The organism is Thermosynechococcus sp. M98_K2018_005, from assembly GCF_015295825.1.
Classification (GTDB): Bacteria; Cyanobacteriota; Cyanobacteriia; order Thermosynechococcales; family Thermosynechococcaceae; genus Thermosynechococcus.
On sequence record NZ_DVEH01000047.1, the window covers coordinates 1 to 110,710 of the forward strand.

General features: G+C 52.9%; 127 protein-coding genes, 4 tRNA genes and 3 pseudogenes (1 of these 134 cut by a window edge). 45 read left to right on the forward strand and 89 right to left on the reverse strand.

What is annotated here, in order from left to right; translation table 11 throughout:
* Positions 1-63 precede the first annotated feature (63 nt).
* Positions 64-137 (reverse strand) — tRNA-Pro (locus tag IGQ15_RS06135).
* Positions 138-240: 103 nt separating this feature from the next.
* Between IGQ15_RS06135 and lepA the strand changes: the two genes are divergently transcribed.
* Entirely contained in the window at positions 241-2,052 is a 1,812-nt protein-coding gene (gene lepA / locus IGQ15_RS06140) for a translation elongation factor 4 (RefSeq protein ID WP_297049784.1), read from the forward strand.
* A 10-nt stretch (positions 2,053-2,062) separates the two neighbouring features.
* Positions 2,063-2,218 (forward strand): hypothetical protein, encoded by a 156-nt coding sequence (locus tag IGQ15_RS06145; RefSeq protein ID WP_297049785.1) that lies wholly within the window; start codon positions 2,063-2,065, stop codon positions 2,216-2,218.
* 6 nt (positions 2,219-2,224) lie between these two features.
* Here the strand turns inward: IGQ15_RS06145 and IGQ15_RS06150 are convergent, their stop codons facing one another.
* Positions 2,225-3,946, reverse strand: coding sequence for a transglutaminase domain-containing protein (locus IGQ15_RS06150; protein WP_297049788.1), 1,722 nt, complete (start codon positions 3,944-3,946; stop codon positions 2,225-2,227).
* A gap of 14 nt (positions 3,947-3,960) precedes the next feature.
* Positions 3,961-6,435: an ATP-dependent Clp protease ATP-binding subunit gene (locus tag IGQ15_RS06155; protein ID WP_297049791.1), complete on the reverse strand. Its 2,475-nt coding sequence runs from the start codon at positions 6,433-6,435 to the stop codon at positions 3,961-3,963.
* A 339-nt stretch (positions 6,436-6,774) separates the two neighbouring features.
* Here IGQ15_RS06155 and IGQ15_RS06160 point away from each other — a divergent pair, with 339 nt between their 5' ends.
* Both IGQ15_RS06160 and IGQ15_RS06165 read left to right on the forward strand, forming a co-directional pair.
* Positions 6,775-7,467: an HAD family hydrolase gene (locus IGQ15_RS06160; protein WP_297049794.1), complete on the forward strand. Its 693-nt coding sequence runs from the start codon at positions 6,775-6,777 to the stop codon at positions 7,465-7,467.
* A 47-nt stretch (positions 7,468-7,514) separates the two neighbouring features.
* The gene (locus tag IGQ15_RS06165; protein ID WP_297049796.1) at positions 7,515-8,153 is read left to right on the forward strand and encodes a hypothetical protein; all 639 of its coding nucleotides are present in this window, start codon (positions 7,515-7,517) and stop codon (positions 8,151-8,153) included.
* Here the strand turns inward: IGQ15_RS06165 and IGQ15_RS06170 are convergent.
* Positions 8,134-10,452 carry an ATP-dependent helicase gene (locus tag IGQ15_RS06170; RefSeq protein ID WP_297049798.1) on the reverse strand — a complete coding sequence of 773 codons (2,319 nt, stop codon included), beginning with the start codon at positions 10,450-10,452 and terminating at the stop codon, positions 8,134-8,136. The genes IGQ15_RS06165 and IGQ15_RS06170 overlap by 20 nt on opposite strands.
* Positions 10,453-10,625: 173 nt before the next feature.
* On the opposite strand from IGQ15_RS06170, the gene IGQ15_RS06175 reads away from it, so the two are divergent.
* On the forward strand, positions 10,626-11,000 hold the full coding sequence (locus IGQ15_RS06175) for a DUF4278 domain-containing protein (RefSeq protein ID WP_297049800.1): 375 nt from the start codon (positions 10,626-10,628) through the stop codon (positions 10,998-11,000).
* A 53-nt stretch (positions 11,001-11,053) separates the two neighbouring features.
* Here the strand turns inward: IGQ15_RS06175 and IGQ15_RS06180 are convergent, their stop codons facing one another.
* The 3 genes from IGQ15_RS06180 to IGQ15_RS06190 all read right to left on the reverse strand — a co-directional run bounded on the left by IGQ15_RS06180 (position 11,054) and on the right by IGQ15_RS06190 (position 13,322).
* Positions 11,054-12,151 (reverse strand): glycosyltransferase family 2 protein, encoded by a 1,098-nt coding sequence (locus IGQ15_RS06180; protein WP_297049803.1) that lies wholly within the window; start codon positions 12,149-12,151, stop codon positions 11,054-11,056.
* A complete protein-coding gene (locus tag IGQ15_RS06185; RefSeq protein ID WP_297049806.1) occupies positions 12,152-12,553 on the reverse strand; it encodes a DUF3110 domain-containing protein in 402 nt (133 codons plus the stop codon).
* Positions 12,554-12,662: 109 nt separating this feature from the next.
* Positions 12,663-13,322 carry a MotA/TolQ/ExbB proton channel family protein gene (locus tag IGQ15_RS06190; protein WP_297049808.1) on the reverse strand — a complete coding sequence of 220 codons (660 nt, stop codon included), beginning with the start codon at positions 13,320-13,322 and terminating at the stop codon, positions 12,663-12,665.
* A gap of 158 nt (positions 13,323-13,480) precedes the next feature.
* Here IGQ15_RS06190 and IGQ15_RS06195 point away from each other — a divergent pair, with 158 nt between their 5' ends.
* From IGQ15_RS06195 to IGQ15_RS06205, 3 genes are read left to right on the forward strand one after another with little or no spacing between them, the layout of a single operon-like run.
* Positions 13,481-14,086 carry a sigma-70 family RNA polymerase sigma factor gene (locus IGQ15_RS06195; protein ID WP_297049811.1) on the forward strand — a complete coding sequence of 202 codons (606 nt, stop codon included), beginning with the start codon at positions 13,481-13,483 and terminating at the stop codon, positions 14,084-14,086.
* Positions 14,083-14,403 (forward strand): hypothetical protein, encoded by a 321-nt coding sequence (locus tag IGQ15_RS06200; RefSeq protein ID WP_297049816.1) that lies wholly within the window; start codon positions 14,083-14,085, stop codon positions 14,401-14,403. The genes IGQ15_RS06195 and IGQ15_RS06200 overlap by 4 nt, the downstream gene beginning before the upstream one ends.
* Positions 14,404-14,440: 37 nt before the next feature.
* A complete protein-coding gene (locus IGQ15_RS06205) occupies positions 14,441-14,881 on the forward strand; it encodes a Spy/CpxP family protein refolding chaperone (RefSeq protein WP_297049819.1) in 441 nt (146 codons plus the stop codon).
* Between the two features lie 37 nt (positions 14,882-14,918).
* On the opposite strand, the gene lpxB is transcribed toward IGQ15_RS06205, so the two are convergent.
* Entirely contained in the window at positions 14,919-16,109 is a 1,191-nt protein-coding gene (gene lpxB, locus IGQ15_RS06210) for a lipid-A-disaccharide synthase (protein WP_297049821.1), read from the reverse strand.
* Between the two features lie 2 nt (positions 16,110-16,111).
* Positions 16,112-17,251, reverse strand: a complete 1,140-nt coding sequence (gene gshA, locus IGQ15_RS06215) for a glutamate--cysteine ligase (protein ID WP_297049825.1) — start codon at positions 17,249-17,251, stop codon at positions 16,112-16,114.
* Positions 17,252-17,550: 299 nt separating this feature from the next.
* Here gshA and IGQ15_RS12045 point away from each other — a divergent pair.
* A pseudogene (locus IGQ15_RS12045) lies at positions 17,551-17,892 on the forward strand (type III-B CRISPR-associated protein Cas10/Cmr2); the annotation flags it as partial.
* A 230-nt stretch (positions 17,893-18,122) separates the two neighbouring features.
* Positions 18,123-18,325: pseudogene (locus tag IGQ15_RS12050) on the forward strand (type III-B CRISPR module RAMP protein Cmr4); the annotation flags it as partial.
* A gap of 54 nt (positions 18,326-18,379) precedes the next feature.
* Here IGQ15_RS12050 and IGQ15_RS06225 read toward each other — a convergent pair.
* The 22 genes and pseudogenes from IGQ15_RS06225 to IGQ15_RS06330 form a co-directional block, all read right to left on the reverse strand.
* Positions 18,380-20,560: an argonaute PAZ domain-containing protein gene (locus IGQ15_RS06225; protein ID WP_297049829.1), complete on the reverse strand. Its 2,181-nt coding sequence runs from the start codon at positions 20,558-20,560 to the stop codon at positions 18,380-18,382.
* Between the two features lie 185 nt (positions 20,561-20,745).
* Positions 20,746-21,144 (reverse strand): annotated as a pseudogene (locus IGQ15_RS06230) (PIN domain nuclease).
* Positions 21,131-21,343: a type II toxin-antitoxin system VapB family antitoxin gene (locus IGQ15_RS06235; protein ID WP_297049831.1), complete on the reverse strand. Its 213-nt coding sequence runs from the start codon at positions 21,341-21,343 to the stop codon at positions 21,131-21,133. Before IGQ15_RS06235 ends, IGQ15_RS06230 begins: the two are co-directional and overlap by 14 nt.
* 252 nt (positions 21,344-21,595) lie before the next feature.
* Positions 21,596-22,285: an ATP-dependent Clp protease adaptor ClpS gene (locus IGQ15_RS06240; protein WP_297049832.1), complete on the reverse strand. Its 690-nt coding sequence runs from the start codon at positions 22,283-22,285 to the stop codon at positions 21,596-21,598.
* 27 nt (positions 22,286-22,312) lie between these two features.
* Positions 22,313-22,786 carry a DUF6882 domain-containing protein gene (locus IGQ15_RS06245; protein ID WP_297049835.1) on the reverse strand — a complete coding sequence of 158 codons (474 nt, stop codon included), beginning with the start codon at positions 22,784-22,786 and terminating at the stop codon, positions 22,313-22,315.
* Positions 22,783-24,108 (reverse strand): tetratricopeptide repeat protein, encoded by a 1,326-nt coding sequence (locus tag IGQ15_RS06250; RefSeq protein WP_297049837.1) that lies wholly within the window; start codon positions 24,106-24,108, stop codon positions 22,783-22,785. The genes IGQ15_RS06245 and IGQ15_RS06250 overlap by 4 nt, the downstream gene beginning before the upstream one ends.
* A complete protein-coding gene (locus IGQ15_RS06255; protein WP_297049839.1) occupies positions 24,105-24,485 on the reverse strand; it encodes a hypothetical protein in 381 nt (126 codons plus the stop codon). The genes IGQ15_RS06250 and IGQ15_RS06255 overlap by 4 nt, the downstream gene beginning before the upstream one ends.
* Before the next feature lie 37 nt (positions 24,486-24,522).
* Positions 24,523-25,437 carry a DUF1963 domain-containing protein gene (locus IGQ15_RS06260; RefSeq protein ID WP_297049841.1) on the reverse strand — a complete coding sequence of 305 codons (915 nt, stop codon included), beginning with the start codon at positions 25,435-25,437 and terminating at the stop codon, positions 24,523-24,525.
* Between the two features lie 136 nt (positions 25,438-25,573).
* On the reverse strand, positions 25,574-26,236 hold the full coding sequence (locus IGQ15_RS06265; RefSeq protein ID WP_297049844.1) for a DUF6331 family protein: 663 nt from the start codon (positions 26,234-26,236) through the stop codon (positions 25,574-25,576).
* The gene (locus IGQ15_RS06270; protein ID WP_297049846.1) at positions 26,236-26,397 is read right to left on the reverse strand and encodes a hypothetical protein; all 162 of its coding nucleotides are present in this window, start codon (positions 26,395-26,397) and stop codon (positions 26,236-26,238) included. Before IGQ15_RS06270 ends, IGQ15_RS06265 begins: the two co-directional genes overlap by 1 nt.
* Positions 26,382-28,565 carry a DEAD/DEAH box helicase family protein gene (locus IGQ15_RS06275; RefSeq protein WP_297049848.1) on the reverse strand — a complete coding sequence of 728 codons (2,184 nt, stop codon included), beginning with the start codon at positions 28,563-28,565 and terminating at the stop codon, positions 26,382-26,384. The genes IGQ15_RS06270 and IGQ15_RS06275 overlap by 16 nt, the downstream gene beginning before the upstream one ends.
* 5 nt (positions 28,566-28,570) lie before the next feature.
* Positions 28,571-29,095, reverse strand: a complete 525-nt coding sequence (locus tag IGQ15_RS06280; protein ID WP_315874780.1) for a Uma2 family endonuclease — start codon at positions 29,093-29,095, stop codon at positions 28,571-28,573.
* An 86-nt stretch (positions 29,096-29,181) separates the two neighbouring features.
* Positions 29,182-29,523: a XisI protein gene (locus IGQ15_RS06285; RefSeq protein WP_297049855.1), complete on the reverse strand. Its 342-nt coding sequence runs from the start codon at positions 29,521-29,523 to the stop codon at positions 29,182-29,184.
* Positions 29,524-29,536: 13 nt separating this feature from the next.
* Positions 29,537-29,761 carry a DUF2283 domain-containing protein gene (locus IGQ15_RS06290; RefSeq protein WP_297049857.1) on the reverse strand — a complete coding sequence of 75 codons (225 nt, stop codon included), beginning with the start codon at positions 29,759-29,761 and terminating at the stop codon, positions 29,537-29,539.
* Entirely contained in the window at positions 29,746-30,057 is a 312-nt protein-coding gene (locus tag IGQ15_RS06295) for a hypothetical protein (RefSeq protein WP_297049859.1), read from the reverse strand. The genes IGQ15_RS06290 and IGQ15_RS06295 overlap by 16 nt, the downstream gene beginning before the upstream one ends.
* Before the next feature lie 4 nt (positions 30,058-30,061).
* Positions 30,062-30,667 carry a hypothetical protein gene (locus tag IGQ15_RS06300; RefSeq protein WP_297049861.1) on the reverse strand — a complete coding sequence of 202 codons (606 nt, stop codon included), beginning with the start codon at positions 30,665-30,667 and terminating at the stop codon, positions 30,062-30,064.
* Positions 30,579-31,025, reverse strand: a complete 447-nt coding sequence (locus IGQ15_RS06305; RefSeq protein WP_297049865.1) for a DNA methyltransferase — start codon at positions 31,023-31,025, stop codon at positions 30,579-30,581. Before IGQ15_RS06305 ends, IGQ15_RS06300 begins: the two co-directional genes overlap by 89 nt.
* 13 nt (positions 31,026-31,038) lie before the next feature.
* Positions 31,039-31,401, reverse strand: coding sequence for a DNA methyltransferase (locus IGQ15_RS06310; protein ID WP_363315802.1), 363 nt, complete (start codon positions 31,399-31,401; stop codon positions 31,039-31,041).
* Positions 31,402-31,428: 27 nt separating this feature from the next.
* Entirely contained in the window at positions 31,429-31,857 is a 429-nt protein-coding gene (locus tag IGQ15_RS06315) for a hypothetical protein (protein ID WP_297049870.1), read from the reverse strand.
* A 286-nt stretch (positions 31,858-32,143) separates the two neighbouring features.
* A complete protein-coding gene (locus IGQ15_RS06320) occupies positions 32,144-34,324 on the reverse strand; it encodes an argonaute PAZ domain-containing protein (RefSeq protein ID WP_297049829.1) in 2,181 nt (726 codons plus the stop codon).
* 424 nt (positions 34,325-34,748) lie between these two features.
* The gene (locus tag IGQ15_RS06325) at positions 34,749-35,360 is read right to left on the reverse strand and encodes a hypothetical protein (RefSeq protein ID WP_297049871.1); all 612 of its coding nucleotides are present in this window, start codon (positions 35,358-35,360) and stop codon (positions 34,749-34,751) included.
* A 12-nt stretch (positions 35,361-35,372) separates the two neighbouring features.
* Positions 35,373-37,127, reverse strand: coding sequence for an RDD family protein (locus IGQ15_RS06330; protein ID WP_297049873.1), 1,755 nt, complete (start codon positions 37,125-37,127; stop codon positions 35,373-35,375).
* A 219-nt stretch (positions 37,128-37,346) separates the two neighbouring features.
* Here IGQ15_RS06330 and IGQ15_RS06335 point away from each other — a divergent pair, with 219 nt between their 5' ends.
* Entirely contained in the window at positions 37,347-38,399 is a 1,053-nt protein-coding gene (locus tag IGQ15_RS06335; RefSeq protein WP_297049875.1) for an adenosine deaminase, read from the forward strand.
* 9 nt (positions 38,400-38,408) lie between these two features.
* On the forward strand, positions 38,409-38,999 hold the full coding sequence (gene leuD / locus IGQ15_RS06340; RefSeq protein ID WP_297049878.1) for a 3-isopropylmalate dehydratase small subunit: 591 nt from the start codon (positions 38,409-38,411) through the stop codon (positions 38,997-38,999).
* On the opposite strand, the gene IGQ15_RS06345 is transcribed toward leuD, so the two are convergent.
* Positions 38,992-39,930, reverse strand: coding sequence for a glycosyltransferase (locus IGQ15_RS06345; RefSeq protein WP_297049882.1), 939 nt, complete (start codon positions 39,928-39,930; stop codon positions 38,992-38,994). The genes leuD and IGQ15_RS06345 overlap by 8 nt on opposite strands.
* Positions 39,931-40,039: 109 nt before the next feature.
* On the opposite strand from IGQ15_RS06345, the gene IGQ15_RS06350 reads away from it, so the two are divergent.
* Positions 40,040-41,005, forward strand: coding sequence for a hypothetical protein (locus IGQ15_RS06350; protein WP_297049885.1), 966 nt, complete (start codon positions 40,040-40,042; stop codon positions 41,003-41,005).
* On the opposite strand, the gene IGQ15_RS06355 is transcribed toward IGQ15_RS06350, so the two are convergent.
* Genes IGQ15_RS06355 through IGQ15_RS06365 form a run of 3 tightly spaced genes read right to left on the reverse strand, consistent with a single transcriptional unit; the run spans position 41,002 to position 42,950 of the window.
* Positions 41,002-42,543 carry a right-handed parallel beta-helix repeat-containing protein gene (locus IGQ15_RS06355; RefSeq protein ID WP_297049888.1) on the reverse strand — a complete coding sequence of 514 codons (1,542 nt, stop codon included), beginning with the start codon at positions 42,541-42,543 and terminating at the stop codon, positions 41,002-41,004. The two genes, IGQ15_RS06350 and IGQ15_RS06355, sit on opposite strands and share 4 nt — an antisense overlap.
* Positions 42,540-42,737, reverse strand: a complete 198-nt coding sequence (locus IGQ15_RS06360) for a lipopolysaccharide assembly protein LapA domain-containing protein (RefSeq protein WP_297049890.1) — start codon at positions 42,735-42,737, stop codon at positions 42,540-42,542. Before IGQ15_RS06360 ends, IGQ15_RS06355 begins: the two co-directional genes overlap by 4 nt.
* Positions 42,738-42,950, reverse strand: a complete 213-nt coding sequence (locus IGQ15_RS06365) for a hypothetical protein (RefSeq protein ID WP_297049892.1) — start codon at positions 42,948-42,950, stop codon at positions 42,738-42,740.
* Between the two features lie 265 nt (positions 42,951-43,215).
* Between IGQ15_RS06365 and IGQ15_RS06370 the strand changes: the two genes are divergently transcribed.
* The 5 genes from IGQ15_RS06370 to IGQ15_RS06390 all read left to right on the forward strand — a co-directional run bounded on the left by IGQ15_RS06370 (position 43,216) and on the right by IGQ15_RS06390 (position 48,413).
* Positions 43,216-45,240, forward strand: coding sequence for a GspE/PulE family protein (locus tag IGQ15_RS06370; RefSeq protein ID WP_297049895.1), 2,025 nt, complete (start codon positions 43,216-43,218; stop codon positions 45,238-45,240).
* Between the two features lie 67 nt (positions 45,241-45,307).
* Positions 45,308-46,405 (forward strand): type IV pilus twitching motility protein PilT, encoded by a 1,098-nt coding sequence (locus IGQ15_RS06375; protein WP_297049897.1) that lies wholly within the window; start codon positions 45,308-45,310, stop codon positions 46,403-46,405.
* A gap of 36 nt (positions 46,406-46,441) precedes the next feature.
* A complete protein-coding gene (locus tag IGQ15_RS06380) occupies positions 46,442-47,662 on the forward strand; it encodes a type II secretion system F family protein (protein WP_297049900.1) in 1,221 nt (406 codons plus the stop codon).
* Positions 47,663-47,670: 8 nt separating this feature from the next.
* Positions 47,671-48,144 carry a J domain-containing protein gene (locus IGQ15_RS06385; protein WP_297049903.1) on the forward strand — a complete coding sequence of 158 codons (474 nt, stop codon included), beginning with the start codon at positions 47,671-47,673 and terminating at the stop codon, positions 48,142-48,144.
* Positions 48,141-48,413, forward strand: a complete 273-nt coding sequence (locus IGQ15_RS06390) for a DUF3143 domain-containing protein (RefSeq protein WP_297049905.1) — start codon at positions 48,141-48,143, stop codon at positions 48,411-48,413. The genes IGQ15_RS06385 and IGQ15_RS06390 overlap by 4 nt, the downstream gene beginning before the upstream one ends.
* Here IGQ15_RS06390 and IGQ15_RS06395 read toward each other — a convergent pair.
* Positions 48,410-48,763 (reverse strand): hypothetical protein, encoded by a 354-nt coding sequence (locus tag IGQ15_RS06395; protein ID WP_297049908.1) that lies wholly within the window; start codon positions 48,761-48,763, stop codon positions 48,410-48,412. The genes IGQ15_RS06390 and IGQ15_RS06395 overlap by 4 nt on opposite strands.
* Before the next feature lie 304 nt (positions 48,764-49,067).
* Entirely contained in the window at positions 49,068-50,219 is a 1,152-nt protein-coding gene (locus tag IGQ15_RS06400) for an aminotransferase class V-fold PLP-dependent enzyme (RefSeq protein WP_297049910.1), read from the reverse strand.
* Between the two features lie 172 nt (positions 50,220-50,391).
* Between IGQ15_RS06400 and IGQ15_RS06405 the strand changes: the two genes are divergently transcribed.
* Both IGQ15_RS06405 and IGQ15_RS06410 read left to right on the forward strand, forming a co-directional pair.
* A tRNA-Ile gene (locus IGQ15_RS06405) sits at positions 50,392-50,464 on the forward strand.
* 77 nt (positions 50,465-50,541) lie between these two features.
* Entirely contained in the window at positions 50,542-50,913 is a 372-nt protein-coding gene (locus IGQ15_RS06410) for a ferredoxin-thioredoxin reductase catalytic domain-containing protein (protein ID WP_297049913.1), read from the forward strand.
* Positions 50,914-51,067: 154 nt separating this feature from the next.
* Here the strand turns inward: IGQ15_RS06410 and aguB are convergent, their stop codons facing one another.
* From aguB to rplC, 32 genes are read right to left on the reverse strand one after another with little or no spacing between them, the layout of a single operon-like run.
* Positions 51,068-51,925 (reverse strand): N-carbamoylputrescine amidase, encoded by an 858-nt coding sequence (gene aguB / locus IGQ15_RS06415; protein ID WP_297049915.1) that lies wholly within the window; start codon positions 51,923-51,925, stop codon positions 51,068-51,070.
* Entirely contained in the window at positions 51,922-52,947 is a 1,026-nt protein-coding gene (locus IGQ15_RS06420; RefSeq protein ID WP_297049918.1) for an agmatine deiminase family protein, read from the reverse strand. The genes aguB and IGQ15_RS06420 overlap by 4 nt, the downstream gene beginning before the upstream one ends.
* A gap of 9 nt (positions 52,948-52,956) precedes the next feature.
* Positions 52,957-53,232, reverse strand: a complete 276-nt coding sequence (rpmE, locus tag IGQ15_RS06425; protein ID WP_297049920.1) for a 50S ribosomal protein L31 — start codon at positions 53,230-53,232, stop codon at positions 52,957-52,959.
* A 39-nt stretch (positions 53,233-53,271) separates the two neighbouring features.
* Complete coding sequence (rpsI, locus tag IGQ15_RS06430; RefSeq protein ID WP_149817876.1) at positions 53,272-53,685, reverse strand: 30S ribosomal protein S9; 414 nt, start codon at positions 53,683-53,685, stop codon at positions 53,272-53,274.
* Between the two features lie 2 nt (positions 53,686-53,687).
* A complete protein-coding gene (gene rplM, locus IGQ15_RS06435) occupies positions 53,688-54,146 on the reverse strand; it encodes a 50S ribosomal protein L13 (protein WP_297049923.1) in 459 nt (152 codons plus the stop codon).
* Positions 54,147-54,162: 16 nt separating this feature from the next.
* Positions 54,163-55,017 (reverse strand): tRNA pseudouridine(38-40) synthase TruA, encoded by an 855-nt coding sequence (gene truA / locus IGQ15_RS06440; protein ID WP_297049925.1) that lies wholly within the window; start codon positions 55,015-55,017, stop codon positions 54,163-54,165.
* 6 nt (positions 55,018-55,023) lie between these two features.
* Entirely contained in the window at positions 55,024-55,374 is a 351-nt protein-coding gene (gene rplQ, locus IGQ15_RS06445; protein ID WP_297049926.1) for a 50S ribosomal protein L17, read from the reverse strand.
* A 22-nt stretch (positions 55,375-55,396) separates the two neighbouring features.
* Positions 55,397-56,362, reverse strand: coding sequence for a DNA-directed RNA polymerase subunit alpha (locus tag IGQ15_RS06450; RefSeq protein ID WP_297049928.1), 966 nt, complete (start codon positions 56,360-56,362; stop codon positions 55,397-55,399).
* A 29-nt stretch (positions 56,363-56,391) separates the two neighbouring features.
* Positions 56,392-56,784: a 30S ribosomal protein S11 gene (rpsK, locus tag IGQ15_RS06455; protein ID WP_011055959.1), complete on the reverse strand. Its 393-nt coding sequence runs from the start codon at positions 56,782-56,784 to the stop codon at positions 56,392-56,394.
* Between the two features lie 42 nt (positions 56,785-56,826).
* Complete coding sequence (gene rpsM / locus IGQ15_RS06460) at positions 56,827-57,207, reverse strand: 30S ribosomal protein S13 (protein ID WP_297049932.1); 381 nt, start codon at positions 57,205-57,207, stop codon at positions 56,827-56,829.
* A 33-nt stretch (positions 57,208-57,240) separates the two neighbouring features.
* Positions 57,241-57,354: a 50S ribosomal protein L36 gene (gene rpmJ, locus IGQ15_RS06465; protein WP_011055957.1), complete on the reverse strand. Its 114-nt coding sequence runs from the start codon at positions 57,352-57,354 to the stop codon at positions 57,241-57,243.
* Between the two features lie 60 nt (positions 57,355-57,414).
* On the reverse strand, positions 57,415-57,639 hold the full coding sequence (gene infA / locus IGQ15_RS06470; protein ID WP_011055956.1) for a translation initiation factor IF-1: 225 nt from the start codon (positions 57,637-57,639) through the stop codon (positions 57,415-57,417).
* Entirely contained in the window at positions 57,632-58,219 is a 588-nt protein-coding gene (locus IGQ15_RS06475) for an adenylate kinase (protein WP_297049935.1), read from the reverse strand. Before IGQ15_RS06475 ends, infA begins: the two co-directional genes overlap by 8 nt.
* On the reverse strand, positions 58,219-59,529 hold the full coding sequence (gene secY, locus IGQ15_RS06480) for a preprotein translocase subunit SecY (RefSeq protein ID WP_297049936.1): 1,311 nt from the start codon (positions 59,527-59,529) through the stop codon (positions 58,219-58,221). Before secY ends, IGQ15_RS06475 begins: the two co-directional genes overlap by 1 nt.
* 12 nt (positions 59,530-59,541) lie before the next feature.
* Positions 59,542-60,006 carry a 50S ribosomal protein L15 gene (gene rplO, locus IGQ15_RS06485; protein ID WP_297049938.1) on the reverse strand — a complete coding sequence of 155 codons (465 nt, stop codon included), beginning with the start codon at positions 60,004-60,006 and terminating at the stop codon, positions 59,542-59,544.
* A 13-nt stretch (positions 60,007-60,019) separates the two neighbouring features.
* Positions 60,020-60,544, reverse strand: coding sequence for a 30S ribosomal protein S5 (gene rpsE, locus IGQ15_RS06490; protein ID WP_297049941.1), 525 nt, complete (start codon positions 60,542-60,544; stop codon positions 60,020-60,022).
* Positions 60,545-60,555: 11 nt separating this feature from the next.
* On the reverse strand, positions 60,556-60,918 hold the full coding sequence (gene rplR / locus IGQ15_RS06495) for a 50S ribosomal protein L18 (RefSeq protein ID WP_297049943.1): 363 nt from the start codon (positions 60,916-60,918) through the stop codon (positions 60,556-60,558).
* The gene (gene rplF, locus IGQ15_RS06500; protein ID WP_297049945.1) at positions 60,919-61,482 is read right to left on the reverse strand and encodes a 50S ribosomal protein L6; all 564 of its coding nucleotides are present in this window, start codon (positions 61,480-61,482) and stop codon (positions 60,919-60,921) included.
* A gap of 18 nt (positions 61,483-61,500) precedes the next feature.
* Positions 61,501-61,902 (reverse strand): 30S ribosomal protein S8, encoded by a 402-nt coding sequence (rpsH, locus tag IGQ15_RS06505; protein WP_149817898.1) that lies wholly within the window; start codon positions 61,900-61,902, stop codon positions 61,501-61,503.
* Positions 61,903-61,930: 28 nt separating this feature from the next.
* A complete protein-coding gene (gene rplE, locus IGQ15_RS06510; protein WP_024125571.1) occupies positions 61,931-62,476 on the reverse strand; it encodes a 50S ribosomal protein L5 in 546 nt (181 codons plus the stop codon).
* 58 nt (positions 62,477-62,534) lie between these two features.
* Complete coding sequence (rplX, locus tag IGQ15_RS06515) at positions 62,535-62,888, reverse strand: 50S ribosomal protein L24 (RefSeq protein WP_297049949.1); 354 nt, start codon at positions 62,886-62,888, stop codon at positions 62,535-62,537.
* Positions 62,888-63,256 (reverse strand): 50S ribosomal protein L14, encoded by a 369-nt coding sequence (gene rplN / locus IGQ15_RS06520; protein ID WP_149817900.1) that lies wholly within the window; start codon positions 63,254-63,256, stop codon positions 62,888-62,890. Before rplN ends, rplX begins: the two co-directional genes overlap by 1 nt.
* A 12-nt stretch (positions 63,257-63,268) precedes the next feature.
* The gene (rpsQ, locus tag IGQ15_RS06525) at positions 63,269-63,517 is read right to left on the reverse strand and encodes a 30S ribosomal protein S17 (protein ID WP_011055945.1); all 249 of its coding nucleotides are present in this window, start codon (positions 63,515-63,517) and stop codon (positions 63,269-63,271) included.
* Entirely contained in the window at positions 63,517-63,729 is a 213-nt protein-coding gene (gene rpmC, locus IGQ15_RS06530) for a 50S ribosomal protein L29 (protein ID WP_297049954.1), read from the reverse strand. The genes rpsQ and rpmC overlap by 1 nt, the downstream gene beginning before the upstream one ends.
* Positions 63,730-63,731: 2 nt before the next feature.
* Positions 63,732-64,163 (reverse strand): 50S ribosomal protein L16, encoded by a 432-nt coding sequence (rplP, locus tag IGQ15_RS06535; RefSeq protein WP_149817904.1) that lies wholly within the window; start codon positions 64,161-64,163, stop codon positions 63,732-63,734.
* Positions 64,164-64,177: 14 nt separating this feature from the next.
* Positions 64,178-64,894 (reverse strand): 30S ribosomal protein S3, encoded by a 717-nt coding sequence (rpsC, locus tag IGQ15_RS06540; RefSeq protein WP_297049957.1) that lies wholly within the window; start codon positions 64,892-64,894, stop codon positions 64,178-64,180.
* A 12-nt stretch (positions 64,895-64,906) separates the two neighbouring features.
* Positions 64,907-65,275 carry a 50S ribosomal protein L22 gene (gene rplV / locus IGQ15_RS06545; protein ID WP_011055941.1) on the reverse strand — a complete coding sequence of 123 codons (369 nt, stop codon included), beginning with the start codon at positions 65,273-65,275 and terminating at the stop codon, positions 64,907-64,909.
* Between the two features lie 30 nt (positions 65,276-65,305).
* Entirely contained in the window at positions 65,306-65,584 is a 279-nt protein-coding gene (gene rpsS, locus IGQ15_RS06550) for a 30S ribosomal protein S19 (RefSeq protein ID WP_011055940.1), read from the reverse strand.
* A gap of 22 nt (positions 65,585-65,606) precedes the next feature.
* Complete coding sequence (gene rplB, locus IGQ15_RS06555; protein ID WP_297049959.1) at positions 65,607-66,473, reverse strand: 50S ribosomal protein L2; 867 nt, start codon at positions 66,471-66,473, stop codon at positions 65,607-65,609.
* An 11-nt stretch (positions 66,474-66,484) separates the two neighbouring features.
* Complete coding sequence (locus tag IGQ15_RS06560; protein ID WP_297049961.1) at positions 66,485-66,787, reverse strand: 50S ribosomal protein L23; 303 nt, start codon at positions 66,785-66,787, stop codon at positions 66,485-66,487.
* The gene (gene rplD / locus IGQ15_RS06565; RefSeq protein WP_297049962.1) at positions 66,780-67,412 is read right to left on the reverse strand and encodes a 50S ribosomal protein L4; all 633 of its coding nucleotides are present in this window, start codon (positions 67,410-67,412) and stop codon (positions 66,780-66,782) included. Before rplD ends, IGQ15_RS06560 begins: the two co-directional genes overlap by 8 nt.
* 16 nt (positions 67,413-67,428) lie before the next feature.
* Positions 67,429-68,067 (reverse strand): 50S ribosomal protein L3, encoded by a 639-nt coding sequence (gene rplC / locus IGQ15_RS06570; protein WP_297049964.1) that lies wholly within the window; start codon positions 68,065-68,067, stop codon positions 67,429-67,431.
* 368 nt (positions 68,068-68,435) lie between these two features.
* Here rplC and tgt point away from each other — a divergent pair, with 368 nt between their 5' ends.
* The 7 genes from tgt (at position 68,436) to IGQ15_RS06600 (ending at position 73,985) form a co-directional block, all read left to right on the forward strand.
* Entirely contained in the window at positions 68,436-69,572 is a 1,137-nt protein-coding gene (gene tgt, locus IGQ15_RS06575) for a tRNA guanosine(34) transglycosylase Tgt (RefSeq protein ID WP_297049966.1), read from the forward strand.
* Positions 69,556-70,029, forward strand: a complete 474-nt coding sequence (locus IGQ15_RS06580; RefSeq protein WP_297049968.1) for a DUF2752 domain-containing protein — start codon at positions 69,556-69,558, stop codon at positions 70,027-70,029. The genes tgt and IGQ15_RS06580 overlap by 17 nt, the downstream gene beginning before the upstream one ends.
* Before the next feature lie 262 nt (positions 70,030-70,291).
* Complete coding sequence (locus IGQ15_RS12055; RefSeq protein ID WP_363315807.1) at positions 70,292-70,639, forward strand: class I SAM-dependent methyltransferase; 348 nt, start codon at positions 70,292-70,294, stop codon at positions 70,637-70,639.
* Positions 70,640-71,099: 460 nt separating this feature from the next.
* Entirely contained in the window at positions 71,100-71,531 is a 432-nt protein-coding gene (locus IGQ15_RS06585; protein WP_297049970.1) for a BLUF domain-containing protein, read from the forward strand.
* Between the two features lies 1 nt (position 71,532).
* Entirely contained in the window at positions 71,533-72,030 is a 498-nt protein-coding gene (locus IGQ15_RS06590) for a DUF177 domain-containing protein (RefSeq protein WP_297049973.1), read from the forward strand.
* Positions 72,027-73,526, forward strand: a complete 1,500-nt coding sequence (locus IGQ15_RS06595; protein ID WP_297049976.1) for an AAA family ATPase — start codon at positions 72,027-72,029, stop codon at positions 73,524-73,526. Before IGQ15_RS06590 ends, IGQ15_RS06595 begins: the two co-directional genes overlap by 4 nt.
* Positions 73,527-73,529: 3 nt before the next feature.
* Positions 73,530-73,985 (forward strand): SH3 domain-containing protein, encoded by a 456-nt coding sequence (locus IGQ15_RS06600; protein WP_297049978.1) that lies wholly within the window; start codon positions 73,530-73,532, stop codon positions 73,983-73,985.
* A 9-nt stretch (positions 73,986-73,994) separates the two neighbouring features.
* Here IGQ15_RS06600 and IGQ15_RS06605 read toward each other — a convergent pair whose 3' ends face one another.
* Positions 73,995-74,399 carry a hypothetical protein gene (locus IGQ15_RS06605; RefSeq protein ID WP_297049980.1) on the reverse strand — a complete coding sequence of 135 codons (405 nt, stop codon included), beginning with the start codon at positions 74,397-74,399 and terminating at the stop codon, positions 73,995-73,997.
* A gap of 160 nt (positions 74,400-74,559) precedes the next feature.
* Between IGQ15_RS06605 and murD the strand changes: the two genes are divergently transcribed.
* The 4 genes from murD to IGQ15_RS06625 are packed head-to-tail and all read left to right on the forward strand — an operon-like array spanning position 74,560 to position 78,578.
* Positions 74,560-75,924, forward strand: a complete 1,365-nt coding sequence (gene murD, locus IGQ15_RS06610) for a UDP-N-acetylmuramoyl-L-alanine--D-glutamate ligase (protein ID WP_297049984.1) — start codon at positions 74,560-74,562, stop codon at positions 75,922-75,924.
* Positions 75,921-77,093 carry an AI-2E family transporter gene (locus tag IGQ15_RS06615; RefSeq protein WP_297049987.1) on the forward strand — a complete coding sequence of 391 codons (1,173 nt, stop codon included), beginning with the start codon at positions 75,921-75,923 and terminating at the stop codon, positions 77,091-77,093. Before murD ends, IGQ15_RS06615 begins: the two co-directional genes overlap by 4 nt.
* Positions 77,094-77,097: 4 nt before the next feature.
* Positions 77,098-77,775: a hypothetical protein gene (locus tag IGQ15_RS06620; protein WP_297049992.1), complete on the forward strand. Its 678-nt coding sequence runs from the start codon at positions 77,098-77,100 to the stop codon at positions 77,773-77,775.
* Between the two features lie 2 nt (positions 77,776-77,777).
* Positions 77,778-78,578 (forward strand): DUF1838 domain-containing protein, encoded by an 801-nt coding sequence (locus IGQ15_RS06625; protein ID WP_297049994.1) that lies wholly within the window; start codon positions 77,778-77,780, stop codon positions 78,576-78,578.
* Between the two features lie 233 nt (positions 78,579-78,811).
* Here IGQ15_RS06625 and IGQ15_RS06630 read toward each other — a convergent pair.
* The 3 genes from IGQ15_RS06630 to serS all read right to left on the reverse strand — a co-directional run bounded on the left by IGQ15_RS06630 (position 78,812) and on the right by serS (position 81,564).
* Positions 78,812-78,883 (reverse strand) — tRNA-Asn (locus IGQ15_RS06630).
* Positions 78,884-78,931: 48 nt separating this feature from the next.
* A complete protein-coding gene (gene murF, locus IGQ15_RS06635) occupies positions 78,932-80,266 on the reverse strand; it encodes a UDP-N-acetylmuramoyl-tripeptide--D-alanyl-D-alanine ligase (protein WP_363315808.1) in 1,335 nt (444 codons plus the stop codon).
* Between the two features lie 5 nt (positions 80,267-80,271).
* Positions 80,272-81,564, reverse strand: a complete 1,293-nt coding sequence (gene serS, locus IGQ15_RS06640; protein WP_297049999.1) for a serine--tRNA ligase — start codon at positions 81,562-81,564, stop codon at positions 80,272-80,274.
* A gap of 197 nt (positions 81,565-81,761) precedes the next feature.
* Here serS and apcD point away from each other — a divergent pair, with 197 nt between their 5' ends.
* Positions 81,762-82,247 carry an allophycocyanin subunit alpha-B gene (gene apcD, locus IGQ15_RS06645; protein WP_190278062.1) on the forward strand — a complete coding sequence of 162 codons (486 nt, stop codon included), beginning with the start codon at positions 81,762-81,764 and terminating at the stop codon, positions 82,245-82,247.
* A gap of 45 nt (positions 82,248-82,292) precedes the next feature.
* Complete coding sequence (locus IGQ15_RS06650) at positions 82,293-83,642, forward strand: lipid-A-disaccharide synthase (protein WP_297050004.1); 1,350 nt, start codon at positions 82,293-82,295, stop codon at positions 83,640-83,642.
* Positions 83,643-83,819: 177 nt separating this feature from the next.
* Here IGQ15_RS06650 and IGQ15_RS06655 read toward each other — a convergent pair whose 3' ends face one another.
* Positions 83,820-85,067 (reverse strand): site-2 protease family protein, encoded by a 1,248-nt coding sequence (locus tag IGQ15_RS06655; RefSeq protein ID WP_297050005.1) that lies wholly within the window; start codon positions 85,065-85,067, stop codon positions 83,820-83,822.
* A gap of 141 nt (positions 85,068-85,208) precedes the next feature.
* Here IGQ15_RS06655 and IGQ15_RS06660 point away from each other — a divergent pair, with 141 nt between their 5' ends.
* Both IGQ15_RS06660 and IGQ15_RS06665 read left to right on the forward strand, forming a co-directional pair.
* Complete coding sequence (locus tag IGQ15_RS06660; RefSeq protein WP_297050007.1) at positions 85,209-85,421, forward strand: hypothetical protein; 213 nt, start codon at positions 85,209-85,211, stop codon at positions 85,419-85,421.
* Between the two features lie 17 nt (positions 85,422-85,438).
* Entirely contained in the window at positions 85,439-85,798 is a 360-nt protein-coding gene (locus tag IGQ15_RS06665; RefSeq protein WP_297050009.1) for a phage holin family protein, read from the forward strand.
* Here the strand turns inward: IGQ15_RS06665 and cobJ are convergent.
* From cobJ to IGQ15_RS06705, 8 genes are all read right to left on the reverse strand, one after another.
* Positions 85,772-87,619 carry a precorrin-3B C(17)-methyltransferase gene (cobJ, locus tag IGQ15_RS06670; protein ID WP_297050012.1) on the reverse strand — a complete coding sequence of 616 codons (1,848 nt, stop codon included), beginning with the start codon at positions 87,617-87,619 and terminating at the stop codon, positions 85,772-85,774. The two genes, IGQ15_RS06665 and cobJ, sit on opposite strands and share 27 nt — an antisense overlap.
* A gap of 3 nt (positions 87,620-87,622) precedes the next feature.
* Entirely contained in the window at positions 87,623-88,111 is a 489-nt protein-coding gene (locus IGQ15_RS06675; RefSeq protein ID WP_297050014.1) for a TM2 domain-containing protein, read from the reverse strand.
* 89 nt (positions 88,112-88,200) lie between these two features.
* Positions 88,201-88,875: a GTP cyclohydrolase I FolE gene (folE, locus tag IGQ15_RS06680; RefSeq protein ID WP_297050016.1), complete on the reverse strand. Its 675-nt coding sequence runs from the start codon at positions 88,873-88,875 to the stop codon at positions 88,201-88,203.
* 47 nt (positions 88,876-88,922) lie between these two features.
* Positions 88,923-89,630: an SDR family oxidoreductase gene (locus IGQ15_RS06685; RefSeq protein ID WP_297050018.1), complete on the reverse strand. Its 708-nt coding sequence runs from the start codon at positions 89,628-89,630 to the stop codon at positions 88,923-88,925.
* On the reverse strand, positions 89,627-90,601 hold the full coding sequence (locus tag IGQ15_RS06690; protein WP_297050020.1) for an acetyl-CoA carboxylase carboxyltransferase subunit alpha: 975 nt from the start codon (positions 90,599-90,601) through the stop codon (positions 89,627-89,629). The genes IGQ15_RS06685 and IGQ15_RS06690 overlap by 4 nt, the downstream gene beginning before the upstream one ends.
* Positions 90,602-90,624: 23 nt before the next feature.
* Positions 90,625-91,653, reverse strand: coding sequence for a long-chain acyl-[acyl-carrier-protein] reductase (locus IGQ15_RS06695; protein WP_297050022.1), 1,029 nt, complete (start codon positions 91,651-91,653; stop codon positions 90,625-90,627).
* 44 nt (positions 91,654-91,697) lie between these two features.
* Positions 91,698-92,393, reverse strand: coding sequence for an aldehyde oxygenase (deformylating) (locus IGQ15_RS06700; protein ID WP_297050026.1), 696 nt, complete (start codon positions 92,391-92,393; stop codon positions 91,698-91,700).
* A gap of 147 nt (positions 92,394-92,540) precedes the next feature.
* On the reverse strand, positions 92,541-92,987 hold the full coding sequence (locus IGQ15_RS06705) for a hypothetical protein (protein WP_297050030.1): 447 nt from the start codon (positions 92,985-92,987) through the stop codon (positions 92,541-92,543).
* A gap of 293 nt (positions 92,988-93,280) precedes the next feature.
* On the opposite strand from IGQ15_RS06705, the gene grpE reads away from it, so the two are divergent.
* Both grpE and miaB read left to right on the forward strand, forming a co-directional pair.
* The gene (grpE, locus tag IGQ15_RS06710; protein ID WP_297050031.1) at positions 93,281-93,997 is read left to right on the forward strand and encodes a nucleotide exchange factor GrpE; all 717 of its coding nucleotides are present in this window, start codon (positions 93,281-93,283) and stop codon (positions 93,995-93,997) included.
* 15 nt (positions 93,998-94,012) lie between these two features.
* Positions 94,013-95,365: a tRNA (N6-isopentenyl adenosine(37)-C2)-methylthiotransferase MiaB gene (miaB, locus tag IGQ15_RS06715; protein WP_297050034.1), complete on the forward strand. Its 1,353-nt coding sequence runs from the start codon at positions 94,013-94,015 to the stop codon at positions 95,363-95,365.
* Positions 95,366-95,376: 11 nt separating this feature from the next.
* On the opposite strand, the gene IGQ15_RS06720 is transcribed toward miaB, so the two are convergent.
* Positions 95,377-96,486, reverse strand: coding sequence for an ATP-dependent 6-phosphofructokinase (locus IGQ15_RS06720; RefSeq protein WP_297050037.1), 1,110 nt, complete (start codon positions 96,484-96,486; stop codon positions 95,377-95,379).
* Positions 96,487-96,678: 192 nt separating this feature from the next.
* Here IGQ15_RS06720 and dnaG point away from each other — a divergent pair, with 192 nt between their 5' ends.
* Positions 96,679-98,772, forward strand: coding sequence for a DNA primase (gene dnaG / locus IGQ15_RS06725; protein ID WP_297050039.1), 2,094 nt, complete (start codon positions 96,679-96,681; stop codon positions 98,770-98,772).
* A gap of 201 nt (positions 98,773-98,973) precedes the next feature.
* Here the strand turns inward: dnaG and IGQ15_RS06730 are convergent, their stop codons facing one another.
* From IGQ15_RS06730 to IGQ15_RS06740, 3 genes are all read right to left on the reverse strand, one after another.
* Positions 98,974-99,786, reverse strand: coding sequence for an ABC transporter ATP-binding protein (locus IGQ15_RS06730; RefSeq protein ID WP_363315804.1), 813 nt, complete (start codon positions 99,784-99,786; stop codon positions 98,974-98,976).
* Complete coding sequence (locus IGQ15_RS06735; protein ID WP_297050041.1) at positions 99,776-101,026, reverse strand: branched-chain amino acid ABC transporter permease; 1,251 nt, start codon at positions 101,024-101,026, stop codon at positions 99,776-99,778. The genes IGQ15_RS06730 and IGQ15_RS06735 overlap by 11 nt, the downstream gene beginning before the upstream one ends.
* Positions 101,027-101,232: 206 nt before the next feature.
* Positions 101,233-102,564, reverse strand: coding sequence for a PrsW family glutamic-type intramembrane protease (locus IGQ15_RS06740; RefSeq protein ID WP_297050045.1), 1,332 nt, complete (start codon positions 102,562-102,564; stop codon positions 101,233-101,235).
* A gap of 166 nt (positions 102,565-102,730) precedes the next feature.
* Here IGQ15_RS06740 and IGQ15_RS06745 point away from each other — a divergent pair.
* Positions 102,731-102,803, forward strand: a tRNA-Ala gene (locus IGQ15_RS06745).
* A gap of 29 nt (positions 102,804-102,832) precedes the next feature.
* Here IGQ15_RS06745 and IGQ15_RS06750 read toward each other — a convergent pair.
* Both IGQ15_RS06750 and chlG read right to left on the reverse strand, forming a co-directional pair.
* The gene (locus IGQ15_RS06750) at positions 102,833-103,750 is read right to left on the reverse strand and encodes an RluA family pseudouridine synthase (RefSeq protein WP_297050047.1); all 918 of its coding nucleotides are present in this window, start codon (positions 103,748-103,750) and stop codon (positions 102,833-102,835) included.
* An 8-nt stretch (positions 103,751-103,758) separates the two neighbouring features.
* Positions 103,759-104,754 (reverse strand): chlorophyll synthase ChlG, encoded by a 996-nt coding sequence (chlG, locus tag IGQ15_RS06755; protein ID WP_297050048.1) that lies wholly within the window; start codon positions 104,752-104,754, stop codon positions 103,759-103,761.
* 206 nt (positions 104,755-104,960) lie between these two features.
* Here chlG and IGQ15_RS06760 point away from each other — a divergent pair, with 206 nt between their 5' ends.
* From IGQ15_RS06760 to IGQ15_RS06780, 5 genes are all read left to right on the forward strand, one after another.
* A complete protein-coding gene (locus IGQ15_RS06760) occupies positions 104,961-107,978 on the forward strand; it encodes a CHASE2 domain-containing protein (RefSeq protein WP_297050050.1) in 3,018 nt (1,005 codons plus the stop codon).
* Positions 107,979-108,117: 139 nt separating this feature from the next.
* Complete coding sequence (psbE, locus tag IGQ15_RS06765; protein WP_297050052.1) at positions 108,118-108,372, forward strand: cytochrome b559 subunit alpha; 255 nt, start codon at positions 108,118-108,120, stop codon at positions 108,370-108,372.
* A 7-nt stretch (positions 108,373-108,379) separates the two neighbouring features.
* Positions 108,380-108,517 carry a cytochrome b559 subunit beta gene (gene psbF / locus IGQ15_RS06770; protein ID WP_099798824.1) on the forward strand — a complete coding sequence of 46 codons (138 nt, stop codon included), beginning with the start codon at positions 108,380-108,382 and terminating at the stop codon, positions 108,515-108,517.
* Positions 108,518-108,529: 12 nt separating this feature from the next.
* A complete protein-coding gene (locus IGQ15_RS06775) occupies positions 108,530-108,643 on the forward strand; it encodes a photosystem II reaction center protein L (RefSeq protein WP_149820459.1) in 114 nt (37 codons plus the stop codon).
* A gap of 44 nt (positions 108,644-108,687) precedes the next feature.
* Complete coding sequence (locus IGQ15_RS06780; protein ID WP_099798822.1) at positions 108,688-108,807, forward strand: photosystem II reaction center protein J; 120 nt, start codon at positions 108,688-108,690, stop codon at positions 108,805-108,807.
* Here IGQ15_RS06780 and IGQ15_RS06785 read toward each other — a convergent pair.
* The gene (locus tag IGQ15_RS06785; protein ID WP_363315805.1) at positions 108,804-109,700 is read right to left on the reverse strand and encodes a sugar ABC transporter permease; all 897 of its coding nucleotides are present in this window, start codon (positions 109,698-109,700) and stop codon (positions 108,804-108,806) included. The two genes, IGQ15_RS06780 and IGQ15_RS06785, sit on opposite strands and share 4 nt — an antisense overlap.
* Positions 109,701-109,773: 73 nt before the next feature.
* Between IGQ15_RS06785 and IGQ15_RS06790 the strand changes: the two genes are divergently transcribed.
* A protein-coding gene (locus tag IGQ15_RS06790; protein ID WP_363315806.1) for a ribose-phosphate pyrophosphokinase crosses the window boundary here: on the forward strand, positions 109,774-110,710 show its 5' portion. It continues 98 nt past the right edge of the window; only the first 937 of its 1,035 coding nucleotides appear in the window; its start codon is at positions 109,774-109,776; its stop codon lies off the right edge, out of view.

A 110,710-nucleotide genomic window follows, 5' to 3' on the forward strand; every position in this document is an offset into this window, starting at 1 on the left:
CTCTCTTTCAAGAAGGGGAGAAGTCAAGATGGGCAGCAATTGTTCTAGGTTTCTGGTTCCGAATCGGGATGACAGGATTTGAACCTGCGACCCTCTGCTCCCAAAGCAGATGCGCTACCAAGCTGCGCTACATCCCGGCAGTTAATTTCTATCCTACCACCGAATTCTCAGCACAATAGGACAGGGACGCTTAGAATCAAAAAAGGAGTTTTTCATTTTGTTAAGGTTGCCCTCGCTGGTATGACCGACGTCCCCGTTTCCCACATTCGCAATTTCTCGATCATTGCCCACATTGATCATGGCAAATCAACCCTTGCCGATCGCCTGCTGCAATTTACGGGCACGGTGGATCCCCGTGAAATGAAGGAACAGTTTCTCGACAATATGGAGCTGGAGCGGGAGCGGGGAATTACGATTAAGCTGCAAGCTGCCCGCATGACCTACACCAGTCGCGATGGCGAAACGTATATTTTGAACTTAATTGACACCCCCGGCCACGTGGATTTTTCCTATGAGGTGTCGCGATCGCTGGCTGCTTGTGAAGGGGCACTCCTCGTTGTGGATGCCTCCCAAGGGGTAGAAGCGCAAACGCTGGCCAATGTCTATCTGGCATTGGAGCATAATTTAGAGATTATTCCGGTTCTCAACAAAATTGATCTACCCGGTGCCGAGCCAGATCGTGTAAAGGCCGAAATTGAAGAGATTATTGGCCTCGACTGCTCCCAAGCAGTTCTAGCGTCTGCCAAGGAGGGGATTGGCATTGAGGAAATTCTGGAATCCATTGTGCATTTGGTGCCACCCCCCCGCGATACGGTAGATCAACCCCTGCGGGCATTGATTTTTGATAGCTACTACGATGCCTACCGAGGGGTGATTGTTTATTTTCGGGTCATGGATGGTGTGGTTCGCAAGGGCGATCGCATTCGCTTGATGGCCTCCGCTAAGGAGTACGAAATTGATGAACTGGGGGTTCTTGCCCCTAACCAAAAACCCGTGGACAGTCTGCATGCCGGGGAAGTGGGCTACCTCGCAGCCGCCATTAAAGCCGTTGGTGATGCCCGTGTTGGCGACACGATTACATTGGCACAAAACCCAGCCAAGGAACCCCTTCCGGGTTACACCGAGGCCAAACCGATGGTCTTTTGTGGTCTCTTTCCCACTGATGCCGATCAGTTTGAGGATCTGCGGGAAGCCCTTGAAAAATTGAAGCTCAACGATGCTTCGCTCCACTACGAGCCGGAAACCTCCAGTGCCATGGGCTTTGGCTTTCGCTGTGGCTTTTTGGGGCTGCTGCACATGGAAATTATCCAAGAGCGGCTAGAGCGGGAATACAATCTGGACTTAATCATTACCGCCCCTTCGGTGGTCTATCGCGTCACCACCATCAAAGGGGAAGTGCTGACGATTGATAACCCCAGCCTGCTGCCGGAACCCCAATACCGCGAAAAAATTGAGGAACCCTACGTTCAACTGGAAATGATTACCCCCGAAACCTATGTGGGAACACTGATGGAATTGGCGCAGTCACGGCGGGGCATCTTTAAGGATATGCGCTACCTCACTCAAGGGCGTACCACATTAGTTTATGAAATGCCCTTGGCGGAAATTGTGACGGACTTTTTCGATGAAATGAAGTCGCGATCACGGGGCTATGCCAGTATGGAATACCACCTCATTGGTTACCGTCCCAATGATCTGGTGAAGCTGGATATCCTGATCAACAATGACCCTGTGGATTCCTTGGCAGCCATTGTCCACCGCGATAAGGCCTACTATGTGGGACGTGCCCTTGTCAGCAAACTCAAGGATTTGATCCCACGCCACCAGTTCAAAATTCCCATTCAAGCGGCCATTGGCTCACGGGTGATTGCCAGTGAAAGTATTCCCGCCTTACGCAAAGATGTCTTGGCCAAGTGCTACGGCGGTGATGTGACCCGTAAACGCAAGCTCCTCGAGAAACAAAAAGCGGGTAAAAAACGGATGAAGGCGATCGGGCGGGTAGATGTCCCCCAAGAGGCTTTTATGGCGGTATTACGACTCAAGAATGAGTAGGAGGCTAAGGGTGTCTCAACGGTCATCGGGCAAATGGGTGGCGATCGCCACCGGTGCCATTTCTCTGTTATTGGGAATTGGTTACTTGGTGTTAGTACAGCTTTTGGATTGGCGCGGCGATTGGCAACCGGCTCCCTTGGGGTTACTGGGAGTGCTCCTGCCTTAGAACTGTTTAGAAAACCGGGGGTAGTTCGCCATGAATGGTAAAGCGCACATGGTTGAGAGCTAAATCTCCAAGGCGTAGCCCGCGATCGCGATAATTCGTGCTCTCAAAGCGAATCCCTTTACCCGCTTCCACGTGGTACCAAGGCAGTGCCATAAAGAACCGCGTTGGATAGGGGCCGCGCTCTACGACATCATCGGGATTGGACTCCATGGGCAACCAGCCAACCCCCGGTATATAAAACTCCAACCAAACGTGGTTATAGGTGGGCTGGAGGGGAATGCCCCGCTTTTGGGGATGGGGGGGACATTTGTAGCGACCCACTGTACGGCAGGCAATGCCATTCAATCGCGCCAAGGCAAGGAGCACCCCCACATACTCACCACAGGAACCGGTTCCCCGCTTCAACACAATATCAGGGGTTTCAATTGTGGGTCGCATCGCATAGCTCAGGCGATCGTACACATAGTTACGAATCTTGAGCATCTTGCGCAGGATATTGGTCTCTGTGCCCACAGCTTCCCGTGCCGCCTCCTGGACAATGGGTTGATCCATCGCCAACTCATCGTTATCCACCAGATACTGTGCTGCAAATTCTGGCGGCAGCGGTAGCGTCTCATCAATGTCGTCAAAGCTGAGATGGTACTTGATACCTCTCACTTCTAGCCAAGCACGCCAACCAAAAAGACGGGCTTCGTAGGGACGCAACTCAGGAAAATCAAACACCGCCACCTGCTGATCGCCCACGGTTTCCAAGCGAAAGGGGGTACCCACGGGTTCGACCCGCAGCAATTTTTGGCGCAGGGAATTGGCAGGCAAAGCAATCCGCCACTCTAGGTTATCTAGGTGCAGCGCATCAAGGGGAGACAGTTCCTCCACGTAGGCCATCTCAATCAGATAGCCATTGGAGACCGTGTAATGCTGCTCTTTGTGGGTCTGGTAGAGCAGAGGATGAATCAGGCAAATATCGCGGTGATCAATTTCGAGGGGGGCTGCGCGGTTATTGGGGTTATCCCGCAGATAGGGTTCTTCACCGCCATAGGCCACCCACAATCGCCCCATCCCATCAAAGGTGAAAGCCGTTGGCTGGGCAAAGGGAGTCAAGGCCACCCATTCAACACGGCCAGTCTGGCGATCAAGACAATAGATGGATTGCTCTAGGCGATCGCTCACCCACAGATAGCCATCCCTGAGGGCTAGATTTTCACAGCCAATGCCCGGGGCGCTGAGGCGATACTGCTCTCGACCGGTCTCATCAAAACAGTGAATGTAACCCGATTTTTGACAGGCCACATAGATGCCTGCGTCATCCACCGCCACACCGTAAATGGGATAGCGGCATTCCAGCACCTTTTCGACATGCCAGTCAGGAAGATGACAGCGATAGAGCCATGTGTCCCGACAAAACCAGAGGGTTTCGCGATGGAGACAGAGGCCATCGGCATCGAGAAATGGCTCTAGATCGTAGGGATTGAGAATCTCACTGTGGTCGTTTTCGCCATTGATGAGCAAAATAAAGCCCCGCACCTGATCCAAGGCCAAAAAACTGGCGCCCAGGGTCGCCTGGCAAAAGGGTAAACGGGGTAATTGACGTAGCCACAGGGCTTGGGGATCGACCCATGCCAGACCGTGGATTTGGTAAGCACCCAAGGGATAAATAGTGCGCCAGTCGTGATCAAGCGCTCGGGAGATGAGAGAGTCCCCATAAACCTCTTGTGGTGTGTCTGGCATAGGAAGTCAATACCCTACTCAACCGCTTGGGGCAATAGCTCACGCCGAGGTTGAGCTTGGATCTTCACTTGACCCGATTCATCCACATCAATGAGGGCAGTATCCCCTTCACGAATGCGGCCAGAGAGCATTTCCTCAGCCAAGGTGTCCTCTAAGAGGCGCATAATTGCCCGCCGCAGTGGCCGTGCCCCATAGCTGGGGTTGTAGCCCTCATCAATCAGCCGTTCCTTGAAGCGTTCGGTCACCTCCAAGGTAATGCCTTTTTCCGTCAGGCGCGAGAACACTTCCTTGAGGAGAATGTCGGCAATTTGCTTGACCTCGTCCTTCGTCAATTGACGGAAGACAATGATCTCATCAAGACGGTTGAGGAATTCGGGGCGGAAGTATTGCTTCAGTTCCTCATTCACCAAGGAGCGAATGCGATTGTATTGCGATTCGGCAGCGTCCTCAGAGCCAAACTCAAAGCCAAGACCGCCCGCCCCCTTCTCAATCACCTTCGAGCCAATGTTCGAAGTCATGATCAAGAGGGTGTTCTTGAAGTCAACGGTACGCCCCTTAGAGTCAGTGAGGCGACCATCCTCAAGGATTTGCAGCAGCAGGTTAAAGACATCGGGATGGGCTTTCTCGATTTCATCAAAGAGCACCACCGTGTAGGGACGCCGCCGCACGGCTTCGGTCAGTTGACCGCCCTCGTTGTAGCCGACATAGCCGGGGGGCGAACCAATGAGCTTGGAGACGGTATGCCGCTCCATGTACTCGGACATATCCAAGCGGATCATCGCCTCTTCAGAGCCAAAGAAGTAGGCGGCCAAGGCTTTCGTTAGCTCGGTTTTACCCACACCGGTTGGCCCAGAGAAGATAAAGCTAGCAATGGGACGGTTGGGATTTTTCAGACCAACACGGGCACGGCGAATGGCACGGGAGATGGCTTTCACCGCTTCATCTTGGCCAATGACCCGCTGGTGCAGGGTCTCCTCCATGTGCAGCAGTTTTTCCGACTCGCTTTCGGTGAGCTTGCTGACAGGCACACCTGTCCAAGAGGCAACAATGTGGGCAATATCCTCTTCGGTAACGACGGGGGTTTCCTCTTCACCATTGACACTTTCGGATTTTTTCTGCTGGGCAATGGCACGGATTTGCGCTTTCAGTTCCATCTCGCGATCGCGCAATTCACCCGCTTTGTCGAAGTTTTGGGCACGCACGGCATCGTCTTTTTCTTTGAGCACTTGCCGCAATTCGCGATCCAGTTCCTTGGCCGCAGGCGGTAGTTGCGAATTAATCAGGCGCACCCGTGAGCCAGCTTCGTCAATGAGGTCAATGGCCTTGTCGGGCAGATAGCGATCGCTAATGTAGCGATCAGACAGCTTCGCTGCCGCCTCAAGGGCTTCATCGGAAATTTTCAGCTTGTGGTGCTTCTCATAGCGTTCCCGCAGGCCGTAGAGGATCTCAATAGTTTCCTCAACGGAGGGTTCACCCACCATTACCGGTTGGAAGCGGCGCTCCAAGGCAGCATCTCGCTCAATGTGTTTGCGGTACTCATCCATCGTGGTGGCACCAATGCACTGCAACTCACCACGAGCCAAGGCGGGCTTGAGGATATTCGCTGCGTCAATGGCACCCTCAGCAGCCCCAGCCCCAATCAACGTGTGTACCTCGTCAATCACCAAGATTACGTTACCGGCTTGGCGGATCTCATCCATGATCTTCTTCAGCCGCTCTTCAAACTCACCCCGGTACTTCGTGCCCGCCACCAACAAGCCAATATCGAGGGTGACCACCCGCTTGTCTTCGAGAATATCGGGGACATCTCTATTGGCAATGCGTTGGGCAAGGCCTTCAGCAATGGCGGTTTTACCCACCCCCGGTTCACCGATCAGCACGGGGTTATTTTTGGTGCGGCGGCCAAGGATTTGAATCACCCGCTCAATTTCTTTTTGCCGACCCACCACAGGATCTAGCTTGCCATCAATGGCCATCTGGGTGAGGTTAGCACCAAATTCGTCCAGTGTCGGTGTTTTGGTACGCCCTTGGCTAGCACCGGCCGTCACTTCTGCGGTTTCACCCAGCATGCGGATCACTTGAGTGCGCACTTTCGACAGGTCAACGCCAAGATTTTCAAGAACCCGTGCCGCTACGCCTTCCCCTTCGCGGATCAGACCCAAGAGCAGGTGCTCAGTACCAATATAGTTGTGTCCCAGTTGGCGGGCTTCTTCGAGGGAGAGTTCCAACACTCGCTTGGCACGGGGGGTAAAGGGAATCTCCACCGCGACAAAACCAGACCCGCGGCCAATAATTTTTTCCACCTCGATGCGGGCGTCCTTGAGGTTCACGCCCATGGAACGTAGGACTTTCGCAGCCACACCGGTGCCTTCACCAATCAGTCCGAGGAGAATTTGTTCGGTACCGACAAAGTTGTGGCCGAGGCGGCGAGCCTCTTCCTGTGCCAGCATAATGACTTTAATGGCTTTTTCTGTAAACCGTTCAAACATGACCCTTTCCCTAATGGCTCCTGCGTGCTGGTAACACTCATCTTAACACGTCCACTTTGGCGTGTTTTTGTATGCCAATTTACAGCCCTCTTCCCAAAAGATTGAACAGACTCAGAACCGTCAAATCCACTCTTAAACAGGATCAACACCCCTCGACGTACCCTACAGCTTGGATAAAAGGCTGTACCCTTACTGTAGATGTTGACTCATTATTTTTGCAGGTGTGGTTGCCCGTATTTTATGGGCTAGCCTGCGACAAAATTCGATTGATCGATTGGCCAGCCTCTTTAGGCTCAAAAGACGATAGACTACACTTGCTGATGCCCAAATTTTTCCGCAATGGCTAATTTTTCCCAGTTTCTTGCCGTTGAACCCTCGCAGCGTGCTCTGATTTTTGATATGGATGGGGTCATCTGCCATACCATGCCCTATCACCTTGAAGCTTGGCGCGTCTATGTTGATCGCACCCCTGAACTGCGGCAGCAGATTAACTTGGAACAGTTGCGGCAAATGGGGGGCAAACGCAATGCCGAACTCCTGCCAGAACTCCTAGGGCGATCAGTCACTGAAGCGGAAGTCGAACGTTGGGGCGCGGGTAAAGAAGCCGTGTTTCGGGAACTGCTGGCCCCCAATTTGGAACTGTTGCCGGGGCTATTGCCCTTTCTCAAAAGTGCCAAGGAAAAAGGCTATCGCTTGGGCTTAGGCACCTCGGCCTGTGCTGCCAATGTGGAATTGGTGCTCTCTTGCGAGGGGGTGGGCAACTTTTTCGATACGGTGGTGATGGAGCAGGATGTGCAGCGGGGCAAGCCCGATCCAGAATGCTATCTCCTAGTGGCGGAGCGGTTGCAGGTGTTGCCGCAGCATTGTCTTGTCTTTGAGGATGCCGTGGCGGGGGTGATAGCAGCGGTGCGGGCAGGGATGCTCTGCTGGGGAGTATTAACAACGCAATCGCAAACGGCCCTTCAATCCGCAGGGGCAGAAGTCTGCATTGAGGACTTTACGGATCCACGCCTTCAATGGCTATTGTCCTAGGGCATTTTCAGCGATCATGGGTACTGGCGCGTTAGGAATCCACCACCTTGGGCGTTGATCTGCGCAGTTATGTCTATCTCGACTCGATTCAACCGCAACACGCGGCCTACTTGGGAACCGTGGCGCAGGGGTTTTTGCCGCTGCCGGGGGATTGCTCCCTCTGGGTGGAGATTTCACCGGGGATTGATGTCAATCGCCTCTTGGATATTGCCCTGAAGTCTGCGGTGGTGCGGCCGGGAGTTTTGTTTATCGAGCGACTCTACGGACTATTGGAGGTGCATTCGGGCAATCAGGGGGAAGTGCGCGCAGCAGGGCAGGCAATTTTAGATGCTATTGGCGCTCGAGTCCAGGATTGCTTGCGACCACGGGTGATCTCGAGTCAGGTGATTCGCAATATTGATGCCCACCATACCCAACTAATTAACCGCTCACGGCGGGGCAATATGATTTTGGCGGGGCAAACCCTCTATGTATTTGAAGTGGAACCTGCCGCCTATGCCGCACTGGCCGCCAATGAAGCTGAAAAGGCAGCACTTATTAATATCTTGCAAATTTCAGCTGTGGGCAGCTTTGGCCGACTCTTTTTGGGGGGCGCGGAGCGCGATATTCTGGCAGCAGAACGGGCCGTCTTGGCAGTAATGGAACGCCTACCGGGGCGCGATAGTCCTAGCGATCGCCGGGAGTAGCCTTAGCATGTTGCTGTAACTTTTTCTCTAGGGCCGGTAAGAAAGGACAAGGGTCACTCTCTTCCAGTTTATAAAACCCTCGCCAGTCAAAGTTCTGCCAGTTAAAGGGGGCTTGGTGGGCGGCGGCGAGCCACAGTAAACGCTTGGCACGGGTCATGGCCACGTAAAGCAGGCGATATGCCTCAGCAACTTTGGCCTCTTCGGCTTTTTGATTGGCGGTTTGCGAGTCAGGAAGGGGTTGCTGATGAGCGTAGGCACGCAGTTGCGATCGCACCACCTCAATAAAGTCTACCTCTGGACTGAGGAACTTGGCATTGGCCGGCACCCAGCTCTTACCGGGGAGGGTTCTTGCCTCTAAAAAGGGAACAAAAACGGCATCCCAATCCAGACCCTTGGCGCGATGCATCGTCATAATGGTCACTTGTCCCGTTCGCACTAAGCGGCTATGGAGGTCTTCCATCTCAACAGCATCAAAGCGATCTGCTGCCACCAACTCCTGCCAACGGGGATGGATACGCTCCCACAGTTGCGTCGGTTCCTGCTGTGCCAAGTGGTAGATCAGGCGATCGGTGGTGGCCAATTCGGCGGCATCATAGCCCAATTCCTGGGCGCAATACGTGATCAAGGGAAATAAAGACAGCTCTAGGCGGGCTTTGAGGAGATGTTGACAGTAGTGCCGCGCCTTGAGCACGGGTTCCTCGGCAGGGGGGTCTAAAGGACCGGGGTAGAGAAACACCTCTGGCTGGGCGGCTAAGCGATCCAAGTTTTGGACAGAAATGCGTTTGCGCTCCTGAAGAACGGTCAGGGCTGCTTTGACCGCTTCGGGAGAATAGGGGCAGTGGAGAAAATAAAGAATGTCCAGCAATTCCTTGGGCACCTGCGATCGCCGTTCAAGGCCTGACACATCAAGAATGGGAATCCCTTGAGCAGTAAGGTCAGTATCAATGTTGAAGCTAGCGGGCGATCGCAACAGATCCGCGAGAAATTCTCCTTGGCGGTTGGTACGCACCAGCACCGCGATTGAGGCGTCAGGATGCTCTGTTAAGACCTGAGAAATGCGTGCTGCTAACTCGCGCACAGTCTCAAAAATGGTAGCTGGTCGCACAATTTCTACCCCTTCTCCCCAGGGGGGTGGGTTTGCCCCCGGTTGCGGATCCGTCGGTGAGACGGGCTGAATTGCTTGGGGCCGAAAGGGGAGTTCTTGGCCTTTGAGGGCATGATTGACCCAGTTCACTAAAAAGTTGGCTGATCGAATGACCAATGGGGTCGATCGCCCCGCTTGGGTCATTTCATAGAAGGCCTGCTGCTGGGCACATTCGTCACAGAATTCATTAAAAAAGAGCGGGTCTGCCGCTGTAAATGTGGAGTTAATGGCTTGATTGGGATCCCCGACCCGCACAAAATTAACTTGCCCTGTGGTGTTGTCCTCGGCTAGAAGTCGCAGTAACCGCGATTGCAAGGGAGTGGAGTCCTGAGCCTCATCCTCAAAGACGGCATATACCCGCTGTTGCCATTCTAGGCGGCACTGGCGATCGCCCTCGAGGAGTTGTACCGCTGCCAAAATCATCTCATCGTAGTCAATTTGCTCTTGCTGTGCTAAATGGTGCTGGTACAGTTCCAAAAGGTCGGCACCAATCTCTAGAAAAGGGTAGGGTTCTCCTGCTGCTGCACTTTGGGGGCGCAACTGCTGGGATAACTGCCGCAGATCATGGGGCGTCAAAGCCATACTGCGGGCACTGCTAATAACGGTTTGTGCCAACTTCACCAAAATGTCAGTCAAAAGCGCACTTCTGCGACCATCGTGTTCAACGTCGCTCAGGGGACTGGTATCGCAGCCTTGGATCAGTTGCTCGAGCATATCAGGGTGCGATCGCGCCCATTCCTTAACACAGGTAACACAGAGGCGTCGCTGCTCATGCTCACTCAATAAATTCTCGCCACTCCAACGCAGACCCGCTGTAGGGTGACTGGTCGCAATTTTCAAGGCCAAACTGTGGAGCGTCTGCACACTAAAACCATTGCGGGGTAGCCCCATCTCCCGCAGGTGCTTGCGAATCCGCACCTTGATATTGGCGGCAGCCGAACGACTATAGGTGACCACTACTAGTTGCCGCTGTTGATGGAGTTGTTCGCGAGCGATGGCGATCGCTGCTCCTACGGCCATGCCATGGGACTTACCTGCTCCGGGCACTGCCGACACCGCCAAGAGACCCCCTTGCCATTCACTAATTTCCCGTTGACCCGGACGCAACGTCCCTAGGAGGTGACGAGCATTGGGAGGGAGGGACAACACGTTCATAGGAGGACTGTAAAAGAGCTAAAGATTGATTACAAAAACCGGCTTCTGTCCAATGAATGTCGAAAAATCGTATAATAGAATACAGAAAGTTAGGGACAACTTGTTCCTTAACGCCGACCCTCTAAAGTTTGATAACGAATCAATAGTAGTCACCTAGGAGCCTTGATTTAATTATGCAACTCATCTATCGTGGTGTTAAATACGAAACTTCTGACCCGCACGTTCCCCTTGTCGAATCGGGTGCCAAGGGTCTCTACCGCGGGGCGCAATGGGTAGGACACAAAGCGGCTGAACCGGTTCCTCAACCCAATTATGTCCTCTGCTGGCGGGGGGTGACCTACCAAACCAACGGTACACCAGTTACCACAGCCGCTCCGACGACGAGTGCTGCCCCTTCAGTCCTTCCCCAGCGTAAGCGCGACTCTTTGGCCGAAGCCCATCGCCATGCGATTCTGAAAACTCTTGAGCGGCGGCTGCAAGTGGCTCGGAGTCAGGGCAACGAAGACCTCATCAGTTTGCTGGAAGAAGAGTGGCAGCAATTTGCCTAAGGTTGGATCACCGAAACCCAAACTGCCGTGCCGTTGGTAACAGCGGCACTTTTTTATTGGTGATTGCCCTTTTCTTGGCGAAAAGCGGTTGCTTGGGCAAAGGCCACCGCCGCTCGCTCGCGATCGCCCAAGGCTTCATAGGCACGCCCTAGTTGTTCGGCTGCAATCTGCCGCACATAACCCAAGGGAAAAATCATCTGCTTGCTGTAGCCATTGGTGCGCCCCAGTTCAAGGCAATACTCAAAGTAGGCCGTTGCTCCCAAAGGAAATCCTAAAGCCATCAGCCAGCGCCCGGCTAAATCATTGAGGGGAGGATAGGTGGGAAACCACACCAGACTTTGCTGACATAGGAGTTGCAATGTTTCGTGATCCCCCATAGCCAGCAGACGCCGCCCCAGTTGATTCAGAATTTCGGGCAGTGCAGCGGTGGCATTCTCAGGCAGTTGGCCGGTGAGGAGATGGGGCAAGAGCCGCTCAAAGAGTTCTTGGTAGCAGTTATCCGCAGCCGTGGGGTTATTCACAGCATGGTACATCTCCGCCAAGGCAAAGAGGAGATTCAAAGGTAGAGCTTCACTGGCACGGATGCGTTCCAAAATCGGGATGTTGCGATCGCGCATCTTGGCTTGAATTTGTGCGGGTTGATAGCCATAGTGGTCAATGCGCAGCGTTGCCAGAGAACCAATGGTCAGCGGTTCTGCGGCTGTGGACACCAACTGCTCATGGAAGCGTCCCTGATAGCGCAGCGTCGGCAGGTTGCGAAAGAGTCGCACAATGGCAAAATCGGAAAACTGCTCTCCCGTGCCGATTTCCCGCCGTAGGAGTTGGTAGGCAGTGAAGGTGCTGCCCTCTAGTTGTTGTCCGAGGGGCACAGGTGGTTCCTGCAAGGTCACGAGCACCTCATCGGCATCAATCACCAAAATCCAATCGCCCGTGGCCTGCTCTAGGGAGTAATTACGAGCGGCGGCAAAATCATCCTGCCAAGGGAAGGTAAAGATGCGATCTGTAAACTGGCGGGCGATCGCGATCGTCTCATCCGTTGACCCGGTATCTACCACAACGATCTCATCTACCCAAGGCTGAACACTGCCCAGACAGCGTGCCAAATGGGCTGCTTCATTTTTGACAATCAGACAGGCACAGAACCGCACCATCTATAACAGCTTTTCAAATTGTTGGCGCAACTGATTCAGTTCACTTTCGGAGAACTCACTCTCAGCAGCCGGCGGCACGCGACTTTCTAGTTCCCAGTCGGTTTCTTCGACATTGCGTTCGGGAGGCGCCAAGAAGAGACGCTCAGCATCGTTTGTCGGCACAAATCCTTCGGGCACCAAGTGACAGGTGTAGCCTGAGGATTCGCAGAATTCTTCGATTTCCTTGGCATCAATGGGGACAACGCTGGGGAGATGAAAATCCTGTGCCTCTAGGAGCATGGCATAGCGACTGGCATCGTCTTCGCTTTCAAACATCAGAATAAGGTTGCGATCGCCCAGTTGCAGAGAGTGAATGCCCTCATTTTCAGTCCCCGGGTTGTAGAGCAACACGTAAACGCGCATGATGCCTCGCTAATGAGCTATCAACAGCGATTATAACGATTTTGGTTCCCCCTACCCCTAAGATTTTCTCCTTCAGAACCGCCAAAGGGGCAAAATTATAGAGCTTGAGTTAGAACAATGTTTTTTCGGGTTCCCCTTTGATCCGCTGCTCTAGCCATGCTTGGCGATAGATGAGTTCTAATTCATTGCCAGTGCGGCGAAAAATTTGTGCCTGCTGCAAGAGAAACGCTTGAAAGAGCCGCTGAAAGGCAAGGGCAATGATCGCCACCACCAAGCCAGAGGCGGTACTAATTAAGGCCTCACTAATCCCGAGACCCACACCCATGGTTGCAGGTGTGCCAATATCCCCCAAGCGAATAGAACTGAGGGCACTAATCAGACCTAACACCGTTCCCAACAAACCCAGTAGAGGTGCCATCGTAATCGTTGCCTCTAAGACCTTTTCTCCCCGCCGCATGGCACTCAGCTCCTCATCAGCCGCAGCCTCTAAAGCTAAGCGAAAGATTTCTGGGTTGGTGTCAATCAGTTGTAAAGGGGTATAGAGGAAGCGACCAATGGGTTGGTCACAGGCATTTGCTGCTAATTCAATGGCTTCTTGCCAATTGTGGCGAGCGGCATCCAGAATCTGCTCGGCCAGTTTTGTCTCTCCTCGGAGAACCATGCTCCAAAACCAAAGCCGCTCAAAAATGGTGCCTAAGGTCAAGATCGAGAGAATCAGTAGTGGCCACATGGCCAAGCCACCACGGTTAAAAATTTCAGCGATATTCACGATCAGTTCCCTGTCAGAGCATCCGACGTTTAGTATAGTTCGGCCGGTAGCCACAATTGTTTCCCAAATTCTACCGAACCGTGGTGCCAAGGGTCTTGAACCGCTCTTTTCGATGCCCCGTCTAAATAGAGGATTACGTTAATGGAGTGATACCTCGCATGAGTGTATCTTTACCCCTATCAGCGGCAACGGCATCAACGGCTATCGTGACCCGGCCCCAAGTGATCGATCCCGATCGGGGGATTATTGAGCAGTGCCTTTCCGGACATCCAAATGGGTTTCGGGAACTGTATCAACGGCATCAGCAACGGGTGCGATCGCTCCTGTTTCAGTTGTGCGGTGCGGTTGCCCTTGATGATTTGGTGCAGGAGGTTTTCTTGCGGGCATGGAAGGGGCTAAAAGGTCTCAAACATGAGGCAAAGTTTTCGACATGGCTCTATCGGATTGCTTGGAATGTGGCTTGCGACTATCGCCGTCAACTGGCAACGCACAAATCGCGACATCAGCAATACCTGTCTCAAAGTGAGCCACTCACCCCTGGACTAGATCTACGGCAATTGCATTACGAAGATTTAGTTCAGCGCGGTTTAGCCACACTGCCCCTAGAATACCGCAGTGTTTTGGTCATGCATGATCTCCAAGGCTTGCCCCAAAAAGAAATTGCTGAAATTCTGCAGATTCCCGTGGGTACAGTGAAATCCCGTCTCTTTCGTGCCCGAAGCACATTGCGGACTTACTTTACTGAAGCTGGAGTCAGCCTATGAAACGCGAACCCCCACCTGCGGAGGAGACAAATTTGGTTCAGTTTTTGCAGACCTATGCGGGCATGCCACCGCCACCCCATCCTCATCTAGAACAGCGGATTGTCCAAGCTGCTTTGCATCAACATCAACTGAGGAAGCGACGCTGGCAGGTCGTGTCTCTTTTGGGGGCTGGCGCGATCGCCACTGCCACCAGTGTGCGGTTCCTCAACCCCTCAACTCAAGTGGCACAACAAACTTCCCCCAACTCGGTGGAAACCTTCATCGCGACCAATTGGCAAGCGATGTTCCACGATGTTGAACCCTCTCTTTTCGAGTAATCCATCATTCCAACCTTTGAGAAAGGAGAACCCAGCTATGTTGAAAAAATCCCTCGCAGCACTTTTGGTATGCAGTGCCCTTAGCCCCTTGGTGGCGATCGCTCCCCCGACGTTAGCTGACCCCGGTTATGGCGGACCCCGCTGGGGAGCCAACTTCGAAAACCTCAATCTCACCCCTGAGCAGCGGCAACGTTTGCAAGCCGTGCGGCAACAATACCAAGGCCAAATGGAACAAACCCGCAACCAACTGCGCACCGCCCGGGAAGAACTGCGGCAGATGATGAGTGGCGATGCCTCAGAGGATCAAATCCGCAGCAAGCACCAACAGGTGCGCCAACTGGAAAACCAACTCGCCTCCCTCCGCTTTGAAAGCATGCTGGCCATGCGGGGCATTCTCACACCGCAACAACGGCAAGCCTTGGCCACTCGGATGCAACAGCGGCGCCCGGGCAATCGCTTCATGAAACCCCAACAGTAGAGAATTTGCTCACTAACACTTAAGCCAGTTGGTTTACTCACTCGTGTAGGGTCGCTGATCCTGCACGTTCTCTGTTAACTAGCAGATTTAGAATCTCTGTGGCGGCGCGATCGACCACGCCGGGGGTGCCCATGGCGGCTCGCATTTCAGTATAGCCTGCCTGCATCGCTAGGCGTTTCTCAGGCTGATCGAGCAACTCAAGGGCAGCGGTGGTAATCTTGGCAACCGTGGCTCGTCCTTGAAGGAGTTCGGGGACGATTTCTCTATTCACAAGTAAATTGGGGGGGGAGACAAATTTGAGATCAAACTTCAGGAAGCGTTGATAGAGCCACAAACTCAGGGGGTGGACGCGATAGATCACCACTTGGGGCACATTCAAAAGTGCCGTTTCTAAATTTACGGTGCCGGACTTGGCGATCGCCAAATCCGCTGCTGCCAGAACTTGCAGTGAGTCGTCCGCAAGGGTGACGCGAATTGGATACTGTCTGAGGACTGCTTCAATGGCTGGACGATACTGCTGCAGAGACAGGGGTAACCAAAAGCGGGCTTCAGGATAGGCTTTAGCGATATTCGTGGCAGCCCCTAAAATCAATGGCAAGAGGGATTTGATTTCCTGTTTGCGAGACAGGGGCAACAGGGCGATCGCTAGCTCATCGGCAGCAATGCCCAAACTTTGACGGGCGACTTCACGACTGGGAGCGGCAGCAATGCGATCCAACAGGGGATGCCCCACCCAAACCACATTGGCACCATGACGGCGGTAATAAGTGGCTTCTTCTGGAAAAATGGCCAGCAGGCGATCGCTGAGGGCAACAATTTGACGAGTTGCCTTGAGACTGTGTGACCAGACCCACTCTTGAGGGGCAATATAGTAAACCATCGGCACAGAAAAGTACTTGCGAATAAATCGCCCCATGGCCACATTGCCGCCGACATAATCAATCAAAACCACTAGATCGGGCGGGTGCTGCCGTAGATAGCGACGTGCCTTGAGTTGCAAAGCGATCGTTGGCTTGATCAATGGCAGGGCTTCTAGTAGCCCCACGGAGCCAATTCCCGCGGTATTAAAGAGCAGTTTTGCCCCCGCGGCAGCCATGCGATCGCCCCCAAGGGCAGAAATTTCCAAAGGGATCCCGCGCTCTGCGGCCAAGCGATAGAGTGCCTTGACTAGCAGGGCACCCTGCAAATCCCCGGAGACCTCCCCTGTGCTAATGAACAAATGCGCCATACTTAGCCCCGCACTGCCGCCACTGGTTGACAGAGTTGATCCGCAACTTCTTGCTCGCTAGCGGCCATTTCCTCTACGGCGGCGGCCATCGTCTCAGGGATAGATTGCCCCGCTGCATATTGAGCCAGCCATTGCTGGGCGGTATTTCCCTGTCGTAGGATTTTCTTAATTGGTGCCAGAAAGCAGCTAAAGCCCTGTGCTTTGGCGATCGGCCAGACCTCATCATAGAGTTCTGCTATCCAAGCGGCTGCCGTTAGTTGCCGGCGATCGCGCCAATGAGTCAGCACCGCCTCTAAGCTGTTTTTTGCAGCAAGCTGTTCGTTTTCATCGGCTAGTTGTGCCAGCATCTCGCCATTGCCCCAGCGGAGCGGGTCAAGGTCGGGGGTGTCGAGCAATTGTAGGAGTCGCGCTTCCAAGAGAGCCGTAATCGCAAGGAGGGCAATGGGATCTGTGACTAGATCACAAATTCGCAGTTCAAGGCGATTGAGATCATAGGGTCGGCGATCGCCATTGGGACGCACAGCACTCCAGAGATGCCGCACATTTTGCATCGTCCCCAGTTGAAGTTGCACCTCTGTCCACTCAATGAAGTGGGCATGGCTGGTAAATAGGGGCACTTGGGGTGGGGTCTTAGGAAAGATTGCCCAACGGGTGGAGTGATAGCCCGTTACCTTGCCATCGAGAAACGGCGAAGCAGCACTCAGCGCCAGAAACAGAGATGCCTCCAGCCGCACCAGCCGACAGGCACGGATCAACTCTTCTGGATCTCGCAGGCCAATGTTGATGTGGACGCTGGCGGTAACAACCCGCGTGCCATAGGTTTGCTCAATGTAGGTGTGGTAGGGGTTCTGGGGATCAGAGCGATAAAAGTGCTGACTATCCCCTAGGCTCAGGGTGCTGCCGGGGACAAGGGTTAAATCTCCCAAGGATTTTAGATACGCTCGCAGCCGAAAGCGAGGACGCAGCAAGTCACAGAGGGCTTGATCATAGAGATACACAGGGGGCGTTGTGAATTCGACGTTGCGGCTATCGGGTTCACGTACAAACCCCGGCAAGTCCCTCACGATTCGATCGGACAGTCCCACAATCTCGCCCGTGGGTTTACCCGTGTAGAGTTCAACCTCAAAGCCCTTTGACAGCATGGCATCCCCTAAACTGAGTTGGGTGAGCGGGCAACCCCGCGTAGATTGGGAATTTTTAGTTACTTAGTCACGATACCACGCTCTCGCGCCTGTCGCATATTTGAAAACCTGTTAAAGATTGCAAAACATTGTCTGTTTTGCCCTTGCTGCATATGCCAACTAACTACGCTGGATAAAATATTAGCTGCGATCGCCACTGCCCTCTCGAAGCCCATACCTTGATTACTGCTGCCCTTGCCGGAACGCTCTTTTCCAAAAATGCCAGCAATGGGGATCAACCACAGCACCCTTGGCTTTTGATGTTTTCCTTCTCCCCCGTGCAGGAATTCATTAAATCCTCGCGGAAGCTGCTGGACTTTTGGTCAGGCTCCTACCGCCTGCATTACCTAAGTCCTAAGGCCTGCTGGTTCCTTGCCGAACGCTATGGGCCTAATGCCCTCATTACCCCCAATCTCTACAACCAAACGCCTGACTTTGAACTCTACTTTGAGGAATTTGGCATTGCCAAACCTATCGGAACCGAAGGGCAACCCTCCCCTAGCTTGGTCACAGCAGACTTTCCCAACGTGATTACGGCACTGATACCTGCCGAGGATAAAGACACCATTGGCAAAGAACTTCAAGATCATCTGTGGGAGACATGGCTCAATCTCGGCAAAAAGGTGCGCGAAGCCATCAAATCCAGGGTACAGAGTTGTTATGAGGACTCCCGCTGGGTTGCTCACATTGCAGCGTGGATTGGCACACAGTTTCCTGGGGCAGAGCAAGAGGAATATGAACTACCCCGCGCTATAGAGCGGTGGGGTTCATACTTCAGTCTTGGGATCAGTGGCAAGAGTAGGTTCCCATCCGGGAGCAAACCCAAATTGCACGGGTCTTGGTTTTACCGGATCAACACTGCAAAACCCTCATTGAAAGGAGCCGTGGCGACAAGTCAAGGTGAAGCTTAATAAACATAAAACCGTTGAGGGTGGCTTTCGTTACGAAGAGGCTATTTCTCCTGAGACGTTGATGTACTTCCCATGGGGTACTGTTGCCCAACTGAATGGGGCAGCCACCAAGGCCAAAAGCAACCTACAACATACCTATGTCAAGTCGGGTGCAGTGATTTGTTATCTCTACTGTTTTTTAGACAGCAATCAATTTCTTGCGGCTGATATTTTGCAAAATACTGATTTGCCCGATGCGTTGAAACTCTTTACCACTTCTGTCCGCAAGATGTAAAACCCAAGGCAATCGACAAGACTGAAACCCACTAGCAGGGTGCAACTGAGATAGATGATAAGTTTGCAGAGCTAGCACGTCCAGAGGCGTGTCGCCGTATTCATGAACTACCCGAAGAGGTCTTGCACTGCCAATAGTCTGGCTAATTGGCCGACTTGTCATCAAAGTAAATGACCTCTCTTTTGGAGTAAAAATAACAGTACCTATTTGCGCATCACGGTAACCTTGGGTAATCTGTCTTCCCATTCTTCCAGCTCCACTTTTGCGAACTCCAACAACATCAACAGCTATATTTTTCTTTTTAAGCTCTTCTATAGTTTTCTGAAATTCTCCTTCTTGAACTAATCCATCTCTCATCAGAAGTAGTTTTTTGGGATAACAGTTGTAACTCTGATAAAATTTAAGAACTAGCTTGGATACCGTTTGCCAAATCGCTTTTCCAGAAAAGGTCTCTCCTCGTTGAACATTAGGCAACTCCCAGCCTAAGCTTTGCCCGTTTGCAAGAACTGCAAATGCAGAAGCGCCATAGTATAGCTCTCGATTAGTTCCTGTATCAAAACCAATAATTAGATCAGCAGCGTCAGGATGATCCAGCGGCTCTATGCGTATGGGTTGCCAACCCGCTTTACACAAGAGTCCCAAAACAGCATTTAAGGCTTTATACTGATCGGCTTTTGGCTTAGGCACAATAAACTGAGTGGCTATTCCCGCCTGAAGAGCTTGAACGCGAATTTTTTGTTTACATTCGTTGGATGACCAATCCATAACTACTAAAATTGTTTTGATACCTTGATCAGACCAGCTTTGCCAAAACCTTTGTTGGTCTAGTTCACTCTCAGGTAAGTCCTGACGTGTGCGATATGAATCTATTTCTATCTCTGTACCGCTATTCCTAGCTATTTCTAGCAAGCATTGACGGACTTCTTCGGGATATTCGTGCTTTTCATCGTAAAGATTGAGACAGCCAAATTTTGTTTCACCTACCTCGGCACATCCCTTATATCGGACTTTGGAAACCTTATCTACTTGCTGTCCCTTAGATGCCAGTAATTTAACTGGTGGCAAAACATATCCATCTACGGTTGTAGCTTTAACTTCATTAAAAATTCTATAAACCTTCTTACGGATTGTCTGTGCCGCCTCTTTGGATTGGTTTATACGAACATCCAAATTTTTTTTGATGAACCTAAAAACCTCATTAATTTTGTTACTTTCTCTCCCCTTTCCAGCAATGTCTGCCAGCATCTCCATTGTTAAGCTTGGTGATAGCCTTTGAGATAGATGTGGTACAGGCTTTGCTTTCCAGTCATTTGCTCTTTTAACATACACAACACGAGAGTTATTTATTTCTGCGTCAGTAGCTCCCTTGTTACGGTGGTAATCTGCTAGACTGATACCCAATCCTTCTAGTATGACTTGTTGCGGCAATTGATCAGTGGAGTTTTCGTACTGCCACGTAATGTAATTACCGTTTTCATCTTTATATGTGTTCCTTACATAACTGATTGGTATATCAGGATAGTTTTCCAGCCATTGATGCAGTGTCCAAGGTGTATAGAAGCGATGATGTATATCGATTTCTAGGTAAAGGTTGCCATCTGAATCGATAACGACATCTATTCTTCTCCCTCTGTGTACTTCCCAACCATCCCCACACTTTTCTAAACCGTTTTCACCTTTAATCCACCAAATCAGTCCACCTTCGGAGGCTCTTTCAATCTCAGTATAGGAATCTTTTAATCTTTGTTCTAAAACTTTACGCTCAAAGGTTTCCAAAGCTTTTCTTTCATAAGTATTGCCACAATCCAGCGTTCTAGGACCTATCCCAACCAAATTCCAATCATCACTTCTCATTCTTGCAGGATTAACTTCTTCTTTTGTGATAATTCGACTGCCTAATCTAACAGCAGTGACTCCTAGTTTGTAACAAATCCTGGAAATTGCTCTTTGTTCATCGCCTTGTTGTGGGGTTTGAGTAAAATGGCATTGATACTCATGAACTGTGAGATCTCTTTCCTCTAGGCGTTTTACGAGGTAGCGATTAAGTACCACCGAAGTTGGCTTAAAGCTTTCCAAGAGGTCCATACGAAGATACAGAGTTTTTAACAATTATAGCAGTCATGTATACTGTCGCCTATTCTTGTAGAGATAACGCTGAAGTTGTGCGGCGGTAGACAGGCTTGAACTCCCACCAATAACCTCTGTACCGTCCGCACCAACGCAGTGTTAGCTGGCTTACCCCACCGATCACCTCTAACTACGAAGAGGGTTCAAGGCTGAAAACGAAGATTTTGAAGGGGATGCACTTGGGCAATGGTTTCAAAGTCACGATCGTTGTGAATTAGAAGTAAATTGTTTTCTAGTGCTGCTTGAGCAATACAGCAATCGACTGGGCTACGAACGGTAAGTCCTTGGCGGCGTAGATCAAAGTAGATGCGGGCTGCTGCTTGCCAAGACTGATTAGTCAGCTCAGCGTAATTTTGTGTTTCGAGGTAAGTGGAAAGGAGATCCCATTCTTGGTCGTTCAAGCTACCTTGAAGCAGTTCAAGCTGGGTGAATCGAGTGAGTAAAACTTCTCGATTGGCAATCAGAGCTTCAAGCTGCTAGCGAAACTGACCACTACGATCGCGGAAGACGCTGATCCAAACAGAGGTATCAATCAGCAACATGAGGAGTTTCGCGCAGAGCTTTGTAATCAAAATCCGTGGCAAACTGAATTTTTCCTGCCAAATCGAGCAGGTTTTTCCTGCGACGCGATCGCCCCAGTTCTTGTAGCGCAAGGGTGATGAGTTCTTCCTGAGTGGCAACGTGAGTGAGTTGGAGTGCTTCGTTCACAAGGGTTTCGTCAAGATTGAGGGTAATTTTCATGGGCAACCACCGGCGAAATGAGTTAAGGGAGTTTGACCCTTAGTGTAGCTGAACTTACCGATTGCCCCCCAATACCTCACCGATCGCCTCCTAAGCGTTTTTGCAATGACTGTGCTGCTTTGCAGATCCCGCAAGGGTTGCTCTTCGCTACTGCCCTCGCCGACTATCTTCTGGGTGCTTCTGCAACCACAGATAACACTCCAACCATTGCCTCAACAGACGACATCCTGGGCATTCTCATGAATTTATGTTTTATGTCCACTCATTTTCAACAGTGAAGCGCAGGGGGTAGTTTTTCCCTTTACTGCGCTGGTGAGCGATCGCAACTTTCTCCTGAGCTTCCTCAAAGGGCAGGGCAATGACAAAATTTCGCCCCAGTTGGTGGGTATAAATCATACATGGAATCGCCAGATCCTTCGGCAGTTCAAACACCTGCTCCAGCACTTCCACGACAAATTCCATCGTCGTCGCGTTGTCGTTGTGCAGATAAACCGGAACCACCGGGGGATGCTCCCAGGGCCACTCCGGGATGGCTTGGGCTGCTTCTGCCGACAGATATGGAGAAGTGACCAACCGGAGGTTTTGCAAAGGTTGTACAGGTTTGTTAGCGAAATTGTTGTGTCCGCAACGAGTACAAACCCAGGAGCGCTTTGGTTTGCGGTTTCTGAGCAGTGGGGTGATAAAAGACCGTCGAATCGCAAGGCTTTCGTAAAGATGACGTCCGCCGCAACGAGGGCAGGCATCGGGGAAAATTTCCAGGTACTCCTCCAGGGATTGGGGACTGCCTTGAGTCAGAATGCGCTGCGTGCGATCGCGTTGTTGCCGCCAACGCTGTCTTGATTGAGCCAATGGGTCAGGTTCCGAGTAGTCCCACTCAAATTTGATGGCATTTACCACACCAATCAGCAGCAACAGCCCAACCAGACTGATAAACCAGATCATGAAACTCCTCTCCTTGACTGGGTAGACCTATCCATTCCCTGGGCTGATGGTAGTTTTGCCAAAGGTCATGAAAACGAGAGTGGTGCCGGCCGGACCACAATAGGCACCCTCGGCATGGCAGAGGCAACAGGCAAGGGCAGTGAGTTCCCATGCCTCCGGTTCTGAACAGTGCAGTTTGCGCGTGGTCAACCGGTCTATGCCCTGGGCTGCACCGTAGTCTCGTAGAGAGCGGGCATGGTTCTGGAGAGCGGGTACTACAGAGGGATGATCCCACCCCCAGAGCCAGGTGCCATCCAGGGTGTTGTAGGTGCCGATGATTTGCACTGGAGCGGTGATGATCTGGCCTCTGGGGTTAGTGAACCGGATGCTGCCTTGCTCCTGGTCTACCTCCCAGTTGCATTGTCCCAGCAGCCAGAGTTGTTCCTGTGCCTGGGTTTTGAAATGTAGCTCTTCCATGCTGCGGCTCAGCAGGATGGGGTAGGCGGGTGGTTGCGGGTTCATGAATGCTCCTCCCTGCATTCGATCCGTCTCAGCAGTTCAGTTTGTTTATCGCGTATCCAGGAAGCCGCTTTAGGCGGTTCGGTGCGCGAGTAAACGTCGAGGAGTCTGTCGTAGCTGTTCAAGGCTGCCTCATATCGCCCTAATTGCTCTAAAAGCAGGGCTTGGTTGTGCCAGCAGCTCTCATTATCGGGGTCGATCGCCAACGCCCGTTCATAGCTGATGACAGCGTCTTCCAATCGTTGCAGCTTGGTTAACAGCAATGCCCGGTTATACCAGCAACCCACATCACCAGGATCAATGGCTAAAGAACGATCGTAACTTTCTAGCGCTGCTTCTGCTGCCTCGGATTGAGTGCTGAGCAACATCGCTCGTTTGTACCAGAGTTGGGCATTGTCTGGATAGTTTCCTAAAGCCCGGTCATAGTTTTCCAATAGCCGCGCAAAGACTTCATGCTCTGGATAATTTAACTTTTCTAAGGCATCATTAATGGCTAAATCATGCCAATCGGGGTTCAATTCAAAGGCTTTTTCATAGGCAACCAGTGCTTCTTCATAGCGCTCGGCTTGCATCAAAACATCGCCTTTTTGTCTCCAGATCCAATCTGGAGTTTCGCCATATTGGTTAGGGCTATTATCAGCTTCAGGAAATTCGCTAAGCTGCTGATCATAGGCATCTAGAAGTTCCTGTTCTCGCCCTAAACGGACATAGGCTTTATTGCGATTTTCCTGGGCGGTTGCCTCCAGAAAGATCGCCTGGTTGTAGTTATCAATGGCCTCTGCATATCGCTCTAGGCTGAAAAGAATGTTGCCCTTGTCTCCGTAATAAGACCTTAATGCCTGGTCGTTTTCTGGATCGTCTTCTGCCTCTAAAAGGGCGATCGCCTCGTCATAGCTGGCGATCGCGTCTTCTGGTCGCCCTAGGTGAGCCAAAAGACTGCCCCGGTTTGCCCACAGACTACAGTGGTCCAACAACTCAACGTCCGGCAAATCAGCAAACCCTACCAGTGCCCGTTCGTAGCTGTCGATGGCTTCTGCAAACCGTTGGAGGTCATGTAGTGCTGCCGCTCGGCACGCCCAGGCTTGGCTATCATCTGGGTTTAGGGCGAGGATGCGATCGCAGGCAGCCAACGCTCCAGCATAGTTTGCGGTTTCTTGCTGCTGTTTGGCTAGCGCGTACCAGGCATCCCGGTGTTCGGGAGCTAGCTCAACCGCCTGCTGAAACAGGGCGATCGCATCCTGGCGGGTAGACCAATTTTCTAACGCTGCTAACCCGGCCTGATAATAGTCCTCAGCACTTGAGTACTGTGGCAAAGCGTCACTCATACCAGTTGCACCTCCTCATTGTGGGAAAGGAGATGCACGACCCCTGCCGGGTCCGAGATCCAGTGGCCGCGAAAGTTGCCAAGGGGTTCCAATTCATCACGAACTGGGGTTTGGGCTGCCGTCAGATGGGCTACTGCCCCCTCCACGTCATCGGTGAATAGCTCCAACCAGATATCTGTCTGGCTGTAGTGGGGCACTTCATCCAACCACAGTCGCATCGTTCCAAACTGAAATACATGGGAGGTGTCCCGTTGTCCCAGGTAAGGTAATCGCAATGTATCGCAATAAAAAGCAACGGTTTCTGCAAACCGAAAGCGAGGAATTTTAAGGGCAATATTGCTGCCTCCCGAAAATGTGGGCTGAGGATTTGGGTTCATTCTAGACTCCTGAAGTTGGGTTCACGAATTGAGTTCACTAGCGATCGCTATAAAACAGAACGTTAGAAAAATTTCTGCTTTGCAAATCAGCAGGTGGAATCAAAAAATAAAGAATTGAATCATGTAGATTCACTCCCGGTTGACCCACCATTCGGAACAGCAAATCATAGGGCGGAAAGCTTTCACCAAAAGCTAGCGGAAACAGTTGGGCGCGAGGATCAGATTGGCTAAAGGCCGGATAGCCACCCAAACGGTGTCCATCACCATACAAAAGGTGTGCGGCTTCTTCTAGCAACGCATCATTGCTAGTGCGATCGCTGAGTTCTCTAAGCGCATAGTCATAGTTTTCAGCAAAGAATTCGCTTTCTCTCAATGTTTCGATCCAGGTGTTTAAACCGCCTGCATCCATTGGTGCAAGTTTGATTTGAAAGCGGAGATCAAGTCTCTCCGGTACGAGCGAATGCTCAAACGAAGGGAGAAACCTGAAGTCAGTGGTCACCGCTTCAAGGGAGAGGATAGGGTCTGGGAAAAAGAGAACTTTTGCTCCTGCCAGTTCCATGAGTTCTCCATAGGACATGGATGCCCGGTCTGCTGTAGCAAACCAGGAATGGTTCCATTCCCAGATTGGCTTATCCACCACATAAAACTGCAAGATTCCTGACGTGGGGAACCCTTCTAGTGGAGGCACCTCGGCAAAATTGATCTGGGCTAGCAAGGGTGCTGGTTTGTCGTCAATGTGAGGATAGTCAGTTCCTTTGGGAAGATAAGGTCTTCCACCAAATTGGCTTTCCCAGGGTAGGGGTGAATTGCTTCCAGAAATCGTAGTTTCGATAGCAACAAAGGGCCGGATGGTAGATTCAATCGCTGCAATTTCTGCGTCTGAAATCTCTTCCCGCAGGATTGCACGGAGCGCTTCACCACCGCCTAAATCCTCTAGTTGATAGTTGGTCATTTGCCCGAATTCAGAATCAGTTTGTGAACCTTACCTGTGTGATAGAGCGCGATCGCCAAATCTAACCTGGATTGAAGGATGCGACTCACGCTGCCATCGGGATTGGGAGGATTCCCCAGAACAATGAGGATGGCTTTCACCCTGCAATCACCTGCCCTATTTTTAGTAAGTTTCCATCCGGATCAACGACATAAAATTCCCGCATTCCCCAGGGTTTATCTTCTAATGAACCGAGGCGAGGAATCCCTTCCACAGGTAGTTTTAAGGTTTGAAATGCTTGAAATAATTCATCCACTTGGGCAACTCGTAAATAGCAGGCAAGATGTGACTCTGAGGGCACAATGTCTGGAAAGAAAGAGAGATGAATTTCTAGGGAACCCCGGCATAGAATGACGTAATCGGTAGTTGCATTGATTGGATAACGACTCTCAAACCCCAGCTTTTGATAGAAGTCAACACTTTTAGAAATATCCCGTGAAAGCAGGATGGGAATAGCTTGATCTAACGGCATCATTAAAGTCTCCCATTGGTTGAATAAAGGTTTCCAGGCGGAATAGTCGCCCCAACAGTTGAGTTGATCAGAGGAATAGGTACAGGCTGTGTCAACCATGCAGTGGACTAAAACCTGCAATTGGTCACGCGCTTGGTTCAAGGTTTGAGCATCGGTTTGAGCCATCCATTTCTGGACATGTGCGGGGCTAAAGTCAAAGGCATCTAGACCGCAGCAGGCAGCTACGCAGTTCACCTCGCAGCAGCACAGCATTGACCAGAGCGGTTCGGGAATCGTGATTTCTTGCATCATTTACCTGCCCAGACATCAGTTCTTATGAGCCAGATAACGGCTTGATCGGCAGCGCGGCGATAGCGGGAAGGTAAGGCGTTGAGAATGGCTGGATCAATCAGGCTATCGACAGCAGTGGCTTCTTCGTCCACCTGCCCCAGATTTACAAACAGGGGCAAATCTTGAAACTCCTCAGATTGGAGCAGGTTTTGTAAGGCAGGGGCGCAGGCACGGGCAAGTTCAGCAATGGTATCGCCTGCCATGCGCTCAAACACGCCTTGGGGAATGTAGAGATAGTGCCATTGGACTCCCCCCCCCCCCCCCCCCCCCCCCCCCCCCCCAGGGGGGGGGGGGGAGCCGAACCATACTCTTCCCCCCCTTCTCCCAGAGCGAGAGAAGGAGGTTGGGGGGATGAGAGCAACGGTAAGGGTTTGTAAGGCTTGAACGCCTTTTTCACGTCCTGAATCGTCAAGCCTTCCAGCTTGGGCACAATCCGAAAGACCGCAGACAGAGTGGGAATCTGGATATTCAGGGCATTTACATCTTTATGGGCCTCGTCGGGGAAGATGGAAATTGTGGTAGCGGGGACGCGATCGAGTTCCACGATTTCCAGCGGCAAGCCTTCTTGAGCGAGTTCTTGCTGATAGAGGCTGGCAAAGGCGGGATGTTCCACTACTGTCACCAGTTCATTGGCTTGACCGGGGGGAGTCACGCGACGCAAGCCCCGACCCAGGGTTTGTTCGGGCAAAATATTGGCTTTAGAGCTGTAGGGACGCAGAGGCACGATCGTTGTCACGTTGCGCACGTCCCAGCCTTCCCGCAGCATTAAGACGGAAACAATGCAGAAATAGGGGCTGGCGTTGCTATCGAGTTCTCGACTGAGTTTTCGCAATGCCTCTAGGTCATCGTCACTGATGGCTTTTTCGTCTTCGACAAATTCATAGCGGGCATCTTTCCCCCGTCCCACTTTTTTCAACTTGCCTTTGAGGTTCGTGTGCAGGTTGATAGTTTTGCCGTTGAGCTGTTCAAACAGGGGATCGGTGTTGAAGCGTTGGGTAATTTGATCCGCCGCTTCGGTGTCATCGCACATGATGAACAGGAGCGGCTTTTTGCCGCTGGCTTCCCACTCGGCTTGGCTGGCTTTCCAGCGTTCGTAGCCCAAGAGCAAATGCTGTTCCCAGCGATAAGCGGCGTTGTCGTCGGCTTGTTCCACTAACTTGCGACTAGCTTGTCCGATAATGGGAGTCTTGACAATTCCGGCATCCACCGCTTCACCCAAGGGTGTATCGCAGACAATGTGTTTGAACAGTTGCCCTTTGTTGTCTTTGGGCGTGGCGGAAAAATCCAATTGCGCCACCAGTTTGCAACCGCTGCGAGCCAGGATAGTTTCGTGCAGGGTACGGATCGCTTCGTTCCAGGCAGAGCCAGAATCCCAGACATGGTGGGCTTCGTCGTTCAGCACCATGACCCGACGATGGGCCGTGATCCGATCCCTCAATGCTGCTCCTGTGTCCAGCGCTTTGGTTTTTGAGACGGCTGGCCCCATCCAGGCGTAGGTATCTTCCTCGACTTTCTTTTTGCGCTTGGCGGTGTCGTAGAGGCGATGAATATTGGTGAGGTAAAGCGTCCCACCCGTAGCGGCACCGCTGGCTTCGTCCTGTAGCACGACCGACAGGTTCCAGTCACCGCGCCATTCGGGGGGAATCAGGGGGTCTTTGTCAAACACGCGCCCGTTGCCAAAGTCGTCTTTGAGGCGTTCGTAGACGGTGAGGTTAGGCGCAATCACCACAAAATGCCGCGCCATCTCCGAGTCGGATTCCCGCAGGGCGTGGAAGTAACTCCAGACAATGCAGAGGCTCATGACTTTGGTTTTGCCTGCCCCCGTTGCCAGTTTGAAGGCATAGCGGCTCCAGGCATCTTCGTCTTCGGTGATGCCCAAGGCTTGCAATTCGGCATTCGTGCCGCCAAACTCGGCAATGATTTGGGATAGGCATTCAATCCGCCGCACTTCCTTGAGGTAAATCAGGGTTTCGACGGCTTCTCGCTGGCAGAAGTAATAGCGAAACTCGAATTCTTCACCATCGGGGGTGGTTTGGCGGTGGGCGCGGTTAAGCCAGTGATTCAGCAATTGAATTGTGGTGTCGCTGGCCCCGATATAAAACGCTTCCCGCCACTCTCGCACCGCTGAGCGTAGGTTATTCACCACCTCAATCGGGAAGGCTCTGCGTCCCTGTTTGACCACGGCAGGGTCGCCGGACTTTTCTGCCCGGATGCGATGGGCGTTGGGTTCTTGCCAGGGGGCAAACAGGGGTTCGAGAACGGCGGGGTTGAGGGTGGAGGAGGTCATGAAAATCAGAATGAGAGCTTTTGAAATAGATCAGCCACGGGGAAAGTAAATCCGGGAATCACCTCTTCCCCATCTAGAGAATCAACCGATTTCAGCAGGCGATCGGGTTCTTGGGCACAGCGGTAGACAAGGACATAGTGTTCGCTAGGGTGAATAATCCAGGCTAGACGAGTCCCATTCTCGAAGTATTCCACCAGTTTGTCGTGAATTTCCTCTACGGTATTACCGGGAGAGAGTACTTCAACCGCCAGATCGGGCGCACCCTCTAAAAATCCTGTGGGCAGTTCGGTCAATCCTTGCAAGCGTTCTTTAGCAAAGAAGGAAATGTCAGGGGAACGGCGATCGCCATTTTTCATCTTGAAGGCAGTGCTGGAGTCTAAAATAACCCCAAGCTTTTTAGGCAAGACATAGCTGGCTAAGGCTGCTACTAGCAGGCTACAGACATAGCCATGCAGTGCCCCTGAATTTCCCATGTCAACCAATTCTCCGTTCACGATTTCATAGCGATGCCCATCTTTGGGCAATGCCATAAATTCTTCATCTGTCCAAACCTTTTTATCAGTTTTTAATTCAATTGCAGTAGACACAAATTACCTCCTTGCAATTACTGTGAATATTAAGCAATAGCAAATTCTGTGAGGGGACGCTTGCTGGGATGCTGAAAACCCAAAACAATGTCTTCAGCAGGGACTCCAGCTTCTAGTAGATCATTGGCGATGCCCTGTTTCGTCCAGTCTTCTTCAATCCAAATTTTGCCTTGTTCAACCTTGAGATAAACCGTCACACCAAACTCTCGCCGCTTGCCATCCCAACCCACATGAAACCAGAAATAGTGATCGTGCTCTTCATCGAAGGCAATACACTGTTGGACTCCGTGCTGATTGGCACCCATCGCCCATTGTTGATAGTCAGTTAGCAGCTTTTGAATGATCTGACGGTATTTTTCTCGCTTATCCATTGCATCATCTCCTCTAAGCCGCACTTCCTCTTCCTGATAACAACTCAGCAATCAATGGTTTTGATTTAGCAAGCTGACTAACCGCCAGAATAGAGAAGCCGAGAAGGTTGCCCTCCAAATCCACCCGTTCCAAAACGGCATCGTTCTCTGTTTCTCGCATGTAACCAGGAGCATCCGAGAAGATGACCTCTAGAAAATCAGCTTCCGGATCAAACCAAACCTTTACTCGCTCTGCCATAGGTCTTCTCCTTTTTTGGGTTTATCAGTGAAATATGCAGTCATCATAAAAGCATCATCGGGGAGATATTTCACCACCACACAAAGCCATTTATCTCCAGTCGCCGTTTGGGTATAGAACCGATAAAGCATTGCCACGCTTTCATCACTGCGAGATTGACGTACCAGTTTTGGCTGCTTCAGGGTGGCGGCGATTTGTGCCTCCCTGCCGACCATCTCAGGGTGGTCGAGAATATGCGCTAACCGTTCTTCGGTCAAACGCACTTCTCGGTTCTGATAATCGAGCAGAATGGGCATCAGGCTACACCTCCACTTCTACGGTAATCGAGGTATCGCAGCCGAAGGTGTCTACTACCTTGACGCAGGCGGTGTATTTGCCCGGAGCGGGGTAGGTGTAGCCCGCATCACTGATGGTTTTGAGGGAGCGATTTTTGCGGGTGCGAAAGTCTTGCCAGTCGTGGGTGAAGGGTTTGCCGGCTTGCCAGTTAAAGTCGATCGCCCAGAAGTCAATAAAGTCAAAGCCGCTTTTGATTGCCCGTTCGCGGATGGCTTCTAGTTCTTTGGTGGGGACTTCGGCGAGGGAGAGGAGGAACTGGGTGAGTTTGATGTCTACCGATCTGCCCTCACCCCCAGCCCCTCTCACAGAGGAGGAGAGGGGAGCCGAACGATAAACGGGTTCCGCCGCCAACACTGCGACTTCCAAAAACGGCGGTGGAGCCTTGCGGTTTTTCTCCATAATCTCGCGGGGAATCTGCACCAGCTTTAGCTTCACCCCCAACTCCTGCACCAGGGCATTCACCAGCAGATGCAAGTCCATCTCAAATTCCCAAGCAAGACAATAGCACTCGCGCCCGCCCGCCTGCGCCGTTGCCAGCGCCACCTGTTTGGCTTCGTCGCGGGTAAACATGGAGTCGATGGATGCCATCCACATGGCAAAATGCCCCGGCTTTGCGCCCATGCAGCAAGGGGGAGGGTGTGTTGGTCAGCACCTCGGCTTTGAAAAACTCCAGAATTACCCGCCGATGCTCTTCATCTGCCCCCTGCAAACGATCCTTTTGCCACCACTGCCGCTCGTAGCGCCCCAGGTTATAGACATCAAAGGCGCGATAGGGTTTACCCTCGCTGTGCAGCTTGCGCTGTAGCTCAATCATCCGCTTGCGGGAAGTGTGGATGGCAAACCGCCCCAAATCACACATCAACCACCTGCGCCCCAACCGCTCCGCAACCGCCCCGGTAGTGCCGCTGCCACAAAATGCATCAAGCACTAAATTTCCCTCGTCAGAAGAAGCAGCTATTATTCTTCGCAAAAGTGCTTCTGAATTGCCTACCCTCGGAATCTGTTTTTAATCTCATGTGACTATTGGGTTTTCTCTCAACGACCACATCTGGATCTTTGCCATTAAAAGTAAAGCTTGAAGATTTGGAATAGAACAAAATCGTGTCATGCTGACGTGCATATCGCTGTGAACCTTTGCCACCTATGCTATAGAACCACTGAATTTCATTTTGAAAATTTTCGTCATCAAAAATTTCTTCAAGAATTGCACGAAGTAAATGCACAACCCGATAGTCACAATGCAAGTATATGCTTCCTCTGTCAGATAATAGCTCTCTAAGTAAAGTAATGCGCTCGTACATCATATGGAGATATGAGTCAGTGCCTTTTCCCTATATATCCCTATAGGCAATCATTTCAAGCGTTGATTGATCTTTTGCTAAAGTTTCATCTTCTTCGCCGATAGAAACATCAAGGGTAAAATCCGCACCCACATCAAACGGTGGGTCAATATAAATCAGATCCACCTTGCCCTTAAACTCCTGCAACAGCGAAGCCATCACCAGCTTGTTGTCGCCCCAAATTAGCCGATTTCTAAAATCATCCTGCTTGGGGTTTTGCTGTTCAAATAGCTCCAACTGCCCCGTTGCCCGTCGCGGTTCATCAATGCTCTTAATCTTCTGCATCGGCATGGCACACCCGGCAATATCCACCTCGCGCCGGTTGCCATACTCGTCATACTTACCCTCCCACACCAGTTCCGTCCGTAGCGTGGAGAGCGGGTGGGGGTTGTGGGGGCCGTAGGTGGGTGGTTGGGTCATAGAAAATCACGAAAGCTCAAGCGATTGCCCTCAATTATAGTTGCTGCCCCAACTGCCGCCAAATCAAGCCTTTTGCCAGGGGTCGGCATGTGAGGGGCGGTTGTCTTGGCGGACACGCCAAGGGCGATCGCAGAGATTCTTCACTTTGGATGAGTGGCTTAAAGAACTGCCCCAACCCAGGACTAAAGCAAGATAATGGTTGAACTCACCCGCCATCATTGACTTTGGATGATACAGATAGTTTAGAATACGGTCGGGTGCAGTGATTTGTTATCTCTACTGTTTTTTAGACAGCAATCAATTTCTTGCGGCTGATATTTTGCAAAATACTGATTTGCCCGATGCGTTGAAACTCTTTACCACTTCTGTCCGCAAGATGTAAAACCCAAGGCAATCGACAAGACTGAAACCCACTAGCAGGGTGCAACTGAGATAGATGATAAGTTTGCAGAGCTAGCACGTCCAGAGGCGTGTCGCCGTATTCATGAACTACCCGAAGAGGTCTTGCACTGCCAATAGTCTGGCTAATTGGCCGACTTGTCATCAAAGTAAATGACCTCTCTTTTGGAGTAAAAATAACAGTACCTATTTGCGCATCACGGTAACCTTGGGTAATCTGTCTTCCCATTCTTCCAGCTCCACTTTTGCGAACTCCAACAACATCAACAGCTATATTTTTCTTTTTAAGCTCTTCTATAGTTTTCTGAAATTCTCCTTCTTGAACTAATCCATCTCTCATCAGAAGTAGTTTTTTGGGATAACAGTTGTAACTCTGATAAAATTTAAGAACTAGCTTGGATACCGTTTGCCAAATCGCTTTTCCAGAAAAGGTCTCTCCTCGTTGAACATTAGGCAACTCCCAGCCTAAGCTTTGCCCGTTTGCAAGAACTGCAAATGCAGAAGCGCCATAGTATAGCTCTCGATTAGTTCCTGTATCAAAACCAATAATTAGATCAGCAGCGTCAGGATGATCCAGCGGCTCTATGCGTATGGGTTGCCAACCCGCTTTACACAAGAGTCCCAAAACAGCATTTAAGGCTTTATACTGATCGGCTTTTGGCTTAGGCACAATAAACTGAGTGGCTATTCCCGCCTGAAGAGCTTGAACGCGAATTTTTTGTTTACATTCGTTGGATGACCAATCCATAACTACTAAAATTGTTTTGATACCTTGATCAGACCAGCTTTGCCAAAACCTTTGTTGGTCTAGTTCACTCTCAGGTAAGTCCTGACGTGTGCGATATGAATCTATTTCTATCTCTGTACCGCTATTCCTAGCTATTTCTAGCAAGCATTGACGGACTTCTTCGGGATATTCGTGCTTTTCATCGTAAAGATTGAGACAGCCAAATTTTGTTTCACCTACCTCGGCACATCCCTTATATCGGACTTTGGAAACCTTATCTACTTGCTGTCCCTTAGATGCCAGTAATTTAACTGGTGGCAAAACATATCCATCTACGGTTGTAGCTTTAACTTCATTAAAAATTCTATAAACCTTCTTACGGATTGTCTGTGCCGCCTCTTTGGATTGGTTTATACGAACATCCAAATTTTTTTTGATGAACCTAAAAACCTCATTAATTTTGTTACTTTCTCTCCCCTTTCCAGCAATGTCTGCCAGCATCTCCATTGTTAAGCTTGGTGATAGCCTTTGAGATAGATGTGGTACAGGCTTTGCTTTCCAGTCATTTGCTCTTTTAACATACACAACACGAGAGTTATTTATTTCTGCGTCAGTAGCTCCCTTGTTACGGTGGTAATCTGCTAGACTGATACCCAATCCTTCTAGTATGACTTGTTGCGGCAATTGATCAGTGGAGTTTTCGTACTGCCACGTAATGTAATTACCGTTTTCATCTTTATATGTGTTCCTTACATAACTGATTGGTATATCAGGATAGTTTTCCAGCCATTGATGCAGTGTCCAAGGTGTATAGAAGCGATGATGTATATCGATTTCTAGGTAAAGGTTGCCATCTGAATCGATAACGACATCTATTCTTCTCCCTCTGTGTACTTCCCAACCATCCCCACACTTTTCTAAACCGTTTTCACCTTTAATCCACCAAATCAGTCCACCTTCGGAGGCTCTTTCAATCTCAGTATAGGAATCTTTTAATCTTTGTTCTAAAACTTTACGCTCAAAGGTTTCCAAAGCTTTTCTTTCATAAGTATTGCCACAATCCAGCGTTCTAGGACCTATCCCAACCAAATTCCAATCATCACTTCTCATTCTTGCAGGATTAACTTCTTCTTTTGTGATAATTCGACTGCCTAATCTAACAGCAGTGACTCCTAGTTTGTAACAAATCCTGGAAATTGCTCTTTGTTCATCGCCTTGTTGTGGGGTTTGAGTAAAATGGCATTGATACTCATGAACTGTGAGATCTCTTTCCTCTAGGCGTTTTACGAGGTAGCGATTAAGTACCACCGAAGTTGGCTTAAAGCTTTCCAAGAGGTCCATACGAAGATACAGAGTTTTTGGCGACTATAGCGGAAGAATCAGCCCTTAGTCAAGAGGGGAAGAAAGATGTTGTCAAAGCACCAGCGCCCCCGACTCTCCTAGGCTGAGTCCACCAAAGCGAGAAATTTCCGAGGGTGATAAACTTGTGATGTCATTGTTTACGCAGAATTCGGGAAATAGGTGGATCAGCACTAATCATGTCAATGGCAAGTTTAACGCCACGATGTCGATCCAGGTTTCATCGCTGACAGTAATTTGTGCCATAGCACAAACCCCCAGTGAGAAGACTCCACTGGTTTATCCATTGCTTTTAGGAAGCATATGCGCAGCAGTGGCAGGTACCGGCCTGTGGCGGTGCCAACGACGCCCGCCCGCGGCATTTGGCCATTTCAAAAACTTACTTCAACCTGAAATGCCCTGAAGCTCATCGATTTTTCCACCATTCAAAACTCTGTTTCCATTCTCGCGATCGCGGGGGTAATTCCTGCAATGATGCTGCCACATGGTTAAAGACTTGCTCCATCACAGGTAAGGGCACTTGGTCTTCCGCTTCAAAGAGAATGGCTAGCCGCTGCCCCCCTTGGAGATGCATCAAATATAACTCTTGGTGAATTGGTCGAGGGGTTGGATAATAAAACATTTCACCACGTACTCGCCGCCCCAAAATCCGCCGCTCAATGTGTGCGGGGGCTGCTGAGAGAGGACCACCCACTTGGGTAAACCGCAGCCAACTGCGTAACTCCTGATCTGAAAGACCCCCCAGTACTTCGCTTGTTTTGGGTAGCCTAATTAGGCTCACCATTAACTCGTGCTCCCCCGGTACGGCATTGGCAGGATAGACCACAGCAACGCCACTTTCACCAAAAGAAGTGGGTGGCGAAAATTGTAGGGGCGTTTCAAAGGATAACCCCAGTAGTTGATAGCGTTGGGGGACAGGGGCAACAGCCTGAATCGTCGCTTCACTCGCCCGACCCATGAGCAGGGGAAAGGCACCCAAAAGGGTCAGACTACAACCAAGGGTCAGCAGTAAACGCATAACGGCCTCACACTAGGGGGATGACTGGTATTGTTGACGATAGGCAATGTATAGACCTTCTAAGAAGTCCTCAGCACTGAGGGCAGGCCAGTTGGCAGGATAGGTGGGCAGCAACAGGGGTTCTAATTGCTGGCGCAGCTCTTGAGCCGCTTGATAACGACCCACAGGACTCAGGCGATCGCGACTGTTGAGGTAGTTCCGGACTAGGAGATAGTGTTCAGGGGTCATCTGTTCCCAATGGGCAAGCGATCGCAACTCCTGCACCCAAGCCGCCTGTGGTTGCTGAAGAGTTGTAGCTTTAGGAGCCAACCGCATCGCCTGTTCATCTTGAATCACAAGGGTACCCGCCACCATATCTCCCAAGCGTTTTTCTGATCGAGATAACGCCACTAGGAATGGCCCTATACCAAAAAAAGCAAAATCAATGGGTTGGAGTAGACTGCGCAATGTGGCTTCCCGCAAACCAATGGGGCGGCCATTATCCTGAACAACGCGAATTTCTGCATAGCGCTTGCCGGGGGTTTGGCCCTGCCAGTAGGTTTCAAAAAAGATGTAATAGCCGTTGTAGAGGGCAAACATCACCAATAGGTAAATGCCCAAACTCCAAGCTTCAATACTTTGGTTACTGGTGGGTAGCACCTCAATCAGCCACAGGTAAAGGGCGTAGAAGTAGATGTACCCTGCTGCTAGCGAAAAAAGCACAAGCGCCGTGTAGAGAATCACCTGATCAATGAGCCAAGCCAAGACGCGGCTGCCGATTCCCGCAAGGGCAAAGTCCAACTCGATGCTCTCCGGTGTGCGTAGTGTAACCCGCCGCAACCAACGCAGGGGATTCACTGCTTCAGGGCGGACTTGAAACGCTGCTCCTTCATTGCGGACTCGCAGATCCCAGTACAGAACGGCCTTGATCCCTTGCCAGAGGGGCAGGAGCAAAACCGCTACAAAGAGGCCAGCGACGGGAATAATCACCACGCTGTTGATAATACTGCCAAGGAGATTGGCGGGAATCGTTGCAAGGGAAGCAACAAAAAACACCGTTAGGGTATGCCACGCCTGTCCCTGCGTCAGTTGCCAACTGCGCCGAACGGATTTGAGGGGCGTACAGTCGGGTTCAAGGGCTAAGACCACATCAACCAGGGAGAGCCGTACCATGAAGTAGCTAATCACCAACAGCGCAAGGAGGACTAGCAACAGGATACTGAGCAGAAAAGTTAAAAAGAAAAGACTTCTTGCGGGTTCAGTTTGGATATTCTGCTCTAGGAATTGCACTAAAGGGGATCCCACCAAATAAATTAAGTAGCCGATCGCTCCCAAGACCCCGTAAACTATGAGCAAAATGAAACCCACAATCAGCGTTGCTAGCAAGTAATTCAGCATTTTGGGAAAAATGAAACGGCGGGCTTCGGATTCTGATTCCTCAAAGGCAGTGAGGACAGCGTAGATACGGCGGGAAAGCAGCGCACCACTGGCCATTAGCCGGGTCCAACCAAAGAGATAAAAGGGCAAAGCCACGAGAAGACCTATCCCCGGTAACAAGAGCAAGGGAGTGAGAGCATCCATCCCATTGGCGAGAACTCCACCCATAATCAGTGCCACGGCCACGATCAGCACGGCGGCAATGGTGAGCAGAAAAAACCATGCATGGGCAAAAAGGCTCAAAAGAAAATAGCGATTGCCCTGATGACGGTATAGTTCTAAAGCAATCGTGACCACATTGCCGCTAGAGAGAGAATGGGGGATTCGTCCTCGCTGTCGAAAAGGCCACATTCGCGATACCCAACCCATTGGAGATCGAGATGATCCTAGCGTTTGCGCCCATGGGTGCCTACACCACCTTTGTAAAATTTGTTAACATTAGAACAATTTAACCCTTCTTTTCTTCGTTCATCGCTGTTTTTGTTCTGTTCTCGATGGCTGAGGTGTGGACATGGACCCCTCTGGCCGGCTTAGGTATTGGTTACGTTTTGGCCAGTTCAAGGAGCACGTATGGCACTGTACGCAGAACTACATCGGCATTTGGGTGGCTCAGTTGTACCCCGTATTCTTTGGCGGTATTTTCAGCGGAACGATCGCAGCCTTGCTGATCGCTTTCCCGATTATGAGGAATTTGAAACCTTTTATACTCGCCCCCGCCAGTCTCTTGAAGAATACCTCGAACTCCACACCCTTGTGGAGAGTGTGCAAACACCCCAGACATTGCCCTATTTCATTTTTCGCTTGATTCGCGGTGCCTATATTTTTGAAAACTTGGCTTATCTAGAGCTGCGCTATACCCCCTATCTGCGCACGGATCCGCAGCGCTCTGAGAGGGAGCGCATTGAGCAGATGGCCGACATTGTTAAAACGGTGGGACTGGCTTGCCAAGTACCAGAGTACCCGATTGTCACTAGCCAAATTCTCTGCATGCACACGCGGTTACCCTATGCGGTGAACCGTGCCATTGTTGATCTAGCAGCAAGTTTTCCCCAGTTTGTCTGTGGCATTGATTTAGCCGGGGGCGATAGCGTCTATAGCGATCGCATGGCAGAATTTATTGAACTCTACGCCTATGCCCGCGATCGCGGTCTGAAAACCACAGGTCACCTCTACGAAACCGTCAATGGCTGCTATCCCGAATTACTGCCCTACCTGCAACGCATTGGTCATGGCATTCAAATTCCCCTGCGCTATCCAGAGTTGCTCAAGGAAGTGGCCGCAGCGGGTCAATGCCTCGAAGTGTGCCCCACCACCTATTTTCAAACGGGTACCCTTGAGAGCTACGCGCAATTACGTCTAGTTTTTGAACGCTGTTTTGAAGCGGGGGTGGACGTGGCCATCTGTACCGATAACGCGGGTCTGCACAACGTGCGACTGCCCTTTGAGTACGAAAACTTGCTCACCCACGACATCCTCAACTTCAAGGAGTTGCAAGCCTGTCAGGAAGCAGCCTTTCGCCATGCTTTTGCTTGGCCCCATGCGCAACCGCCGACCCTATTGTTGAGTAACCTGCTTCAGGGCAATTCCCCCCAAAATGCACTTGCAGGCTGCGCAATCCAGTAAGATAGGCCTATGAGCAAGATAGAACGCATTACAGGTCGTGGCCTTCCTCTGCGGGGCAACGATATCGATACGGATCGCATTATTCCCGCACGGTTTCTCCGCTGTGTCACTTTTGATGGCCTTGGGGAACACGTTTTTGCTGACGATCGCCAGTCGGGGCAACACCCTTTTGACCTGCCTCAGTACCAAGGGGCACGGATTCTGGTTGTGAATGCCAATTTTGGCTGTGGCTCTAGTCGCGAACACGCCCCCCAAGCGATCGCCCGTTGGGGAATTCAAGCAATTGTGGGCGAAAGCTTTGCCGAGATCTTTGCCGGGAACTGCTTGGCAATGGGGGTTCCCTGTCTGACGGCAGCCCCAGCACAGGTACAGGCTCTGCAAACCCTTTTGGAAGATCAACCCACTACGGAACTGACCCTAGACCTGCAGGTGCTGACTCTGACAGCGGGCGATCAAGTGATTCCCTTAACCATGGCGGAAAGTACCCGCCAAATGCTCCTTTCTGGTCAATGGGATGCCTGTGGTCAACTGTTGGCCAATCAGGACAAAATTCATGAAGTAGCAGCGCGGCTGCCCTATGTGCGCTGGGCAGTTAGTTAAGCCGTCCCAGTAGCCAAAGCCAAGCCCCAAAGAGCCAGCGCCAGCCTTGCCAACGGCGCGATCGCCCCAGTGCAATCACCTCTGGTAAATTAAAGAGCTGGTACACTACCTGTGCCCGTTGCCACTGCCGTCGGCGCAAAAAACGCCACGTTCCCGCCAAGATAAACTGGTGAAAAAAGTCACACTGATACTGCCGCAGTTCCGCTGGTGAGAGAATCGGCAAATCAGCAGCGGCGGCAAAAATATTCCCTAGGGTGGCCAAGGTCTGGGCTTGAAACATCCCCATTGTTAGAGCTTGATCGTGGATCGTGTAGGCAGCGGTGGCATGGGGAACCGTGTAAACCCCCTTCTGGGCAAAGAATCGTAGCCATTGATAGAGATCCGTGGCTTCGCCGTAGGCGGGATCAAAATAGCCCACCTCGTCGAGGAGCGATCGCCGCCAGATCAAGGCTGGAAACCGCACAAACGAGGAATGACGCAGCAATTGCCTAAGGGCCTGAGCCGGGGAGAGCCATTCCTGCCGCCGTGGTATCTGCCGTCGCAAACAGCGTTGCTGCGGATCCACCAAATGTACGCCAAAGAGAAAGACATCAAATTGGCTACCATATTGGACGAGGGTTGCCAGAATTGTCGTGATCCCTTGGGGCAGCAGGTAATCATCATCGTGCAACAGTAGGATAAACTCCCCAGAGGCCTTGGCTAAACTGGCATTCCAATTGGCCACCATCCCCAACCGCTGGGCATTGTGCTGGTAGTGCCACCGACCTGACCATGGAGTGAGTAAATCTGCGACTGCTGTGGGGGTCGCGGAGTCATCGGTAATGATGATTTCTACTTGATCGTAGGGCTCAGGAAGCAATGCTGCCACCACTGAGCGCACCGCTTGCACCAGTCCTTGGGGACGGTTATAGGCAGGAATGCAAACACTCAAGAGTGGGGATCTGTGCCATTTTGACGAACCTGCACAGTTTGCTGCATAATCCATTGGGGTGGTGCGTTAAGTCAAGGGACTCTAGGGAACTGTTTTCGGAGCGATTGCTATGACCTCTGCCACCGTCGATCGCCAACGTTTGCAAGCGGCTTTGGCTTCCCTCAACCTTAGTTTAGACGCAGAACTCACTCAATATCGCTGCCATCGCATGGTACAAGCCCATTCCCCCTTTGAAGCCCCGCCTGTTCCCGAATCTGCGACTCACCCAGAACCAAGTGTCACCCCTACTGCTGCCACAGAGCCGACTTCACAAGCTGTCCCTCCCGTTGCCAGTTCTCTCGCCCTTACCCCTGAGACAGCACTAGCCACCGATGAACATGCCAATGAGGGACTGACCGAACCATTTTTCGCGTTTGATCCCAAAGATTTAGCAGAACTCTTGCCCTCCTCCTATGCCAGTGATCCCCCTGCCCCCCAAACATCCAACCCAACAAAGCGCCCCTTTGCCTCTACCCGTGAGCTACTCAAGCAAGCACGGCAAAACCAGCAGCGTCCTTGGTTCCAGCGGCGTGAAAGCAATAGTCAACATTTAGTGCAACGCTGGTTAATTGTGGTTGGCATTCTGGCCGGCTTTAGTGGCGCAGCCCTGTGGTGGTTCAACCGCCGACCTGCCCCCGTTGCCACTGAATCGCCTTCAACGCCAACAACAGAATCACCCACGCCACCCGTCGGCCCTGATATGACTGCGCGGGAATTTCCCGATGTCAATCGCAGCACCCTTGCCCAACTGGAACCTGCGGCCAGTCCAGCTCCGAGTGCATCACCCACCCCTACGGCCAGCTCAACCTCATCTGAACCTGAAGATACGACACGGCTCTTTGTCGAAAAAAGGCCCAATGGTTACTACTATGTGCTGGCTCCCTACAAGGAACCTGGGGACTTAGAAAAAGTCCAAGCCGTTGTGCCCGATGCCTTTTTGGTGGGTAGGGGCGAGCAACTCAAGATTCAACTGGGGATGTTTGGCGATGAGGCCTCTGCCCAAGCAATGGTCAATCAGTTGCGCGATCGCCTCTAGGGGATAAGCCAGCGATCGCTGGCATTGCCATATCGTTCCTGCCACTGGGACCAAGTGAGATTTTCTCCCTCTAGGCGAAAGGGATAGGCAACTTCACTCCACCAGTGGTTATCCTGCAATCTCAGCGTTTGCAAGAAGGGTTCTCCCTTGAGGGTCGTCAGGAGTCGCTCTTGGCGGCTACCAATCCAATTCCCCTCTAGATGCCAATCTTGAGAGGTCATCGTGATTTCCTCCCCTGTTTCTGGCAGGGTGACGGTTCGAGGCGAAGGATCGCGGACGCCAATTTGTGCCCCTTGGTTTTCCCAAATCCAGTTGTGGCGCAGGGTAACATGGGCAGCTGCCCAGCCAAAAATGCCGGGGGTTTGCAGATAGTTCGGGGCAATGCTGTAGTTATAGGCAATTAGGCAATGTTCAATGGTGACTGGCCCTGTGCCCGCCTCTAGGAAAAGACCAACAACGGCATTGCCGACAAATTGCGATCGCCGAATCTCGACATTTTGATTATCGGTATCAAGCCACAGACCGGCCGCTTGGTTCTCAATGGCGCGGTAGCGATCAAAGACGGCGCGGCGCAAATGAAAGTACTTATCCCCCGCATCCCAATCGTAAAACCCTGCCCATCCCCCCCGCCAATTATTCCCTTGAACGAGCACCTGCTGCACCGTGAAGTCCCGCAAACGCACCCCCGCCATGCCCCGCCAGCCATTTTGCAAAAACTGCGTTCGCTCCACCCGCAGGCGATCGCTCTGGTGACTTTCGAGGCCGCCCCAATTATTTCCCCAAAAAGTACACTCTTTAACCTCAATGTCATGGCTGCGTTCAATGCGCACTGCTTGGGTAAATGTGCCGCCATAGTGCTCAAAGCGTAGCCCCACCAAACTGATAAAACCACTGTCTAAAATGCGTAGAGCCTCACGGTGAACAGCCACTTCTAATTCACTCGGTGAGATGCCCACAGGCAATGCCACATACAGTTGCTGCTCTGCATCATCCACGTAGAAATCATTTCCCTGCAATTCCCTCAATGACAGTTGCTGCCGCAGGGGAGTATCCCGCCACCACACCAGTTCGCCCCGCTGCGCTACGAGAGGTAACTCAATATCAAACGCTGTCCAAGGGTTACCGGAAAAGCCCCAAGCCAGTGTCCAAGGGTGACGGTAAAGGGTGAACTTAGGGGTGCTGGAGACTTCTTGCCAATCTGACCATCGTTGGCTCCCTCGCAAAATCACGCGATCGCCCCCCTGAGCCACCAGTCGCAGGGGCGTCTGCCGATGACGAATCGTTCCCAATGCCTCCCGATAAATCCCGCCATGAATGGAGATCTCTGTGGGGCGATCGTGCGCCTGTGCCCACACCAAAGCAGCAGCAATCGTACGGAAAGGGGTTGGTGGAATTCCCTTGCCGGCATCGCTGGCTTGGGGATCGGTTGGATTGACTTCTAGGGTGAGGGGTGAGGCTGGAACTGCCGCACTTCTTGGTTGCCCAATCAAGCACAAAACAATCACAAGTACAATCAGCAGCGCGTGTTGCCACTTCATCGCCGTACCGGACGGGCTAAATAGGGCACCCAGAGGGCGATCGCTACCACAAAGATCAGCAGCAAGCCAAGGGGCATCTCTATAGATTGCCAAAATAAAAATTTTAGGGACACCGCTTTCGCATTCTGTACGGAAAACAGGGCGATCGCCCCGCTGCTGATCATCCAGAGTACAAAGAGCAAAAAGCGGCGCATTTACTTCCCTTCGGCTTGGCGAATCATCTCCTCCGTCTTATGGTAGCGGTTATAGGTGGAAAACCCCGTAAACATTCCCTTGAAAAAGCGATTCAGTTGCTCGCGGGTACTGGCACTGGCGGTACTCAGAGGTGACGGCAAAAAGCGATCGCCAAAACCAACAAAGACCAAACCAACCACCAGCACAGGCAAAATCAAGTCTTTGACACGCATAGGGCAAACCTCGACAGGACGATGGCGGAATCGAGAGGACGCGCTAACAGAGAGAAAAGATAGCTAGTAATTTCTAATGTGCCGCAGGATTATCAATAATTTTCAGCTCATGCAAAAGAGGGCGATCGCGGTTAGGAAAAGGCCACGACAAGGATTGTCAACAAAAATGTCAATAAATAAACATGAACCGTGAAAATACCCATGAAATCTCTGGGAAAGTTGTTGCTACTATAGTAGGCAAGCCCTCGAGACCCCAACGCGCCCTATGGTCAACACATCATCATCTTCCTCTCGTAAAGCACTTACCGTGCGCGGCAGAGCCGCTAGCCCCACAGAGCGAGCCATTGTTGCCTCCGGTTACGCCAGTATCGATCAGGTGCGGGAAGCCATGAACACCGCCCGCAAAATGGGCAAGTCCCTCGTAACCGTGTTGCAGGAAATGACGGGCACCACCATGCCCCCCGATGTGTTACGCCAGTACCACAAGCAACAGCTGTTTGAACTCAAAGTGATTTACGGGGTTGATTGCCTCGATCCCGAACTCAACCGTTTCCCCACCGAGCAAATCGAGGAACTGATCAACACGATTGTACCGATTGACACCTGCCGCACCTACCAAGTCATCCCCATTGCCAAGCACCTCGACGCCGATCCCCCCTATCTGCTCGTGGCGATGGTGGATCCAGATAACCTCCAAGCCATTGACAACCTCACCCGCTTACTCCGCGCCCACAACCTGACCCTCAAGCGGATGGTGATCACCCTAGAAGATTATCAACGCCTCATTGACCCGATTCTCAACAAACAGGTGGCTGAAACCGCCGCCAGCAAAAGTGCCCCGGCCGCAATCGGTGACATCAACATCGAAGAAGACATCGAAGCCATGGGCGGCCTCGAAGAACTGGAAGGGGAGCAAGAGGTTGACCTTGCTGAAGCTCTAAGAGGGGCAGAAGATGCACCCATTATTGCCCTTGTGAATAAAATTTTGGCCAAAGCCCTCACCGAAGGGGTGTCCGACATTCACATCGAACCTCAAGAGGAATACCTTCGGATTCGTTTCCGCAAAGATGGGGTACTCCACCAAGCCTTTGACCCCCTGCCAAAGAAGATCGTACCCGCCGTGGTTTCCCGCTTCAAAATTTTGGCTGACCTCGACATTGCCGAGCGGCGTGCTCCCCAAGATGGTCGTATCCGCAAAATGTTCCAAGGGCGACGGGTGGACTTCCGCGTGAATACCCTCCCCAGCCGCTGGGGCGAAAAAGTGGTATTGCGGATTCTCGATAACTCCGCCACCCAACTGGGTCTCGACAAACTGATTACTGACCCTGAGAGCCTTGCCATTGTGCGGGAGATGACCAAGCGCCCCTTTGGCCTCATCCTCGTTACAGGTCCCACTGGTTCAGGGAAAACCACCACACTTTACTCAGCGCTTGCTGAATGTAATAGTCCCGGTGTCAACATCAGTACAGCGGAAGACCCCATTGAATACACGCTCCCCGGCCTGACACAGGTACAGGTTATTCGCGAAAAAGGCATGGACTTTGCCTCCATTCTGCGTGCCTTTCTCCGCCAAGACCCCGATGTGATCCTGGTGGGGGAAACTCGCGACAAGGAAACCGCAAAAACCGCTATTGAAGCCGCCCTGACGGGTCACTTGGTGTTGACTACTCTGCACACCAACGATGCCGCCAGTGCCGTTGCCCGTCTCTCAGAAATGGGGATTGAACCTTTTATGGTCTCTGCCTCCCTGATTGGCGTTGTGGCTCAGCGACTCATGCGGCGAGTATGCAGTGAGTGTCGCATTCCCTATACGCCCACCCGTGAGGAACTGGCACGCTTTGGCTTGTCCGCCTCCAAAGATGTCAACCTGACCTTCTACAAAGCCAATAAACTCACACCCGAGCAGATTCAAGCTGCCAAAGCCAGTGGCCAGCCGATTTGCAGCAAGTGTGGCGGTGTTGGCTACAAAGGGCGCTGTGGGGTCTATGAAATTATGCGGGTGACGGAGCGCCTCCAAAGCCTGATTACTGAGGGTGCCCCCACGGAGCGGATCAAGGAAGCGGCCGTTGAAGAGGGCATGAAAACCCTGTTGGCCTATAGCCTGAACCTTGTCAAAGAAGGCGTCACCACCCTCGAGGAAGTAGAGCGCGTCACCTTTACGGACACGGGTCTCGAATCAGAACTCAAGGCCAAACGTAAGAGTTCTTTAACCTGCCGTACCTGCGGTGCCGAGGCCCAGCCCGAATGGTTAGAATGCCCCTATTGCATGACACCCCGCTTTGTGGATTAACAAGATTATTAATGTCAGTGATGAACTTTCGTGTTGTTGACCAAACTGCTTAGACGAGGAAGACCCTATGGAGCTAATGATTGAAGACCTAATGGAGCAAGTGGTGGCCAATGGTGGCTCTGATTTGCATATCTCCGCTGGCATACCCCCCTACATTCGCATTAGCGGCAAATTAACGCCGACAGACTATGAGCCACTCACCCCAGAGCAATGCCAGCGCCTGATCTTCAGCATGCTCAACAATACCCAACGCAAGCACCTAGAGCAAAACTGGGAGTTGGACTGCTCCTATGGGGTGCGAGGGTTAGCACGGTTCCGCGTCAATGTCTATAAGGATCGGGGTACCTATGCTGCTTGCTTGCGCGCTTTGAGTTCCAAAATTCCGACGTTTGAGCAGTTGGGATTGCCCAACATTGTCCGCGAAATGAGTGAGCGGCCACGGGGCTTGATTCTGGTGACCGGGCCCACGGGATCAGGGAAAACCACAACCTTGGCGGCGATGATTGACTTGATCAACAGAACCCGCGCTGAGCATATCCTGACGATTGAAGACCCCATTGAGTTTGTCTATGAACCCATCAAGAGCCTGATCCACCAACGGCAGGTGGGGGAAGATACCAAGAGTTTTGCCAATGCCCTGCGGGCAGCGCTGCGGGAAGACCCCGATATTATCCTTGTGGGTGAGATGCGTGACTTGGAAACAATTCAGCTTGCCATCTCAGCAGCGGAAACCGGTCACTTGGTCTTTGGTACGTTGCACACCAGTTCAGCGGCGCAAACCGTTGACCGTATGGTGGATGTGTTCCCGCCAGAGCAGCAGCAGCAAATTCGCGTCCAGTTGTCCAACTCGTTGGTGGCCGTCTTTAGCCAAACGCTGGTTCCTAAGAAAAATCCCAAGCCCGGTGAATTTGGGCGGATTATGGCGCAAGAGATCATGGTGGTGACCCCTGCTATCTCCAACCTGATTCGCGAAGGCAAGACCTCGCAGATTTATTCGGCAATTCAAACGGGGGGCAAGCTAGGGATGCAAACCCTCGAAAAAGTCTTGGCGGATTATTATCGTGCGGGCATCATCACCTATGAAGCAGCAATGGCCAAGTCCTCGCGTCAGGACGAGCTGCAACGTCTTATTGGTACGGGTACATCTGCGGCAGCAGCACGCTAGTTAGCAATTATTGATAAAGAGAAGGGGTATTGAGTCATGGCAACCTATGAAGTGCGGATACGGGATGCCCAAGGCAAGTACAAGACCGTCCGCGAGGAAGCTTCGACACCACGGGAAGCACGCATGGCCTTGCAATTGCAAGGGGTACAGGTTCTAGAGGTCAAGGAGGCCAAAAAACTCACCCTCAAGTCAGACCTCGACCTCAGCTTCCTCTCGAAAATTACGGTGAAGGATCGGGCAATTTTTGCCCGGCAGTTTGCGGCACTGGTGAATGCAGGCGTGGCCTTGGTGCGCGGGATCGGTGTATTGGCGGATCAATGTACCAACCCGAAACTGAAAAAAATCCTCATGGCTGTCAACAATGATATTCAGCAGGGAAGTAGCCTAGCTGATGCCATGCGCCCCCATCCAGAGGCCTTTGATAATCTGTTTGTGGCCATGATCCAAGCGGGGGAAACGGGGGGGGTGCTCGATGAGGTGCTCAACCGTCTCTCGAAGTTGCTGGAGGATCAAGCCCGCCTCAATAACCAAATCAAGTCCGCTCTGACCTATCCCGTGGTGGTGGGTCTGCTAGCGGTGGGCATTTTCTTAGGGATGGTGATTTTCCTCATTCCTGTGTTTGAGGGTATTTTCAAACAGTTGGGGGGGGAATTGCCCGCCTTTACGGCCATGATGGTGGCGCTTAGTGAATTCCTGCGCACGCCTCAGTATATGGCGTTGTTGATTATCTGTGTGGTGGGCTTGGTATTGGGGATTCGCTTTTATTACAAGACTCCGGCTGGTCGGCTGATGATTGATGGCTTGCTGTTGAAGCTACCCCTCTTTGGCGATTTGGTGGAAAAAACAGCGGTGGCACGGTTCTGCCGCACGTTTGGTTCGCTGTCCCGTTCAGGGGTGCCGATTTTGCGCTCCCTTGAGATTGTCAGTGCTACAGCGGGTAACCAAGTGATCTCCAATGCCATTGACCGTGCTGCGAAGGAAGTCCAGACAGGGGGAATGCTCAGTCTGGCCCTGCAACAGGAACGGGTGTTTCCAGTTCTGGCGACCCAGATGATTAACGTGGGCGAAGAGACAGGGGAACTGGATAAGATGCTAATGAAGGTGGCCGACTTCTATGAAGATGAAGTGGAACAGGCAGTGAAGTCCCTGACAAGTGTGATGGAACCCTTGATGATTGCGGTGCTAGGGGGTATGGTAGGGTCAATTCTGGTGGCGATGTACCTGCCCATGTTCAAGATCTTCGATCTGGTCAAGTAAGCCTTGCCATGGCACATCTGTCCCCGTCGCGAACCCACTATGACATTCTCGAGGTGGCACCCACAGCCTCGTTGGCGGAGATTCGCCGTGCCTATCGGGAAAAGAGTAAGCTCTACCATCCTGATACGACGACGTTGCCGGTGGCGATCGCCCGCGAAGAGTTCCATCGCCTCAATGAGGCCTATGCAGTGCTGACCAACCCAGAACAACGGCAGTGGTATGACTTGCAATTACGCCTGCGGGCGCAGTCAAAACAGTCAAGCACGACAGGGATAGGTGCCTCTTCTCGATCTCAGGGGTCTGTGCGTTCTACTGCTGTGCCACCCGACGATCGCCCCCTCTCGCCGGGGGAGCTATTTGCTCTGTTTATCTTGGGGGTCACCTTTGTCGGCTGTCTGGTTCTGGCGGTGATTGTCGGTTTGTCCCAACAGGGGCAAGAATGGATCTTGCAAATTGTCAGTCGCATCTCAGAACTTGGATGAATACGCTGCCTAACCCCCAAACCCCCCTCTACAACCATGCCCTGCCGCAAATTGAAGCATGGCTACAGCAAAAGGGCTGTGTGCGAGACGAAACGGATATCCACTGTTGGGAGTTAGAGTGTCCCCAGTGGTCAGCTCGGATTTGCTTGGATATTGAAGAACTACAGGTGGTCTATCACGATCGCCTTGAGGGCAGTGTGATTCAGCGTGCTTTTAAGTACTCCTGCCCCCGTGCCGAGGTGGAAGAAGCCATTTTTGCGGGTCCCTAAATCCCCACGGCCATCATAACCGGCATTGCAGGGGCTGCCTCTTGGCCAGCTTGATTCTTGATCCGCTTCAGGCCAAAAATCCAGAGGATTTGATCTTCAATGGCTGCTGCTTGCGCTTTTGCCCCTGCTTTCAACAGCAGTTGATGGGTCATCATCAGCTTCTCAATTTCAGCCACTTGGGTGCGGACTTCTTCTTCATCCAAATAGAGACTCTCGAGCACCGCATTCAAGTCTGCTTCGGGATCGGCCACTAAGCAAGCCCCTTCCACCGCCACGGATTTAAGCTGTCCTTGGTACTGTCGCAACAGACGGCGAATGGTGTAGGCAGTAACAGGCAATAATTTTGTCATGTTGTGTTCCCCCAACTACTCTATCGGCATCTTATGAATTGATTTGAATTGATTCCCACTGTCCACTTCCACCCATGGGCAAATTTTGTGGGGGATCAGCAGGGGATATAACTGCTCGTAAAGGATTGATTAACCTTACATTATTATTCTACGAACTTCGTAACTTGGGGATCATGCGTAATTTCACGGAAAAGCGCTTTTAGATGTGATTTAGATCACGAAAGTCATGACATTATGGACATTTGAGGACATTGTAAATTTATGTCAAGAAACTATAGCTGTTAACAACATGTAACAAAGCCATTTATCGCGGCTGTCGGAGTTCCTGAATGCTATCGCAAATCTGCTGAAGGGCAAAATCAACCTCTGTCTCTGTAGTGGTGCGCAATAGGCCAAAGCGCAGCGAGGCACGGGCAAGGGCGGGCGATCGCCCCAAGGCGAGGAGGACATGGGAAGGAGTTGGTTTTTCGCTACTACAGGCTGCCCCTGTTGAGAGGGCAACGTGGGGATAAATGGAACGCAGGAGGGTATTACCCTCAACTCCACCAATACTGACATTGAGACAGTTGGGCAAACTCTGCTGCCAATCCCCATTGAGATAAATCTCCCCAAGGGAGGCCAACCCCTGCCACAGCCGTTCTTTAAGACGCCATAGATGGGGAATATCGGTGCCTTGCCGTTCCTGAGCCAGTTGTACCGCCGTGCCAAAGCCGACAATCAGGGGAGTGGCCAAAGTGCCTGATCGCCAGCCCTGTTCTTGATGACCGCCGTGGAGTTGAGGTGCCAGTTGCACTCGGGGGCGATCGCGCCGCACATAGAGGACACCAATGCCCTTTGGCCCGTAGAGTTTATGGGCAGTGAGGGACATGAGATCCACCTGAAGCGCCTGAACATCCAAGGGAATTTTGCCCAAGGCTTGAGCGGCATCGGTGTGGAAGAGTACCCCGCGATCGCGACAGCGGCGACCAATCTCGGCCAAGGGTTGGAGCACCCCAATTTCATTATTGGCGGCCATCACGGACACTAAGATGGTCTCATGGGTAAAGGCTTGCTCTAACTCAGCTAGATCAATGAACCCTTTCTCATCCACCCCCAGATAGGTCACCTGAAAGCCAAGGGACTCTAAATAGCGACAGGGAGCGAGCACCGCATTGTGCTCCGTCTGCACGGTAATGATATGGCGACCGCGACTGTAGTAGGCTTCAGCCACCCCCTTGATCGCCAAGTTGTCTGCTTCAGTAGCACCACTGGTGAAAATGATTTCTTCAGGATGGGCATGGATGGCTGCGGCAATCGTTTCACGGGCAAGATCAATGGCGGCGGCTGCCTCCCAACCGTAGGCATGGGCACGATTACTGGCATTGCCGGGGCGATCGCTAAAATAGGGCAACATTGCGGCTAGCACTTGCGGATCAACGGGTGTGGTGGCCAGTCCATCTAAATAAATTGGCTTCATGGCAAAACCTCCGAGTAACCCCTGCATGGGGAGAGCGCTAACTGCAACACCTTTGAAAACCTCTGAATTATGGGGGGCAAATCAGGGAATCAAATGCTAGCCCACTCTAGGTTTCCCACTGTTGGGTGTGTTCGAACCTTGTGAAAAGGGCTGTATATTAATAATCACCTACCCAGGGTTGGCCGAGCGGATGAGGCAGCGAACTCATAATTCGCCATAGGCTGGTTCAACTCCAGCACCCTGGATCTTTTAATCCAGTCAACGCCAATCTAGCGATCGCCTTCCGCTAAACTGAAAGAAGTTTCGTGTCGCAAATTTTGCCATGAGTAGCACCTATAAACCGCAACAGGCCTCCGACAAAAATCTTGAAGCCATGCGCAAGTTTGCGGAAACCTATGCCAAGCGCACAGGAACCTACTTTTGCTCAGATTTAGGGACAACGGCGGTTGTTCTCGAAGGATTAGCCAAACATAAGGACGACTACGGCTCTCCCCTGTGTCCCTGCCGCCACTATGAGGATAAAGAAGCAGAGGTAGCAGCAGCCTACTGGAACTGCCCCTGTGTGCCCATGCGCGAACGGCGGGAGTGTCACTGCCTTCTCTTTTTAACTGCGGATCATCCCTTTGCGGGTACAGCTCAGGAGATTTCTTTTGAGCAAATCCGTGAGGAAACCAATCGCTTTACGGTTTCTTAGTATTCCAGTGTCACCACACTTGTATCGCTGTCGATGCCCGCAGGCACAAACTACCGAGTGGGGATGCGACCAAAAATTTCAAGGGTTGTAAATGTAGCTGCACCACTCACAAGTATTTAAGAACAACCTACGCCAATGATAATCGAGCCATAGGTTAAATATCACCATCCGCAGTCAACAGGGCCTTGTAGAGTCCGGGTCGGCGATCGCGAAAGAAGCCATAGGCCGCCCGTAGGCGCTCAATTTCCTCTAAATCAAATTTATGAATAAGCACTGCTTCTTGGGTGCGATCAGCCTCGGCCACCAGATCTCCCCTTGGATTGGTAATAAATGAACTGCCATAAAATACTTGCCCCCCCTCATCACCCACACGGTTCGCTGCCACCACCGGAATCACATTTGCCACGGCATGGCCAACCATCACCCGCTGCCAAGGGTCTTTGGTGTCCAGTGTGGGATCCTGGGGTTCACTACCAATGGCAGTGGGATACACGAGCACTTCTGCCCCCATGAGGGTCATTACCCGTGCAGCCTCTGGAAACCACTGATCCCAACAGATGCCGACACCGATTTTGCCGTAGCGGGTACGCCAGACTCGAAAGCCTGTATTTCCGGGGCGGAAGTAAAACTTTTCCTCATAGCCGGGGCCATCGGGAATATGACTCTTGCGATAGACACCGAGGTTGACGCCCCCCGCATCAATCATGGCCACACTGTTGTAATAGACGGTGCCCGCCTTTTCAAAAAAGGACACGGGAATCACCACCTCCAGTTCCCGCGCCAAAGCCTCAAAGTGGGCAATTGTTGGGTGGTTTTTCACGGGGTGTGCCCGCTGAAAGTGAATCTCCCGCTCTTCCTTACAAAAATAGTGACCCTCAAATAGCTCGGGCAGGACAATGACCTGTGCCCCCTGCCGATGCGCCTGCCGCACTAGATCACTGAGGTGCAGAATATTAGTCTCAACATCGTCGGTCAGTTGAGCTTGAATGGCAGCAATGGTCAATGTTCTCATAGTTCCTGTTGAGTAATGCAATGGAAGGCGCCTCCCCCTTCTAAAATTGTCCGTGCGGGAAGGCCAACGGTTTTGCGACGGGGAAAGAGCTGGGCGATCGCCTCAACGGCTTTGGCATCCGCTTCGACACCATAGGTGGGGACGACAACAGTGGTATTGGCGATATAAAAATTGACATAGCTAGCGGGTAAAATCTCCCCCTCTCGACTCGTCACCCGCCCCGGCGAAGGCACTGGGATTACCTCTAGGGAGCGCCCCTTTGCATCCGTTAGCGTTTGCAACTGCTCATAAATCGTCAACAGGACATCGTAGTTCGGATCCTCAGGGCTGTCGGGCAACATACAAACCACGGTTGCCGGAGCCACAAAACGCACCAGCGTATCGATGTGACCATCAGTGTGATCGTTGGCCAGTCCCGATTCAATCCAGAGGATTTTGCTCACGCCAAGGGCGGTCTTGAGGCGGGCTTCTACTTCTTTGCTGTCTAAATAGGGATTGCGGTTCGGGTCAAGGAGGCACTGGCGGGTGGTGAGGCAGGTTCCTTCGCCATCTACTTCGATCGCCCCCCCCTCCAAGAATAACGGCACTGCCCCATAGGGGACGCCGATGGCTATAGCAAGGCGCACGGCCAAGTCACTATCGCCGGGGAGTTGATACTTCTTGCCCCAACCATTAAAAGGCAAACAGAGGAGTCGGCGCTCCCCCACCTCATTGATTAAGCCCACAGGCGCTGTATCCCGCAGCCAAATGTCACCAAAGGGGAGTTGATAAAACTCTGGATTCAGATCCCCAAGGTAAGAACGGGCGGTGGCTTCTCCCGCCTCATCCAGCACCAGAATTTTCAGTTGCTCCCCCCGACATTGCCCTGTTACGGGATCAGGGTCAGCGATCGCGCGACACAGCGCGGCAAATTCTAAACGCACCTGCGGTAATAACTCACCCCACAAATCCTCGTGACTGGGGAAAGCTAACCAACAGGCGCGATGAGGCAGCCACTCAGCCGGCTGAAAAAAGGGGGACATGGAGAGCGCTTAGCTCTTTTTGTTGGCTTTGGGTGCAGGTTTAGCGGCGGCTTTTTTCCCCTTAGCAGTTTGCTGGGCTTTGGTACTGCTATATTTGCGGCGGAAGCGTTCCACCCGCCCTTCAGCATCGACAATTTTCTGGGTGCCTGTGAAGAAGGGGTGGTTGCCTGACCAGATATCCACGTGCAGTTCCGGTTTCGTGGAACCAACGATCATGACCACTTCACCATCGCAATAGACTTTGGCTTCGGGATACCACTGGGGATGGATGTTGGGTTTTGGCATAGGAGTTTCACCATAAACGAGAAGGAAAAAACAGAAATCTTAGCGTTTTGAGTATTGGGGGGCTTTGCGAGCTTTGCGCAGACCGTATTTACGCCGCTCCTTGGCACGGGGATCGCGGGTGAGATAGCCTTCCGTTTTCAGAGGCTTGCGGTTTTCGATGTCCAGTTGACACAGGGCGCGGGCAATCCCTAAACGAATGGCATCCGCTTGCCCCGTCAGACCACCCCCCGTGGCATTGACATAAATATCGTAGCTACTTTCTAGGCCAAGGGTTTCAAGGGGGGCCTTCACCAAGTTGAGATAGGTGGGGTTGTTTTGCAGGTAGTCAGCCCCATTGCGGCCATTGATCAAGAGTTGACCGCTACCAGGGATCAGGCGTACCCGTGCCACCGCCGACTTACGGCGACCGGTTCCCAAGTAAACTACCCGCTTAGACTGATCAGCAATCTGCATCATTAGGCTCCCGGAATCGTGTTAATGGTCAAAGGCTGGGGTTTTTGCGCTTGATGGGGATGCTCTGGCCCAGCATAAACTTTCAGCTTGGTAAAGAGTTTACGGCCAAGGGAATTTTTCGGCAGCATCCCTTTGACGGCGTGCTCAATAATTCGCTCGGGAATGCGGGCTTGCAGTTGATCAAAGGTTTCAATTTTCATGCCGCCGGGGCGTCCCGAGTGACGACGGTAGAGTTTTTGGGAGCGTTTTCTGCCGGTGACGCTGACTTTCTCGGCATTGATGACAATCACAAAGTCACCCGTGTCCATGTGGGGGGTGTAAATGGCTTTGTTTTTGCCCCTGAGAATGCGGGCAATTTCTGCAGCTAGCCGACCCAACCGTTGATCAGCGGCATCAATGACATACCACTGAGGCACAAGGTCATCCACGGCGGGCAGTGGTGTCTTTATGGTACTGGTCATCACAAACTCCATGGTTCTATGCAATGGACAATTCAGGGGTAATGGAGGCTAACTGAAACTGGGGCATCGCTTCAGTGCACAGGGCAAGGGGGAAAGGCGATTCAGGATAACCCACCGCCAATAGACAAAGACCCGTAGGGGGGGCTGCATACTTGACAAGGTGGCGTTGCTCCTGCTGCCAAATTTCCGTAAAACTGGCGGGCGATCGCTGGCCTTGCCCCACCTGTACCAAGAGTCCCACTAACAGGCGCATCATGCCGTAGAGAAACCCCGAAGCTTGCACCTCAATTTCCACAAGGGCACCGCGCCGCTGGCAGCTCACCGCCTGCACCTCCACCCAGGAATGGGCACGATTGGAGCCAGACCGGTGAAAGGCGCTGAGGTGATGTCGCCCCAACAATGGCTGAAGCACTGCTGCCATTTTTTCCACATCCAAGGGGGCATAGTAGTAGTGCCATGTCCAAGGGCGCAGAAAGATATTGGGGCAGGGATCGGTATAGAGGGTATAGCGATAGCGACGCCACAGCGCCGAGAAACGGGCATGCCACTGATCGGGCACCACCGCCGCCGCACGAATCACCACATCGGCGGGCAACCGAGCATTGAGAATCCCCGGCCAACGATGAACAGGAATGGGCGAGTTGACCGTGACATGAGCCACTTGACCAGCGGCATGAACCCCTGTATCGGTGCGACCTGCTGCAACAACAGAGACGGGATGATTGACAACGCTGGCGATCGCCTGCTCAATCACCTCCTGCACCGTGCGCTGTCCCACCTGCCGTTGCCAGCCGTGGAAATAAGTGCCTTGGTACTGAATAAGCAGTGCCAAGCGTTGGCTGCTCTGAGGAGGTGCGATCGCCGTCATCATTGCCTGCTACACCAGTTCAATGACCGCCAATTCGGCATTATCACCCCGCCGCCGCACACTGCGGATAATGCGGGTATAGCCACCGTTGCGATCGCCATAGCGCTCTGGGGCCTGGGCAAACAGAGCATGCACCAGTTGCTTATCGTAGAGATAGCCAAGGGCACGCCGCCGTGCCGCCAAGGAGCCATCCTTTGCCAAGGTGATCATGCGCTCCGCCTCTGCGCGTACGGCCTTTGCCCGCGCTTTGGTGGTGGTAATGCGGCCGTGGCGAATTAATTCAGTGGTCAATGCCCGCAGCAGTGCTTTTCGTTGATCGGCTGGCAGTCCTAGCTGGGGAACCCGACGTTGGTGACGCATAGACAAACCTCATTCAATCTCTCTAGTTACGGGCCGCTTTTTGGGGTGGTAGCGTAATTCCCAAGTGTTTTTGCAGTGCTTCGATCACTTCCTCGGCAGACTTTTGACCAAAGTTTTTGATCTCCAGTAGCTCTTCTTGGGAATACTCAAGGAGGTCAGCGACCGTATTCACTTGGGCACGCTTGAGACAGTTGTAGGCGCGCACCGACAAATTGAGTTGCTCAATGGGAATTTGTCCCGTTTCATCATGCTCATCGGTGGTGGTGGCCTCGGCGGTGTGCAGGGGCACTTCCTTCAAGGGGCTAAAGAGATCCACGAGAATCGTTGCCGCCTGATTGAGGGCATCTTGGGGGGTCAAGCTGCCATTCGTCCAGATTTCCAGTTTTAGATAGTCTTGGAGCTGGCGATCGCCCTCTGCACCGGCACTGCGCACCGAATCAACGGTGTAGTTCACCCGCCGCACCGGCATAAAGACCGCATCCAATTGCAGATAGTCCAGGGCAAGGCGATCGTCCCGTACCCGCTCCACTGAGCGATAGCCGCGACCCTGCTCAATCTTGAATTCCATCTCCAAGGTTGCCCCCGGCATCAGCGTGGCAATATAGTGGTTGGGGTTGACCACCTCCAGTTCAGAGCCAAGTTGCACCATACCAGCAGTGACCGTCAATGGCTCATTCTCAGGGGCTTGGGCAAAAAGGCGACCCATTTGGGGTTCTGAGGTGTGGCTGCGAATCACCAACTGCTTCATTTGCAACAAAATGTCCATGACATCTTCGCGCACACCGGGAATTGTTGAAAACTCATGATTCACACCGGCAATGCGCACTGCTGTCACGGCACTACCGGGTAAGTTGGCAAGAAGAACCCGCCGCAGGGCATTCCCCACCGTAATCCCTTGACCGGGGACGAGGGGGTGCAGCGCAAATTGGCCGTACTGCCCCTGATCTTCCTCAACCCGTGTTTCCAAACATTCAATTTGATATGCCATAGCTGTGCTCCCAAGTGACCCAAACCAACCTAAACCCGCCGCCGTTTGGGGGGACGGCAACCATTGTGGGGAATGGGGGTCACATCCCGAATGAGGGTAATTTCTAGACCTGCGGCTTGCAACGCCCGAATCGCTGTCTCGCGACCGGAGCCGGGACCGCTCACCATGACCTCAATTTGCCGCATCCCCTGATCAATGGCACGGCGAGCCGCATTATCAGCAGCCGTTTGAGCTGCAAAGGGTGTGCCTTTTTTAGCACCTTTGAAACCACTGGAGCCAGCAGAGGCCCAAGCAATCACCTCACCATTGGGGTCGGTAATTGAGACAATCGTGTTGTTAAATGTGGACTGAATGTGGGCAACGCCACTGGGGACATTGCGCTTTTGCTTACGAGGGCCAGAGCGTTTTGCAGAGGGTGCCATAATCTATCCAAACCGTGAATCAGGTAGCAGGAGCGGAAAAACTTATTTCTTAGCAGCGGGTTTTTTCTTACCAGCCACAGTGCGGCGACCACCACGACGGGTGCGAGCATTGGTACGGGTGCGCTGACCACGAACCGGCAATCCAAGGCGATGCCGCCGCCCCCGGTAGCAACCAATGTCCATGAGCCGCTTAATATTCATGGCCTCGAGGCGGCGCAGATCCCCTTCCACTTGATACTCGTCAATCGCAGCCCGCAGTGCCGCAATATCGGCATCCGTCAAATCGCGGGTGCGGGTATCTGGGTTAACACCCGTTTTTGCCAAGATTTCTTTGGAGCGGGACAAGCCGATGCCATAGATGTAGGTGAGGGCAATTTCAATGCGTTTGTCGCGGGGTAAATCAACACCAGCAATACGAGCCATGAATCTAGTTCCTATGTGTGCAACAACAGTGGGTTACCCTTGGCGCTGCTTGTGCTTCGGATTGGTGCAGATCACCATGACCCGGCCACGCCGCCGAATAACGCGGCATTTCTCACAAATACGCCGTACCGATGCTCTTACTTTCATATCAGTTGCTCATCTAGTCGCAAATTTTACATTTTAGCAGAGTGGCCAACAAAGATCAAATTACTTTTTGCGCAGACGATAGGTAATCCGCCCCTTGGTCAGGTCATAGGGGGTCAATTCCACCTTCACGCGATCGCCCGGCAAAATTTTGATGTAGTTGCGGCGAATCTTGCCGGAAATATGGGCAAGGACATTAAAGCCATTGTCCAGATCCACCCGAAACATGGCGTTGGGCAATGACTCGGTCACTGTCCCTTCAATTTCAATGGCATCCTGTTTAGACACGGTTCACCTCCCCAATACGTGCTTGAATGGCAGCAGTTACCTCTTCGATCGTACATGTTCCATCAATGTGCACAAACTTGGGATGACTCATGTACTGTTGAATCATCGGTAGGGTTTCCCGCTCATAGACCTGTACCCGCTTGAGGATGGTTTCAGGAGTATCATCGGAGCGCTGCTGACCGTTGACAGCTTGCTTAGCGCGATTGAGGGCGCGTTCCTGGAGAATCGCAGCGGGCACATCTAAGAAGAGCAAGTAATCGTAGTCTTGATGAATGCTTTTGAGCATCTCCTCAAAGACCGCTGCTTGTGCCACGTTGCGGGGAAAACCGTCCAAAAGCCAACCCGCAGCCGTATCTGGCTGTTGCAAGCGATTGGCCACCATATCCACAATTACCTGATCCGGTACCAGTTCACCGCGATCCATGTAGCTTTGAGCCTGTTGACCGAGGGGGGTGCCCGCAGCTCGCTCTGCCCGCAGAATATCCCCCGTGGAAATGTGGGGAATCCCTAAGAGCGTGGTCAGAATTGCTGCCTGCGTCCCTTTGCCCGAACCAGGGCCACCAAACAAAATTAAACGCATTACTGCTTCACCATCCCCTCATAACGTTGTGAAATCACATAGGTTTGAATTTGTTTTGAGGTGTCAATAGCCACGCCCACCAAGATCAACAGGGAGGTCGCCCCCAGCCCTTGAAATGTTGTTACTTTGGTTGCACTCTCGACTGCCGTGGGAATAATCGCCACCAGACCCAAAAAGATCGCCCCTAGGAATGTCAAGCGGTTGAGAACTCGCTCTAGGTAATCAGAGGTGGCTTTGCCGGGTCGGATTCCCGGAATACTGGCGCCCATTTTTTTCAGGTTTTGGGACATATCCACAGGGTTGACCACCAAGGAGGAGTAAAAGTAGCTAAAGAAGAGAATCAACAGCAAATAGAAAATCACGTATAGCCACGGTGTCGGCCCTGCCGGAGAAACATAACTCGCAAATCGTGCCACAAGTTCGTTGCGGCTAAACTGCGCTAAGGTCGAAGGCAGAATCAGTACTGCTGAAGCAAAAATGATCGGCATCACCCCCCCTTGGTTTAAGCGCAGGGGCAGGTAACTGGTTTGCTCGCGGTAGAGTTTGCGCCCCACTTGGCGACGTGCCGAAACAATGGGGATGCGGCGGGTGCCCTCTTGCACAAAGACAATGCCGACAATCATGGCCAAAAAGACGGCCACCAGAATAACGATGCCGCCAATATTGCCACCACTTTCCGCAAGGGCGATTGTCTGACCCACCGAGGCAGGTAAGTAGGCAACAATGCTCAAAAAGATCAAGAGCGAAGCCCCATTACCTACACCCCGCTCAGTAATCAATTCGGAAATCCACATCACCACCATTGAGCCAGCGGTCAGACCAAGGACAATTTCAGCAACAAACCACGCCCCGGGATGCAAAGCCGCACCGGGAATTGAACTCACAAAAATGGCAATGCCAAAACTTTGCAGAACTGCCCAGCCCACAGCGACGTAGCGAGTAATTTGGGAAATTTTGCGGCGGCCGGCTTCCCCCTCATCCTTTTGTAGCCGCTCCAAGGAGGGGAGAGCGGCAGTCAGCAATTGCATGATGATGGAGGCATTAATATAGGGCAGGATGCCGAGGGCAAAAATCCCAAGGGCAGAGAGGCCACCGCCTGAAAAGATATCGAGGAAGCGAATCACGGCATTATCTTGCACGCTCTGGGCAAAAACGGCGCGATCAATCCCCGGAATAGGTAGATAGATGCCAAGCCGTACCAAGATGAGTAGTCCAATGGTGATCAGGAGTCGCCTCCGCAGACCAGCCGCTTGAGCCATCTGCATAAAGGTTTCTTGGGCAGTGGGTGCCTTGCCGCGATTCACAATCATATTGGGGTTCCTCTATTCACTGTCGGCAGCAACGGAGGTCTCCACACATACCCCACCAGCGGCTTCAATCTTGCTACGGGCACTGCCACTAAAGGCAGCGGCATGAACCTCTAGCTTGACGTTGAGCTCACCATCCCCCAGCACTTTGAGGGGGTATTTGGCGGTGGTGAGAATGCCAGCTTCAAGGAGGGACGCAACCGTCACTACGCTATTGGCGGGTAGGGTATTGAGACGACCCACGTTGATCGTAGTGTAAACCTTCCGGTTGACGCGGGGAAAGTGCTTGAGTTTGGGGAGACGACGGTAGAGGGGGTTTTGACCACCTTCAAAGCCGGGACGGGTGGACCGACCGGAACGGGATTTTTGCCCGCGCATCCCAAAGCCACCACTTGCCCCTTGACCTGCGGCAATGCCCCGACCAATCCGCCGTTTGCGCCGTCGCGATCCCGCTTGGGGGTGCAGATCTTGAAACCGCATGGACAACTCCTAACTATTTGCTATAGAGGTTTTCAATGGGGATTTCCCGCGCCTCGGCAACTTCTTGGAAGGTGCGCAAGGCTGCAAGGGCTTCGAGGGCGGCCCGGGCATTGTTGAGGGGGTTGCTGGATCCCAGTTGTTTGGCCAGCACGTTGCGTACCCCTGCCAGCTCCAGAACGGTGCGCACAGAGCCACCAGCAATTACGCCGGTTCCCGGTGCAGCAGGGCGAATCATGACACGGGCAGCACCGCCTTCACCAAAGGTGGGGTGGGGAATAGAGTTGGATTTGGTGATCGGGACATCAATGAGGTGCTTTTTGCCATCGGCCACGCCTTTGCGCACCGCACCAATGACATCGGCAGCTTTACCCACACCCACACCCACTTGGCCACGCTCATTGCCAACGACAACAATGGCGCGGAAGCTCAGTTTTTTACCGCCTTTGACCACTTTGGAGACGCGGCGGATCTGGACGACCCGCTCTTGCCAGTCGGTTTCTTTTTCAACTTTGCGGGGGTTTTTACGACGATTTGCCATCGGGTCATCCTCTAAAAGTCCAGTCCAGCTTCACGGGCGGCATCCGCCAAGGCCTTGACACGACCATGGTAGATATTACCACCGCGATCAAAGACAACGCGCTCAATGCCAGCGGCTTTGGCACGCTCTGCAATTAGTCGCCCCACTTCGATGGAGGCGGCACAGGTGCTGCCATCGCCCAGCTTTTGCCGTAGTTCTGGCTCAACACTCGAAGCAGCCACGAGGGTATGGTGCTGAGTGTCATCAATCACCTGGGCATAGATGTGCTGATGGGAACGAAAGACAGCGAGGCGGGGGCGATCGCTGGTACCTTTGACTTTGCGGCGAATGCGCTGATGCCGCCTTTGGCGAGCTGCAGTACGAGTTTGCTTCATCTATTTCTTCCCTGTCTTACCAACTTTACGACGCACAAATTCACCCATATAGCGAATGCCCTTGCCCTTGTAGGGTTCAGGGGGACGTACGGCGCGAATACGGGCAGAGGTATTGCCAACCAGTTCTTTGTCAATGCCACTGACAAGGACAATCGTGCCCTGCTGCACTTTTTTACCTTGGTTATCCTCAATTTCTAGGGTAATGCCCTCGGGTGGCACAATCTCAACGGGGTGGCTGTAGCCTGTGCTGAGGACAAGGGTTTTGCCTTGGAGTTGGGCGCGGTAACCGACCCCTTGAATCTCCAGCTTTTTCGTAAACCCTTGGGAGACGCCTTCCACCATGTTGGCCAACAGCGTGCGGCAGAGGCCGTGGCGTTCTTTAGCGGGTCGAGAGTCATCGCGGCGCTTGACAACAATGCTTTCGCCCTCTTGAGCAACATTTACCTCGGGGGGAAAAACACGACTGAGCTGACCCTTGGGGCCTTTGACTGTGACCTGCTGCCCGTCTAGGGCAACGGTGACATTTTTGGGCAGGGGGATGGGACGCTTGCCAATACGAGACATGTGGGACTTCCTCCGAGCTTACCAAACGTAACAGAGTACTTCGCCGCCAATGCCCTGCTTCCGTGCCTCGCGATCGGTCATGATACCGCTAGAGGTGGAGATGATGGCAATGCCGATGCCACCGAGCACCCGGGGCAACTCACGGGAATTGGCATAGACGCGCAGACCGGGTTTGCTTACCCGCTTGAGCGCAGTAATAATCGGCTGGCGCTGCTTACCGCGATATTTTAGGGAAACCACAAGATGCCGTTTGATGCCATCCCCTTGCTCTTCAAAATCGCGAATAAACCCTTCCGCTTTCAGCACCTGCGCAATACTGCGAGTCATGCGTGTGGCTGGAATGGTGGTGGTTTGATGACGCGCAAGGTTTGCGTTGCGGATGCGAGTTAGCATATCGCCAATCGTGTCATTTACTGCCATAGTTGCTCCTTAAAATCTGCCTCCGGCGTTAGTTCTCACGGAACGGCATGCCCATTGCTTTGAGCAGGGCGCGTCCTTCTTCATCAGTATTGGCAGTGGTGATGATTGAGACATCCATGCCGCGAATTTGATCAATGTCGTCGTAGTTGACTTCGGGGAAAATCAGTTGCTCGCGCAAACCTAGGGTGTAGTTGCCCCGGCCATCAAAGCTTTTGGGGTTAACACCGCGAAAGTCACGAATCCGTGGCAGTGCCAAGTTAATCAAGCGATCCAAAAAGGCATACATGCGATCGGAACGCAGCGTCACCGCAACCCCCACGGGCATGCCTTTGCGGATTTTGAAGCCAGCGATCGCCTTCTTGGCGCGGGTAACTACGGGCTTTTGGCCTGTAATCGTGGCAATTTCTGCCAGTGTGGCTTCAAGGGCTTTGGCATTTTGCGCCGCTTCACCGAGACCCCGGTTGACAGTCACTTTGACAATCTTGGGCACTTGGTGGATGTTTTTGTACTGGAATTGCTGCATAAGCTGCGGCACAACGGTTTTGTTGTAGTGATCTTTGAGGCGTTGGGACATGGGGCTTCTCCTAGGGGCATTCTCTGGGCTGGGTCAGAGAGGGGAAAGCGGGTTAGACCTAATCAATGATTTCGCCAGTTTTCTTAAGCATCCGTACCTTACGGCCATCTTCGGTGTAGGTGTAGCAGATGCGGCTGGCCACGTTTTGCTTGGTGGAGTAGAGCATCACCTTACAACTGTGAATCGGGGCTTCCTTGGTGATAATTTGCCCAGATTCTCCCTCTTGGCGGGGCTTGACGTGTTTGGTTTTCAGGTTCACCCCTTTGACAATCACCTGACTGGTCTTGGGGAAAACGGCGAGGACTTCACCGACTTTGGCTTTGTCGCTGCCAGCGATGACTTGAACCGTGTCCCCTTTTTTCACGTGCATGCGATAGCGCATAGGCTTTTTATTTGCTTTCTTGGCCGCCATTAGAGTACCTCCGGTGCCAATGAAACAATTTTCGTGAAGTTTTTATCCCGCAGCTCACGAGCCACAGGACCAAAGACACGGGTGCCGCGAGGGTTGCCCTCCTGGTTAATCAAGACAGCGGCGTTGTCATCAAAGCGAATGCTCATGCCACTTTCACGGCGGATGGTTTTGCGGGTGCGCACAATGACAGCGCGAACCACATCGGATTTTTTCACTGCCATATTGGGGGTAGCATCTTTGACGGTGGCAATGATTACATCGCCCACGCTGCCGTAGCGACGGTTACCGCCGCCGAGCACACGGATGCAGAGGAGCTTTTTGGCGCCGCTATTGTCGGCAACGTTGAGATAGGTTTCCTGTTGAATCATGGCTGGCTCTCCTTAGGCAGTGCGAGGACTGAGAATCTCGGCAATGACCCAACGCTTAGTGCGACTCAGGGGACGGGTTTCCCGAATGCGCACGCGATCGCCCACTTTGGCTTCGTTGTTTTCATCATGGGCTTTGTAGCGGCGGGTTTTGACGACAATTTTGCCGTACTTGGGATGGGGGGCGCGGTTTTCGACAGCAACGACAACGGTTTTTTGCATTTTGTCGCTGACGACAACGCCAACACGTTCTTTAACTGCCATTAGTCTTGGCCTCCACTGCGGCGACGTTCATTCTCAAGGGTTAAAAGCTGTGCCAACTCGTGGCGGAGATGCTTAAATTGATGGGGCTTGACCTCTTGGCGGGTGGCTTTTTTGAAGCGGAGATCAAAGAGTTGTTTCTTAATCGCGGCAATGCGATCGCTGACTTCTTGATCACTCAGTTCCCGCAAGTCTTTCATTTTTGTCAGTGCCATTCTTAACCCTCCTGTTGTTCCTCTTCTTGATTGCGCACCAGAAAACGGGTCTTGATCGGCATTTTGTAGGCAGCAAGGCGCATGGCTTCGCGGGCAACCGCCTCCGGCACACCGGCAATTTCATACATAATGCGACCGGGTTTGACCACCGCCACCCAGTATTCCGGTGAACCTTTTCCTGACCCCATCCGCGTTTCGGCAGGCCGCATCGTCACGGGCTTATCGGGGAAAATGCGAATCCAAATTTTGCCACCGCGGCGGATATAGCGGGTCATGGCACGACGCCCGGCCTCAATTTGCCGTGAGGTGATCCAAGCGGGTTCAAGGGCTTGAAGGGCATAGTCGCCAAAATGGATGGAGTTACCGCGACTGGCAACCCCCGTCATGCGACCCCGCTGCTGTTTGCGAAATTTTGTACGCTTTGGACTTAACATCGCTGGCTTCCCTGTTAGTTAGAGCGATTTTCAAATTGGGGTAGACGGCGTTGGGGACTGCGGCGACTGGGTTCCCGTGTTACGGCCTCGGTTTGTCCCGGCAGTACCTCACCTTTGAAGATCCACACTTTCACGCCCAAAATGCCGTAGATCGTGCGGGCGGTGCGGTAGGCATAGTCAATGTCTGCCCGTAGGGTATGGAGGGGAACGCGACCTTCCCGTGTCCACTCAGTACGAGCGATTTCTGCCCCATTCAGGCGACCTGCCACTTGGACTTTGATCCCCTCAATGCCTGCTCGCTGTGCCCGCTGAATGGCTTGGCGCACGGCGCGGCGGAAGGCCACCCGTCGCTCTAGTTGCTGGGTGATGTATTCCGCCAAGAGGCTAGCCTCAGCATCCACGCGGTTGACTTCCACCACGTTTACTTTAATCGTGCGGTTGCTAGGGAGTATCTGCCGCAGTTGCTTGCGCAGTTCCTCAATCCCTTGGCCACCTTTGCCAACGACGACGCCAGGACGGGCAGTGCGAATTTGCAACTCCACTTGATCCGCTTTGCGCTCAATGCGCACTTCAGCAATGCCAGCGTTGGCCAGTTGCTTGTTGATAAACGTGCGGATGCGGTGATCCTCCTGCAATAGCTCGGGATAGCGATCGCTATCGGCGTACCAGCGGGAGCGATGTTCTTGTGTAATGCCGAGGCGAAAGCCAATTGGGTGAATCTTCTGTCCCACGGTGGTATCCTTCTACGATTCGTCAGCAGTGTTTTGGGGCGCCACAGCAATTGTGATGTGGCAGGTGGGCTTGCGAATTTGGTAAGCGCGGCCTTGGGCGCGAGGGCGGAACCGCTTCAGGCAAGGCCCTTGATCGGCATAGGCCTGACTAATCACCAAGGTGGCGGGATCCAAGCCCAAGTTGTGGGTGGCATTGGCTGCCGCCGATCGCAAGACCTTTGTAATTGGCTCACAGGCACGATAGGGCATAAAGCGCAGCATAATCAGGGCATCGCGGTAGGTGCGACCCCGCAGTTGATCCAGTACCCGCCGCACCTTGTGGGGTGACATGCGGACATACTTGGCGCAGGCACGGGCAGTAGGAGAAGAGGTAGAAACCATAGACGGCTATCCCAGACGCGAACAAGAGAATCAATGGCGGGCTTTTTTATCGCCCTTAACATGACTGCGGAAGTTGCGGGTGGGGGCAAATTCCCCCAGTTTGTGACCCACCATCTGCTCAGTGATGTACACGGGCACGTGCTGCTTGCCGTTGTGGACGGCGATCGTGTGGCCAATCATTTCCGGCACAATCGTTGAGGCACGCGACCACGTTTTGATTACTTCCTTGGCATTGCGCTCATTGAGGGCTTCAATCTTGCGTAAGAGATGATCCGCCACAAAGGGGCCTTTTTTTAATGAACGTCCCATAACCTAACTTCTCCGCAAAAATCTAAGACTGACGACCACCGCGACCCCGCTTGGAAGACTTTTTGCGACGGCGCACAATGAGGGCATCGCTGAGTTTTTTCTTCTTGCGAGTTTTGTAGCCAAGGGTGGGTTTACCCCAAGGCGTGACAGGCCCAGGACGACCAATGGGGGCGCGCCCTTCACCACCACCGTGGGGGTGATCCACCGGGTTCATCACTGAACCGCGCACCTTCGGACGACGACCTTTCCAGCGATTGCGACCCGCTTTCCCCAAGCTGATGTTGTTGGCTTCAACATTCCCCACTTGGCCAATGGTGGCATAGCACTCCTTGCGGAAGAGCCGCACTTCACCTGAGGGAAGCTTGAGGGTGACCATATCCCCTTCTTTGGCCACTACTTGTGCCATCGCGCCGGCAGCTCGCACCATTTGCGCCCCCCGACCGGGGGTAATTTCCACATTATGAACACTGGTACCCAGGGGAATTTTGCCCAAGGGAAGGGAGTTGCCCACTTCAATAGGGGCATCGGGACTGGCAATAATCTCCGTGCCAGGGGTCAAGTCCCGAGGATGGATGATGTAACGCTTCTCGCCATCGCGATAGTGGAGCAAAGCAATGCGAGCATTGCGGTTGGGATCGTACTCCACAGTTGCCACTTTGGCGGGGACATTGAGCTTGCTGCTGCGGCGAAAATCAACAATGCGATAGCGACGCTTGTGGCCACCACCCCGCCGCCGACTGGTAATGACACCGCGATTGTTGCGGCCTTTGTCGCGCTTGAAACCGCGGGTCAGCGACTTTTCGGGCTTGTCGGTGGTAATTTCAGCAAAGTCAGAAACAGTTTTTTGGCGAACGCCAGGGGTGTAGGGTCGGTAAACGCGAATGCCCATGATCTACTCCGTTAAACTTCAGGGAAGAGAACGATCTTGCTGTCGGGGGCAAGGGTGACGATCGCCCGCTTGTAGCGAGAACGATGACCCACAAACCGACCCACACGGCGCTCTTTGGGGGGCAGATGATAGGTATTGACTGCCGTGACTTTAACGTCAAAGAGTTCCTCAATCGCAGCCTTGATTTGCGGTTTGGTGGCGCGCCGATCCACATCGAAGCTGTATTGATTGTTTTCCAGTAAAATTGTGGCCTTCTCTGTGATGATGGGGCGCTTGATGAGATCCGCAAGGGCGCGGGGTTGGACTTTAGTCACCGTACACCTCCTGAATTTTGGCGATCGCGCCAGTGGTGGCAACAATGCGATCGGCATAGAGCAAATCAAAAACATTCAATTGATCGGCACGCAGCAATTTCAGGGTGGGCACATTGCGCGCTGAGAGAGCCACCATTTCGGCAATGTCTTCCACCAGTAGCAGCACTTTTTGCTCTGGTTTAATGCCCCAGCGTTGCAGCGCCGTCACCAATTCCTTCGTTTTGGGACGCGGCAAATGCTCGGCAAAGTCCTGAACCACGATCAAGTCTTCAACCCGGCTCATTAGAGCTGTGCGCAGGGCAAGCCGCCGCTCCTTACGATTCATTTTTTGGTGATAGTCGCGGGGCTTAGGACCAAAGATCACACCGCCACCCCGCCAAAGGGGAGAACGGATCGAACCGGCGCGGGCACGCCCTGTTCCCTTTTGCCGCCAAGGCTTGCGACCGCCACCGCGCACCTCCGCACGAGTTTTGGTGGAAGCGGTTCCCTGCCGGGCATTGGCCAACTGCCGCACAAGGGCGCGATGAACAATATGACTGGCGGTTTCCGGTTTTGCCGTGACCAGATCAAGGGTGGCTTCACCACTGTCGGCACCCTGCCAGTCTTTAACCACACATGCAACCATAACTACTCTCCAGCCCTTATTTGCGACCGACAACCTTGGCGGGGGTAATGCTCACCAATGCCCCCGGTTTACCCGGTAGTGCCCCTTTAATCAGGATTAAGTTGCGCTCAGCATCAACGCGCACCACCTGTAACTTGCGAATGGTGACTGCCGCATTGCCCATGCGACCAGCCATTCGCTTGCCGGGGAAGACACGACCTGGAGTTGTCCCTGCCCCAGTGGAACCAGGCAAGCGGTGGTTTTTGGAGCCGTGTGCCATTGGACCGCGCTTGAAATTATGGCGTTTTTGATAACCAGCAAAACCTCGGCCAATGCTAGTGCCGTGGACATCCACCAGCTGCCCTGGACTAAAAATATCAACGGTAATGGTCTGCCCCAATTGGTAGGCAGAGGCATCTTCAAGACGAAACTCCCGCAGATGGCGCATGGGGGGCGTTTGCGATTTGTTGAGGTGGCCCCGCTCGGGTCGGCTCAAGTTCTTCTCCCGCACTTCGCCGTAGGCTACTTGAATTGCCGTGTAGCCGTCGGTTTGGGGGGTTTTGATTTGGGTGATCGGACACGGCCCCGCTTGTACCACCGTAATGGGGACAGATCGGCCCGCCTCGTCAAAGATTTGGGTCATGCCCAACTTTGTCCCTAAAATACCAACTGTCACGATCGCGTTCCTTAAAAATACGAATCACAACAAAGCAGCGAGAGGCAGCCTAGAGGCCACACCTCGGCAGATTCCTACAGTTAGGAATGGTGGATTGACCCAGCAGTTACACGGTCAAAACGATGACGCTCAGGGCGCATCCATCGTTGATCAAGGACAGGCGCAGGTAAAGATGGCAAGGCTATGATTGCAAGTTGCGAACACGCTGCCACCCCTGGATCAGTGGAACCAAGGACTTAAGGGGGTTGAGGCGATCGCTCCCACTCAGTATCCGTTTTTGGTCACAAGTTTTAATCATAGATCAGCGATTGTGGATTTGTCTAGGCATTTGGTAACATTTCTTACGCCTTCCTTATGGATCCAGCAGCGTGTTTGAATTTGTCTGCCAGCAGAACTGTGCCCATACCCAAGCACGGGCAGGCCTGTTTCACACCCCCCATGGCGCAGTGGCAACACCGCGTTTTATGCCCGTGGGTACTTTGGCGAATGTGAAAACCCTTACCCCAGAACACCTCAAGGCAGCAGGCGCTCAAATGGTCTTGGCCAACACCTACCATCTGCACCTGCAACCGGGGGAAGACATCGTGGCCGCAGCGGGGGGGCTGCACCGTTTTATGGGCTGGTCAAGGCCAATTCTCACGGATTCGGGGGGGTTTCAGGTTTTTAGTCTCAGCGAAATGCGGCAAATTTCTGATCAGGGGGTGGTGTTTCGTTCACCCCACGATGGTCAGATTATTGAATTGTCGCCAGAGCGGGCGATCGCCATTCAAGAGGCCTTGGGGGCAGATGTGATCATGGCCTTTGATGAGTGCCCCCCCTACCCTGCTAGCCGTGAGACAGTAATTCAAGCGACGCAACGTACGCTGCATTGGTTAGAGCGCTGTATTGCTGCCAAACAACGATCGGATCAAGCCCTCTTTGCCATTGTTCAGGGGGGGGTGTATGCCGACCTGCGGCGAGAATGTGCTGCAGCGATGCTGCCCTATGACCTGCCGGGCTATGCCATTGGTGGTGTGAGTGTTGGTGAACCCAACAGTGCCATGCACGAAATTGTGGCGGTGACGGCTCCCCTCTTGCCGGCCCATAAGCCACGTTATTTGATGGGCGTGGGTACGCACTTAGAAATGTTGCGGGCGATCGCTGCCGGAGTCGATCTGTTTGATTGTGTGATTCCTACCCGTCTAGCTCGCCACGGCTGTGCCATTGTCCAAGGGCAGCGCTGGAACCTGAAAAATGCTCGCTTTCGCCGCGATTATCAGCCGCTCGATGCCACCTGTCCCTGCTATACGTGTACTACCTTTAGCCGTGCCTACTTGAGCCACCTTGTGCGTGCTAAGGAGCTACTGGCCTATACCTTGCTCTCGATCCATAATGTGACAGAACTGATTCGCTTTACCCAAGCAGCACGGCAGGCGATCTTAGAGGAGCGATTTGCGGCCTTTGCGGCAGAATGGGAGCAGCAACTAGTGGTGGATGCTCAGGAACCCGATGCTGCGCTTCTCTGATGCCGTTTTATCCAAGCAGGAACGCTTGAGCCGCTGGGGCTTTTTGGGACTGACCACAGCACCTTTAGTGGGAGCGGCACTCTTTAACCATACGGGGACGCCACCTTTTTTACTGTGTCCCTTTCGGGCAACAACGGGCATTCCCTGTCCGGGGTGTGGCCTGACTCGCTCCTTTATGGCGATCGCTCGCGGCAACGTTGAAGAGGCCCTGAGAATGCATCTCTTTGGCCCTGTGCTCTTTCTAGTATTTACAGTAGTTGCTGTATTGATGGCCATTGAACTAAGAACCGGGCGGCGATTGCAGCACACCCCTTTTCGCTACATCAATGAACGCATTCAAAACTGGTGGTGGCTGGGGGTGATTTATCTTGGCTACTATGGCCTGCGACTGTACAGCCTATTTCACACAGGGGAATTTTATATCAATCCCCTAAAAAACATCTTTCTGAGGAGTTGATCAATGACTATCGCCATTCATTACGTTGATCCCAAGACGAAAGTACCACTCAGGAAGAATGATACTGTGTACTATAGTGAGACGGGTTCTGTTTACCCAATTGTTAATCAGATTCCTAGATTCGTAGATTACGCCCAAAGTTTTGGTCTACAATGGAATTAGTTTTCAAAAACATAAATAGATGATACAAATCAAAAAACAATCTGAAACTCGATTCCTTACAACAACAAACTAGCAGCCTGAGGAGCTTGCTGGCAAAAGTATTTTAGAAGCCGGTTCTGGTGCAGGTAGATTTACACGGGTTATCCTCGAAAAAACGTCTGCTTATCTTTGGAGTTTTGATTATTCAGAGGCAGTTGAGGCAAATTGGCAAAATAATTCTGATATTGCGGGTGGAAGATTACACCTATTTCAGGCGAGCATCTATGACATTCCTTCGCCCGAGGCCTCTTTCGATAAGGTGTTTTGCTTTGGTGTCCTACAACCCACACCTGACTTTGAAGAATCTGTAAAAAATCTCATTAAATACGCAAAAATCGGTGCTGAGATTGTGGTTGATTTCTATCTGATTAAAGGTTTTTGGATAAAATACACGCAAAATACCTTTTAAGACTCTTGAGACTCTTGACAAAAAAGATGTCACACCAAGCTCTTTTGAATACAATGGAAAAGAATATCGATGGTTTAATCACGTTATTTGATTTTTTAGTGAAAGTTAAACTAGGTGTACTGACTTGATTTTTACCAATTGTTGATCTGCGGACTATTCCTAGTACTGTTGATTAGCAAAAACGCCGTGAATGGGCGATTTTAGACACTTTTGATATGTTCTCACCGGAGGATGATAATTCCCAAAGAATAAAAGATGTTGCTGCTATGTTTGAACGTCACGGAGTTAAGGTTACGTTTGCCGGATTTGTCAAGATTTGTCAAATCGAGTGCTGGCACTAGCGCGGTGGTCAGAGGCGTTCGCGAAACTTAAAGTTAAAGATCACGGGAGTCGTCTTTAGCAAGGTTCCCTTTCATGGGATAGTAAAACTTGGTTGTGTTCGATCGAGAACCGAAGACCCATGAGATTACATCGCTTGCTCTATCTCAGTTGTGCCACGGATGGTCTATCCTACCCAGACCTGCGGGATATTATGGCCAAGTCAGAGGTGAACAATGTCCGCGATGGCATTACAGGAATGCTGTGCTACGGCAATGGCATGTTTCTGCAAGCCCTTGAGGGCGATCGCCAGAAAATCAGTGAAACCTACGCCCGCATCCTCAAAGATCCCCGCCACCACAGTGCTGAAATTATTGAATTTAAGGCGATCGAAGAGCGCACCTTTATCAATTGGTCAATGCGTTTGGTGCAGTTGGGCGAGATGGACAGCGATAGAATTCGGCACCTGCGGTTAAAATACTCTCCAGCAGCAACGTTTCAGCCTACGTCAATGACGGCTGAGCAGTGCTTCTGTTTCCTGAAAGAACTCTACGACATGAGTCAAGGAACCTAGCGTGACCCATGCCCACTGGCTAAGCATTCCTGAACTGCTGCGGCTGCCCGCCCAGACCTATGAGTGGCGGGTGGATACTGATTTTCCAGACTTGGCAACGCTGACTCCCGTGCAAGGGATTGTGACTGCCAGTCACCGCCACACCTACTTAGAACTGCGTGCCAGTGTGCAGACAATTGTCACCCTCTCTTGCGATCGCTGTTTGCAGTACTATAACCACCGCCTTGAGTGTACGACCACGGAACTCATTTGGCTAGCGGAAACCCCAGCCAGTCAACCCGACGATGATCTTGTGGAAACCTTGCCGGCGAGCGGTCGCCTTGATCTGGCAGACTGGCTCTACCAGCAACTGTGCCTTGCCCTGCCCTACCCCAAGTACTGCGATCCCAATTGTGGCGGCATTCACCCCCCCGCCCCTGCGGACCCCTCCATTGATCACCGCTGGGCAATGCTAGCGCAACTACAATCCGCTCTGGAGCGTTCGGAACCATCGCCGTGAGTGCTCAGTCCGACCTTGAACTGTTGCTGCGGGCACGCTATCCCCTGTTGTATGTGGCCACAACAGAGGAAGAACGCCTTGAGGCGACGTTGCACACAATTAGCGATCGCCTGAATCAGCGCCCTATCTATATTTGGGATTTTGTCGAGGGGTATCAGGGCAATCCCAATGATTTGGGGGTGGCGAAGCGCAATCCCCTCAGTGCCCTTGAATTTGTTGAAAAACTACCGCCACCGGCAGCGGCCATGATTTTACTGCGAGATTTTCACCGCTTTATTGAGGATGTGGCGGTCTCTCGCAAACTGCGCAATCTCGCCCGGCAACTCAAGTCCCAGCCCAAAAACCTGATCCTGCTTGCTCCGACGGTGCAGTTGCCCCCAGAACTGCGGGATGTGATTACCGTTGTCGAGTTTCCCTTGCCCCAATGGGAGGAAATTCGCCTTGAATTGGTGAAGCTCTGCCAAAGTCTCGGCAATATTCCCCCAGAACCTATTCTCGATGAGTTGATCCGTGCCTGTCAGGGCTTGACCCTAGAGCGGATTCGCCGCGTCATTGGTCGGATTATTGCTCTCCACGGTGTGCTGGACGGCAGCCATGTGGATCTGATCTTGGAGGAGAAACGGCAGATCCTGCGGCAAACCCAAATTCTCGAGTTTTACCCCACCCAAGAAACGATTGCCGACATTGGTGGTCTTGATAACCTCAAGGAATGGTTGCTGCGGCGCGGCGGTGCTTTTTCCGAGCGGGCACGGCGCTATGGGTTACCCTATCCGCGTGGGGTACTGCTGGTGGGGATTCAGGGTACAGGTAAGTCCCTGACAGCCAAGGCGATCGCCCACCAATGGCACTTGCCCCTTTTGCGATTGGATGTCGGACGACTCTTTGGCGGCCTGGTGGGGGAATCCGAAGCACGTACCCGCGAGATGATTCAAATTGCCGAAGCCCTAGCCCCCTGCGTCCTCTGGATTGATGAGATGGATAAAGCCTTTGCGGGCATTGATGGTCGAGGGGATGGCGGTACCAGTAGCCGCGTTTTTGGCACGATTATCACGTGGCTGGCTGAGAAAACCTCTGCTGTTTTTGTGGTGGCGACGGCGAATAATGTCCAAGGGTTGCCCCCGGAACTGCTGCGCAAGGGGCGCTTTGATGAAATCTTTTTTGTGGGGCTGCCCAATGTGGATGAACGGCGAGCCATTTTCGAAGTGCACCTCAGTCGGGTGCGGCGCGATCGCCTGCAAAACTATGATCTAGAGCGTTTGGCCGACGAAACAATTGACTTTTCCGGGGCTGAAATCGAGCAGTGTATCATTGAAGCGATGCACCTTGCCTTTAGCCAAGACCGCGACTTTACCACCGAAGATCTCCTCCACGCGGCCAGCGAAATTATCCCCTTGGCACGGACAGCTCGCGAACAGGTACACCAATTACAAGAATGGGCAGCCTCCGGTCGTGCACGGTTTGCCTCACGAATCCTGCCTCCCCCCACAGGGCGTTAGATCATGAAACCAGTTGTGCGTGTGCTGCAATGGCTCCTAGGAACCTTTTTGGGTTTAGGCCTGGTTATCCTTGTGGCCGCTGCTATCATTACACCCTTCGTCTTTAACTTGCTCTGGCCACCCCCCCGTCCCGAGGTCGAAGCAGAAAATCCGCCACTGCCTGCGCCACCAGAGTCGCCACCGAATTCACCCTCACCAACCCCGACCCCCTCACCGCAGCCAAACCCTGAAGGGCGGGTGATCTATGGAGATGGTTTACGGTTGCGCGATCGCCCCAGTCGCGAGGCAAATGCCCTAGGCGGCGTGGCCTTTGATGAGGTAGTGACGATCCTAGAGCGCAGTGAGGATGGGGAATGGCTGAAGGTTCGCACGCAAAATAATCTTGAAGGCTGGGTACTGGCCTTTGGTGTGCAGGAAACGACGGCTCAATCCCCCCCATCCAATGAGACGCCTCAGTAGGCCACTCTGCTATTGAGAACATTCCTGCATTTGCTGAAACAAACGGTACTCGCGATCGCCACTCAGCCATTCCACCAGGGTAATTTTCACCCGTCCGCCCCCATTGGGAGTTGCTAGAAACTCCGCCTCTCCCACGCGCAACTGGGTAGATCCCGCTTCCAGCAGTCGTTTGCTTGTCGGGTCATAGATTTCGGAGTAGATCTGGACATTGCGCGCTGGTGTAGCTGTTTCCTTGCGCAGCCGGTGGTACCAGACACCCGCAATATTCTCGCTCTGCAATTGGACATCGGTGACGCGCACCACTTTGGGCGCTTCGCGGCGGCGGGCGATCGCGGGCATACCATCAAGAGACAAGAACCTGCCACTGGTCGTCAACAGCAGACCCCAGAGCCAAATTGTGCGTAAGCGAGGCATTATTCTCTAACCGGTGTGACAAGGTGTGACAATAATAGAGTTTAAGACGCAATATTCAGCGGGAGCGATCGCCTCTCGGCCTCATTGGCCTTGAGGATACCCCCTTAGTGACCGCTGCCCCGAGTCTGTACCTGCTGGATTGGATTCACCCCACTTAACTATGCCAACTGTTCATGTGATTGGTCTTGGTCGCTCTGGCATCGCCGCCGCCCGTTTACTGAAACGTCAAGGCTGGCAAGTGGAGGTGAGTGATAGTCGTCAAACCCCCGCCCTACAATCTCAGCAGCAACTCCTAGAAGCCGAAGGCATTGCTGTTCAACTCAACTACGACTTTGATTTACAAACCCTCGCTAGTGTGGGTCTGCGTATCCCGGAGGAAATTGTCATTAGTCCCGGTGTCCCTTGGTCCTCAGCGGCGCTTGTTGCCGCTCGCCAAGCGGGCATTCCCGTTCGGGGGGAAGTGGAAATTGCGTGGCAGACCCTCGCCCATCTGCCGTGGGTATGTATTACGGGCACCAATGGCAAAACAACAACCACCGCACTCACTGCTGCCATTTTTCAAGCGGCGGGGTACAATGCTCCCGCCTGTGGCAATATCGGCAATAGTATTTGCGAAGTGGCTTTGACCGCCAGCGCCCTTGACTGGGTGATTGCCGAGATCAGTAGCTATCAATTAGAGTCTAGCCCTCCCCTGCAACCCCAATTTGCCCTTTGGACAACCCTCACACCAGATCACTTGGAACGCCACGGCACCCTCGACGCTTATGTAGAGACCAAAGCTCACCTCATGAATGGTGCGCAACAGGTGATCCTCAATGGGGATGACCCCTACCTGCGTCAGCAGATGGTAAATCGCTGGCCGGCAGCTTGGTGGATCAGTACCCAAGGGGCGGCAGCCCTACCCAAGGGGATCGCCCAGGGTATCTACATTGCTGAGGATCAAGTGTGGTTTCAGGATCAACCCCTGCTGCCCACCCATGTCCTGCAAATGCCGGGTCAACACAATCAGCAAAACTTTCTTCTAGCTGTGGCAACGGCCCATTTAGCCGGTATTCCTGCCGAAACCATTGCCAAAGCGGTGGCGGGGTTTGCCGGTGTGCCCCATCGTTTAGAGCGGATTCGTCAATGGCGACAAGTGGCGTGGATCAACGACAGTAAGGCCACCAATTATGACGCCGCAGAAATTGGGCTGCGTTCTGTAACAGGGCCGGTGATTCTCATTGCCGGTGGACAGGCCAAAAAAGGGGACGATCGCGCTTGGCTCAACTTGATTCAGGAGAAAGCTGCTTGGGTGCTCTTAATTGGTGAGGCGGCACCGCAGTTTGCGCAGCGCCTAGAGGCGATCGGCTTTACAAATTATGAGATCATGGAGACACTGGATCGGGCAGTGGTGGCGGCTGCTGAACTGGTGACCCAGTACCCCATCAAAACCGTGCTCTTTTCCCCTGCCTGTGCCAGCTTTGACCAATACCAGAATTTTGAAGAACGCGGTGATCACTTTCGTCAACTGTGCTTAGAGCTATGAGCCAATCTGCAGCCTCGGGTCACTGGTGGAATCGCCTCTCCATTGCGAGTCGATTTCTGATTATTGGCTTAGCAGGACCGATTTTGACGCTGAATTTCTGGGCATTTGCCACCGTTCTTAAGTTTTTTGGACCACTGGTGGCGGTGCTGGTCCTGGCCTCCCTGTTTGCCTTTTTGCTGAACTATCCGGTGCGCTGGATGGAGGAACAGGGAAATCCCCGAGGCCCCTCAGCCATTTTCGTCTTTCTGCTGGCCTTGGTACTAATTGCCATCATTGCCTTGGTGGTGGCGCCTAATGTCTTTAATCAGGCGCAACAGCTCATTGCCCGTCTGCCGGAGTGGTTTAACTCCAGCCAACGGCGACTCTTGGAATTTGGCCAGTGGGTGGACTCCCTGAACCTGCCGGTGACGGTGGATGTGGATGCCCTTGCCAATCAACTGTTGGAAAAACTCAAGGATCAACTACAAAGTTTAGCTCGCGAGGCGCTGAATTTAATTTTGGGCACCCTCAGCAGTGCTGTGGATGTGCTGATTAACCTGATTTTGACCGTTGTTCTCACGTTCTATTTGCTGCAGCATGGTGGCGAATTGTGGGATGGCCTTCTCAGTTGGTTGCCTGATATGCTGCGCCCCACAGTTTCAGAAACGATACGCCGCAGTTTTGAAAGCTATTTTATTGGTCAGTTGGTGCTGGCACTGTGCATGGGCATCGGGTTGACCACGATTTATGTCTTCTTGAAGGTGCCCTATGGCTTGCTCTTTGGGGTGATTATTGGCGTGATGGCCTTGGTGCCCTTTGGCGGCACGGTGGGAATTATTTCGATTAGTTTACTGGTGGCGCTTCAGGATGTTTGGCTCTCTCTCAAGGTAGCGGGATTTTCGTTTCTTTTTCAGCAGTTTCTTGAAAATGTGGTGGCACCCCGCATTATTGGCAGCTTTACGGGTCTGAATCCCGTGTGGGTCTTTTTAGCGATTCTGACGGGAGCACGTGCCTCGGGCTTAGTAGGGGTCTTAATTGCGGTTCCGATCGCGGTGGTGATCAAAACTTTCCTTGTGAGTGTGCGATCGCGCCTCAATGCCGAGGACGTGGATGCCACCATTGCACTCCCCAGTGATTCGCCCCCCTTAGCGCCTGTTTCTTCCTCAATGAAAACATCCTCAGTGGAGTAGAAAAATGCTGCGTGCCCTTCACTCCGGAATTCTCACCTCCCTTGTTTTGATCAGTACAACAGCCGCCATTACAATCGTCACAGCTTTTATTGGCTACCACCTAGGGCGAGAGTCATTGCGCGGTGTGTCCCAACCAGTGGTGAATCCCATCCTTGGCAGTGCCATGAATGCTAATGATCAAACCCAAGGGGAGCGATCGCCCATTCTTGACGAGGCACAGATCATTGCCCAAACCAAAGCCCGCATTGCTGAAATGACTGAAGGTTCCAGCGATCGCGAGATGGTGCCTGCCCCCACCACTGCCAATGCCCCCCCAGCAGCGGAACCGGAGACGAGTCAGACATTGCCCATCGTTGCTGAGGACAAGGGGGTGCGCCTAGAAATTAGCCGTGTGGACACCATTGGCCAAGATTTAGCCCTGCACGTCAGCTTGAAAAACGACAGTAGCCAAGGGGTGCAGTTTATCTACACCTTTCTTGAAATCAAAAATGATAAAGGTACCCTTTTGAGTGCCCTCACCGAAGGCCTACCCACGGAATTACCCCCCGGTAGTGATCTGGTTAAAGGCACAATTTTCATTCCCAAAAGCCTCCTCGACAATACAAAAACCTTGACCCTGCGCCTTGCTAGCTATCCGAATCAGGATGTGCAATTGCAGGCTGCCAATATTCCTGTGGAGTAGCCATGCCCGCTGCTGAATTTGTTCAAAAATCGTTGAGTGCCCGCGATTGGGTGCGGGTACGGGCGGACTTGACGGGCAAGACCACGTTTATCGCGTGGCAGGGAGCTGTGTATAGTTTTGTTCCTCAAGAGCGTCGCCGTCACCTCTTCAACATTGTTGGCATGAGTGCCGCTCGCTGTTTGCCTCATCCCGAGGGCGGGTGGTATTTTCTCTCCCGTGAATTGACGTTTTATCTTGATCCGGAGAGTCAATCTGTGTGCGATCGCTGGCACAATCCTTGGACAGAGGAAACAGTACCCGTGATTCCCGTGGCCAATGATCCCGTGCAGGGGCGATTTTACCGTGAGGTGCCTGCCCAAGTCAGTGAGCGAACCACGACGTTTCAGTTTGATCTGTTTCCCTACTATGACAATCCCCTTTCGGCTGAGGAACGGTTTCAGCCCTACAGCCCCCAGCCGATCTACCAAGCGGCAGAACTGTTTAAGCTAACGGTGGCCACGGCCGATCTACAACAAGATACGGAGACGATTGCCCATGTGCATCTGTGTTGGAGTCGGATGGGTCCTTGGTTGCCTTGGATGAAGATGGGCGATCGCCCCGGTTATCTCATCTACAGTGCGACCGGCTGCAAAGCCCTGACCGTCGAAGACTTGCCCTCCCGCCTACAAGAGCAATTAGAGCGGCTGCCCCAATACCGTGAAGCCCCCACTGAATACCGCGAGGGTGCCGATATGACCTCTTGGCTGTATTTTCAGGAGCACTTTGAAGCGTATTTGGAGGGTGCACTATTTCCAGTCACTTAATTAGGGCAAACGCATCCTAGAAAAGCTAGAAAAGTCAGCCAATCGTTACAGGCACCAACTATCGAGGGACGCTCCTATCTGCTGAGTCTTGAGGGTGGGGTGGAGTGGTTTGCGCAGGCGGTGCGTGGTCATTGGGGGATTGAAAACCAAGTGCATTGGTGCTGGATTTGGGGAGGATGACTACCTCGCTCAGCTTCTTGCGACTGCCGGAGTATGCGATAGCCCTGATGAAACTCCCCAGGCTGGATTCGAACCAGCGACCAATCGGTTAACAGCCGACCGCTCTACCGCTGAGCTACTGAGGAATATCGACGATTTTGTAATGTAGCGTAGTTCACCGCTCTTGGCAAGTCTCAACCGCACTGAAGTTTTGGCCAGCGCTGCCGCAGTTGAGTTACCACTTGATCGAGGGCAACGGCGTGGGAGGCCTTAAAGAGGAGGCGATCGCCCGCTTGCAACTCCCGCAATAGGTACTCCACCAATTCTTCATGGGAAGCAAATTGTTGACTGGGAACACGCCCTGCCCCCCGTGCAAGGGCTGCCCCTTCATCGCCTTTATCGAGGATCAACAGGCCATCGAGGTCTAATTGGGCAACAGTGGCTCCCACCTGCTCATGGAAGGAGAGAGAAAACGCGCCCAGTTCCCGCATGGGGCCAAGAACTGCCAGATGCCGCTGACCGGGGAGCGATCGCAACAAGTGCAAGGCCATCACCATCGATTCCAAGCCCGCATTGTAGGTTTCATCCAGTAGCAGAATATCGGGTTCGAGGCGATAGCGCCCTCCACGACCACTGGGCAATTCTAACGTCAACTCTAACGGCAGGCGATCGCTCTCTAGGTTCAAGGCTTGCAGCACCCCAAGGGCAGCCAGAAAGTTCAGAGCATGGTGTGCCCCCGCAAGAGGAACAGTGTAGGTGTGTCCAGCCACGTGGAGAGTTTGGGGCGGTTGATAGATTCCCCGTAGGGTGCCCCCCTCAAGGCCATAGGTGATGGTGTGCCCTGACCAGACCTGCGCCGCTGTCGGCAAAAGTAGGGGACTATCGGCATTGAGCACTGCTGTTCCCCCTTGGCGCATTTCAGCAAGCAGTTCGCATTTGGCTTGGGCAATGGCTTCGCGGGAACCGAGGCGGCCAATATGGGCAGTACCCACATTGGTAATCACGGCAACATCCGGTTGGGCAATCTGGCTCAACAGGGCAATTTCACCGCGAGCACGCATCCCCATTTCAATCACGGCAAATTGGTGGTGGGGTTCCAGTTGCAAAAGGGTTTTGGGCACGCCAATCTCGTTATTGAAGTTGGCTTCTGTTTTGAGAACGGCGCCATAGTGACTCAGAACAGCGGCAATCATTTCCTTGGTGGTGGTTTTGCCCACCGAGCCAGTGACGGCAATGACTTTGGCTGGACATTGCTGCCGCCACCACTGCCCCAAGCGTTGATAGGCACTCAGGGTATTGGCTACCTGAAGCTGCGGCAGAGCAGAAGACACTGGTACCTCGACAATCAGGGCGATCGCGCCGGCGGCGGCGGCCTGATCGACAAATTGATGGCCATCAAAGGTCTCCCCCCGCAGAGCAACAAAGAGGTTGCCGGTTGCGATTTGGCGGGAGTCAGTGGAAATTCCGGTGATTGGCAGATCTGGATGAGTTGTATCTAACCCCAAAGCTTGGGCGATCGCCCCGAGGATGGTGTTCACGATTTTGCCCCGCCAATGTGGCTGCACTTCAAGTAGGGTTGCAGCACCGCCGGTACCCGCACCGTCCCATCGGGTTGTTGGTAGTTTTCGAGAATGGCTGCCATGGTTCGTCCAACAGCTAGGCCAGAGCCATTAAGGGTGTGGACAAACTGCGTTCCCTTTTGCTTAGCGCCTTTGAAGCGAATCTTGGCACGCCGCGCCTGAAAATCGCCAAAGTTGGAGCAACTGGAAATTTCGCGGTAGCAGCCGGCAGCGGGAAGCCACACCTCTAGGTCGTAGCACTTCATGGCACCAAACCCCAAATCGCCAGTACACAGTTCAATCACTCGATAGGGCAACTTCAGGGCTTGGAGAATAAACTCGGCATCGGCCACAAGGGCTTCATGTTCAGCAGCAGAGGTTTCAGGGTGAACAAACTTGACCAACTCCACTTTGTTAAATTGGTGTAGGCGAATCAGGCCGCGCGTATCTTTGCCATAACTCCCCGCTTCACGGCGAAAACAAGGAGTGTAGGCACAGTGGTAAATGGGCAGTTGATCAGCGGCTAAAATTTCATCGCGGTAGAGATTTGTCACCGGCACTTCCGCAGTCGGAATGAGCCACAGATCATCATCAGCACAGCGAAAACTTTCCTCGGCAAATTTGGGTAACTGCCCCGTTCCCGTCAGTGAGGCACTATTGACCAGCAGGGGCGGCAGGACTTCCACGTAGCCGCGATCGCGGTGCGTATCAAGCATGAATTGGATCAAGGCTCGCTCAAGGGCAGCCCCCATGCCCAATAGGGTAACAAAGCGACTCTGCGCCACTTTCACCGATCGCTCCACATCCCAGAGTCCCAATTGAGTGGCAATGTCCCAATGGGGCTGGCAAGGCTGGCTCGGTTTATACTCCTCACCCCAGCGGCGTACCTCAACGTTTTCGGTTTCATCGCGACCAATGGGGGTGGTCTCACTGGGGGGGTTGGGAATCGTTAACAGCAGGCGCTCTAGTTCTTCCTTGAGTTGCCGTTCTTGGGGTTCAAGATCACTGAGTTGTTGCTTGAGATCGTTGGCCTCGGCCTTGAGGGCTTGAATTTCGGGGTCAGTGGCGGCAACGCCGGACTTGATCTTTTTGCCGACGAGAGCACCAATTTCGTTACTGCGGGCTTGGAGTTGCGATCGCTGTTGTTCAAGCTGTCGCTGCTGTGCATCCAATTCTAGAATGCGGTCGAGGTCAAAGTCAGCGCCGCGCCGCCGCAGGCGATCGCTAAAGGCTTGGGGATTTTCTCGCAGTTGTTTGAGATCAATCACAGGTGGACGAAAACCAGTGCAAACCGCCTTGATCCTATCACCAAGGGGGAAGATTAACTCTAGGGAGCCGTCTTGCTGTTGTTTGCCATCGCAACCGCTAAATTCCTCTATCAACCGTCGAGATTTTGAGCATGGGTGGTGTCAACAAGGGGTCGCCGTCCTCTAAAATGAGGGATGTATTAAGCGGTGTTAGCAATATGAGTGTCATTAGTCAGGTTCTTCTTAAAGCGGACGATGAATTGCGCTACCCCACCACGGGCGAACTCCAGACGATTAGTGACTTTTTCCAAACGGGTGAGCAACGCCTCCGCATTGCCACGACACTGGCTGAAAATGAGAAACGCATTGTTGAGCAAGCCAGCAAACAACTGTGGCAGAAGCGGCCTGACTTCATCTCACCGGGGGGCAACGCCTACGGCCAGAAACAGCGTGCTCTCTGCCTGCGCGACTATGGCTGGTACATGCGCCTGATTACCTATGGCATTCTTGCGGGTGACAAAGACCCCATTGAGCGCACGGGTATTATTGGGGTGCGGGAAATGTACAACTCCCTTGGTGTGCCGATGACGGGGATGGCAGAAGCCATTCGTTGTCTCAAGGACGCCTCCTTGGCACTGCTGAGCACCGAAGATGCTGAAGTGGCGGCACCCTACTTTGACTACATTATTCAAGAAATGTCCTAGGGAGACTGACGGCAGTCAATTCTGTATTCAAGGGGAACATAACCTATGACATCTCCCCTTGAAGTTATCGTTGTTAGCAATGGCCCCGGTGAACTGGCCACCTGGGTTTATCCCTTTGTAACAACGCTGCGGCAACAGGTCAAAGAGGGGCTGCGAGTTTCAGTGGTAATTGTTCCCTGTCCCCATGCCAGTGGTCTGGAAGCGGAGATTGCGCGCCGCTACCCGGGGGTGGATCGGGTGCTGCCCGCCGCAGAGTTTTGGCACCTCGTGCGCACAAAGACCACTCGTCGCAATTGGGATTGGTTTCCCCAAGGGGTTGTGGTCTTCTTGGGGGGCGATCAACTCCTTGCGGTACTGTTGGCCAAGCGCCTAGGCTATCGCTGTGTGCTCTATTGTGAGTGGCAGGCACGCTGGCAAGGGTGGGTGGATGGCATTGGGCTGCGGCGTCCTCTACCCGTGGGCAAAACAGCAGCCAAGGTGGCCGTGGTGGGGGATTTGATGACCGATGTGCAAGCCCTTGCCCTCGATTCTCTGCCTGATGTGCGCCAACAGTTAGGCGTTGCCTCAGATGCTCCCCTTGTCGGTCTGATGGTGGGTTCCAAGCCCAATAAACTCAAGCTGGGGGTGCCCCTTTCGCTGGCGATTGCCGATCATTTAGCTGCTGCTGATCCCCCGATGCAGTGTGTGATTCCAGTGGCACCGACCCTGACGCTCAAGACCCTCAGTTGCTACGCCGATCCTTGCTTTAATCCCGAACTCAAGCACGTTGAGGGCACAACTGCCACACTCATCCAACCCAGTGAAGGACTACCCTATCTGGAGACGCCGAGGGGGACGAAGATCTATCTCTGGCAGCAGTTACCCAACTATCCCCTGCTGCGGCAGGTTGCCCTCTGTGTGACGACGGTTGGCGCCAATACCGCTGAACTGGCTGCTTTGAATGTGCCGATGATTGTTCTTTTACCTGCCCAACAACTGCGAGTACAGCGAGCACACCCTTGGGATGGGCTGGCCGGATTGCTGGTGGGCTTGCCGGCGGTCGGGCGGCAGTGGACGGCGCTAGTGTTTTGGGCACTGGTTGCCAAAGGATTGGGCTGGCGGCGATTTTGGCAGTTGTGGCGATCGCCAGAGATAGACTGGGACTTGGTGAAACAGGGTCTTGGCTACAAGGCGTGGCCAAATATCTGGGCCGGCAGAGAAATCGTACCGGAGCTGGTGGGTCCCATTGAGCCAGCGGTGGTTGCTGATCAAATTCAGTCTTTATTGAGCCATCCTCAGAAATTGCATCAGATGCGGCAGGACTTGCGGCAGCAGGTGGGGTCGGCGGGGGCAGCGGCAAAATTGGTGGATTTGACCCTTCAGGTGGCGGGTCGGGCTGCCAGCGATCGAGGTTGAATCACAATGTAGGCACCGACAGCAGGAACACTGGCAGATGCTCTACTGGCTCAAGCCAGGACTTGTCCACCGCCGCCCCCAAATGGCCCCATTGCTCCATCGCAACGCGTCCACCATCACCCGCTGGCTCATGCCCAGCGTCATCTAGTGCTGGATGCGTAAGCCATGAAAAAATTCTTAGCGGACTTGAGAAACGAGTGGTGTGCCGCGATCGCTCCCCTGAAATTGCAGTGCTGTTTTTGCCAATTCCAATAATTGCAGTTCAGGGGGATAGTGCCTTTCTTGCTTGAGGCGTTGAATATCCTGTTTGCCCAGTTGCCAGTGCAACCGTTTGGCTAGAGCTAGTAGGACATCGCCGCGATCAATGACGCCGGCCACGGCATCCGCAGGGGTTAGAACCGTAACAAAGCGTTGCTGCTGCTCCTCTAGAGTGCAAACCGTCTTGGCGAGAGAGTCTGATTCTTTGACGGTGGCGATCGCCCCCAAGGGGACGGCTAACTCTTTGACGGGCGTCACTTCCCAGCGGCTGCGCTCCACATGGTTCAGGGCTTGGGAATCTAAATAGCCCCGGTAGCGACCATCGGTGGCGACAAAGTAGGCCGCGGGCTGGCGATCGGCCAGCAGGAGATAGCGATCGGCAAACTCCCGCAGCGATACCGTTCCCTCAATCACCCGAAAATCTCGTGTCATCGCATCGGCCGCCGTCAGGGTAACCAATGCTTCTTGAAGTTGGCTAAGGCGATTGTAGAGTGTGGCATTTTGCAGGGCAAACCACCCCAACAGACCCAACCACAGGCCATTGCCGCTGCCAAGGAGGGTCACAAACAGCCCAAAACTAATGGCCAACCAGCCCAACAGTTGTCCCGATCGCGCCGCCCAGCACATCCCCTGAAAGCGATTGCCTGTCAATTTCCAAACGGCTGCCTTAAGCACTTGGCCACCATCGAGGGGAAGTCCCGGCAAGAGGTTAAAGCCCCCTAAGACAAAGTTGATATTGGCCAGATAGAGCAACAGTTCATGGAGGGGATGATCCCCCGGCAGTACCACGGCAGCCCCCTGCAACAGGGCAAAAAGGGCAAAACTCACCAAAGGCCCCGCGATCGCCACCTGAAAGGCTTGACCGGGGGTATTGGATTCCCGTTCAATGGCCGCCATGCCACCAAAGAGAAAGAGGGTAATCGAGCGCACTGTAATCCCTTGGGAACGTGCCACCAAGCTGTGCCCCAATTCATGGAGCAAGACTGAAGCAAACAACAGCAGGGAAACGACAAATCCCATTACCCATACCCCGGCTCCCCACTGCGGGTACGTGGCCTGCCAGTCACTGCCATTGAGAAAGGTAAACAGCAGAATCACCAGAAACCACGACCGATCAATGTAGAGGGGAATGCCAAAGACACGCCCCACTTGCCAACCTTGTCCCATGCCGACCTCAGTGCATCGCGCTCTTTATCTATTATCGCCCCAGATTCTGATGGCGCGTCGCTTAACAAGAATTTATGTCTCAAAACGTGACCTTCTCATCTCTGGCCTAAAATAAAGGTAACGCTGCTAGAGGATGGTGTAATGTCTCAAGCCCCTGTCCTGGTGTCTGCCAATGGCCAGGTCCTAGACGTGCCCTTTGACTCCTTTTGGCAAGGGTTGCAGGAGTTTGGCTCCCATTTGCTGTGGTCATTGTGTCTCTCACTGCTCCTGAGCCTTCTCCTCAGTCTGGTCAGCTACTGGTTCAGTGTCACCCTTGGCGTACCTGTATTGCCCTTTTTCTTGATTGTTCTCTAAATTGTGGGGAGCTGCGTATGGGGGGTTTACTCATTACTTGGATTGTGACCAGTATTAGTTTGTTTATTGTGTCGCGCCTCCCATTTTTGGGCGTGGAAATTGATCAATTCACAACGGCGCTGTGGTCGGCGATTGTTTTTGGTTTGCTGAATGCCACGCTAGGGGCTATCTTGAAATTCTTTGCTTTCCCCTTTATTTTTCTAACGTTTGGCTTGGCTGCCCTGATTATCAATGCCGCCATTTTTGCCCTTGCGGCAGCCCTTGTGGATGGCTTTAGACTACGCAATGGCTTTTGGAGTGCCTTTTTCGGGTCGATCGCCCTCAGTATTGTTAGCGGGGTTTGCTTTAGTTTACTGGGTCGGGCAAGCTTGCTGTAGGGTTGCTAAATAGCCGCGAGGGGTAATCAGCCAATCATGGAAGCGGCGGGTGCTGGCATTGCCAATCAGTACCAAGCTGAACATATCCACTGTTTCTGGTGCAAATGCCCCAAGGGTGGTGAGGGTGATGTGCTCCTCAGGGCGATAGGCGGCACGGACGATCGCTACCGGTGTTTGCGGTGAACGATATTCTAAGAAAATGGCTTTGGCGTCCACCAGTTGCTGTTGGCGATCGCGGGAACGGGGGTTATAAAGAGCAGTCACAAAATCTGCTTCTGCGGCTGCCTGTAGGCGTTTCTTAATCACTGGCCAAGGGGTCAGGCGATCGCTGAGGCTAATCGTACAAAAATCGTGCATCAGGGGCGCTCCCAAACGAGCCGCCGCAGCATTAACAGCACTTACCCCCGGCAACACCTCTACAGGTAAATCACTGATACCCGCTTCTGCCAGTAGCTCCAGCACAAGACCCGCCATGCCATAGATGCCACAGTCGCCCGAAGAGACCACAGCGACATTGAGTCCCCACTGTGCCAGATCAATCGCCGCTTGGGCACGTTGTCGCTCTTGGGTAATCGTATACGCAGCAACCATCTGTCCCGGTCGCCGGAGGGGAGCCAGCAATTCTAGGTAAAGGGCATAGCCCACGAGAATATCGGCGGCCAAAAGGGCAGAGCGGGCTGCGACGGTGAGTTGATCCAATGCCCCCGGACCAGTACCAATGAGGTTCAAGGAACCTTGGCGAGGAATGAATTCCTGTTCAGATTGGGCAATGGCGATCGTCACCGCCCCGGGTTCACCCCCTTGACGGTAAATCTGCTTAGGAACGATTAAACGCCCCCCCTCACTGGCTAACACTGCTGCGGCTTCAGCCACACTGGGCGTTCCCATTTCTGCGGCCACAATTGCTGAGGGGGTGGGTACGGTAACAGGCGCCAATTCTTGAGCGGAAAACCAGCGGCTTGGCCAATCGTGCGCCTCAGCCACCTGACATAACCCCACTTCATCGGCTTTGCGATCAATACTGGCCAGGCCAGCGATCGCCAGCGGACTTAACCCGGCTTGGGCAAGGGTATGATCAATGGCCTGTTGGATCAGGGCTGCCGATGTTCCCCGTTCACAGCCAATGCCTAGCCACAGTACCCGTGGATGCCAAGCCACACCTGAGGTCAGAGAGGGGGGTAACGCTTTTTCGGTAATCCAAACGGCATTTTCTAGGGGTGGGGTGCTGACAAACTCAAGGGAGTGATCGGACTTGAGAGCCGTGCGCCACAAGGAACTACCGCAGGTTTGATACACTTGCAGCGGTTTTCCTTGAGCCTGTTGACGGGCAATCGCATTCCAGTCTCCTGCCCCCCGTTGCCACCCCAAGACTGTTCCCCACGTATCCACAGCAAAGTAGCCTTGGGCATGACTTGCCCCCGTGAGAATCGGTGTTGCACCAATGGTGGCGCTGAGGACTTGACACAGGCGATCGCCCCCAGCCCCATGACTGCCTAGCAAACTCACCATCCATTGACCATCCTCAGAAAGAACGCAGACTGCCGGATCCTGTCTTTTGTGGGTCAACAGGGGCGCGATTAACCGCACCACAGCACCGCAGGCGAGGGCAAAAATCCAAGCCGGATAGTGGCACCAGTGGTTTTCGAGATGCGCGGCAAGGGGGCGATCGTAGGTTTGTACCCTAGGGTGCGTCGATGCTAAATGGCTGGGTACCCAGATACTGAGAGGAATCCCCGTGTCAACAAGACGTTGCAGTTGAGCTAGCCCCTGGGCAGTGGTGGCGATCGCCCCAATGGGTTGAAAATTGTCTAACCGTGGCATGAACTAGACATCAAAGCGATAGCGCACTGCGCCCGTTTCTGGATCATTAAATACTGTGGCGTAGCCGAGGCGTTGGGCTTCAAAGAGCAGTTCCTCAACGGTTTGGGCATTAAAATGGGTGTAAAGTGCGGCTTGGGCAGCAGAAAGGACGCCGCCGTGTTCCTTAGCCACTTGCAGTAAGCGGTGCATCGGTGTCGCGGGGTTGAGGTCGGCTTGGTCCCATGCGGTCAGATAACGCCCCCGCAGGTAGGTATTGCGGTGATCCACCATCCCCGGAATCAAAAAGAGATCAATGAATTGACCGATGCCACAAAAGCCAAAGGTGATCAGGTACAAAAAGCCAATAATCGGCTGGCCGACATAGAAGCGTTGCAGGCCACAGAAACCCCCAAAGCTCAAGCACCACAGCAGATAGGCAACCCCCACCTTGAGGAATTTTGGCTGGGTTTGCAAGCGTTGGCGATGACGGGAAAAATGGAGTGTTTGCACCATGATCTCAGAAAGATTCCGCTACTTCTCATCCTAACCTAAGTTTCTGAGAACCACTGCGGGGGCTAGCGATCGCCCCCCAAGGATACGTCCTAGAAATTCGGCTGATGACGAATCAGATTCAGAAACTCCTCACGAGTCTTTTGATCTTCACGAAAAACCCCCAGCATCGAACTGGTCACTGTCCAAGAGCCGGGTTTTTGGACACCGCGCATCACCATGCACATATGACTTGCTTCCATGACCACAGCCACTCCCTTGGGCTCGAGAACTGTTTCAATGGCTTCGGCCACTTGACGGGTCAGGCGTTCCTGCACTTGTAGCCGCCGCGCATACATTTCGACAACCCGTGCCAATTTACTGAGGCCGATCACCCGCTGATTGGGGATATAGGCCACGTGGGCTTTGCCAATGAAAGGCAACATGTGATGCTCACAGAGGCTAAAGAAGTTAATGTCGCGCACTAAAACCATTTCATCGTGGCCTTCATCGAAAATCGCGCCGTTGACAAGGGTTTCAAGGGATTGACTGTAGCCACTGGTGAGAAATTGCATCGCTTCAGCAACCCGCTTGGGGGTTTTCAGTAACCCCTCGCGATCGGGATCTTCACCCACATTCAGCAGAATTGTGCGCACTGCGGCCATCATTTCTTCTTTGGCAAGATCTGGGGGGGGTGGGTGGGGAATCGCTTCTTTGCCTTGGTGCGTGTTGCGATCGGGCAGAATTGCCGGAGTGGTGGCTTTACCGTTAATGATCGAATCGGGCATATTGAACGTTGTCATAGAAAGAGTGACAAGTGAAGGACAAAGGGAGCCTAGAGGGTTCCGCCGAGGGGCATGACCACTAGCTCTTCCACAAAAACCGTTTGCGGCAATTGAGTCGTGTACAAAATCGTGTTAGCAACGTGTTCGGGGGTTAACATCCCCGTGCGGTCAAAGTCTCCTGCTACGTCTTCCCAAATGGGGGTATCAACGGCGCCGGGACAGATGGCAATCACACGGATACCGTGGGCGCGTTCTTCAGCCGCCATCGTTTTGGTCAAGGCCATGAGGGCAAACTTCGAGACACAGTAGGCGCCCCAGTCGGGAAAAACTTGGCGTCCAGCAATTGAAACAACATTTACTATCGTACCGCACTGGCGAGATCGCAGTTGCGGCAGTACCGCTTGAGAGCAGATGAGGGCACTGGTGAGGTTGACGTTAAGAATCTGCTGCCAGTCCGCCAAGGGTTGATCAATCAAGGGCACAGTTCTGGCCATACCGGCGTTATTCACCAGTACATGGACATCGCCAACCCTAGCGAGAATCTCATCAAGGCGCGATCGCAGGGGTTCAGGATCGCTAAAGTCCACGCTAAATGTATGGGCTTCAACCCCACAGGCCACTACTTGGGCATGAACGGCAGCAAGTTTGGCGGGCGATCGCCCCAACAGCACCACATTAAACCCCGCTTGGGCAAAGGCAATGGCCGTGGCGGCTCCAATGCCACTACTGGCTCCCGTGATTAAGACTTGTTGGGTCATACCACTTCACTGAAGACGCCCATGCGCCGAAACTTCTGATAGCGCAACTCCCGCCGTTCACTGCTGCTGAGGGCTTGCACTTCCGCCAAATTTCGTAGGAGAGCGGCCTTGAGGTTTTCCGCCGCTTCTACGGGGTTGCTATGGGCAGCGCCGACGGGTTCAGGCACAATTTCATCAATAATCCCCAGCTTCAGTAGGTCGCGAGCCGTAATTTTCAGCGCTTCCGCCGCTTGGGGCGCCTTTTGGGCATCGCGCCAGAGAATCGCGGCACAGGCTTCCGGGGGCGCCACACTATAGACGGCGTGCTCAAACATCAGCAGGCGATCGCCAACCCCAATAGCCAACGCTCCCCCTGACCCACCTTCACCAATCACAGTACAAATAATGGGCACCTCAAAGCGAAACATCTCCCGCAGATTGTAGGCAATGGCTTCCCCTTGACCAAACTTTTCCGCATCCACCCCTGCCCAAGCCGCTGGCGTGTCAATAAAGGTAAGGATGGGCATTTGAAAGCGATTGGCGTGCTCCATCAGACGCAGGGCTTTGCGATAGCCCCCCGGTGACGCCATGCCAAAATTACGCGCCACATTGTCCTTGGTGTCCCGCCCCTTTTGCTGACCTAACATTACGACCGGTTGACCATTAAGGCGACCAATCCCGCCGACAATGGCCGGATCATCGCTGCCTCGGCGATCGCCATGGAGTTCAATCCACTCTTCGCTAATGGCTTGAATGTAATCCAACGTGCTGGGACGGCGCGGATGGCGAGCCACCTGAAGGGTTTGCCCCGGCGTCAGCTTACTGAAAATTTCATAGCGCAGTTGTTTGGCACGCTCTTCCAATTCACGGATTTGCTCCGAGACATCAACGCCAAACTCCGAGGACTTATCCCGCACCTGCTGAATTTGAGCCTCTAGCTCCACGAGGGGCTTTTCAAACTCCAACAGAAGCGTGCGACGTTCGTTTGCCATAGGCGATTGGGTTCCTTTTGGTTTTACTGAGGGTTCAACAGTAGTGGCTGAAATCCGTGTTTGCGGGAGACCTCGCCAATTTGCTGCATCTTTTCCACAGTGATTTGATTGCGGCCCCAAGAGAAATTGGTATGCCAGCCCTCAAACTCTAAAAGCATGGCTTCCGCAAAACAGGCAAACATCTGCCGCGAGGGGACATCCATATTCACAATTTCCATAATTTTCCAGTCAATATCGAGGGCGTGCTCGACAATGCCACCATTGAGAACATGGATCTGCGGATGCTGAATTTTAGTGCCCATATTTTTGGGGTAACCGCCATCAATCATCAGTGAGGGGCGTTTTAACTGCTCAACACTCAGCTCGACTCCCTTGGGCATACTGGCCACCCAAACCACAATATCCGCCAGGGGTAGGGCATCCATGAGGTCGAGAATTTTCCCCCGTCCCAATTCCGCCTGTAGCTCCAGCAGGCGATCGCGATTCCGTGCCACCAGTAAGAGATCCTGCACGTCCAAACAAGTATTCAACCAACGGCAGACGGCACTGCCAATATCCCCCGTAGCCCCACAGACAGCCACAGTTGCCTGACGCAAATCAATCCCCACTTGAGGCGCCGCCTGCTCAATTTGTTGGCAGATGATATAGGCGGTGTGGGTATTCCCCGTGGTAAAGCGGCGAAAGTCTAGCTCAATATTGCGCACGTGGGACATTTTCTCCAGATCAAAGTTCTCAAAGATAATTGAGGAGAAGCCGCCCAGCGCCGTAATATCAATATCATGCTTTTGGGCATGAGCCATGGCGTTAATGATTTTGCGAGTCGCCGCCTTCACCCGCTGGTTGGTCAGCATTTCCGGCAAGAAGCAGGACTCGACGTATTTGCCATAGATAGTTTTGCCCGTGAGGCTCGTCACCGTAATTTCATCGACGATCTGTGGCGGTGCCATACACCAAAATTCCAAGCCTTGATCGGCGTATTCGGGATACCCTAACTGGTGGGCAACGGCTTGGGCGTGCTCCAGATTCGTCAGATGACCAATTAATCCAAACATACAAGCGTGCGGTGACTAAAATGTAACGATATATTGAGCCACCATTATGCCGCAGTTAGGCCATAAACCGACATCTTCATAATTTCGCGGGTGGTAAAGCCAATATTTTCTAGGGCACCGCTGTACTGAATCATGAAGTCTTCCACAAGGGCATCCTTTTCCATGCCGAGCACTTTGGCGTCCGCTTCCACTTGGTTGAGCATTCTCCAGACCAAGGGCAGGTTGGCGCGATTGGCTTCTTCAACTTCCGCTTTGACACTCTCAAAGTTTTCCTTTAACCAGATTTCGCCAAAGTTGAGGTGACTGTACTCATCCTTGACCACGCCCTCAGTAATTTTGCGGGCAAAGGGATCCGCCATTGGGATGTAGATGTTGTAGGCGGCGATCGCGAAGCACTCGATGATCAAAGCCTGAATCAGCAGACAAGTCGCAATTTTCCCCTCCACCAGCGCCGCTTGAAAGTTACCGTGCAGCTTTTCAAAGAACGCTTTGGCAAATTCCATATCTGGGGTCACGCTCAGATTGCGACCACAGGCCTCAAACCCCTTTCTGTGGCGGGCTTCCATCTTGGCAAGGCGGGTGAGTTCTTCTTGGTGCTCAGGCAGCAGCTTGGCTAAGCCAATGTAATTGTCGTGAGCTTCCTGTTCACCTTCAATGACAATGGCGTTGATGCGGCTGTAGGCATCCTTGTAGCGATCGCTATGGTAGTCCAACTCAGGGGTAGCGGTAGCCGTTGTCATTGCGAACTCTCCTAAACACAAATTTATTAGAGGTTATGAGGTAGCAGGGCTTCCGTTATCATACCGCAACAGCGATCCCCTGACGAGGGGCAGCGTGCCAGAGATTTTCGAGTTCTTGAATAGGCGAATCTCTATGCACCGATAGCGCTAAAAGCGGCCCATATTACTTGGGGGTGGCACTTCTGGGAACGGTTGAGGAGGAGGAGCTGCCGACTGAATAGGGCCATTGTAGTCAATGCGGATCATCGGATTGCTTGGGTCGGGGTTGACCGTGATGATACTTTCAATCATTGGCGGTTCTGCAGGTGGCCCCCCTAGAAAGCGAAAGGTAAACGTACCATCACCATTGTCTCTGTAGGGGGATTGACTCGCAGGCCCAAACATGGACGCTTCAGCGCGGTAGCGACTCAACCCGCCATTGGCTCGCTCTGCCGCCTGTCGTGCCCAATTCCGTGCCCGCTGTAGGACTGGATTATCTACTCCAAAGGGATTAAAGTTTTCCCGTGGTGGTGGCTCTGTCTGTGCCAGCACTGGACTGACACCTGTCAACGCGCCGGTTAGAATCAGACTGAATGTCATAGGGCGAAAGGACATCACGCAAACTCCCACTCCTAAACTTTGCTTTGGCAGTTATGTACCCCTTAAGGGACGAGTAACTAAATCTTCCAGTTCCAAGACCGGTACAGACCTTGCCCTAAAAGTATGTGATAAAGTATGTGATCCATAAAGGGGATGCAATCCTCAGTGCCCCTCAGGTTTTTGGCTGCGTGCCAGCCTTGGGACAACAGCCGTAGTAGAGAAGTCCGTAATAGACGGATGCCTCGCCCCTATTGATACAATGGGTAAAGTGATAGGCTAAAACGATTGGATGAGTTAAACGCACTGCGGTGCGCAATCCACAGTCTAGAGGGCATAACCTGAGTCAACCTATGAGTGATGAAACCGTAACCAACCCCGCTGCTGAAACCCAAGAAGGCGAAATTAGCGTTGAGGTCGTTGAGAATCATGCAGAGGCCACCACAACCGAAGAGACTCAAGCATCTGAGTCGACCTCTGCGGATGCAACAGACTTGCTAGAGAAAATTGCTGCCCTTGAAGCTGCCAAGGCTAGTCTTTCGCAGGTGGTGGAGGAGCGCAATAGCCAATATATGCGCCTTGCCGCTGACTTTGAAAACTTCCGCAAACGCACCCAGCGGGAAAAAGAGGAACTAGAGCTACAGATCAAGTGCAGTGTCATTGCTGATTTACTGCCGGTGGTGGATAGCTTTGAGCTAGCCCGCACCCACATTCAAACGGAAACAGAGGCGGAAGAAAAAATTCACCGCAGCTATCAGGGGGTTTACAAGCAACTGGTGGAGTGCCTCAAGCGCATTGGCGTTTCGGCAATGCAGGCCAAAGGCAAGCCCTTTGATCCCAATCTCCACGAGGCGGTGCTGCGGGAAGCAACGAATGAACATCCTGAAGGCACGGTGATTGAAGAACTGAAGCGGGGGTATATGCTAGGCGATCGCGTGTTGCGCCATGCCATGGTCAAAGTGGCCGCTCCCCCTGAAGAGGGTAGTGCCAGTGATATGAACCCCACCAATGATGTGACGGATGTATAGGGGCACTTCAAAGGAATGCCACGTCGCTACTACATCACCACCTTTGGCTGCCAAATGAACAAAGCCGACTCCGAGCGCATGGCCGGGGTCTTAGAAGCGATGGGTTTAGAACCGGTCGCCGAGCCAGATGAGGCCGATGTCTTGCTCTACAACACCTGCACGATTCGCGACAATGCGGAGCAAAAGCTCTATTCTTACCTAGGGCGGCAGGCCAAGCGTAAGCATCAAGACCCCAACCTAACGCTGATTGTGGCCGGTTGTGTGGCTCAACAGGAGGGGGAACAATTGCTGCGGCGAGTTCCTGAGGTGGATTTGGTAATGGGACCACAGTATGCCAATCGCCTTGGCGAGCTGCTGGAGCAGGTGTGGAATGGCAGCCAAGTGGTGGCAACGGAGCCACTGCACATTGTTGAGGACATTACCAAACCCCGTCGCGATAGTAGGGTCACTGCTTGGGTCAATGTGATTTATGGCTGTAATGAGCGTTGTACCTACTGTGTGGTGCCGGGGGTAAGGGGGCAAGAGCAATCCCGCCGACCCGAGGCAATCCGCGCTGAAATTGAGGAACTGGCGGCTCAAGGCTACAAGGAAGTGACACTCCTCGGGCAAAACATTGATGCCTACGGTCGTGATTTGCCGGGAATTACCCCAGAGGGGCGGCGACAGCACACGTTTACCGATTTGCTTTATTACATCCATGATGTTGCTGGGATTGAGCGGATTCGCTTTGCCACCAGCCATCCCCGTTATTTTACGGAGCGCTTGATTCGAGCCTGTGCCGAACTTCCCAAGGTGTGTAAGCATTTCCACATTCCCTTTCAGTCGGGGGATAATGAGATTCTCAAGGCAATGGCACGGGGCTATACTCGCGAGCGTTACCTACAAATCATTGAAACGATTCGCCGCTATATGCCGGATGCTGCCATTAGTGCGGATGCCATTGTTGGTTTTCCCGGCGAAACGGAAGCACAATTCCAGCGCACACTGGATCTGGTGGCGGAGGTGGGATTTGACCAACTAAATACGGCGGCCTATTCTCCGCGCCCGAATACGCTAGCGGCCAAGTGGGAGAATCAAGTACCGGAAGAGATTAAAGAAGATCGCCTCCAACGGCTGAATCATTTAGTGGCCACGATCGCTGGCGATCGCTCCCAACGCTATCTTGGACGGGAAGAGGTGGTGCTGGTGGAGGGGGTGAATCCCAAGGATTCCCAACAAGTCTATGGCCGCACGGATGGCAACCGCCTCACGTACCTGCCCGGCGATATTGAGACCCTACGGGGACAACTGGTGCGTGTCCGCATTACCGAGGCACGAGCCTTTAGCCTCAGTGGCGTGCCCCTTGCGGAGCATTCCTTGGTTGGCTAACTCAGTGGGGTCTAGATCGCACAAATCACTTCATCGCGGCAGAGGGTGGGATCTACATAGGGCAGCATCGGTTTATCGCCAACGTAAATTCCCAAGCCTTGAGCCGTACGAATCAAGAAGCTATTGGGATCCACATGGCGCGGGCATTTAGCAACAACATCGGCAATGGGCACGGTCACCACTTGTCCTGCCTGCCACGCCACCATGCGGTCAAACGTCCCTTGAGCCGCCAAATCTACAGCGGTATTGCCCATACCTGCTGCCAGCAGCCGATCCATGGCCATCGGGGCACCCCCCCGCTGAATATGACCCAACACCGAGACCCGTAGCTCAATGGGGATGGGACTGTGCTGGGCAATTTTATCGGCAATATACTGGCCAATACTACAATGGCGGCGATGGTTGGCGTCTTGTTCTAGTTCCTTGGCGCCTTCGGCAACGACGATGAGGGCAAACTTACGTCCCCAGCGATCGCGCAACTTCTGGAGGTGCTGGCAAATACCTTCAATGGAGTAGGGAATTTCTGGAATCAGGATAATATCCGCGCCCCCAGCAATGCCGGAATACAGAGCCAAGTGACCAGCGGTGCGCCCCATCACTTCCACCACAAAAACACGATCATGGCTCGCGGCGGTCGAGGTAATGCGACTCAGAGCTTCGACAACAATGTTGACAGCGGTATCAAAGCCAATGGCGCGATCGGTCAAGGCGACATCGTTATCAATGGTTTTCGGCACGGCAAGGAAATTCCAGTTTCCCTTTTGCGCCAGTTGATGCAAAATTTTCAGGCTGCCATCGCCACAAATGGCAATGAGGGCATCCAAGCCCAATTCATAGTACCCAGCAATCACTTCATCGGCATGGCCAAGGGTATCGCCCTTATTAATTGCTCCGAGAATGGTTCCCCCCATGTTGAGCAGTACATCCATTCCCCCGAGGCCCTCTGCATTGAGGGGGATCGCCTTCCGCTCAATTAACCCCTGAGTGGCATGGAGAATGCCAAGCACCTCCCAACCGTAACTTAAGGTGGCATGGGCAACAATGGCACGGATGGCCGTATTTAAACCTGGGCAATCTCCGCCACTGGTGAACACACCCAATCGTTTGCGGCTGGTACTCATGAATACTGGCTCCCTATGTGAACGGTTATGGCCTCAAAGCCTGCCTCTGCGCCTGACAACGGCACTGTCAACATCCTAGCGAAGGTCAATCGCCCTTGACTGCTTGAGTTAAGAGCTTGCAACATGCTTAGGAATCGTTGAATTTTGCAGCGGCGAATATCTGACTTGGGGGATCGGCTAAGCTAATGATCTATGGACATTCCTCGCCTACACCCCGATACGATTGAGGCTGTGCGCCAAGCGGTCAACATTGTCGATGTGGTGGCCGAGCACGTTGTCCTACGCAAGCGTGGGCGAGAATACGTTGGCTGTTGTCCGTTTCATGAGGAGAAAACCCCCAGTTTTACGGTCAGCCCCCTCAAGGGTTTTTACTATTGTTTTGGCTGTGGTGCTGGGGGTAATGCCATTAAGTTCCTGATGGAACTGCAAAAACGCTCCTTTGCCGAGGTGGTGCTCGACCTTGCCCAGCGCCATCAGATTCCGGTACGCACCCTCGATAGTGAGCAAAAACAGGCCCTACAAGCGCGGCTGTCCCTTCAAGAGCAACTGTATGAGATTCTGGCGATCGCCACCAGTTTCTATGAACACGCCCTGCGGCAGCCCATTGGTCAACTAGCTCAAGACTATTTGCAGCGGCAACGCCATCTGCAAGAGGACACGATTCAGCAATTTCGCTTGGGCTATGCCCCTGCAGGTTGGCAAGTGCTCTACACATATCTTGTGGAGCAAAAGGGATACCCTGCGACTTTAGTTGAGCAGGCGGGCTTGATTATACCTCGGCAGACAGGGGACGGCTACTATGACCGCTTTCGCGATCGCCTGATGATCCCGATTATGGATGCCCAAGGACGGGTGGTGGGGTTTGGCGGTCGTACCCTGAGGAACGAAGAGCCGAAGTATCTCAACTCCCCAGAAACCCCCATTTTTAACAAGGGGCAATTACTCTTTGGCCTTGATAAGGCACGCCAAGCGATTGTCCAAACCGATCAGGCGATTGTTGTTGAGGGCTACTTTGATGTCATGGTGCTGCACCAAGCGGGGTTTCCCCAAGCGGTGGCCAGTTTAGGGACTGCCCTCAGTCAAGCCCAAATTAAGTTGCTACTGCGCTACACCGAGTCGAAGCAAATTATTCTCAACTTTGATGCGGACACAGCGGGACAACGGGCTGCCGATCGCGCCATTGGCGAGGCTGCGGATTTGGCCTATCGGGGAGATCTGCGACTGCGCATTCTCACGTTACCGGCGGGTAAAGATGCTGCTGACTTTTTCACGGATGCTGCTGAGTCTTTAGAGGTACGCCGCGATCGCTACCAAACGCTCTTAGATCAAGCGCCCCTCTGGCTCGATTGGCAAATCCAAACCATCGTGCAGCAGTACGATCTCGACCAAAGCGATCAGTTTCAGCAGGCGAGCCAAGCCCTGAGCCAACTCTTGGGCAAACTCCCCAATGCCACACTGCGTAGCCACTACATTCACCACTGTGCTGAGCTATTGGGAGGCCACGATAGTCGCTTTATCCTCCGCCTTGAAGAATCCCTGCGGCAACAGGTACGGGGTCAGCGCTGGCAGGGGCGATCGCAAAAATGGCAACGTCCAGCGGACTATAATTTGCGTCAAGCGGCTGAAGAACAGCTACTGCGCCTCTACCTCCACTGTGGGGAATATCGCCCCCTAATTCGGCAAACGCTGCAAGCCCGGGAGATTGAATTTAGCCTCTCCCACCATCGTTGGCTGTGGCGGCAAATCCTAGGGATTGAAGAAGAACAGTGTGCGGGTCTGCCTGCGCCGGATGATCCCTATACCGCCGAGTGGCCACTGCATTCACCCACGGAGACCGGGACACCACTGACAGACTTGGATTTGGTCACCCATCTTTTTGATCGCCTAGGCGAAGCAGCAGAAACTTCTCTGATAACTCCGCTCCTACATTTAGATGAAACCACTGCCGTCAGTCTCGAGCGCCCCGAGCTAGTCATCCAAGCCGCCGCCGCCGCCCTTGAGCGCATTGCCGTTGAAAAGCGCTGTCGCCACATCCTTCAGTCTTGGCAGGAAACTGTTGACCTGATTTTAAGTGAATCTCCCCCCAGTGAAGCCCTACGCCACTATCTGGATCACTTACTCACCAACAACGACAGTAAGATTGACAATATTCCCAGTGTAGCACCCGAGCGGCTGAAACGCCTTGAGCAACTGCGCCGTGACTACTACCAGCATCGCCAATACCTCCAGCAATTGGATCAGCAGCGCTGTCCTTCCTTGGCGGTGATCCGTGGCTATCCTGATTAGCTTTCACGCTGTTGAGTGTGGGCCATCCCTGTGAAAAGGGCGGTACCTCAGAATTCATCTCAATGTCAAGTGACAAATAAGAGAGGCGAGAATCACGTCCAAAGCACTCAGCAATGTGACGGAAAATGAAAAAGTAAAAAGAGCAAAACTGCCTCCTAAGGCCTGAAGGTTCTTGCGCATGATTGGCCTGCCACAAAGAACTTATTGTCCGAGGTAAGCTCTCAAGACCTCAGGATTGGTTTGAATCTCCCTTGGCGGCCCATCAGCAAGATTTTTCCCCTCTGCCAAGACCCAGATGTGCTGACATAGGGACATTACCACATCCATATTGTGTTCAATAATCAGAAACGTCACGCCCCCTTGATTCCAGCGCACAATATGCTCGCAGATTTGGTTGATCAAGGTCGGGTTGACGCCGGCGGTTGGCTCATCGAGGAGTACCATGCGGGGACGGTGCATCATCACCCGCCCCATTTCGAGGAGTTTGCGCTGCCCTCCGGACAATGCACCCGCATAGTCATTGGCCTTGGCCGCTAGCCCCACAGACTCCAAAATTGCCCACGCCCGTTGCCGCAGTTCCTGTTCCTCTTGGCGGATGCGCAGGGGTTGCAGCCAACTATTCCAAAACTTCTCCCCGGTTTGCAGTGGTGCGGCCAAGAGCATATTTTCAAGAACTGATAGGCGCGAGAGTACACGGGGCACTTGGAAAGTGCGCAGGAGTCCCTGAAGGGCAACTTGGTGGGGGGGCAAATGGCTAATGGGGACACCATCAAAAATCACACGGCCTTGGTCGGGGGTGATGAAGTTGCACAACAGGTTGAATAGGGTGGTTTTGCCGGCACCGTTGGGACCAATGAGACCGGTGATACTGCCGCGTGCAACCCGAATTTCCGCATGATCCACCGCGCGAATACCACCAAAACTTTTGCATAGCTCCGTAGCCAATAGGAGGTCTGCGGGCAAGACTTGACTGACACTGCTAGGGACGGGCGCAAGAGAAGATTCATCGACCAAGGCTGAGTTCCTCCTTTTTGCCCAAAATACCTTGGGGTCGCCACATCATCAAGATAATGAGGACAAGGCCAATGAGCATCATCCGCAGAGCCTCTAGGCGACCGCCATCAAGGGGAATAAAGCGGGTCAGCGCAGTGTAGGCCCAAAAGAGAGCAGCGCCGAGGAGAGGACCCATGTTATTGCCTGCGCCCCCTAAAACGACAATTGTCCACCCCTGAAATGTAATTAGGGATACGAAACCGTCGGGGTTAATAAATGTGAGCTGCCACGCATAAAAGGAGCCTGCTACCGCCGCGATCGCTCCCCCCAACAGCAGCGACTGCATTTTGTAGGCAAAGACATTCTTGCCTAGAGCTTTGGCCACCTCCTCATCTTCGCGGATTGCTTTGAGCACCCGTCCCCAAGGGGAATGAATCAAACGCTCTAACTGCCAGACCACTAAGGCCAAAACCAAGACCAACAGCCACAACAGCCCAGCCCGGTAACTAAAATCCCACAGGCCAAGGGTAAGGGCTTTGACCACGAGACCCCCTAGGGCAGCGGCTAAGGTATTCAGGGCAATGGGAATTACCGCTGGTTTGTCTGGACGGCAATAGTGGCTCACAAGGGCGATCGCCCCCCCAAGGGTCAGCAGGGTCAACACCAGGGGAAAAATGGCTATTTCCCGTCCTAAGCTCAAGGGGAGCAATGTTGCCCAAAGGCTGAGGGTACCGGCAATCAATAAAGCCGCATAGCTCGGAAGTAACCAGCGGAGGCGCGATCGCCCATACTGCCGCTCTAACCATTGCCACCACTGCCATGCAGCCGCCCCCACCACAGCCCAAAAAAGAGCAATCATTCCCAGCTTGGTCGGTATATTGGGATTGAACTGAGCAAAGGGCAGCGGAAAGCCATACACCCCCCGACCGCCTCGGGTTAGCCAATCCTCATTGAGGGCAATCAAGCGGACAATTTCCGCCATGCCGATTGTCACAATCGCGAGGTAATCTTCCCGCAGTCGCAGCGTAGCCATCCCCATTGAAAAGCCCAGTCCCATCGCCAGCACCACCCCAGCAAATACCGCAAAAAACATCGGCACGCCAGCAATCCCCAACAAAATCGTGGTGTAGGAACCAATGGCCAAAAAGCCAACATGGCCAAAGTTAATTAGCCCCGTATAACCCCAGTGCAAATTCAGCCCCAAGCTAAAAAGGGCAAAGGTGGCAGTGAAGATACCAAGGGAAATGAGATAGCCAACCATTTAGATCATCGAAGTTAGGGGCGATACAGTTCCGCTGCGCTGTTGCGATCGCGCCAGTGGATGAAGGAATCAAAATGAATCTATTTTATACACCAATGCTTGCGCCTGTACCTACAGGACAAACGCATACTAGAAAAGTCAGCCAATCATTGGAGGGCAGGATGGGACAAAGCTGCGCACATCTGAAAACAAGTCCCTGTACATACCTAGCGATAACCATAGAACCGAGTGGCAAAGTTTTGCGATCGTGTCGGGGACAGTTGACGCGCTTTCAAAATGGCAGCGGTGAGAAATACATAGGCCAAAATCCCCACCACTGCCAAACCCATCGGACCAAAACGGGCGGCAGCCGTATTCCAAAGAGCATGGAGAAAGGCCGCTAGACCTAGGCCAACCATTAAAATCAAGGGTGCTCGATGGGGGCGCAGTACACTCAATCCCGCACAATAGCCCAAGTAGCCGGTGTAGGCCATGTGCCCCGTTAGGGATCCCAAGACCCGGGGAATCAGCACTTGCAGACCAGCTAAATTACCAAATTGACCCGCAATACTAGGGACATATTGCCCAAGGGTTTCTGTCCACGTAAAACCGAGGCCGGCAGCCGCTCCCAAGAGAATGCCATCGAGGGGTTCCCATACCCCCACCTTCTGTTTCCATGGACTCGGGAGCCATCGCCCTAACCCATAGACCACGATAATCGGTAACGCCTTGAGTAGCTCTTCCATTAACCCAGCACCAATGAAGTTGCGACTGAATAACACCCAAAATGAAGGATGGGGCGGATGCAGTTGGCCGGGTAAAACGGTGCGAAAGAGATGGATCATGGCTGGCAAAATCGGGCTTTGCAGAATCAAAATTTCCAGCGTCAACGTGCCCAGTAGAACCCATGCAGGTTTGCGTTTGCCACAGAGTTGATAGATAAAGTAATAGGCAGCACTGCCCAAATAGAGCGCCAAGATGACCTTGAACGCATCGGGGGAGCCAGCCGTGGCAAAAAGCAGGATGACCGCCACAACCGTGACAATCCCCGGTACTAGATAGGCTTTGCGTACCCAGTCGGGATGAATGGCAAAAATGGGCAGGAGTTGGGTGAGGGTGAGGGGTTGATCGGGCTGGGTGCTCACGACTTCGGTGAGGGGGAGGTATTCTAGGACAAATTCAGGCCCTTGGCGCCCCAATTGAATGCGATCGCCCGCATGGAGAACAGTTAAGGTCTCTACTCGCTGTTGATTGACATAAGTCCCATTGACACTCCCAAGGTCTGCGATCGTCCACACGGGAATGCCGCCCCGTTTTTGACAGGTGAGTTGGGCATGGTGGCGGGAAACAGAAGTATAAATGTGAGCGTCAAGGACAATATGGCACGTATCAGGATCACGGCCAATAATCGTCACATCCTCTTGGGAGAGCCAAAACTGCCCCATTTCAGGGGAGACTTGCCGCAGCATACCCACATACTTCAGCGTTGGATTGAGGGGGGAGCGATCGCGATTCATTAGTACCCGTATCAACTGCAAGGGGGACGATGAGACTCCCAAAGTCCTACCTGCTCAGCACTCACACCCACTATACACTGGGTACTTGATACTTCCTTGGATCAAGAGGGCGATCGCGCCAGCACAAGGGACAGGGAAACGGGGGGAGTGGTTTGCTTTGTGTTGACAAAGGGCAGTACTTTGGGCGATGATAAGATTCTGCTGATTCGGGGCTATAGCTCAGTTGGTAGAGCACTTCAATGGCATTGAAGGGGTCAGCGGTTCGAATCCGCTTAGCTCCATCCGAGCGAGGACAATCTGAATTAAGGACTTACTGGCGCAATATGCGCAGTAGTTTTTCTAAATGCTCTGGCAGGGGGGCGATCGCCACGATCTCTTTGCCAGTACATGGATGCTGCAACTGTAGGCGATAGGCATGGAGAGCTTGGCCAGGAAGCTTCACGTTTAGCGGTGTGCCCCGGCCATAGAGGGGATCCCCCAACAGTGGCCAACCCAAGTGGGCGGCATGGACCCGAATTTGATGGGTACGACCTGTTTCAAGGTGGAACTCCACAAGCGCACAGTGGGGAAAGCGCTCCTTCACGTACCAGTGAGTAATTGCTGTGCGGCCTTTTTCCGGGGGCACCACCGCCATCTTTTTGCGAGCCACGGGGTGACGACCAATGGGGGCAATGACGGTTCCAGTGTCCTCAGGGGGCTGACCATAGACAACACCAAGGTAGTGGCGCTGCATTTGCCGTGCTTTCAATTGTTGTTGCAGATGGTGGAGGGCAAACTCCGTTTTGGCAACAACCATAACCCCAGAGGTGTCTTTGTCTAGGCGATGCACAATTCCCGGCCGCTGGACACCACCAATGCCCGTCAAATCAGGACAGTGAGCTAATAGACCATGAACTAGCGTACCGTGGCTATGACCAGGGGCAGGATGCACCACTAAACCCACGGGTTTATTGAGAATCAGTAACTCATCGTCTTCGTAGAGAATACTCAGGGGTAGGGGTTCAGGGAGTAAATCCAATGGCTCTGGTTCAGGGAGCACCACCTCCAGTACCTCACCACCACTGAGGGACTGATTTTTGCGATCGCAAACTTGGCCATTGAGGCGTACATGCCCCTGTTGGATCAATTGCTGCCAGCGCGATCGCGACAATTCAGGATGCTGTTGGGCAAGGAAGGTATCGAGGCGATCGCCCCCCTTTTCTACCTTGAAGGTCAGCGATGTCCTCATGCCCCCAACTACACCAGTGTATGCCCAAGGGCTAAACCCACCACTAACATCCCTAACACGAGAAAAGGTTGAGCACTGGCTTGGTACTTGACATCGTTTTGCAAGGGATCCCGCAGGAAGTACATATCCTGAAAGACAATTTGGGGAATAATCAGCAAAATCAGCAGCACTGCATAAAAATTGGCATGGATCGCCATCAGGTAGCCCGCAATCCCCAACTGGAAAATGTCAATCATCAGAACACAAATCCATGCGGCGGTGGTGACCCCAAACATCACCGGCAAGGACGCCAAGCCGAGTTGGCGATCGCCCTCCACGCTTTTGAAGTCATTGACAATGGCAATGCCCAAGCCCGCCAAACTGTAAATCAACGTCAAGATCACAATCCTCGGCGTCAAGTCGCCAAAAAGGGCGTGACCTGCCCACCACGGTAAGGCAATGTAGCTGGCCCCTAGGGCATAATTTCCCAGCCAACCATTCTTTTTTAGTTTCAGGGGCGGTGCGGAATAAATATAGGCCAAAAAGCCCCCCAGCAAGGCAATTTTGGTGACGGGAAACGTGGGGTGGTCAGCCCATAGATCGAGTAGAACAGCTAGACCCAAACCCGCAACGACGAGGAAGATAATCTGTGCCCGTACTTGATTGAGGGAAATCGCCCCTGAAGGAATGGGACGGTAGGGTTCATTAATCGCATCAATCTCGCGATCGTAGTAATCGTTGAGCGTTTGCGTATAGCCGGCCATTAAAGGGCCCGACAGCAGCATACAGGTAGCTGCCTTGAGCACATCCTCCAGACTCCATGTAAATCCCCCCGAGGACGCTGCACCACAGACCACACCCCACATGAGGGGAATCCACGTAATCGGCTTCATCAATTGCAGGCGAATTTTCCAGATATTGGTTTCGCCGCTTTTGGCACCCTTCATGCCCAGCAGTTGACGTGCCGCTGCCGTTGTACTTTCTGGGGATGTTGAAGTCGTCGTTGAATCGGGGGTTTCCGTCATAGCACTCTGTTTTGCTCAGCAATCACCTCAATGATTATAGTCGTTTCACCTTCCGTCACCTAGGGGGATCATGTTGCCCTCTGGAGTGGGCAGGATGTTAAGAGTTGTCCTCGTAAATTTGCCGATCGGCCGTGGTGTAGGTCAGGATAGAAGCGAAACTGCTTTTAGAATCTTTCAGCGTCAGCGGAACAGCCCCAGATTGTACCATGACCCCTGTCTCCATCCCTGATTATCTTAAACGCCCTTTAGCGGCGGCCATTGCGACGGCGATCGCCACAGTGGGTGTGGTTGCACTGCGGGTGGGTGGCCTGCTCGAACCCTTGGAATTGAGGGTGTATGACCAATGGCTGCGCTGGCGATCAACACCGGCCACGTCCCAGCGACTGCTGATTGTTGAGATTACCGAGGCTGATATTCAAACCCTCAAGCAGTACCCAATTCCTGACGAAGTGCTCATCCAAGCCATCAATGAATTGCAGGAGTACCAACCCAAGGTCATTGGCATTGATATTTTTCGCGATTTTCCGGTTCCGGATCGCTTCAAACCGCTAACCGATGTGCTGCCTTCCCTCGGACAGGTGCTGATGACCCAGCCCAACACCGTTATTGTCTGTAAAGTGGGGAGTGAAACAGATCCCGGAATTGCCCCTCCCACTGGACTGCTGAATCATCAGGTGGGATTTGCGGACATTCCCATTGATGATGATGGCGTAGTGCGCCGTGCAATTTTAGCAACTCAACCCGAAGCCAGCGATCGCTGCTCTACCCCCCAATCCTTTGCCCTTGCCTTAGCGCGTGTTTTTCTGGGGATTAACCCCCAAGCCGTGACTCAGAACCGCCTTGACTTGGGAACGGCTCGCTTTCAGGCCTTAACCAGCAACTGGGGGGGCTACAACAATCTGGATGCCGCAGGGTTTCAAATCCTAATCAACTATGCCCACCCGACCCAGCCCTATGAAACAGTCACCCTGAGCGAAGTGCTGACGGGTCAAGTGCTGCCCTCCAAGGTGCGCGATCGCGCTGTACTCATTGGCCTCACTGGCAGCAGCAGTAACGATAAGTTTTTGATTCCGATGACCCTGCCGGGGCAAACCAACCGCCTTACCCCCGGTGTTGTGGTTCAAGCAGCGATCCTTGAAGATTTGCTAGCAGCGGCTCTCGATAACCGTTCTCCCATCGGTACATGGCCACAGGAGGCGATCGCCCTTTGGATTCTTGCTTGGTCTGGGCTTGGTGCCGTGATTATTGCCAAAGGACACCGCTGGGTGATTGTGCCGCTGTTGGTTGCTGGGGGACTGGCTCTCAGTGGCCTGACATTTCTGCTCTTTTTACAGGGGAGTTGGCTGCCCCTGGTGGCGCCTCTCGTTGGCTTTGGCAGTGCGGCAGTTTTGATGCTGGGTTACCGTGCCTTGAGTCCTGCTGAATCCACCTCTATCCCCTCTGCACCGACGGCTGTTCCCAGTGGCCTCTCAGCGACTCCCTTGGAGTTAATGACTGAAGGCATCAGTCAATCAACCACACCTGACTCAGCCCCCATTCTGGAAATCCCCGAAACCTCGCCAACGGAAGTCTCTCGCCTAGAGACGGATGCCAATGCAACGGTGCTGCAACCGGAAACAGCAATTTCCTTTACCCCCATCGAACCCACCCCGTCCCCTGGGGATAACCCCCACACAGCACCTACCCTCCTCACTTCCGTGGTCGATCAGATTCCCCCGACACGCGAGACACCACCACAGCCGATCACTGAGAGGGAAACCTTCTTAGTGGTTCACCCTGAGGACGCTGCAACTTCCGCCACCGAAGTACCAGAAATTCCCACAACCGCTCCTGAACCTACCCTCCAGCCAACAGCTCCCTCAGAACTTCGCCCTGATTTACCAGAAACCCAACTGATGCCTCCCGAAGCCTTAACAACGATGCCCGAGACCCCTAGCATTCCTACGGTTGATTTACCTGAAACGCAACTCACACTACCTGAGCCACTGACTACCCCAGAACTGACCTCGACCCCCTCAACCCAATTCGCAACCAGCGTGGACTTGCCTGAAACCCAACTGTCAGTGCCTGAGGCCGTGAGTCCAGCAGAAGTCACCTCAACTTCCGTAGGGAATGGGAACACCCCTGAAACATCACCACCCCCCCCGACCCAATTCGCAACCAGCGCAGACTTGCCGGAAACCCAATTATTAATCCCAGACACCCCCAAGGGAGACCTACCAGAAACACAGCCGTCCAACCCTGACCCCTTGACCTCAGTGCCTGCGGATCCTACCCAGCTTCCAGGGGAGATTTCCGCCACGACAGTCCCCTCGCCGCCCCCCCCAACCACAGAGACACAAACACCGAGCGGCACCCAACCCAAAACCACCGTCATTTCTGACATTAGCGAAGAACCCAGTGAACCCTTGCCACAAACTGTGGGGGGACGCTACCGTGTCCTGAGTCAACTAGGGGAAGGGGGATTTGGGCGCACGTTCTTGGCTGCAGATTTACACCTGCCGGATCATCCGATCTGTGTGGTCAAGCAGTTGGTGCCCTCCCGTAAGGATGAACGCTTTTTGGCGATTGCCCGTCGCCTCTTTCAGCGGGAAGCGGAAACCTTAGCCCAATTGGGTCAACACGAGTGTATCCCTCGATTACTGGCTTACTTTGAGGAGGGGGGATATTTCTATCTCACCCAAGAGTATGTGGATGGCGAATCCCTCAAAGAGGAGTTTGAAAAGAAAGTTACCCTCTCCCAAGCCGAAGCCCTCGCCATTCTCAAGAGTATTTTAGAAATTTTGCAGTATGTGCATCAGTTTGGGGTGGTGCATCGGGACATTAAGCCTGCCAATATCATGCGCCGCCGCAGTGATCAACAACTGTTTTTGATTGACTTTGGGGCGGTACGCCATGTTCAGCCCGAGGACTTGCTCCAGCACGGCAAATATACGATCTCAATTGGTACCCGTGGCTATGCCCCTAGCGAGCAAATGGCAGGACGACCCGTGATTGCCAGTGATATTTACTCTTTGGGCATCGTTATTGTTGAAGGTCTGACGGGACTCGCCCCGATGGATTTGCCCTCTGACCCCCATACGGGGGATATTGTCTGGCAGCCCGGACGGCATTTGTCGCCGCAGTTTGTTGCCATTATCAATAAAATGATCAAGTACAATTTTCGCGATCGCTACCAGAGTGCTGAAGACGTGCTCACTGAGTTGGCCAAGGCTGGACTTTAGGCCTACAGACCAAAGTTTGAGCGCTGTAGAGGGGGCTTGCAGTTCTTATTTATGGGGCTAAATCGTTGTGAAAAAAGGTTGTATGATGGAGAGTACCGTTTCCTTTTTTTAACATTAGACACTTTGGAGGCATCGCAACGTGGCTGGAACGACAGGAGAACGACCATTTTCCGACATTATTACCAGTGTCCGTTATTGGGTGATTCATAGCATCACCATTCCGGCGTTGTTCATTGCTGGCTGGCTCTTTGTCAGCACCGGTTTGGCCTATGATGTGTTTGGCACACCACGCCCCGATAGCTACTATGCTCAGGAGCAGCGGTCGATTCCTCTTGTGACCGATCGCTTTGAAGCTAAACAACAAGTTGAAACCTTCTTAGAACAGGTGAAGTAGGATTGCCATGACCAGTAACACACCCAATCAAGAACCCGTTTCTTACCCAATTTTTACGGTCCGCTGGTTGGCCGTTCACACGCTTGCTGTGCCCACGATTTTCTTCCTCGGGGCGATCGCGGCCATGCAGTTTATCCAACGTTAGGAAGGTGCAGACATGGAACCGAATCCCAATCGTCAGCCGGTCGAACTCAATCGCACATCCCTGTACCTAGGGTTGCTGCTGATCTTCGTCCTTGCGTTGCTCTTTTCAAGCTACTTCTTTAACTAAATTTCTTCTCTATAACTGAATCTGCTTAGGAGGAATTGATCATGTTGTCTGAAGGCGGACGCATTCCCCTCTGGGTTGTGGCCACGGTAGCCGGCATGGGAGTGATTGTCATTGTCGGGCTGTTCTTCTATGGTGCCTACGCTGGTCTTGGCTCCTCTCTCTAGAGATTGGGGTCTTGGCGCGTACGCAGTTGTAGCCAGATCAGTCCAAAGGTGACTCCCAAGAGAACTGTTGCTGCTGCAGCGGCATAGCCAAAGTCAAATAACGCGAAGGCCTGTTGGTAGATATAAAATACCAGCAGGTTTGTTGTATCTAAGGGGCCGCCAGCGGTTACCACATAGACCTGTTCAAAACTGCGCAACGTGAAAATCGTTGTTGTGACAAACACTAGAATTAAGGTGGGGCGCAGCCCCGGCAGCGTAATGTAGCGAAACTGTTGCCAAGCATTAGCACCATCGAGGAGTGCCGCTTCATAGCGATTGCGGGGAATTGTTTGCAACCCCGCCAAAAAGACAACTAAATTAAACCCCAATTGCTTCCAGCTACTGAGCAAAATCAGCACTGGCATTGCCCAGGTGGGATCACTCAGCCAAGCAATCGGTTGCCCCCCTAAGGTTTGCACCAGTTGATTCACGGGACCATCAGTTTGAAACAGCCAACGGAACCCTAAACCTGCCGCCACAATCGAGGTCATTGTTGGCAAAAAGTAGGCCGTGCGCAGCAGATCCCGTCCCCTGATCCCTTGGTTAAGACCGACTGCCAAGAGTAAGGGCAGCACAATCGTGGGTAGCACCGTTGCTGCTGTGAAATAAAGGGTATTGCCAATCACTTGCCAAAAATCTGGACTCAGGAGCAATTGCTGATAATTTTGCAGGCCAACCCAACGCACCCCTTCTTGACTGAAGCTACCCGTCGTAAAACTAAGATAGACCAGGTACAAAATCGGCAAAAAAACAAAAATTGTCAGAAAAAAAAGTGCAGGTAAAAGGAATAACCAAGCGACTCCTATCGGTGACAAAACAACCTCCCCCAATTGTAGGAAGTGCGATCGCGCCATTGGCAAAGATGATGACCTCAAAATTCGTCTTTCTATAAATTCAATCCTAGGGTAGTGGCTCCTGAAGGTGGAAATGATAAGATCAAAATCAAAATGGACGCCATCTTGGGGAAATGCTGTGATTCACACTGCGCCATTGCCCACGACTACCCCTTCTCACGTTTCTGATCATAGTCGTCTAAAGCTGTTTTCGGGTTCTGCCAACACTGCCCTTGCTCAGGAAATTGCCCGCTACCTCGGTATTGATCTCGGCCCAATGGTGCGCAAGCGATTTGCTGATGGCGAGCTGTATGTGCAGATTCAAGAATCCATTCGCGGTTGTGATGTCTATCTGATTCAGCCCTGTTGCCGACCCGTCAACGACCACCTGATGGAACTGCTGATCATGGTGGATGCCTGCCGCCGTGCTTCAGCCCGCCAAGTGACTGCGGTGATCCCCTACTATGGCTATGCCCGTGCCGATCGCAAGACTGCTGGCCGCGAGTCCATTACCGCCAAACTAGTAGCCAACCTGATTACCCAAGCGGGAGCGAGTCGCGTTCTGGCCATGGATCTGCACTCAGCGCAAATTCAAGGCTACTTTGACATTCCCGTGGATCATGTCTATGGTTCACCCGTGCTCCTTGACTACCTGCGCAGCAAAAATCTTGAAGATATTGTGGTGGTCTCCCCAGACGTAGGGGGGGTAGCCCGCGCCCGTGCCTTTGCCAACAAGCTTGATGATGCCCCCCTAGCCATTATTGATAAGCGACGCCAAGCCCACAATGTGGCCGAAGTGATGAACGTGGTGGGGGACGTTAAGGGCAAGACAGCGGTGCTGGTAGATGACATGATTGATACAGCCGGCACGATTTTAGAAGGGGCACGGTTACTGCGGCGCGAAGGTGCCAAGGAAGTCTATGCCTGTGCCACCCATGCGGTTTTTTCACCGCCAGCGATCGAGCGACTCCAAGGGGGCGACTTTGAAGAGGTGATTGTCACCAACACAATTCCCGTACCGGAGACGCAAC

Coding starts and splice junctions, on each gene's coding strand:
- truA (WP_297049925.1), bottom strand. CDS start 55,017: ATGATGACGGCGATCGCACCTCCTCAGAGCAGCCAACGCTTGGCACTG.
- IGQ15_RS06235 (WP_297049831.1), bottom strand. CDS start 21,343: ATGAAAATTACCCTCAATCTTGACGAAACCCTTGTGAACGAAGCACTC.
- murD (WP_297049984.1), top strand. CDS start 74,560: ATGCCAACTGTTCATGTGATTGGTCTTGGTCGCTCTGGCATCGCCGCC.
- apcD (WP_190278062.1), top strand. CDS start 81,762: ATGAGTGTCATTAGTCAGGTTCTTCTTAAAGCGGACGATGAATTGCGC.
- IGQ15_RS06675 (WP_297050014.1), bottom strand. CDS start 88,111: ATGGTGCAAACACTCCATTTTTCCCGTCATCGCCAACGCTTGCAAACC.
- rplF (WP_297049945.1), bottom strand. CDS start 61,482: ATGTCTCGTATTGGCAAGCGTCCCATCCCCCTGCCCAAAAATGTCACC.
- rplQ (WP_297049926.1), bottom strand. CDS start 55,374: ATGCGTCACCAACGTCGGGTTCCCCAGCTAGGACTGCCAGCCGATCAA.
- IGQ15_RS06350 (WP_297049885.1), top strand. CDS start 40,040: ATGACCTCTGCCACCGTCGATCGCCAACGTTTGCAAGCGGCTTTGGCT.
- IGQ15_RS06700 (WP_297050026.1), bottom strand. CDS start 92,393: ATGACAACGGCTACCGCTACCCCTGAGTTGGACTACCATAGCGATCGC.
- IGQ15_RS06660 (WP_297050007.1), top strand. CDS start 85,209: ATGTCTCAAGCCCCTGTCCTGGTGTCTGCCAATGGCCAGGTCCTAGAC.
- IGQ15_RS06650 (WP_297050004.1), top strand. CDS start 82,293: ATGACATCTCCCCTTGAAGTTATCGTTGTTAGCAATGGCCCCGGTGAA.
- IGQ15_RS06275 (WP_297049848.1), bottom strand. CDS start 28,565: ATGACCTCCTCCACCCTCAACCCCGCCGTTCTCGAACCCCTGTTTGCC.
- IGQ15_RS06400 (WP_297049910.1), bottom strand. CDS start 50,219: ATGAAGCCAATTTATTTAGATGGACTGGCCACCACACCCGTTGATCCG.
- IGQ15_RS06655 (WP_297050005.1), bottom strand. CDS start 85,067: ATGGGACAAGGTTGGCAAGTGGGGCGTGTCTTTGGCATTCCCCTCTAC.
- IGQ15_RS06690 (WP_297050020.1), bottom strand. CDS start 90,601: ATGGCAAACGAACGTCGCACGCTTCTGTTGGAGTTTGAAAAGCCCCTC.
- IGQ15_RS06580 (WP_297049968.1), top strand. CDS start 69,556: ATGCTGCGCTTCTCTGATGCCGTTTTATCCAAGCAGGAACGCTTGAGC.
- IGQ15_RS06615 (WP_297049987.1), top strand. CDS start 75,921: ATGAGCCAATCTGCAGCCTCGGGTCACTGGTGGAATCGCCTCTCCATT.
- IGQ15_RS06150 (WP_297049788.1), bottom strand. CDS start 3,946: ATGCCAGACACACCACAAGAGGTTTATGGGGACTCTCTCATCTCCCGA.
- rplO (WP_297049938.1), bottom strand. CDS start 60,006: ATGCGGTTTCAAGATCTGCACCCCCAAGCGGGATCGCGACGGCGCAAA.
- IGQ15_RS06315 (WP_297049870.1), bottom strand. CDS start 31,857: ATGACCCAACCACCCACCTACGGCCCCCACAACCCCCACCCGCTCTCC.
- IGQ15_RS06180 (WP_297049803.1), bottom strand. CDS start 12,151: ATGGTGCGGTTCTGTGCCTGTCTGATTGTCAAAAATGAAGCAGCCCAT.
- IGQ15_RS06420 (WP_297049918.1), bottom strand. CDS start 52,947: ATGTCCCCCTTTTTTCAGCCGGCTGAGTGGCTGCCTCATCGCGCCTGT.
- IGQ15_RS06620 (WP_297049992.1), top strand. CDS start 77,098: ATGCTGCGTGCCCTTCACTCCGGAATTCTCACCTCCCTTGTTTTGATC.
- IGQ15_RS06360 (WP_297049890.1), bottom strand. CDS start 42,737: ATGCGCCGCTTTTTGCTCTTTGTACTCTGGATGATCAGCAGCGGGGCG.
- IGQ15_RS06300 (WP_297049861.1), bottom strand. CDS start 30,667: ATGTTTACCCGCGACGAAGCCAAACAGGTGGCGCTGGCAACGGCGCAG.
- IGQ15_RS06255 (WP_297049839.1), bottom strand. CDS start 24,485: ATGAACCCAAATCCTCAGCCCACATTTTCGGGAGGCAGCAATATTGCC.
- IGQ15_RS06290 (WP_297049857.1), bottom strand. CDS start 29,761: ATGGCAGAGCGAGTAAAGGTTTGGTTTGATCCGGAAGCTGATTTTCTA.
- IGQ15_RS06735 (WP_297050041.1), bottom strand. CDS start 101,026: ATGGTTGGCTATCTCATTTCCCTTGGTATCTTCACTGCCACCTTTGCC.
- IGQ15_RS06720 (WP_297050037.1), bottom strand. CDS start 96,486: ATGAGTACCAGCCGCAAACGATTGGGTGTGTTCACCAGTGGCGGAGAT.
- rpsH (WP_149817898.1), bottom strand. CDS start 61,902: ATGGCAGTAAATGACACGATTGGCGATATGCTAACTCGCATCCGCAAC.
- IGQ15_RS06380 (WP_297049900.1), top strand. CDS start 46,442: ATGGCAACCTATGAAGTGCGGATACGGGATGCCCAAGGCAAGTACAAG.
- IGQ15_RS06370 (WP_297049895.1), top strand. CDS start 43,216: ATGGTCAACACATCATCATCTTCCTCTCGTAAAGCACTTACCGTGCGC.
- IGQ15_RS06195 (WP_297049811.1), top strand. CDS start 13,481: ATGAGTGTATCTTTACCCCTATCAGCGGCAACGGCATCAACGGCTATC.
- IGQ15_RS06385 (WP_297049903.1), top strand. CDS start 47,671: ATGGCACATCTGTCCCCGTCGCGAACCCACTATGACATTCTCGAGGTG.
- IGQ15_RS06260 (WP_297049841.1), bottom strand. CDS start 25,437: ATGACCAACTATCAACTAGAGGATTTAGGCGGTGGTGAAGCGCTCCGT.
- IGQ15_RS06375 (WP_297049897.1), top strand. CDS start 45,308: ATGGAGCTAATGATTGAAGACCTAATGGAGCAAGTGGTGGCCAATGGT.
- IGQ15_RS06625 (WP_297049994.1), top strand. CDS start 77,778: ATGCCCGCTGCTGAATTTGTTCAAAAATCGTTGAGTGCCCGCGATTGG.
- rpsS (WP_011055940.1), bottom strand. CDS start 65,584: ATGGGACGTTCATTAAAAAAAGGCCCCTTTGTGGCGGATCATCTCTTA.
- IGQ15_RS06320 (WP_297049829.1), bottom strand. CDS start 34,324: ATGGACCTCTTGGAAAGCTTTAAGCCAACTTCGGTGGTACTTAATCGC.
- IGQ15_RS06185 (WP_297049806.1), bottom strand. CDS start 12,553: ATGCGCGTTTACGTGTTGCTCTACAACCCGGGGACTGAAAATGAGGGC.
- IGQ15_RS06160 (WP_297049794.1), top strand. CDS start 6,775: ATGGCTAATTTTTCCCAGTTTCTTGCCGTTGAACCCTCGCAGCGTGCT.
- IGQ15_RS06285 (WP_297049855.1), bottom strand. CDS start 29,523: ATGGATAAGCGAGAAAAATACCGTCAGATCATTCAAAAGCTGCTAACT.
- rpsE (WP_297049941.1), bottom strand. CDS start 60,544: ATGGCAAATCGTCGTAAAAACCCCCGCAAAGTTGAAAAAGAAACCGAC.
- IGQ15_RS06695 (WP_297050022.1), bottom strand. CDS start 91,653: ATGTTTGGATTAATTGGTCATCTGACGAATCTGGAGCACGCCCAAGCC.
- rplR (WP_297049943.1), bottom strand. CDS start 60,918: ATGAAGCAAACTCGTACTGCAGCTCGCCAAAGGCGGCATCAGCGCATT.
- lepA (WP_297049784.1), top strand. CDS start 241: ATGACCGACGTCCCCGTTTCCCACATTCGCAATTTCTCGATCATTGCC.
- rplM (WP_297049923.1), bottom strand. CDS start 54,146: ATGACCAGTACCATAAAGACACCACTGCCCGCCGTGGATGACCTTGTG.
- IGQ15_RS06250 (WP_297049837.1), bottom strand. CDS start 24,108: ATGAGTGACGCTTTGCCACAGTACTCAAGTGCTGAGGACTATTATCAG.
- IGQ15_RS06395 (WP_297049908.1), bottom strand. CDS start 48,763: ATGACAAAATTATTGCCTGTTACTGCCTACACCATTCGCCGTCTGTTG.
- IGQ15_RS06760 (WP_297050050.1), top strand. CDS start 104,961: ATGACCCCTGTCTCCATCCCTGATTATCTTAAACGCCCTTTAGCGGCG.
- IGQ15_RS06355 (WP_297049888.1), bottom strand. CDS start 42,543: ATGAAGTGGCAACACGCGCTGCTGATTGTACTTGTGATTGTTTTGTGC.
- dnaG (WP_297050039.1), top strand. CDS start 96,679: ATGGACATTCCTCGCCTACACCCCGATACGATTGAGGCTGTGCGCCAA.
- IGQ15_RS06785 (WP_363315805.1), bottom strand. CDS start 109,700: ATGGCGCGATCGCACTTCCTACAATTGGGGGAGGTTGTTTTGTCACCG.
- IGQ15_RS06200 (WP_297049816.1), top strand. CDS start 14,083: ATGAAACGCGAACCCCCACCTGCGGAGGAGACAAATTTGGTTCAGTTT.
- lpxB (WP_297049821.1), bottom strand. CDS start 16,109: ATGGCGCATTTGTTCATTAGCACAGGGGAGGTCTCCGGGGATTTGCAG.
- IGQ15_RS06175 (WP_297049800.1), top strand. CDS start 10,626: ATGCAACTCATCTATCGTGGTGTTAAATACGAAACTTCTGACCCGCAC.
- IGQ15_RS06310 (WP_363315802.1), bottom strand. CDS start 31,401: ATGATGTACGAGCGCATTACTTTACTTAGAGAGCTATTATCTGACAGA.
- IGQ15_RS06605 (WP_297049980.1), bottom strand. CDS start 74,399: ATGCCTCGCTTACGCACAATTTGGCTCTGGGGTCTGCTGTTGACGACC.
- psbF (WP_099798824.1), top strand. CDS start 108,380: ATGACCAGTAACACACCCAATCAAGAACCCGTTTCTTACCCAATTTTT.
- IGQ15_RS06450 (WP_297049928.1), bottom strand. CDS start 56,362: ATGGCATATCAAATTGAATGTTTGGAAACACGGGTTGAGGAAGATCAG.
- IGQ15_RS06390 (WP_297049905.1), top strand. CDS start 48,141: ATGAATACGCTGCCTAACCCCCAAACCCCCCTCTACAACCATGCCCTG.
- IGQ15_RS06365 (WP_297049892.1), bottom strand. CDS start 42,950: ATGCGTGTCAAAGACTTGATTTTGCCTGTGCTGGTGGTTGGTTTGGTC.
- IGQ15_RS06170 (WP_297049798.1), bottom strand. CDS start 10,452: ATGAACGTGTTGTCCCTCCCTCCCAATGCTCGTCACCTCCTAGGGACG.
- IGQ15_RS06665 (WP_297050009.1), top strand. CDS start 85,439: ATGGGGGGTTTACTCATTACTTGGATTGTGACCAGTATTAGTTTGTTT.
- rplX (WP_297049949.1), bottom strand. CDS start 62,888: ATGGCGGCCAAGAAAGCAAATAAAAAGCCTATGCGCTATCGCATGCAC.
- IGQ15_RS06325 (WP_297049871.1), bottom strand. CDS start 35,360: ATGCGTTTACTGCTGACCCTTGGTTGTAGTCTGACCCTTTTGGGTGCC.
- rpmC (WP_297049954.1), bottom strand. CDS start 63,729: ATGGCACTGACAAAAATGAAAGACTTGCGGGAACTGAGTGATCAAGAA.
- IGQ15_RS06240 (WP_297049832.1), bottom strand. CDS start 22,285: ATGATCTGGTTTATCAGTCTGGTTGGGCTGTTGCTGCTGATTGGTGTG.
- IGQ15_RS06280 (WP_315874780.1), bottom strand. CDS start 29,095: ATGGCATTGCCCAAAGATGGGCATCGCTATGAAATCGTGAACGGAGAA.
- cobJ (WP_297050012.1), bottom strand. CDS start 87,619: ATGCCACGGTTAGACAATTTTCAACCCATTGGGGCGATCGCCACCACT.
- leuD (WP_297049878.1), top strand. CDS start 38,409: ATGAGCAAGATAGAACGCATTACAGGTCGTGGCCTTCCTCTGCGGGGC.
- gshA (WP_297049825.1), bottom strand. CDS start 17,251: ATGCTGTCAAAGGGCTTTGAGGTTGAACTCTACACGGGTAAACCCACG.
- rplD (WP_297049962.1), bottom strand. CDS start 67,412: ATGGTTGCATGTGTGGTTAAAGACTGGCAGGGTGCCGACAGTGGTGAA.
- IGQ15_RS06265 (WP_297049844.1), bottom strand. CDS start 26,236: ATGCAAGAAATCACGATTCCCGAACCGCTCTGGTCAATGCTGTGCTGC.
- miaB (WP_297050034.1), top strand. CDS start 94,013: ATGCCACGTCGCTACTACATCACCACCTTTGGCTGCCAAATGAACAAA.
- IGQ15_RS06600 (WP_297049978.1), top strand. CDS start 73,530: ATGAAACCAGTTGTGCGTGTGCTGCAATGGCTCCTAGGAACCTTTTTG.
- IGQ15_RS06410 (WP_297049913.1), top strand. CDS start 50,542: ATGAGTAGCACCTATAAACCGCAACAGGCCTCCGACAAAAATCTTGAA.
- chlG (WP_297050048.1), bottom strand. CDS start 104,754: ATGACGGAAACCCCCGATTCAACGACGACTTCAACATCCCCAGAAAGT.
- IGQ15_RS06335 (WP_297049875.1), top strand. CDS start 37,347: ATGGCACTGTACGCAGAACTACATCGGCATTTGGGTGGCTCAGTTGTA.
- IGQ15_RS06295 (WP_297049859.1), bottom strand. CDS start 30,057: ATGCCCATTCTGCTCGATTATCAGAACCGAGAAGTGCGTTTGACCGAA.
- rplB (WP_297049959.1), bottom strand. CDS start 66,473: ATGGGCATTCGCGTTTACCGACCCTACACCCCTGGCGTTCGCCAAAAA.
- rpmE (WP_297049920.1), bottom strand. CDS start 53,232: ATGCCAAAACCCAACATCCATCCCCAGTGGTATCCCGAAGCCAAAGTC.
- IGQ15_RS06475 (WP_297049935.1), bottom strand. CDS start 58,219: ATGCGTTTAATTTTGTTTGGTGGCCCTGGTTCGGGCAAAGGGACGCAG.
- IGQ15_RS06155 (WP_297049791.1), bottom strand. CDS start 6,435: ATGTTTGAACGGTTTACAGAAAAAGCCATTAAAGTCATTATGCTGGCA.
- IGQ15_RS06245 (WP_297049835.1), bottom strand. CDS start 22,786: ATGAACCCGCAACCACCCGCCTACCCCATCCTGCTGAGCCGCAGCATG.
- rpsQ (WP_011055945.1), bottom strand. CDS start 63,517: ATGGCAGTTAAAGAACGTGTTGGCGTTGTCGTCAGCGACAAAATGCAA.
- rpsM (WP_297049932.1), bottom strand. CDS start 57,207: ATGGCTCGTATTGCTGGTGTTGATTTACCCCGCGACAAACGCATTGAA.
- IGQ15_RS06750 (WP_297050047.1), bottom strand. CDS start 103,750: ATGAGGACATCGCTGACCTTCAAGGTAGAAAAGGGGGGCGATCGCCTC.
- aguB (WP_297049915.1), bottom strand. CDS start 51,925: ATGAGAACATTGACCATTGCTGCCATTCAAGCTCAACTGACCGACGAT.
- rpsK (WP_011055959.1), bottom strand. CDS start 56,784: ATGGCACCCTCTGCAAAACGCTCTGGCCCTCGTAAGCAAAAGCGCAAT.
- rpsI (WP_149817876.1), bottom strand. CDS start 53,685: ATGCAGATTGCTGATCAGTCTAAGCGGGTAGTTTACTTGGGAACCGGT.
- IGQ15_RS06330 (WP_297049873.1), bottom strand. CDS start 37,127: ATGTGGCCTTTTCGACAGCGAGGACGAATCCCCCATTCTCTCTCTAGC.
- IGQ15_RS06585 (WP_297049970.1), top strand. CDS start 71,100: ATGAGATTACATCGCTTGCTCTATCTCAGTTGTGCCACGGATGGTCTA.
- IGQ15_RS06775 (WP_149820459.1), top strand. CDS start 108,530: ATGGAACCGAATCCCAATCGTCAGCCGGTCGAACTCAATCGCACATCC.
- IGQ15_RS06205 (WP_297049819.1), top strand. CDS start 14,441: ATGTTGAAAAAATCCCTCGCAGCACTTTTGGTATGCAGTGCCCTTAGC.
- IGQ15_RS06225 (WP_297049829.1), bottom strand. CDS start 20,560: ATGGACCTCTTGGAAAGCTTTAAGCCAACTTCGGTGGTACTTAATCGC.
- rplN (WP_149817900.1), bottom strand. CDS start 63,256: ATGATTCAACAGGAAACCTATCTCAACGTTGCCGACAATAGCGGCGCC.
- rplV (WP_011055941.1), bottom strand. CDS start 65,275: ATGGTTTCTACCTCTTCTCCTACTGCCCGTGCCTGCGCCAAGTATGTC.
- IGQ15_RS06705 (WP_297050030.1), bottom strand. CDS start 92,987: ATGTCCTTTCGCCCTATGACATTCAGTCTGATTCTAACCGGCGCGTTG.
- rpmJ (WP_011055957.1), bottom strand. CDS start 57,354: ATGAAAGTAAGAGCATCGGTACGGCGTATTTGTGAGAAATGCCGCGTT.
- rplP (WP_149817904.1), bottom strand. CDS start 64,163: ATGTTAAGTCCAAAGCGTACAAAATTTCGCAAACAGCAGCGGGGTCGC.
- rplE (WP_024125571.1), bottom strand. CDS start 62,476: ATGTCCCAACGCCTCAAAGATCACTACAACAAAACCGTTGTGCCGCAG.
- folE (WP_297050016.1), bottom strand. CDS start 88,875: ATGCCCGATTCGATCATTAACGGTAAAGCCACCACTCCGGCAATTCTG.
- secY (WP_297049936.1), bottom strand. CDS start 59,529: ATGATTGTGAATCGCGGCAAGGCACCCACTGCCCAAGAAACCTTTATG.
- IGQ15_RS06685 (WP_297050018.1), bottom strand. CDS start 89,630: ATGACCCAACAAGTCTTAATCACGGGAGCCAGTAGTGGCATTGGAGCC.